Annotated in this window: 104 protein-coding genes and 10 tRNA genes (1 of these 114 running past the window's edge); 82 read left to right on the top strand and 32 right to left on the bottom strand. The window is 36.5% G+C overall.

The genetic code is table 11. The annotated features are described in order from the left end of the window. Both ASG31_RS18775 and ASG31_RS14250 read left to right on the top strand, forming a co-directional pair. On the top strand, positions 1 to 190 hold a 190-nt coding region (locus ASG31_RS18775; RefSeq protein ID WP_206549401.1), incomplete at its 5' end, for a hypothetical protein. Between the two features lie 410 nt (positions 191 to 600). After that, positions 601 to 2,727, top strand: coding sequence for a type IA DNA topoisomerase (locus tag ASG31_RS14250; protein WP_056033956.1), 2,127 nt, complete (start codon positions 601 to 603; stop codon positions 2,725 to 2,727). 61 nt (positions 2,728 to 2,788) lie between these two features. Here the strand turns inward: ASG31_RS14250 and ASG31_RS14245 are convergent, their stop codons facing one another. The 3 genes from ASG31_RS14245 to ASG31_RS14235 all read right to left on the bottom strand — a co-directional run bounded on the left by ASG31_RS14245 (position 2,789) and on the right by ASG31_RS14235 (position 5,000). Further along, on the bottom strand, positions 2,789 to 3,613 hold the full coding sequence (locus ASG31_RS14245) for a ferritin-like domain-containing protein (protein WP_056033953.1): 825 nt from the start codon (positions 3,611 to 3,613) through the stop codon (positions 2,789 to 2,791). 37 nt (positions 3,614 to 3,650) lie between these two features. After that, on the bottom strand, positions 3,651 to 4,352 hold the full coding sequence (locus ASG31_RS14240) for a ferritin-like domain-containing protein (protein ID WP_056033950.1): 702 nt from the start codon (positions 4,350 to 4,352) through the stop codon (positions 3,651 to 3,653). 78 nt (positions 4,353 to 4,430) lie between these two features. Then, positions 4,431 to 5,000 (bottom strand): fasciclin domain-containing protein, encoded by a 570-nt coding sequence (locus ASG31_RS14235; RefSeq protein ID WP_082504574.1) that lies wholly within the window; start codon positions 4,998 to 5,000, stop codon positions 4,431 to 4,433. A gap of 346 nt (positions 5,001 to 5,346) precedes the next feature. Between ASG31_RS14235 and ASG31_RS14230 the strand changes: the two genes are divergently transcribed. Then, positions 5,347 to 5,856 (top strand): RNA polymerase sigma factor, encoded by a 510-nt coding sequence (locus tag ASG31_RS14230; protein WP_056033946.1) that lies wholly within the window; start codon positions 5,347 to 5,349, stop codon positions 5,854 to 5,856. Between the two features lies 1 nt (position 5,857). Continuing rightward, positions 5,858 to 6,682 (top strand): anti-sigma factor domain-containing protein, encoded by an 825-nt coding sequence (locus ASG31_RS14225; protein ID WP_056033944.1) that lies wholly within the window; start codon positions 5,858 to 5,860, stop codon positions 6,680 to 6,682. Here the strand turns inward: ASG31_RS14225 and ASG31_RS14220 are convergent. Continuing rightward, the gene (locus ASG31_RS14220; protein ID WP_056033942.1) at positions 6,679 to 7,053 is read right to left on the bottom strand and encodes a DUF1304 domain-containing protein; all 375 of its coding nucleotides are present in this window, start codon (positions 7,051 to 7,053) and stop codon (positions 6,679 to 6,681) included. The two genes, ASG31_RS14225 and ASG31_RS14220, sit on opposite strands and share 4 nt — an antisense overlap. Before the next feature lie 66 nt (positions 7,054 to 7,119). Here ASG31_RS14220 and ASG31_RS14215 point away from each other — a divergent pair, with 66 nt between their 5' ends. From ASG31_RS14215 to ASG31_RS14170, 10 genes are all read left to right on the top strand, one after another. Beyond that, the gene (locus tag ASG31_RS14215) at positions 7,120 to 7,641 is read left to right on the top strand and encodes a cyclic nucleotide-binding domain-containing protein (protein ID WP_317038659.1); all 522 of its coding nucleotides are present in this window, start codon (positions 7,120 to 7,122) and stop codon (positions 7,639 to 7,641) included. 600 nt (positions 7,642 to 8,241) lie between these two features. Next, the gene (locus tag ASG31_RS14210) at positions 8,242 to 8,673 is read left to right on the top strand and encodes a DoxX family protein (protein WP_056033940.1); all 432 of its coding nucleotides are present in this window, start codon (positions 8,242 to 8,244) and stop codon (positions 8,671 to 8,673) included. Between the two features lie 5 nt (positions 8,674 to 8,678). Continuing rightward, positions 8,679 to 9,122 carry a carboxymuconolactone decarboxylase family protein gene (locus tag ASG31_RS14205; RefSeq protein ID WP_056033937.1) on the top strand — a complete coding sequence of 148 codons (444 nt, stop codon included), beginning with the start codon at positions 8,679 to 8,681 and terminating at the stop codon, positions 9,120 to 9,122. Between the two features lie 148 nt (positions 9,123 to 9,270). Further along, complete coding sequence (locus tag ASG31_RS14200) at positions 9,271 to 9,534, top strand: helix-turn-helix domain-containing protein (protein WP_056033935.1); 264 nt, start codon at positions 9,271 to 9,273, stop codon at positions 9,532 to 9,534. A 239-nt stretch (positions 9,535 to 9,773) separates the two neighbouring features. Further along, positions 9,774 to 10,415, top strand: a complete 642-nt coding sequence (locus ASG31_RS14195) for a DUF6266 family protein (RefSeq protein WP_056033932.1) — start codon at positions 9,774 to 9,776, stop codon at positions 10,413 to 10,415. 171 nt (positions 10,416 to 10,586) lie between these two features. Beyond that, positions 10,587 to 12,152, top strand: a complete 1,566-nt coding sequence (locus ASG31_RS14190) for a type I restriction-modification system subunit M (RefSeq protein ID WP_056033929.1) — start codon at positions 10,587 to 10,589, stop codon at positions 12,150 to 12,152. Further along, entirely contained in the window at positions 12,142 to 13,374 is a 1,233-nt protein-coding gene (locus ASG31_RS18250; protein WP_082504588.1) for a restriction endonuclease subunit S, read from the top strand. The genes ASG31_RS14190 and ASG31_RS18250 overlap by 11 nt, the downstream gene beginning before the upstream one ends. Before the next feature lie 32 nt (positions 13,375 to 13,406). Next, positions 13,407 to 16,586 carry a P-loop NTPase fold protein gene (locus tag ASG31_RS14180; protein WP_056033927.1) on the top strand — a complete coding sequence of 1,060 codons (3,180 nt, stop codon included), beginning with the start codon at positions 13,407 to 13,409 and terminating at the stop codon, positions 16,584 to 16,586. Continuing rightward, on the top strand, positions 16,583 to 19,726 hold the full coding sequence (locus ASG31_RS14175) for a type I restriction endonuclease subunit R (RefSeq protein WP_056033924.1): 3,144 nt from the start codon (positions 16,583 to 16,585) through the stop codon (positions 19,724 to 19,726). The genes ASG31_RS14180 and ASG31_RS14175 overlap by 4 nt, the downstream gene beginning before the upstream one ends. A 303-nt stretch (positions 19,727 to 20,029) precedes the next feature. After that, a complete protein-coding gene (locus ASG31_RS14170) occupies positions 20,030 to 20,578 on the top strand; it encodes a type 1 glutamine amidotransferase domain-containing protein (protein WP_056033920.1) in 549 nt (182 codons plus the stop codon). 171 nt (positions 20,579 to 20,749) lie between these two features. Here the strand turns inward: ASG31_RS14170 and ASG31_RS14165 are convergent, their stop codons facing one another. After that, positions 20,750 to 21,388 (bottom strand): NAD(P)H-dependent oxidoreductase, encoded by a 639-nt coding sequence (locus tag ASG31_RS14165; protein WP_056033918.1) that lies wholly within the window; start codon positions 21,386 to 21,388, stop codon positions 20,750 to 20,752. A 559-nt stretch (positions 21,389 to 21,947) separates the two neighbouring features. Between ASG31_RS14165 and ASG31_RS14160 the strand changes: the two genes are divergently transcribed. From ASG31_RS14160 to ASG31_RS14150, 3 genes are all read left to right on the top strand, one after another. After that, entirely contained in the window at positions 21,948 to 22,868 is a 921-nt protein-coding gene (locus tag ASG31_RS14160) for a LysR family transcriptional regulator (RefSeq protein ID WP_056033913.1), read from the top strand. Between the two features lie 197 nt (positions 22,869 to 23,065). Further along, the gene (typA, locus tag ASG31_RS14155; protein WP_056033910.1) at positions 23,066 to 24,874 is read left to right on the top strand and encodes a translational GTPase TypA; all 1,809 of its coding nucleotides are present in this window, start codon (positions 23,066 to 23,068) and stop codon (positions 24,872 to 24,874) included. 216 nt (positions 24,875 to 25,090) lie between these two features. Then, positions 25,091 to 26,695 carry a glycoside hydrolase family 10 protein gene (locus tag ASG31_RS14150; RefSeq protein WP_056033907.1) on the top strand — a complete coding sequence of 535 codons (1,605 nt, stop codon included), beginning with the start codon at positions 25,091 to 25,093 and terminating at the stop codon, positions 26,693 to 26,695. 260 nt (positions 26,696 to 26,955) lie between these two features. Here ASG31_RS14150 and ASG31_RS14145 read toward each other — a convergent pair whose 3' ends face one another. Then, complete coding sequence (locus tag ASG31_RS14145; protein WP_056033903.1) at positions 26,956 to 27,195, bottom strand: hypothetical protein; 240 nt, start codon at positions 27,193 to 27,195, stop codon at positions 26,956 to 26,958. A gap of 236 nt (positions 27,196 to 27,431) precedes the next feature. Then, a complete protein-coding gene (locus ASG31_RS14140) occupies positions 27,432 to 28,022 on the bottom strand; it encodes a hypothetical protein (RefSeq protein WP_131725558.1) in 591 nt (196 codons plus the stop codon). 219 nt (positions 28,023 to 28,241) lie between these two features. On the opposite strand from ASG31_RS14140, the gene ASG31_RS14135 reads away from it, so the two are divergent. Further along, complete coding sequence (locus ASG31_RS14135) at positions 28,242 to 28,811, top strand: dual specificity protein phosphatase family protein (RefSeq protein WP_157844474.1); 570 nt, start codon at positions 28,242 to 28,244, stop codon at positions 28,809 to 28,811. Between the two features lie 110 nt (positions 28,812 to 28,921). Here the strand turns inward: ASG31_RS14135 and ASG31_RS14130 are convergent, their stop codons facing one another. The 6 genes from ASG31_RS14130 to ASG31_RS14100 all read right to left on the bottom strand — a co-directional run bounded on the left by ASG31_RS14130 (position 28,922) and on the right by ASG31_RS14100 (position 35,990). Beyond that, a complete protein-coding gene (locus ASG31_RS14130) occupies positions 28,922 to 29,809 on the bottom strand; it encodes a T9SS type A sorting domain-containing protein (protein WP_056033893.1) in 888 nt (295 codons plus the stop codon). 78 nt (positions 29,810 to 29,887) lie between these two features. Then, positions 29,888 to 30,916, bottom strand: coding sequence for a LacI family DNA-binding transcriptional regulator (locus ASG31_RS14125; RefSeq protein WP_056033890.1), 1,029 nt, complete (start codon positions 30,914 to 30,916; stop codon positions 29,888 to 29,890). Between the two features lie 260 nt (positions 30,917 to 31,176). Beyond that, positions 31,177 to 32,598 (bottom strand): D-xylose transporter XylE, encoded by a 1,422-nt coding sequence (gene xylE, locus ASG31_RS14120; protein WP_082504572.1) that lies wholly within the window; start codon positions 32,596 to 32,598, stop codon positions 31,177 to 31,179. Positions 32,599 to 32,626: 28 nt separating this feature from the next. Further along, positions 32,627 to 33,955: a xylose isomerase gene (xylA, locus tag ASG31_RS14115; RefSeq protein ID WP_056033887.1), complete on the bottom strand. Its 1,329-nt coding sequence runs from the start codon at positions 33,953 to 33,955 to the stop codon at positions 32,627 to 32,629. Positions 33,956 to 34,385: 430 nt separating this feature from the next. Further along, entirely contained in the window at positions 34,386 to 35,096 is a 711-nt protein-coding gene (deoD, locus tag ASG31_RS14105; protein WP_056033881.1) for a purine-nucleoside phosphorylase, read from the bottom strand. A 174-nt stretch (positions 35,097 to 35,270) separates the two neighbouring features. Then, the gene (locus tag ASG31_RS14100) at positions 35,271 to 35,990 is read right to left on the bottom strand and encodes a hypothetical protein (protein WP_056033876.1); all 720 of its coding nucleotides are present in this window, start codon (positions 35,988 to 35,990) and stop codon (positions 35,271 to 35,273) included. 524 nt (positions 35,991 to 36,514) lie between these two features. Here ASG31_RS14100 and ASG31_RS14095 point away from each other — a divergent pair. From ASG31_RS14095 to ASG31_RS14065, 8 genes are all read left to right on the top strand, one after another. After that, positions 36,515 to 37,360, top strand: coding sequence for a hypothetical protein (locus tag ASG31_RS14095; protein ID WP_056033873.1), 846 nt, complete (start codon positions 36,515 to 36,517; stop codon positions 37,358 to 37,360). Positions 37,361 to 37,619: 259 nt separating this feature from the next. Then, the gene (locus tag ASG31_RS14090) at positions 37,620 to 37,982 is read left to right on the top strand and encodes a hypothetical protein (protein WP_056033868.1); all 363 of its coding nucleotides are present in this window, start codon (positions 37,620 to 37,622) and stop codon (positions 37,980 to 37,982) included. A gap of 74 nt (positions 37,983 to 38,056) precedes the next feature. After that, on the top strand, positions 38,057 to 38,614 hold the full coding sequence (locus ASG31_RS14085; RefSeq protein WP_056033866.1) for a hypothetical protein: 558 nt from the start codon (positions 38,057 to 38,059) through the stop codon (positions 38,612 to 38,614). Then, on the top strand, positions 38,611 to 40,218 hold the full coding sequence (locus tag ASG31_RS14080; RefSeq protein WP_056033863.1) for a hypothetical protein: 1,608 nt from the start codon (positions 38,611 to 38,613) through the stop codon (positions 40,216 to 40,218). Before ASG31_RS14085 ends, ASG31_RS14080 begins: the two co-directional genes overlap by 4 nt. Positions 40,219 to 40,520: 302 nt before the next feature. Further along, complete coding sequence (locus ASG31_RS14075; protein ID WP_056033860.1) at positions 40,521 to 40,844, top strand: hypothetical protein; 324 nt, start codon at positions 40,521 to 40,523, stop codon at positions 40,842 to 40,844. 34 nt (positions 40,845 to 40,878) lie between these two features. Continuing rightward, positions 40,879 to 41,031, top strand: coding sequence for a hypothetical protein (locus tag ASG31_RS18605; RefSeq protein WP_157844473.1), 153 nt, complete (start codon positions 40,879 to 40,881; stop codon positions 41,029 to 41,031). 108 nt (positions 41,032 to 41,139) lie between these two features. Continuing rightward, positions 41,140 to 41,730 (top strand): hypothetical protein, encoded by a 591-nt coding sequence (locus ASG31_RS14070; protein WP_056033857.1) that lies wholly within the window; start codon positions 41,140 to 41,142, stop codon positions 41,728 to 41,730. A 38-nt stretch (positions 41,731 to 41,768) separates the two neighbouring features. Further along, entirely contained in the window at positions 41,769 to 42,392 is a 624-nt protein-coding gene (locus tag ASG31_RS14065) for a hypothetical protein (RefSeq protein WP_056033854.1), read from the top strand. Between the two features lie 323 nt (positions 42,393 to 42,715). On the opposite strand, the gene ASG31_RS14060 is transcribed toward ASG31_RS14065, so the two are convergent. Beyond that, positions 42,716 to 43,072, bottom strand: a complete 357-nt coding sequence (locus tag ASG31_RS14060; protein WP_056033851.1) for a winged helix-turn-helix transcriptional regulator — start codon at positions 43,070 to 43,072, stop codon at positions 42,716 to 42,718. A gap of 109 nt (positions 43,073 to 43,181) precedes the next feature. On the opposite strand from ASG31_RS14060, the gene ASG31_RS14055 reads away from it, so the two are divergent. Further along, the gene (locus ASG31_RS14055) at positions 43,182 to 43,928 is read left to right on the top strand and encodes an SDR family oxidoreductase (protein ID WP_056033847.1); all 747 of its coding nucleotides are present in this window, start codon (positions 43,182 to 43,184) and stop codon (positions 43,926 to 43,928) included. A gap of 64 nt (positions 43,929 to 43,992) precedes the next feature. Here the strand turns inward: ASG31_RS14055 and ASG31_RS14050 are convergent, their stop codons facing one another. Continuing rightward, on the bottom strand, positions 43,993 to 44,829 hold the full coding sequence (locus ASG31_RS14050; protein WP_056033843.1) for a S41 family peptidase: 837 nt from the start codon (positions 44,827 to 44,829) through the stop codon (positions 43,993 to 43,995). Positions 44,830 to 45,185: 356 nt separating this feature from the next. Between ASG31_RS14050 and ASG31_RS14045 the strand changes: the two genes are divergently transcribed. The 25 genes from ASG31_RS14045 to ASG31_RS13925 all read left to right on the top strand — a co-directional run bounded on the left by ASG31_RS14045 (position 45,186) and on the right by ASG31_RS13925 (position 66,092). Further along, positions 45,186 to 45,518, top strand: coding sequence for a DMT family transporter (locus ASG31_RS14045; protein WP_056033840.1), 333 nt, complete (start codon positions 45,186 to 45,188; stop codon positions 45,516 to 45,518). Between the two features lie 558 nt (positions 45,519 to 46,076). Further along, on the top strand, positions 46,077 to 46,760 hold the full coding sequence (locus tag ASG31_RS14040; RefSeq protein ID WP_241493140.1) for a hypothetical protein: 684 nt from the start codon (positions 46,077 to 46,079) through the stop codon (positions 46,758 to 46,760). A gap of 86 nt (positions 46,761 to 46,846) precedes the next feature. Beyond that, entirely contained in the window at positions 46,847 to 47,980 is a 1,134-nt protein-coding gene (locus tag ASG31_RS14035) for an AAA family ATPase (RefSeq protein WP_056033839.1), read from the top strand. Further along, positions 47,953 to 48,696 (top strand): hypothetical protein, encoded by a 744-nt coding sequence (locus ASG31_RS14030; RefSeq protein WP_056033836.1) that lies wholly within the window; start codon positions 47,953 to 47,955, stop codon positions 48,694 to 48,696. Before ASG31_RS14035 ends, ASG31_RS14030 begins: the two co-directional genes overlap by 28 nt. Then, positions 48,687 to 51,080, top strand: coding sequence for a hypothetical protein (locus ASG31_RS14025; RefSeq protein ID WP_056033833.1), 2,394 nt, complete (start codon positions 48,687 to 48,689; stop codon positions 51,078 to 51,080). Before ASG31_RS14030 ends, ASG31_RS14025 begins: the two co-directional genes overlap by 10 nt. Beyond that, positions 51,070 to 52,800: a hypothetical protein gene (locus ASG31_RS14020; RefSeq protein ID WP_056033830.1), complete on the top strand. Its 1,731-nt coding sequence runs from the start codon at positions 51,070 to 51,072 to the stop codon at positions 52,798 to 52,800. The genes ASG31_RS14025 and ASG31_RS14020 overlap by 11 nt, the downstream gene beginning before the upstream one ends. Next, a complete protein-coding gene (locus ASG31_RS14015) occupies positions 52,793 to 53,812 on the top strand; it encodes a tetratricopeptide repeat protein (protein ID WP_056033827.1) in 1,020 nt (339 codons plus the stop codon). Before ASG31_RS14020 ends, ASG31_RS14015 begins: the two co-directional genes overlap by 8 nt. A gap of 825 nt (positions 53,813 to 54,637) precedes the next feature. Then, a tRNA-His gene (locus tag ASG31_RS14005) sits at positions 54,638 to 54,708 on the top strand. A gap of 119 nt (positions 54,709 to 54,827) precedes the next feature. Next, positions 54,828 to 54,901: transfer RNA gene (locus ASG31_RS14000), tRNA-Lys, on the top strand. 201 nt (positions 54,902 to 55,102) lie between these two features. Further along, a tRNA-Glu gene (locus tag ASG31_RS13995) sits at positions 55,103 to 55,177 on the top strand. Beyond that, positions 55,178 to 55,249, top strand: a tRNA-OTHER gene (locus ASG31_RS13990). Positions 55,250 to 55,433: 184 nt separating this feature from the next. Beyond that, a tRNA-Cys gene (locus ASG31_RS18600) sits at positions 55,434 to 55,515 on the top strand. A 108-nt stretch (positions 55,516 to 55,623) separates the two neighbouring features. Beyond that, a tRNA-Gln gene (locus tag ASG31_RS13985) sits at positions 55,624 to 55,696 on the top strand. Between the two features lie 70 nt (positions 55,697 to 55,766). Continuing rightward, positions 55,767 to 55,840, top strand: a tRNA-Leu gene (locus ASG31_RS13980). Between the two features lie 71 nt (positions 55,841 to 55,911). Then, a complete protein-coding gene (locus tag ASG31_RS13975; RefSeq protein WP_056033819.1) occupies positions 55,912 to 56,397 on the top strand; it encodes a ribonuclease H-like YkuK family protein in 486 nt (161 codons plus the stop codon). A 207-nt stretch (positions 56,398 to 56,604) separates the two neighbouring features. Next, positions 56,605 to 57,168 carry a metallophosphoesterase family protein gene (locus ASG31_RS13970; RefSeq protein ID WP_056034051.1) on the top strand — a complete coding sequence of 188 codons (564 nt, stop codon included), beginning with the start codon at positions 56,605 to 56,607 and terminating at the stop codon, positions 57,166 to 57,168. A gap of 239 nt (positions 57,169 to 57,407) precedes the next feature. Beyond that, positions 57,408 to 58,943 carry a SulP family inorganic anion transporter gene (locus ASG31_RS13965; RefSeq protein ID WP_056033816.1) on the top strand — a complete coding sequence of 512 codons (1,536 nt, stop codon included), beginning with the start codon at positions 57,408 to 57,410 and terminating at the stop codon, positions 58,941 to 58,943. A 285-nt stretch (positions 58,944 to 59,228) separates the two neighbouring features. After that, complete coding sequence (locus ASG31_RS13960; protein WP_056033813.1) at positions 59,229 to 59,909, top strand: HAD family hydrolase; 681 nt, start codon at positions 59,229 to 59,231, stop codon at positions 59,907 to 59,909. Next, complete coding sequence (locus ASG31_RS13955) at positions 59,906 to 60,730, top strand: phosphoribosyltransferase family protein (protein ID WP_056033811.1); 825 nt, start codon at positions 59,906 to 59,908, stop codon at positions 60,728 to 60,730. The genes ASG31_RS13960 and ASG31_RS13955 overlap by 4 nt, the downstream gene beginning before the upstream one ends. Beyond that, the gene (locus tag ASG31_RS13950; RefSeq protein WP_056033807.1) at positions 60,720 to 61,274 is read left to right on the top strand and encodes a TerD family protein; all 555 of its coding nucleotides are present in this window, start codon (positions 60,720 to 60,722) and stop codon (positions 61,272 to 61,274) included. The genes ASG31_RS13955 and ASG31_RS13950 overlap by 11 nt, the downstream gene beginning before the upstream one ends. Before the next feature lie 6 nt (positions 61,275 to 61,280). Beyond that, positions 61,281 to 62,438 carry a toxic anion resistance protein gene (locus tag ASG31_RS13945; RefSeq protein ID WP_082504568.1) on the top strand — a complete coding sequence of 386 codons (1,158 nt, stop codon included), beginning with the start codon at positions 61,281 to 61,283 and terminating at the stop codon, positions 62,436 to 62,438. A gap of 39 nt (positions 62,439 to 62,477) precedes the next feature. After that, positions 62,478 to 63,398, top strand: a complete 921-nt coding sequence (locus tag ASG31_RS13940) for a hypothetical protein (protein ID WP_056033804.1) — start codon at positions 62,478 to 62,480, stop codon at positions 63,396 to 63,398. A 91-nt stretch (positions 63,399 to 63,489) separates the two neighbouring features. After that, positions 63,490 to 64,101 carry a TerD family protein gene (locus ASG31_RS13935; protein ID WP_056033802.1) on the top strand — a complete coding sequence of 204 codons (612 nt, stop codon included), beginning with the start codon at positions 63,490 to 63,492 and terminating at the stop codon, positions 64,099 to 64,101. A gap of 170 nt (positions 64,102 to 64,271) precedes the next feature. Continuing rightward, entirely contained in the window at positions 64,272 to 65,312 is a 1,041-nt protein-coding gene (locus tag ASG31_RS13930; protein ID WP_056033798.1) for a TerC/Alx family metal homeostasis membrane protein, read from the top strand. Positions 65,313 to 65,369: 57 nt separating this feature from the next. Continuing rightward, positions 65,370 to 66,092 carry a hypothetical protein gene (locus ASG31_RS13925; RefSeq protein ID WP_056033795.1) on the top strand — a complete coding sequence of 241 codons (723 nt, stop codon included), beginning with the start codon at positions 65,370 to 65,372 and terminating at the stop codon, positions 66,090 to 66,092. Positions 66,093 to 66,276: 184 nt separating this feature from the next. Here the strand turns inward: ASG31_RS13925 and ASG31_RS13920 are convergent, their stop codons facing one another. Further along, positions 66,277 to 67,278 carry a catalase gene (locus tag ASG31_RS13920; protein ID WP_056033792.1) on the bottom strand — a complete coding sequence of 334 codons (1,002 nt, stop codon included), beginning with the start codon at positions 67,276 to 67,278 and terminating at the stop codon, positions 66,277 to 66,279. Positions 67,279 to 67,486: 208 nt separating this feature from the next. Here ASG31_RS13920 and ASG31_RS13915 point away from each other — a divergent pair, with 208 nt between their 5' ends. The 3 genes from ASG31_RS13915 (at position 67,487) to ASG31_RS13905 (ending at position 69,244) form a co-directional block, all read left to right on the top strand. Further along, positions 67,487 to 67,987, top strand: a complete 501-nt coding sequence (locus ASG31_RS13915; protein WP_410493210.1) for an FKBP-type peptidyl-prolyl cis-trans isomerase — start codon at positions 67,487 to 67,489, stop codon at positions 67,985 to 67,987. 94 nt (positions 67,988 to 68,081) lie between these two features. Further along, positions 68,082 to 68,492 carry an Rrf2 family transcriptional regulator gene (locus tag ASG31_RS13910; RefSeq protein WP_056033789.1) on the top strand — a complete coding sequence of 137 codons (411 nt, stop codon included), beginning with the start codon at positions 68,082 to 68,084 and terminating at the stop codon, positions 68,490 to 68,492. A 98-nt stretch (positions 68,493 to 68,590) separates the two neighbouring features. Beyond that, on the top strand, positions 68,591 to 69,244 hold the full coding sequence (locus tag ASG31_RS13905) for an NAD(P)-dependent oxidoreductase (RefSeq protein ID WP_056033786.1): 654 nt from the start codon (positions 68,591 to 68,593) through the stop codon (positions 69,242 to 69,244). Between the two features lie 140 nt (positions 69,245 to 69,384). Here the strand turns inward: ASG31_RS13905 and ASG31_RS13900 are convergent, their stop codons facing one another. Next, positions 69,385 to 70,404 carry a M23 family metallopeptidase gene (locus ASG31_RS13900; RefSeq protein ID WP_056033782.1) on the bottom strand — a complete coding sequence of 340 codons (1,020 nt, stop codon included), beginning with the start codon at positions 70,402 to 70,404 and terminating at the stop codon, positions 69,385 to 69,387. 219 nt (positions 70,405 to 70,623) lie between these two features. Between ASG31_RS13900 and ASG31_RS13895 the strand changes: the two genes are divergently transcribed. The 6 genes from ASG31_RS13895 (at position 70,624) to ASG31_RS13870 (ending at position 75,901) form a co-directional block, all read left to right on the top strand. Next, positions 70,624 to 71,661, top strand: coding sequence for an NAD(P)H-dependent glycerol-3-phosphate dehydrogenase (locus tag ASG31_RS13895; RefSeq protein ID WP_056033779.1), 1,038 nt, complete (start codon positions 70,624 to 70,626; stop codon positions 71,659 to 71,661). Positions 71,662 to 71,937: 276 nt separating this feature from the next. After that, positions 71,938 to 73,440, top strand: a complete 1,503-nt coding sequence (mqo, locus tag ASG31_RS13890; RefSeq protein WP_056033775.1) for a malate dehydrogenase (quinone) — start codon at positions 71,938 to 71,940, stop codon at positions 73,438 to 73,440. 85 nt (positions 73,441 to 73,525) lie between these two features. Then, complete coding sequence (locus tag ASG31_RS13885; RefSeq protein WP_056033771.1) at positions 73,526 to 73,918, top strand: hypothetical protein; 393 nt, start codon at positions 73,526 to 73,528, stop codon at positions 73,916 to 73,918. Beyond that, the gene (locus ASG31_RS13880; protein WP_056033770.1) at positions 73,918 to 74,535 is read left to right on the top strand and encodes a DUF1684 domain-containing protein; all 618 of its coding nucleotides are present in this window, start codon (positions 73,918 to 73,920) and stop codon (positions 74,533 to 74,535) included. Before ASG31_RS13885 ends, ASG31_RS13880 begins: the two co-directional genes overlap by 1 nt. A 3-nt stretch (positions 74,536 to 74,538) precedes the next feature. Beyond that, complete coding sequence (locus tag ASG31_RS13875) at positions 74,539 to 75,024, top strand: GNAT family N-acetyltransferase (protein ID WP_056033767.1); 486 nt, start codon at positions 74,539 to 74,541, stop codon at positions 75,022 to 75,024. 67 nt (positions 75,025 to 75,091) lie between these two features. Then, entirely contained in the window at positions 75,092 to 75,901 is an 810-nt protein-coding gene (locus tag ASG31_RS13870; protein ID WP_056033764.1) for a glucose 1-dehydrogenase, read from the top strand. Positions 75,902 to 75,908: 7 nt separating this feature from the next. Here the strand turns inward: ASG31_RS13870 and recO are convergent, their stop codons facing one another. Genes recO through ASG31_RS13850 form a run of 4 tightly spaced genes read right to left on the bottom strand, consistent with a single transcriptional unit; the run spans position 75,909 to position 80,568 of the window. Next, complete coding sequence (gene recO, locus ASG31_RS13865) at positions 75,909 to 76,598, bottom strand: DNA repair protein RecO (RefSeq protein ID WP_056033760.1); 690 nt, start codon at positions 76,596 to 76,598, stop codon at positions 75,909 to 75,911. Positions 76,599 to 76,602: 4 nt separating this feature from the next. Next, entirely contained in the window at positions 76,603 to 78,861 is a 2,259-nt protein-coding gene (locus tag ASG31_RS13860; protein WP_185113217.1) for a T9SS type A sorting domain-containing protein, read from the bottom strand. 1 nt (position 78,862) lies between these two features. Next, the gene (locus ASG31_RS13855) at positions 78,863 to 79,813 is read right to left on the bottom strand and encodes a bifunctional metallophosphatase/5'-nucleotidase (RefSeq protein ID WP_056033753.1); all 951 of its coding nucleotides are present in this window, start codon (positions 79,811 to 79,813) and stop codon (positions 78,863 to 78,865) included. Next, complete coding sequence (locus tag ASG31_RS13850; RefSeq protein WP_056033750.1) at positions 79,813 to 80,568, bottom strand: 5'-nucleotidase C-terminal domain-containing protein; 756 nt, start codon at positions 80,566 to 80,568, stop codon at positions 79,813 to 79,815. Before ASG31_RS13850 ends, ASG31_RS13855 begins: the two co-directional genes overlap by 1 nt. A gap of 106 nt (positions 80,569 to 80,674) precedes the next feature. Here ASG31_RS13850 and dapA point away from each other — a divergent pair, with 106 nt between their 5' ends. From dapA to ASG31_RS13835, 3 genes are all read left to right on the top strand, one after another. Beyond that, positions 80,675 to 81,547 (top strand): 4-hydroxy-tetrahydrodipicolinate synthase, encoded by an 873-nt coding sequence (dapA, locus tag ASG31_RS13845; protein WP_056033746.1) that lies wholly within the window; start codon positions 80,675 to 80,677, stop codon positions 81,545 to 81,547. 286 nt (positions 81,548 to 81,833) lie between these two features. Continuing rightward, positions 81,834 to 82,331: a GNAT family N-acetyltransferase gene (locus tag ASG31_RS13840; protein ID WP_056033743.1), complete on the top strand. Its 498-nt coding sequence runs from the start codon at positions 81,834 to 81,836 to the stop codon at positions 82,329 to 82,331. 195 nt (positions 82,332 to 82,526) lie between these two features. After that, positions 82,527 to 83,009 (top strand): hypothetical protein, encoded by a 483-nt coding sequence (locus ASG31_RS13835; protein ID WP_131725557.1) that lies wholly within the window; start codon positions 82,527 to 82,529, stop codon positions 83,007 to 83,009. A gap of 9 nt (positions 83,010 to 83,018) precedes the next feature. Here ASG31_RS13835 and recG read toward each other — a convergent pair whose 3' ends face one another. From recG to ASG31_RS13810, 5 genes are all read right to left on the bottom strand, one after another. Then, the gene (gene recG / locus ASG31_RS13830; RefSeq protein WP_056033736.1) at positions 83,019 to 85,103 is read right to left on the bottom strand and encodes an ATP-dependent DNA helicase RecG; all 2,085 of its coding nucleotides are present in this window, start codon (positions 85,101 to 85,103) and stop codon (positions 83,019 to 83,021) included. Positions 85,104 to 85,391: 288 nt separating this feature from the next. Then, positions 85,392 to 85,925 (bottom strand): thioredoxin family protein, encoded by a 534-nt coding sequence (locus tag ASG31_RS13825; RefSeq protein WP_056033733.1) that lies wholly within the window; start codon positions 85,923 to 85,925, stop codon positions 85,392 to 85,394. Between the two features lie 77 nt (positions 85,926 to 86,002). Further along, entirely contained in the window at positions 86,003 to 87,676 is a 1,674-nt protein-coding gene (locus ASG31_RS13820; protein WP_056033729.1) for a peptide MFS transporter, read from the bottom strand. A gap of 242 nt (positions 87,677 to 87,918) precedes the next feature. Next, on the bottom strand, positions 87,919 to 89,640 hold the full coding sequence (locus ASG31_RS13815; RefSeq protein ID WP_056033726.1) for a peptide MFS transporter: 1,722 nt from the start codon (positions 89,638 to 89,640) through the stop codon (positions 87,919 to 87,921). Between the two features lie 131 nt (positions 89,641 to 89,771). Further along, complete coding sequence (locus ASG31_RS13810; protein ID WP_056033723.1) at positions 89,772 to 91,427, bottom strand: peptide MFS transporter; 1,656 nt, start codon at positions 91,425 to 91,427, stop codon at positions 89,772 to 89,774. Positions 91,428 to 91,511: 84 nt separating this feature from the next. On the opposite strand from ASG31_RS13810, the gene ASG31_RS13805 reads away from it, so the two are divergent. Further along, positions 91,512 to 91,763, top strand: a complete 252-nt coding sequence (locus ASG31_RS13805; protein WP_056033719.1) for a hypothetical protein — start codon at positions 91,512 to 91,514, stop codon at positions 91,761 to 91,763. Next, positions 91,760 to 92,029: a type II toxin-antitoxin system RelE/ParE family toxin gene (locus ASG31_RS13800; protein ID WP_131725556.1), complete on the top strand. Its 270-nt coding sequence runs from the start codon at positions 91,760 to 91,762 to the stop codon at positions 92,027 to 92,029. Before ASG31_RS13805 ends, ASG31_RS13800 begins: the two co-directional genes overlap by 4 nt. 67 nt (positions 92,030 to 92,096) lie before the next feature. On the opposite strand, the gene ASG31_RS13795 is transcribed toward ASG31_RS13800, so the two are convergent. After that, the gene (locus tag ASG31_RS13795; protein WP_056033714.1) at positions 92,097 to 94,226 is read right to left on the bottom strand and encodes a S9 family peptidase; all 2,130 of its coding nucleotides are present in this window, start codon (positions 94,224 to 94,226) and stop codon (positions 92,097 to 92,099) included. A 115-nt stretch (positions 94,227 to 94,341) separates the two neighbouring features. Here ASG31_RS13795 and ASG31_RS13790 point away from each other — a divergent pair, with 115 nt between their 5' ends. After that, positions 94,342 to 94,818 carry a hypothetical protein gene (locus ASG31_RS13790; protein WP_056034045.1) on the top strand — a complete coding sequence of 159 codons (477 nt, stop codon included), beginning with the start codon at positions 94,342 to 94,344 and terminating at the stop codon, positions 94,816 to 94,818. Between the two features lie 94 nt (positions 94,819 to 94,912). Here the strand turns inward: ASG31_RS13790 and glgP are convergent, their stop codons facing one another. Next, complete coding sequence (glgP, locus tag ASG31_RS13785) at positions 94,913 to 96,595, bottom strand: alpha-glucan family phosphorylase (protein WP_056033711.1); 1,683 nt, start codon at positions 96,593 to 96,595, stop codon at positions 94,913 to 94,915. 193 nt (positions 96,596 to 96,788) lie between these two features. On the opposite strand from glgP, the gene ASG31_RS13780 reads away from it, so the two are divergent. After that, positions 96,789 to 97,589 carry a hypothetical protein gene (locus ASG31_RS13780; RefSeq protein WP_056033708.1) on the top strand — a complete coding sequence of 267 codons (801 nt, stop codon included), beginning with the start codon at positions 96,789 to 96,791 and terminating at the stop codon, positions 97,587 to 97,589. Positions 97,590 to 97,697: 108 nt separating this feature from the next. Beyond that, positions 97,698 to 99,800, top strand: a complete 2,103-nt coding sequence (locus ASG31_RS13775) for a T9SS type B sorting domain-containing protein (RefSeq protein WP_056033705.1) — start codon at positions 97,698 to 97,700, stop codon at positions 99,798 to 99,800. Positions 99,801 to 99,847: 47 nt separating this feature from the next. Here the strand turns inward: ASG31_RS13775 and ASG31_RS13770 are convergent, their stop codons facing one another. Next, a complete protein-coding gene (locus ASG31_RS13770) occupies positions 99,848 to 100,207 on the bottom strand; it encodes a nuclear transport factor 2 family protein (protein WP_117585853.1) in 360 nt (119 codons plus the stop codon). A gap of 98 nt (positions 100,208 to 100,305) precedes the next feature. Here ASG31_RS13770 and ASG31_RS13765 point away from each other — a divergent pair, with 98 nt between their 5' ends. From ASG31_RS13765 to ASG31_RS13755, 3 genes are all read left to right on the top strand, one after another. Beyond that, positions 100,306 to 100,881 carry a hypothetical protein gene (locus ASG31_RS13765; RefSeq protein ID WP_056033699.1) on the top strand — a complete coding sequence of 192 codons (576 nt, stop codon included), beginning with the start codon at positions 100,306 to 100,308 and terminating at the stop codon, positions 100,879 to 100,881. Between the two features lie 109 nt (positions 100,882 to 100,990). Next, positions 100,991 to 102,337, top strand: a complete 1,347-nt coding sequence (gene mtaB, locus ASG31_RS13760) for a tRNA (N(6)-L-threonylcarbamoyladenosine(37)-C(2))-methylthiotransferase MtaB (protein WP_056033696.1) — start codon at positions 100,991 to 100,993, stop codon at positions 102,335 to 102,337. Between the two features lie 56 nt (positions 102,338 to 102,393). After that, complete coding sequence (locus ASG31_RS13755) at positions 102,394 to 103,899, top strand: FMN-binding glutamate synthase family protein (RefSeq protein ID WP_056033693.1); 1,506 nt, start codon at positions 102,394 to 102,396, stop codon at positions 103,897 to 103,899. A gap of 231 nt (positions 103,900 to 104,130) precedes the next feature. On the opposite strand, the gene ASG31_RS13750 is transcribed toward ASG31_RS13755, so the two are convergent. Further along, positions 104,131 to 104,871, bottom strand: a complete 741-nt coding sequence (locus tag ASG31_RS13750; protein ID WP_056033690.1) for a hypothetical protein — start codon at positions 104,869 to 104,871, stop codon at positions 104,131 to 104,133. Positions 104,872 to 104,924: 53 nt separating this feature from the next. Between ASG31_RS13750 and ASG31_RS13745 the strand changes: the two genes are divergently transcribed. Next, positions 104,925 to 105,362: an RNA-binding S4 domain-containing protein gene (locus tag ASG31_RS13745; RefSeq protein WP_056033686.1), complete on the top strand. Its 438-nt coding sequence runs from the start codon at positions 104,925 to 104,927 to the stop codon at positions 105,360 to 105,362. 17 nt (positions 105,363 to 105,379) lie between these two features. Here the strand turns inward: ASG31_RS13745 and ASG31_RS13740 are convergent, their stop codons facing one another. Further along, a complete protein-coding gene (locus ASG31_RS13740) occupies positions 105,380 to 105,895 on the bottom strand; it encodes a shikimate kinase (protein ID WP_056033683.1) in 516 nt (171 codons plus the stop codon). 116 nt (positions 105,896 to 106,011) lie between these two features. On the opposite strand from ASG31_RS13740, the gene ASG31_RS13735 reads away from it, so the two are divergent. The 3 genes from ASG31_RS13735 (at position 106,012) to ASG31_RS13725 (ending at position 106,351) form a co-directional block, all read left to right on the top strand. After that, positions 106,012 to 106,084: transfer RNA gene (locus ASG31_RS13735), tRNA-Lys, on the top strand. A 35-nt stretch (positions 106,085 to 106,119) separates the two neighbouring features. Next, a tRNA-Leu gene (locus ASG31_RS13730) sits at positions 106,120 to 106,202 on the top strand. 76 nt (positions 106,203 to 106,278) lie between these two features. Continuing rightward, a tRNA-Lys gene (locus ASG31_RS13725) sits at positions 106,279 to 106,351 on the top strand. An 86-nt stretch (positions 106,352 to 106,437) separates the two neighbouring features. On the opposite strand, the gene panC is transcribed toward ASG31_RS13725, so the two are convergent. After that, positions 106,438 to 107,286 (bottom strand): pantoate--beta-alanine ligase, encoded by an 849-nt coding sequence (panC, locus tag ASG31_RS13720; RefSeq protein WP_056033681.1) that lies wholly within the window; start codon positions 107,284 to 107,286, stop codon positions 106,438 to 106,440. 165 nt (positions 107,287 to 107,451) lie between these two features. Between panC and ASG31_RS13715 the strand changes: the two genes are divergently transcribed. The 6 genes from ASG31_RS13715 to gldM form a co-directional block, all read left to right on the top strand. Then, complete coding sequence (locus tag ASG31_RS13715; protein ID WP_056033677.1) at positions 107,452 to 108,222, top strand: glycogen/starch synthase; 771 nt, start codon at positions 107,452 to 107,454, stop codon at positions 108,220 to 108,222. A 23-nt stretch (positions 108,223 to 108,245) separates the two neighbouring features. Beyond that, positions 108,246 to 109,808, top strand: coding sequence for a DUF4270 family protein (locus tag ASG31_RS13710; RefSeq protein WP_157844471.1), 1,563 nt, complete (start codon positions 108,246 to 108,248; stop codon positions 109,806 to 109,808). Between the two features lie 28 nt (positions 109,809 to 109,836). After that, complete coding sequence (glmS, locus tag ASG31_RS13705; protein WP_056033673.1) at positions 109,837 to 111,690, top strand: glutamine--fructose-6-phosphate transaminase (isomerizing); 1,854 nt, start codon at positions 109,837 to 109,839, stop codon at positions 111,688 to 111,690. Positions 111,691 to 111,800: 110 nt separating this feature from the next. Further along, positions 111,801 to 113,216: a gliding motility lipoprotein GldK gene (gene gldK, locus ASG31_RS13700; RefSeq protein ID WP_056033669.1), complete on the top strand. Its 1,416-nt coding sequence runs from the start codon at positions 111,801 to 111,803 to the stop codon at positions 113,214 to 113,216. A 58-nt stretch (positions 113,217 to 113,274) separates the two neighbouring features. Continuing rightward, on the top strand, positions 113,275 to 113,967 hold the full coding sequence (gene gldL / locus ASG31_RS13695; protein WP_056033666.1) for a gliding motility protein GldL: 693 nt from the start codon (positions 113,275 to 113,277) through the stop codon (positions 113,965 to 113,967). Between the two features lie 40 nt (positions 113,968 to 114,007). Beyond that, positions 114,008 to 114,717 carry the 5' end (the start) of a gliding motility protein GldM gene (gene gldM / locus ASG31_RS13690; RefSeq protein WP_056033663.1) on the top strand. Its footprint extends 886 nt past the window's final position, so the window shows 710 of its 1,596 coding nt (coding positions 1-710); its start codon is at positions 114,008 to 114,010; the stop codon falls past the right edge of the window.

Below are 114,717 nucleotides of genomic sequence, written 5' to 3'. Positions count from 1 at the left end.
AGCGCCGATGGTACTGCGAAAGCGGGAGAGTAGGTCGCCGCCAGTTTTTATTCAAATCCTCAATCATTTATTTGATTGGGGATTTTTTTGTTTTGGTGCAGGATACCAGATGCCAGGTAAGGTTAAGGTTGCGGGTTGCAGGGTGCGTGTTTCGGATGATAGGGGGTTAGGTGATGATTTTAATGTTTAACTTGAATTGACTTGAATAATCCACTATCTAAAACCTGAAACCCATCATCCATCATCCATCATCCAACACCCAATATCACTCATCACTCATCACTCATCATTCATCGGTCACTACTCATTACCCATTGCTCATTACTCCTAGAACCTTTCTTTTCAGGAATAAATATTCTTCTTAGCTCGCTTCCCTAGCCCTGATAGTAGCGGCATCCTTTTTTGTCTTGAAGGGAACAGGTAAATTATCTAAAAGAGTGGGAGAAATTGAGAGTTTTTTTCTCTATTTTTAGGCAGCTTCAGGATAATAGTTCACGAATCATTATTCTTGAGCTTTTCATTTTACAAAAAACTCTGGATGCAATTTTTTTTTAGACTTTTATTTGTCGATTTTTGCAGATTATAATTTTATTATTTCAGATGAAACTTTGTATCGCAGAAAAGCCAAGTGTAGCACGGGATATCGCTAAAGTTTTGGGTGCCACAATGCCTAAACAGGGCTATATGGAAGGAAATGGATATTGCGTTACCTGGACTTTCGGGCATCTATGTACATTAAAAGAACCCCATGACTACGGTCCGGAGCTGAAATCCTGGAGCTTGATTTTTCTTCCAATTATTCCTAAAAACTTTGGTATCAAACTGATTCCGAATAAAGGAGTGGAAACGCAGTTCAGAGTAATTGAGAAACTGGTGAGTGAATGCGACGAAGTGATTAACTGTGGGGATGCCGGGCAGGAAGGTGAACTGATCCAAAGATGGGTGCTTCAGAAAGCTAAATGTGATAAACCGATTAAACGTTTATGGATTTCGTCTTTGACAGAGGAAGCTATTAAGGAAGGTTTCGAAAAATTAAAATCTGCTGATGATTATAAAAATCTTTATCTGGCGGGAAACGCGAGAGCTATTGGTGACTGGCTTTTAGGGATTAACGCAACCCGTCTTTTCACCAAAAAGTTTGGCGGTAACAAGGCTGTTCTTTCTATTGGAAGGGTTCAGACGCCTACTCTGGCAATGTTGGTACAACGGCAAAAAGAAATCGACAGTTTCAGTACAGAAGAATACTGGGAACTGAAGACGAAATACAGAGAAGTGGTTTTCAGTGCTGCAATTGAACGTTTGAAAACTTTAGACAGGGCAGAAAAGGGTCTTTCATATCTTAAAGAAAATCTTTTTGAAATTGTATCATTTGAAATTAAAGAAGGAAAGGAAAAAAATCCAAGGCTTTTTGATTTGACGGGTCTTCAGGTGGAAGCCAATAAAAAGTATGGCTATTCTGCCGAAAATACATTAAACTACATTCAAAGTCTCTATGAGAAGAAGCATGTGACCTATCCACGTGTGGACACTACTTATCTTTCTGAAAGTTTATATCCGAAGATTGACGGGATTTTAAAAAGCATGAGCTTTTACAGAGAGTTGATTACTCCTTTGCTTGAACAGCCTGTTCCTAAATCTAAAACGGTTTTTGATGATACGAAAGTTACTGACCACCACGCGATTATTCCCACGGAGGTTGCTCCTTCTCAAAATTTAAGCAAAGAAGAGAAATTGATTTATGATTTGATTGCCAAGAGATTTATTTCTGTTTTCTATCCAGAGTGTAAGATTTCGAATACTTTGGTGGAAGCTAAAGTGGGCACAATTCCATTTAAAACAAGTGGTAAGCAGATTCTGGAGCCGGGCTGGAGAGCAGTCTATGCAAAAGAACCCAGAGACAAAGAAGAGTCTTCGGATAAAGATAAAAACGGTGACGAAGAACAATTGATTCCTGAATTTAAAGCAGGAGAGAGTGGTCCGCATGATCCATTTATTCACCAAGGAAAAACTTCACCACCGAAATATTATACGGAAGCAACTTTACTTCGAGCCATGGAAACTGCCGGAAGGCAGATTGATGATGAAGAACTGCGTGAAATGCTGAAAAACAACGGGATTGGCAGACCGTCTACCAGAGCAAATATTATTGAAACTCTCTTTAAGAGAAAATATATTGAGAAGAAAAGGAAAAATCTGATTGCTACCCAAACAGGAATTCAACTCATTGATGTAATTGAAGATGAAGTATTGAAAAGTCCTGAGCTAACCGGAGAATGGGAATTTAAACTCAGAAAAATTGAAAGTGGGGAATATGAAGCCAATACTTTTAAGGAAGAACTCATCGCTATGGTGACAAATTTAACCAAAAAGGTGATTCAGAGTAAGGGAAAATCTTTTGTTTTTGAGGAAGAAAAACCGAAAGAGAAAAAGAAAAGCGAACCGGCACCAAAAAAGGAACTGCAATCATGGGAAGAAACGAAGTGCCCAAAATGTAAGCAGAACCATTTGATGAAAGGCAAAACGGCAGTTGGGTGTTCAGATTTTAAAAACTGTGGCTTTAAAGTTTCTTTTGAAATCTTCGGAAAGAAAATTACCGAAAAGCAACTGATGGATTTGATACTTAAGGGTAAAACATCAAAACTGAAAGGTTTTACTGCTCATCCACAGAGTTTTAATGAAGGTGTGCTTTCTCTCTCGGAACATAATTTTGAAACTGTTCTATCATAAAAAAACAGTAAACATCAAAAATGCTTACTGTTGCTAAAATTAAAATATTAAACAGAGAAAACTAATCAATAAATAAAGTCGCAATTGCCGTAGCCTGTGCTCCTGTAAGAATTTCATCGAAGGATGCAGATCCTGCTTCTGCACCAAATGCAGTTGCAGTATTGAATCCAGCCTGTGTTGTATTCTGTTCACCTGCGTAAACTGCATCAGTAGCAGCAGGCATGCTTCCGCCGTTATTCAGTTCAATCCAGCCTTTATTCATTCTCATTCTTCTCACCTGTGAAGCGTGTCTTGCTTCTACAGAGTGTATCTGCAATGCAGCCTGAAGGATTGCTTTGTTACCCATTACGTTCCCTGCCTGGCCTTTATAAGCTCTTACACCGGTATCTTCAAATGCCTGAGCAAGAATAAGGAACTGCTGATAATCACCAAAAGGATTAAAAGCTCCGTTTACAGTAAAATCAAATGTTGGTTTTGCTCCCGGGGTAACACCCAGTGATGTTAATGCCGCTTTTAAAAATGCTACGTGAGCTTTTTCATGCTTGGCAATCTGTTGAAATACTATTTTGTCGGCGGCGGGAATTGTTAAAGTGGATGCTGCCAGACCTTTAGCGTAGTATTCGTCTTCAAGATATTCCAGTGTTAGGGCGAGCTGCAGAGCATCAGAAAGAGCATCTTTTTTGAAGGCTAAACTCTCTTCTGTTTCTACTTTCTTTGTTTCAGCTTTGGCGTTTCCGGATAGGAAGGCTCCAAGTCCAAGAGGTATTGCTGCTGCTGCGGTTCTTTTTCCGAAAGATGACAGCTGGCTCAGATTTTCATTACGGGATAATGGTTTTGTATAAAGAGCGTCATCTGTTAATGAATCTAGTATTTTAAGAATATTCATAATTTTTGATTTTGAGGTTAATGATGATTAATTTTTACTATCCGATTCCTCTTTCTTTCCAGGTAAACGGTGTTTTAAAGAATCCGCCTGCTGCGGCTACCACGTCTTTAGGCTCTTTTGCCACATCAAGACCATTGGCATCAATTACATCATCACCCGAAAATGCTGCTGTTCCGGGACTGATCATATCGCGGATTGCACTGGCATGTCTCGCTTCTACCGAAACAATCTTACCTGCAATCACCAGATAATCCGGATTGGTAATATATTTTCCTGCTGCGTTGTAAGCTGCGACACCAGTATCTTCAAGAGCTTTGGCTGTTGCAAGAACTGAATTTCTGTCGCTGAAGTTTACATTCGGATACTGGAACTCCAGTTTTGGTAAAACCTGACTTGTCACTCCGCTTAATGCAGCTTTGAAGAAGTCTCTGTGGATAACCTCGTGGTGATAGATATCCGTGAATACAGTTTTTTCTGCGGTTGAAGCATTGGTGTAAAAACTGTTTACTACCTTGGTATAGAAGTCAGCTTCAAGTTGTTCAAGAGCGTAAGCATAGTTTAGAACTCCTACGTCACCGGTTCCAAGATCAAAGATTCCGGTATTTACATCTTCGAAATCATCATTACATCCTACGAGCGCGAGACCAGCCACCATGGCACCAATGCCGCTCATTTTTAAGAAATTTCGTCTTCCGGCGTCCAGTGTGGGCTTGCCGAGAACAGTAATCGTTTTTTTCATAATATTAATAATTTAATGGGATTATATCAAAAGAAACTCTGCATCGGTACTATCACCCGATGCAGAAAAAACACTAAACTAAGGCATCAATACCGTATCTATAACATGTATTACGCCATTTGACTGATTCACATCAGCGATGGTAACTTTTGCTTTGTTTCCTTTCGCATCAGTTACATAAAGATCTTTTCCTTTCGCCCAGAAAGTAAGAGATTCACCCTGAACTGTCTTCATTTCAGCTTTGCCGTTTCCTGCTTTCACAGCCGCCCAAACCTGTTTTGAAGAATATTTTCCAGGCAGTACGTGATACGTTAGAACACTTTGAAGCATCGCCTTGTTTTCCGGCATTAATAAATTATCTACAGCAGATTTAGGAAGTTTTGCAAATGCTTCGTTTGTAGGAGCAAAAACGGTGAACGGACCGGCTCCCTGTAAAGTTTCTACAAGATCTGCTGCTTTTACTGCTGCTACCAATGTGGTGTGATCTTTAGAGTTAACAGCATTTTCAACAATATTTTTGGAAGGATACATTGCAGCACCGCCTACCATTACTGTTTTTTCTTTCATGTTCTGTGCAGCTGCGTTTCCGCTGAGTGCAAATGATAATGCGATCATTCCGAAGGCTGCGAATTTTGTTGTAAAGTTCATTGTTTTGATTTTTAAATTATTTGAATCGTGGTTTCTGATCTTCTCTTTTGTGATCTTATGGTGATGTACGACGATATGACAATTATCAGTTTTAGAAAAACAGAAAATATTTTTAAAGTATTGATTATCAGTGGTAAATATTTTAAAAATTAAATTTCACATGTACTTTGCAATAAAAAATTAATTAAGATGTTATGCATAATGGTGCAATTATTGATTGCTTGCCTTTAATTATTTATCATAAACTTAGAGTAATCATAATGTTTAGAGCGATAATTTAACTACATTTGAAAATCTTAAACACCAGGTCATCAAAACAAAGTACTCTGAAGAAGAACTAATCGCCATGGTAAGACGGCATGACGAGAATGGGTTTCATTATTTATATGAAAACTATTCCGCAGCTCTATATGGAGTTATTCTGAAGATTGTACATTCCAGAGAGGCTGCCGAAGAAATTATTCAGGATACATTTGTAAAGGTCTGGAATTCCATTGCGCAGTATGACAAAGGTAAAGGCAGGCTTTACACATGGATGATCAATATCGCCAGAAATACTGCCCTTGACTATTTAAAGTCTAAAAGTTTCCAAAACGAACTTAAAAACCAATCGCTTCCCGAATTCGTATATAACGATACTAAACTTTCAGTATCAGATAATCAGGATTTTATCGGTTTCAGTAAAATTTTGGATAATTTGGAAAAAGATAAGAGAGAGCTCATCGATCTGGCATATTACAAAGGTTTCAGTCAGTCTGAAATTGCAGAGGAGCTTAGCATACCATTAGGTACGGTGAAAACAAAAATGCGGAATGCGTTAATGAAATTAAAGGATTTGTTAAAAGATTACAGGTAAAGTGAATACTCAGGAATACATATCATCAGGCATACTTGAGGCATATATTTTAGGCACAGCAACTCAGGAGGAAGCAGGCATTTTAGAATGCGTGATGTCTCATAATGCAGAAGTGCGAAATGCTTTTGAAGAAACGCAGAAAATTCTTGAAGACCTTGCAACGGCTCAGGCGGTAAAGCCTGCAGATGATTTAAAAGACAGAATATGGCTTAAAATATCACAAGGTGAGCAGGAAACTGTAGTTTCAACTGATGATCTGCAAAAAACAAATACCATACCGTTGCCTGCAGAAATGCATATTGAGTCTGCCGGTGCATCAAAATCTCTGTGGAGTAAACTTGCTGTAGCAGCATCTGTTCTTTTCATCATTAGTTTGGGCGCTAATTTTTTCTGGATGTCTAAATCTTCGGAAAAAGACGTTCAGTTGGTTTCCTTGAAAAGTCAGCAGAGCGAGACCGAGCAAAAAATCAAAGATATCAACAGTAAACTGAGCTTAATTTCGAACCCTGATCTTCAGAAGATTGTTCTGGCTGGCGTTGAGACTCATCCAGATTCCAAGGCAGTTGTTTTCTGGGACAAAACCAATACTAAAGTTTACCTGAATGTACAAAATCTACCTGAAGCTCCTTCAGGCAAGCAATATCAGCTGTGGGCCATTGCAGACGGCAAACCTGTGAGTGCAGGAATGTACTCAAAAGACAAAGATACCCGTATTGCTTTATCAGAAATTCCAAAGGCACAGGCATTTGCCATCACCCTTGAGCAGGAAGGCGGAAGCCCTGTTCCTACAATGGAAAATATGTATGTGATGGGTACGGTACTTTAGAAATAAGCATTAATCAAAACCGCAATAATTCCCAAAATCGCAGGCAGAGCCTGAACAAAAAAGATTTTCTTCGTTGCTGAAATGGCACCGTAAATTCCTGCAACGGCTACACATCCCAAAAAGAAAAGAGCAATATTCGTATGCCATTTTTCATCACAGATCAAGAGTGACCATATTAATCCTGCAGCAAGAAATCCATTGTAAAGTCCCTGATTAGCGGCCAAACCTTTGGTGGGTTTAAACATTTCCGGCGGAAGGGCAGATTTGAAAACTTCTTTGCCTTTGGTTTCCCACGCAAACATTTCCATCCAGAGAATATATAAGTGTTCCACTGCCACCAATCCGATCAGTATTTTTGCTACAATTTCCATGAACTTGTTTTTTTTCTGATGTAAAACTAAAAAAATAAACTTAAGTTTGGTTCTGCAAATCTCAAAATGGATCAGTTTAAATTACATTTAGATAAATTTATCACACTTTCCACCGAAGACTTTTCTTCGGTGATGTCGTTTTTTAAATGTATTGAAGTAAAGAAAAAGCAGAATCTGATGACGGGTGGAGAAACCTGCCGATCAATTTTTTTCGTAGTTTCCGGTTGTCTCAGAAAATTCTTTATCAACAGTAAAGGTGTTGAGCAGACCACAGAATTTGCCATCGAAAACTGGTGGATCACCGATACGTTTGCCTTTGAAAGACAGATAAAATCAGATTTTACAGTTCAGGCGGTTGAAAAATCGTTGATTCTTGTTTTAGATTATCACAGCCAGCAGCTGCTTTTTGAAAAACATCCACAACTGGAAAGATATTTCAGAATGGTTTATCAGAGAGCCTACGCAGCCTCGGAAAGGAGGATCCGGTATCTGTATGAATTTTCAAGAGAAGACTGTATCAGCATTTCAGCACACAATACCCATGGTTTATCCAGAGAATTCCGCAATATCTTATCGCCTCATTTTTAGGTTTCACACCAGAATATCTCAGTGAAATAAGAGCAAAACTGAAGCTGTGATATTGGTTTTATATCTTACTAAATCCAACTTTAGAACTCATGCAACGCTGTCAGGCCGAGCGTAGTCGAAGCCTTTTTCTTAAAACTAAAATTTAAAAAGATTTTTGCTGTCTTTTTTCTTTTCCCCCTACTCTAAAGGGAGGAAAAAAGAAGAATGGGATATTGGTAACACTGAAATTATTATACATCATGCAAGCTTAAATCTGTCACGAAGATTCTAAAAAAAAACTTAACCATTAAATTAAGTTTATAAATGTCTATTTCTAAACATGATGCTAAAATCAGCAGTCATTTTGTCATTGACTACGTCGAATCTTTGATTTCCGTAGGAATCTCAACATCCTGAAAATAAATTAATTTGGATTCCTTCGGAATGACAAACAAACCGTCAAAAACTAAGTTGATAATAATTACGGAAATTCATTAAAGAACTTATTGGTTCAAATTTTCGCAGAATAATTCTACCTTATTTTGAAACCCTTTGCTTTCTTAAACCAGTTTAAGATTTTTGGTGGGAGATAATCAGACCTTTGTCCTGTAAATAAAAACAATGAAAGGCACAGTAGAACATCTTCCGCAGTTATTTTTAAGACTGACCATTTCGGTGACAATGCTTTCGGCTGTGGCAGACCGTTTCGGGTTTTGGGGTGAAAACTCAGCGTGGGGAAACTGGGAAAACTTTGAAAATTACACACAGCAGTTGACCTTTTTTCTCCCTGAAAGTGTGGGAAGTTTTTCAGCTTATGCTGCGACATTTTTAGAAGTACTTTTTCCGCTGATGCTGATCTTTGGATTTAAAACAAAATGGGCAGCGTGGGGAACAGGTCTTCTCCTCTTAGTTTTTGCTCTGTCGATGAGCATTTCACTGGGCATCAAAGCTCCGCTGGATTATTCAGTATGGATAAGTGTGGCAGCGGCTTTTTTATTGGCAATACAGTCAGATTACAAATATTCAATCGATACATTAATTAAAAAATCATAACAGTTATGAGCGCAAGATTTAACATGGCAACAGTACACAGTGCCGCTTACAAAGCAGGAATAGGAATGGAGGCAGCCCTTCAGAACTCTTTTTTAACACCTGTTCAGAAAGAACTCATTAAAATCAGAGCATCACAGATTAACGGATGTGCCTTCTGTCTGGATATGCACACCAAAGATGCCCTGAAGTATGGTGAAACACCTCAAAGAATTTTCCTTCTCAATGCATGGAGAGACGCTACCGAATTATATTTGGAAGAAGAGCAGATCATCATTGCTATTGCCGAAGAAATTACTCTGATCAGCCAGAAAGGACTTTCAGAAGAAACCTATCAGAAAGCAAAAGCAGTTTTCAGTGAAAGGCAGATTGCCGACATTATTATGGCAGCGGTTTCTATCAATATGTGGAACAGAATTGCGATTTCAACCCATCTGCCGGTGGCGAAGTAAAATGTAAGTGGCACGGAGATAGTTTTTTACCGTAAAAATACGGTAAAAATATGGGGTTTTTACGGATGATAATATAAGTATTGTGTGGTATCTTTATCAGTATAAAGTTGATTTCACACCAGTCAAAGCACAAATACTTATATTACTTATGAAAAAGAAGTCAATTTCTGTGATGGAAGAGACCAATGTGCTCTCTATCGTTGTGCACTTATTGTGTGAAATCAGAGACCTGTTGCAGCAGAACAGGAGTCAGGATGAGGAACTCGTAGATACAGCAGACGCCAAAAGACTGCTTAACAAAAGTGACAGTGCCCTTTACCGGATGAGGAAGAATGGAGAAATCCCCTGGAAGAAAATCGGCAGGAAAATTTATTATCCAAAATCATTTTTCACCAACGCCTTCAATAGCTGAAGGCTTTTTTTGTATCCTTTCTTTTGCATTCCTTTGGCAAACCTTCGGGTTTTCTTCGGAAAAAGTACTGTTTTCCCGAACAAAACCCGAACAAACCCCTAATCATCCCGAAGCGACAGCTGGAGAAAGCAGTCAAAATCAATCAAAATAAGTCAGAACCGTTCACTTTTGGCGGAGGTGATTGCTGTGTTGATTTTCTGTTTTAACTTCGGGTCATTAACCATTAAAAACAGATAAAAATGGCTACATTTAACAAAGGAGTCCTTGGTGGATTTTCAGGAAAAGTAGGTACCGTAGTGGGTGCTACTTACAGAGGGATGAACGTATTGCGCAGTCTGCCTGCCAAATCGAGCAAACCACCTACAGAAAAGCAGCTGCAGCAGCAAATGATCTTCAAGCTGGTGACTGCATTTCTGCAGCCGCTGAAAGGTATTCAGAACCAGTTTTTCGGAAGCAAACAGGGAACGAAATCCCGCACTAACATGGCGCAGTCTTACACCATGAAAGAGTGCATCAGCATCAGTGCGGGTATACCTTCGCTTGTGTACACGAAGGTGATGATTACCAAAGGTGAGCTGGCAGGTTTTCAGAATGTTCTCAGTTCTGCAGAGCCCAGTCAGGTCATTGAATTTACGTGGGACGACAACTCCAGTCAGGGAAATGCCAGTGCCACGGATCAGGCTTCAGTGGTATGCTGGTGCGAAGAGACAGCCGCATTTGAAATCTTCGAGAACGCCGCCGCCCGCAACTCAAGCACCGCCTCAGTCACGCTCTCGTCCTTCTATTCCGGAAAAGACGTTCAGGTCTGGGTCTACTTCACCAACGAAGCACAGACCACCGCAAGCAACAGCCCGTATCTCGGTACAGTGACAGTGCTGTAAAACTGATCTCCATCTGAAAGGGTGGAGATTTTTTTTGGATTAGAACTTAATTTATTATTTCCCTAAAATGGGGATTCACGTAAAAAATAAAATGATTTTTTAATTATCTTTGGTTTCTTAATATAAAAATGAATAACAGCAGCTAAAAACTGCTGATCAAGAGAAGATATAATGGCAACGAAAACAGCTGCAAAAACTAAAAGTACCGAAGAAATCCTCTGGGATTCTGCCAATAAATTAAGAGGTTCTGTGGAGCCTTCCGAATACAAACACGTGGTGTTGAGTCTGATCTTCCTCAAGTTTGCGAATGACAAATTTTTGAGACGAAGACAGGAACTCATTAACGAACACAAAGAAGCGTTTCTGGATATTCCCGAATTCTATCAGGCGGAAAATGTGTTTTACCTTCCCGAAGAATCAAGGTGGACTTTCATTATGGAAAACGCCAAGCAGGAAAATATTACATTGATTGTAGATTCTGCCCTGAAAACCATTGAGCGCACCAACAAATCTCTGGAAGGCGCTTTGCCCGACAATTATTTTTCGCGTCTTGGTTTGGATCAGTCTAAATTCTCGGCTTTGCTGGATACCATCAACAATATTGATACGCTACGCGACGAAGCCCACGATATTGTGGGGCGTGTGTATGAATATTTCCTAAGCAAATTTGCCATTGCCGAAGGGAAAGGAAAAGGAGAATTTTATACGCCCAAGTCTATCGTCAACCTCATCGCTGAAATGATAGAGCCTTACAAAGGTAAAATCTATGATCCTTCTTGTGGTTCGGGTGGTATGTTTGTACAGTCGCTGAAGTTTATTGAAAAGCATAAAGGAAACAAAAAAGACGTTTCCATCTACGGTCAGGAGCTGACCAATACGACCTATAAACTCGCCAAAATGAATCTCGCCATCCGTGGGATTTCTTCTAATCTGGGAAACAAAGCGGCAGATACTTTTGGTGACGACCAGCACAAAGATCTGAAAGCCGACTACATAATGGCGAACCCACCTTTTAATCTAAAAGACTGGCGTGCGGACAGCGAACTGACTACCGACCCAAGATGGGCAGGCTATGAAGTGCCACCGAAATCCAATGCCAATTATGCGTGGATTCTGAATATGATATCCAAGCTTTCTCAGAATGGCGTTGCCGGATTTATTTTGGCGAACGGTGCTTTGAGCGGTGGTGGCGAAGAATATAAAATCCGGAAGCAGATTATTGAAAATGATTTGGTGGAAGCGGTTGTAATTTTACCACGAGCAATGTTCTATTCTACCGATATTTCAGTGACGCTTTGGATTCTGAATCGCAATAAAAACGAAAGAACTTTTGAAGTGAACGACGGGATTAAAAACTACCGTAACCGAAAAGGCGAAGTTCTGTTTATGGATTTGCGTCAAAAAGGTGAACCGTTTGAAAAGAAATTCATTCAGTTTGGCGAGGAAGAGATTACTGCGATAGCAACTCATTATCACAATTGGCAACAAAACGACTGGAAAGAAAGTTATCAGGATATTCCTGAATATTCGTACAGTGCAAGTCTGGAGGACGTCCGTAAAAAAGACTACTCTTTGGTGCCTAGTAAATATATTGAATTCGTCAACCGTGATGAAAGTCTGGATTATGCTGAGCAGATGCAAAATTTACAGACTGATTTGAAAGATTTGTTTCAGCAGGAAAGCCAATTGAAAGAGGAGGTTTCCAATGTTTTTAAAACTTTGGGATATGAGTTATAAAAAACTAGGAAAATATATTAAATTAATAGATAATCGGAATAGGGATTTATCAGATGCTCCATTATTAGGAGTTTCGGTGCAAAAAAGATTTATTACTTCGATAGCCAATACAATTGGATCCGATATGTCAAAATATAAACTGATTGAGAAAAATAACTTCGTTTATATAGCAGATACATCTAGGCGTGGTGATAAAATAGGAATAGCATTATTAAAAGATTTTGATAAGGCTATGATTTCTCAGGCATATACCAGTTTTAAAATCATAGATGAAAATGAACTCTCTCCAGATTATTTGATGATGTGGTTCTCACGACCAGAATTTGATCGATATGCGAGATACCATTCTATTGGAAGTGTTAGAGAAGTTTTTGATTGGAAAGATATGTGTGAAGTTGAATTACCCATTCCTTCCATCGAAGAACAGAGCCAAATTGTTGCGCAATACCAAAGCATAACCAACAAAATAAAAGTCAACGAGCAGATTTGCGAAAAGTTGGAAGCTACTGCGCAGGCTTTGTATAAACATTGGTTTGTGGATTTTGAGTTTCCAAATGAAGCGGGAAAACCTTACAAATCTTCTGACGGTAAAATGGTATGGAATGAAGAGCTTGGCAAGGAGATTCCGGAGGGGTGGGAAGTTGGAAGCTTAGGTAATATTTGCTCTGTATTAAATGGGTATGCTTTTAATAGTGAGTATTATTCCTTTAGTAATGGAATAAAAGTTTTACGAGGAGAAAATGTAACTGAAAAAGCACTGCGATGGGATACCTTGAAGTACTTTGACGGTGAAGTTAACGCTAGAATAGAAAAATGTTTTTTAAGAGCAAATGATATTGTTATTGGAATGGATGGTTCTAAAGTGGGAAAAAACTGGTCAATGGTTGGTGAATATGAATTACCTATGCTCTTAGCGCAACGAGTAGCTTGCTTGAGAAGCAAAGAAAGCCAATATTTTCTCTACCAAACATTAATAAACCTAAATTTTGAATATTATTGTTCTCAGGTTCACACAGGCACGTCAATACCTCACATAAGTACAAAACAAATAGAGAATTTTCAAATAATAATTCCTACGAAAGAAGTTTTGGATGCTTTTGAGAAATTAATTTTCAATATCAGAAACTTAATTAATAATAGAAACAATCAGAATCAAAAGCTCGCACAGCTACTAAGTTTGTTGTTGTCGCGGTTGGCAGTTGGGGAGGAAGTGGGTGCTTAAAATAAAAAACTAAAACTAATAATCACAAAACGATGGCAGAGAATTCTACAAATCAAAATTCATTAAAGTTTCTAACAAATCAACCTCTCGGTGAAGATTTATTTGAAAATAAATCGCAAGATAAAATAGCACAAGTTATTAGTGAAAAAATCATAGATGATCCAGAATTTAAGATTATTGGAATTGATGGCGAATGGGGTTCTGGTAAAAGTAACTTGGTAAGACTACTGGATAAAAAGCTTGAAAGGACTCATAAATTTTTTGTTTATGATGTTTGGGGGCATCAAGAAGATGAGCAAAGAAAATCTATATTGGTAGAATTAACAGAGTTCATTAAGAATGAACCAAACTTACTTAAACAAGGGGATAAGAAAATTTGGGACAATAAATTAAAAGTTCTACTAGCTAAATCAAAGGAAACAACAACTATTAATCAGCCATATCTCAGTATTGGGTTTATTTTTAGTTTATTATCAATTGTCTATATTCCTACTGTAAATGTTTTTAAAGATTCAATAAAAGATTTCTTAGAAATTGAATCTTGGTTTTGGAAAATTGTTCTTGTTACATTTCCTTTGATAATAGTTTTAGGGATTTATATTTGGAATTTAATCGGAAATTGGAGTCAAAAAAATGGATTTTGGAATTCTTTCAAATTGTCCGCTGAGGAAACTTTTCAGGTGTATACAAATAAGCAAAAAGAAGAAACTAAGATTGAGACAGTGTCTGAAGATCAACCATCAGTCAGAGATTTTCAAAATTGGATGAATGATATTAATGATGATCTTAATAAAAAGGTTGTAATTGTTTTCGATAACTTTGATAGATTACCGAAAAAGCATATCTTAAATATATGGTCATCAATACACATATTTTTTGCAGAAAAATCGTATTCAAATATTAAAGTTATTATTCCTTTCGATCGAGAGCACATTCAAAATGCATTTAATGAATTAAATGGAAAAGAGAATACTAAATTTGGGGATGATTATGTAAATAAAACTTTTGATATTGTATTTAGAATCACTTTACCAATTATGTCTAACTGGAAAAAGTTTTTTACTAATCAATGGGAAAAAGCTTTTATAAGCTATGATGAGGATGAATTAAGATTGGTTGTACAGGTTTATGAGTTTCTAAATCGAAGAATAACGCCAAGAGAAATAATATCTTTTATTAATGAAATACTTACAATCAAATTATTAGATAACAGTTTCAAAGAAAGATATGTTGCAATTTTTGTTCTAAAAAAAGATGATATTTTAAAAAATCCGCTCAATGCAATAACGAATCTCGAATATCTGAAAGGCTTACAATCTTTTTATGGTAATGATAAAGATTTTGCAAAACAAATAACTGCAATAGTTTACCATATTGATGTGGAAAATGCAATAGAACTTATATATACTCAAGAGTTGAGGGATTCAATGAATAAAAACGATGTAGAGCAATTTAATACAATATGTAAATCTGAATTTATTGATTCTATCTTCAATTCTGCAATTAGCGAACTTGAGATTTTAGAAAATCCAATTTTAACATTATCAAAATTAAATGAGGAAACAAATCTTTCAAAATTACATATTAGTCAAGCGTGGGATTTATTTTATAGTAGGATACTAGGACTGGATATTGGTAGCAAGTTAGAAATTGAAAAATGGCAATTAACTTTATTGAAAAATATTTCTGATAATATTTACTTATCTAAATTACTTGCAAATTATTATACGTTAATAGATGACAGTAATATTGAAAATTATGCAGATTTGATAGACAATATCGCAAAAGATTTAGGAGATGATAGAATTAGCGCTACTTTAAATGAAAAAACAATCTCTGCTAGTAATTTTATAAAATTAATTGAATACAAAAGTGATGATTATGTAAAGTATAAATTAAAGACAAATTTTTATCAGCTGGATTTGCATCTCTCCAAATTAAAAATTGACGAAATTTTTGAATTAGAGCATACTGATATACTTGCTAAAACGACAAAATTTAGACAATATCGAGAATTGCTAAAAACTGAACTGAACAAATTTGTAGATCAAAATAATATTGAATTAGCAAATAATACTTTGATTAAAGTAAAAGAAACTGTGAAAGAAACTGCTGATTTGAAAAACTTATTAGAAGATGTTAAGGTTTATACTATTTTTACCAATAATACATCATCAGATTTACCAATTATAAACGAATTAATTGCGATGAGAATCGCTAAAGGAAATACATTTAGTACCTCCTACAAAAGTACTTTTAATAATGTTCTTAATACGGAAGATGAAGAAAGAGCTAGTAAAATTGCACAAATAATTTTGCAGTACATCTCTTATGGTGAATTACTTTTATTATCTAAGACATTTGAAAATGCACCATTGTTTAGGCAGATTATTTTGTCAATGTTTCCGTTAACTTCTGTAAAAAAGACTGCAAATATTATTGATTTAATAAACAAATATCAAGAAATAAAAGAAAGTTTAAAAATATATGATAACGAATTAATTACCGAATTAAATAAGTGGAAAATTAACAAGGATAATCTTGATGTAAATCAACTAGATGATGAATTTCTTAAAGATTCCATTGCCAACTTAGACTTTAAAATAACAAAAGATTTCTTGGAGGTTTTTAATAGTGATTTTAAAAATTTTTATAAAGATACTTATGAAACTGTTTTTGATGATGAATCAGATATTCATTTTAAATATTTTGAATATTTAGAGCTGGAAAGTCTAACTCAGGAATCGTTGAATGTATATGAAAATAAATTTATTGAATTATTAAAATCTAATAATATAATTGATAAACAATGGTGGAGGATTCTGAGAAAGTATGACGAAAACAATGCTGAACTTTCTGTTGTAAATACATTAAAAAATATTAGAGACCAAATTTTGAATTCTTCAATAACCTTAAATTTAGAAGTTGCAAAATTAATTTTACCCTATTTCTTAAAATATGATTTGTTAAGTAATCAAAAGGATTTATTTAGATTAATTATCAAGAATGAATTTTTATCTGATAGCGATTTTGTGAAATTTCTGATTTCAAATTCAGATTTCGCTAAAAATCTTTATCAGCAGGCGCCGCCAACTGATAAAGATGGCTTTCGAAATACTATTAATGAAAAAAGAGAATCCAACGATCTGCTCGAACAGTTAGCAAAAAAAATTGATATTAGAAAACCAAAAGGAAATACGGAAAACCAATGAAATACACCGAATCCCAATTAGAAAAATCATTCATCCATCTTCTGAAAGAGGAAGGCTATGAGTACGTGAATGGCAAAGACGTAGTTCGGGCATCGCATCAGGAAGTTTTGATTCGGGAAGATCTGAGTGATTTTCTGCTGTCGCGTTATCCTGATTTGGAAACGATAGAGCTGGAAAGTCTCATTAATGAACTGGCGTATCAACCTGCTTCCAATCTGTATGACAGCAATAAATACATTGGCAAACTCTTGGCAGACGGTCTGATTTTTAAGAGAAACAATCCTTCTAAAAAAGATTTGCACATCCGCTATATTGATATTGATGCAGCCAGTCTTTTGAAAACCAATCAGTTTAAAATTGTGAACCAGCTGGAGATTCAGGGAAAAGAATTACGGATTCCGGATTTGATTCTGTATATCAACGGGATTCCGGTGGTGGTTTTTGAGTTTAAAACAACAATAGAAGAAGAGATTACCATTTATGATGCGTACAAACAACTAAGCATCCGCTACCGAAGAGATATTCCGGAACTGATGAAATACAATGCGTTCTGCATCATCAGTGATGGCGTGAACAACAAAGCAGGTTCTCTGTTTGCGCCTTACGATTTCTTTTACGGTTGGCATAAAATAACAGGCGAAGAAAAGAAAGCACTGACAGGAATTCATACTGCCACATCCATCGTCCACGGAATGCTGAACAAGCAAAGGCTTTGTGATATTCTGCATCACTTTATTTGGTTTCCCGATACGACTAAAAAAGAAGAAAAAATCCTGTGCCGTTATCCTCAGTATTATGCTGCCAACAAGCTGTTTGACAATATCCAAAAACACCGCAAACCGGAAGGCGACGGAAAAGGCGGAACCTATTTTGGAGCAACAGGTTGCGGGAAAAGCTATACGATGCTTTACCTGTCGAGACTGTTGATGCGTTCCACGCAGTTGGCAAGCCCAACCATCATTATTATCTCCGACCGTACCGATCTGGATGACCAGCTGTCGAGAGATTTTACCAATGCCAAGGATTTTATTGGCGATGAAAATATTATCAACATAGAATCCAGAGCCGATCTTCGCACAAGATTGCGGGGCAGGGAAAGTGGCGGCGTTTTTCTGACGACCGTTCAGAAATTTGCGGAAGACAATGAAATTTTGAGCGATCGCACCAATATCATCTGTATCTCCGACGAAGCCCACCGCTCACAGGTCAATCTTGATTTGAAAGTCCGCATCGATGAAGACGGTGTGAAAAAATCATACGGCTTTGCAAAATACCTTCACGATTCTCTTCCCAATGCGACGTATGTAGGATTTACGGGAACACCTATCGATAAAACTCTGGATGTATTTGGTACTGTGGTAGATTCCTACACGATGTTTGAATCGGTGGTGGATGAAATTACGGTTCGGTTGGTTTATGAAGGTCGTGCTGCAAAAGTCAATCTGAACCATTCAAAAGTGGTTGAAATTGAACAGTATTATCAAAATGCCGTTGCAGAAGGTGCTTCGGAATACCACGTGGAAGCCAGCCAAAAAGCCATTGCCAGAATGGAAGTGATTTTGGGTGACCCCGGAAGAATTGAAGCAATTGCGCAGGATTTTATTACGCATTATGAAAAACGAATCGAGGAGAAAGCGACGGTTGCCGGAAAGGTAATGTTCGTTTGTGCTTCAAGAGAATTAGCGTATAAACTTTATAAAGAAATAACAAAGCTAAGACCGGAATGGGATGAAAAAAGCATTGCCGAAAACCTAAGCGAAAAAGAGCAGAAAGAAATCAAACCCATCGAGCGCATCAAAATGGTGATGACCAGAAACAAAGATGACGAAGAAAGTTTATGGAATCTGCTTGGCAACAAAGAAGACCGAAAGGAACTGGATCGGCAGTTTAAACAGATCCATTCTAATTTCAAAATAGCCATCGTAGTCGATATGTGGCTCACTGGTTTTGATGTTCCGTTTTTGGACACGATTTATATTGATAAGCCTTTGCAAACGCATAATCTGATACAGACGATTTCCCGTGTGAACAGAAAGTTTGAGGGCAAGGACAAAGGTTTGGTTGTCGATTATATCGGCATCAAGAAAAACCTGAACCACGCTTTGGGCTTATTCAACAATACCACCGCAGCCGATGATTTTGAAGACCTTGATAAAGCGGTGATTATTGTAAGAGATCAATTGGATTTACTGCGACAGTTTTTCTACCAGTTCGATACCACTGATTATTTCAAAGGTTCGCCCGTTGAGCAATTGCATTGCCTAAACCGTGCCTCTGAATTGGTGTTGTTGACCGAAAAGTCTGAAAAGTTCTTTGTGGATGTCACGAAAAAACTGAAGGCAGCCTACAATCTCACTTGTGGTTCGGAAATCTTTAATGACAAAGAAACCGATGAGATTCATTTTTACTTTGCCATTAAATCAATTGTCGTAAAGCTGACCAAAGGCGAAGCTCCCGACACCGCACAGATGAATGCCAAAGTGAGCAAAATGGTAGAAGATGCTATCGTCTCGGAAGGCGTGGAAGAAATCTTTAAACTGGATGACAATAAAGCCAATGCGATTGATCTGTTTAACGATAAGTTTCTCGAAAAAATCAATGCCCTTGAATTACCAAATACCAAAATTAAAATCCTCGAGCGCCTGTTAAAGCAAGCGATTTCTGATTTCAAAAAAGTAAACAAAGTAAAAGGCATCGAGTTTTCGGAAAGACTGCAGAAAATCATCAACAGCTACAACGAGCGAAGCGAACTGGATATTTTAGATTACGATGGCATCCAAGCTGATACTTCAGAACAGATTCTTGATCTGATCTTGAAACTGCGTACCGAAATGGCATCGTTTGAAGATCTTGGAATTAATTACGAAGAAAAAGCTTTCTACGATATTCTCGATATGATCTGTAAGCAATACGGTTTTGAGTTCGACAAAGACAAGATGCTGGAACTCGCCCGAGAAATTAAGAAGATTGTAGACGATACCGCTAAGTTTCCCGACTGGAGCGACAGGGATGACATTAAAGCGCAATTGAAAATGGAAATTATTGTGAAGCTGCATGAGTTCGGTTATCCGCCGATTACGCAGGATGAGGTTTATAAGAATGTGCTGGAGCAGGCGGAGAATTTTAAGAGGAATAGGTAAATTGTATGTGATGCTTAACCTCATAATAATCTACACCAGCCTCTTCTTTTTGAAAGAAAACTGGTGTAGTAAAATATTAAAAGAATATTTAGTTCTACAGCCTTTCGTTCTTCAGATGCAATAGGATGCCCGTCGGAATATGGGTCTTAGGATCAGAATTTGTCTTCCTTCTTCAAACCTCCATCTTCTATCTTCGATCACCCATCACCCCAACCTCTTTTTAACACTTTTTAAATACCACAAAACCCTCCACGGCACTATATTTTCTTATTGATAGGTATTAACACCAAAAAATAGAATATTATGTCAAAGAAAATTGCCATTTTGGCGACACACGGTTTCGAAGAAAGTGAATTGAGTTCTCCTAAAGAACATATCGAAAAGCAGGGCTGGATGGCACATATCATCAGTCCGGAAAGCGGAACTATCAAAGCATGGGCAGAAAAAGACTGGGGAAAAGAATATCCGGTAGACAAAACTCTGGATGAGGTTTCTGCTTCTGATTATGATGCACTGGTATTGCCGGGCGGAGTAATCAATCCTGATAAAATCAGGGTAAACGATTCTGCATTGAGCTTTGTAAAAGATTTCTTTCAGCAGCACAAACCGGTAGCAGCCATCTGCCACGGTCCGCAGATTCTGATCAATGCGGAAGTAGTGGAAGGCAGAAAACTGACTTCTGTGAAAAACATCAGTCAGGATCTAAAAAATGCCGGAGCCCAGTGGGAAGACAGCGAGGTGGTTGTAGATCAGGGGTTGGTGACCAGCCGTACTCCGGAAGATCTTCCAGCCTTCAACGCAAAACTGGTAGAGGAAGTGAAAGAAGGAAAACACAGCGGACAAACAGTCTAAAATCCTGTGACCCAAAGAAAAATCAGCATTCGTTAAAGGATGCTGATTTTTTTTTGAGATTCGGGATGCGGGTTTGGGGATTCAGGATTTGGAAATATTGATGTGATAAATGATAATTTTTGAGAATAATTTTTCCCTCACATTATTTCCACCGATGTCATCGTGAAGCTTTTAGATGGAGGGCTGGGAGAGAGAAAAATCCTCGTGTAGCATTGTTTCTTTCTCAAAAACGCGCGTTAAATGTTCTCTGTATCTCTTCATATCACGGTCTATATCAGCATTTTTTTCCACATCGTGAAAGTGGAAGCTGTCCATTTTCTCGAGTGACACAAAGGCATTCATTCTGTGAAACCCGAACAGCGGTCCGTCGTCAACACTCTTTTCATTAAAGAATTCATTGGGTAGCGTAAAGGCGGTTTCGGGAGCGTTCCAGCTGGTGGTCAGCATATATTTCCGTCCTCCCAGCATTCCGCCGGTGCCATAGTTGATCTTTGGATTTTCGGAGGATCTGCCGTCGCTCATGTAAATTCCTTTGGCATGACCGGCCGTGAAAACTTCATCTATATACTTTTTAAAACCGTTCGGCAACTGAAACCACCAGATCGGCGTGTGGTAAATGATATAATCTGCCCAGACAAATTTTTCAACTTCTTCACCGTGATTGTACGCACTGCTGGTGTTGGTGATTTTAATTTTAAAATTTCCAAACGACCGTAAGACTTCTAATGTATTCTCAGCGATGGTCTGATTGTATTTTCCACCTGAATGCCCGAAGTTCTGTCCGCCATTAATGATAAGTACTTTTTTCATAATTTTTTTGACTGTTTCAATTTTATGATGCAAAGTTAGGGTGGGTTGATGTATTAAGAAAATAATATAATTTATATCTTTGTATTAGAATTCTGATAGATTATGATTGACGATTGATGTTGGATGATGGATGATGGGTGATTGATGATGGATGATGATTGATGAATGATGGATGATGGATGTCGGATGATGGGTGATTGGAGGTTAGAGATGGAAGATAGATGATGGGAGAGGGATGAATGTTTTTATTTGGGCAGCTATTTCCGCCCTCCGTTCCCGCTTTTTTGCTCGTCGTACCTCCTCACAAAAAGAGCTCCACTCAGGTCGGGCTGCGGAAGGGGGGAATGAGTAATGGGTATGACTTATGAATGATGAATGATGAATGATGAATGATGATTGATGAATAATGAATGATGATGTTGGGTGTCAGTTTTTTAGATGTTGGTGTTTGGGGTGAGATGATTCCATTCTAACCGTAATGGGTCATTATCTAAACCTGGTTTTTCCACCCCGCATCCCGCATCCCGCACCCCTCAACTTTAACCTTAACCTCAACCTCATGGTAAACCTCGAATGGTACAGAACTTTTAAAGCAATATACAAAACCGGAACCTTAACTGGGGCTGCTGATACGCTGTTTATTTCTCAGCCGGGTGTAAGTCTGCATCTGAGTTCTCTGGAAGCGTATGTCGGTTACAAACTGTTTGACCGCACCGGAAGAAAGATGATCCCGACGGAAAGGGGCAAAGTCTTGTTTAATGCAGTTTCTGAACCACTGACGAAACTGGAGGAAGTGGAAAAGAACTTTCAGAGGTCAACGGAGAAACATACGCCGACGATCAGCGTGGGAATGTGTTTTGAAACTTTCCAGACCACTTTAGAACAGTATGTTTCCACTCTGGATTTTAATTTAATCATCAGTTTTGGTGAATATCCTGAAATGCTTGACCAGCTGGATAAGGGAATTTTAGATCTGATTATCACACCGAAAAAAGGCAGTTCTGCCAACATCCTGCACGAGGCATTTTCGTCAGAACAGATTGTGCTGGTAGGTGGAAAAAATGTTAATCTGGGTGAATTTAATGAAATTTTAAATACCAAAGACTTCCAACAGGTGGAAGCGTGGCTCAAGCAGGAAAAATGGTACGGCACAACGGGAGATATGGAGCATCTTTTCCAGTTCTGGCAGCTCAATTTCGGGCACAAACCAAAGTTCAGACCCAACTACATTGTCCCGAATTTAAATTCAATTATCAGATGTCTGAAAGGTGGAATCGGGTTGGCAGTTGTACCTGATTTTCTCTGTAAAAATGAAATAGAATCAGGAGAAGTGAAACTCATCTGGGAGGGAAAGGAAAAGCTGGAAAATACACTCTATTTCGGATGCAGAAAAAACACGATGTATCAAAACGAGATCAGTCATATCAAAGGTCTTTTCAGAAAAATGATGTCTAAAACTGATGAAGTTATTGTTGAATAAAATATCGTCCTGAATGAAAGCATACATTGCTTTCAACTTAAATAAACAATCAAAGCCATATTCCCAACAGGACTATTAAAATTCACAGTGGTAAAAGTTCGTGTTCCAAACTTGCTCATTATGAATTTGTTAAATATGAAAACAAATTTTTATTAATTCATAAATTATCACTACTTTTGCAACCGTAAAAATCATTCATGCAAAACATTAGAAATATTGCGATTATCGCACACGTTGACCACGGTAAAACTACTTTGGTTGATAAGATTATTCATGCAACAAACATTTTCAGAGAAAATCAGGAAAGTGGAGAATTAATAATGGATAATAACGATCTTGAAAGAGAAAGAGGTATTACCATTTTATCTAAGAATATTTCTGTTAACTATAAAGACGTTAAAATTAACGTAATTGACACTCCTGGTCACGCCGATTTCGGTGGTGAAGTAGAGCGTGTTTTGAAAATGGCAGATGGTGTAATCCTTTTGGTAGATGCATTTGAAGGACCAATGCCTCAGACAAGATTCGTATTGCAGAAAGCTTTAGAATTAGGTCTTAGACCATTAGTTGTTATCAATAAAGTTGACAAACCAAACTGTCGTCCTGAAGAGGTTCATGATAAAGTATTCGATTTGTTCTTTGCACTTGAAGCGAGTGAAGAGCAGTTGGATTTCCCTACATTCTACGGATCTTCTAAGCAAGGTTGGTTCAACACTTCATTAGAGCAGACTGATAATATCTTCCCGTTATTGGATGGTATTCTACAATATGTTCCTGAGCCTAAAGTTGAAGAAGGTAACTTACAGATGCAGATTGTATCTTTGGATTTCTCTTCTTTCTTAGGAAGAATTGCAATTGGAAAAGTAATCCGTGGAAGTCTTAAAGAAAGCCAGTGGATCGGTTTAGCTCAGGCAGACGGTAAAATTGTAAAAGGAAAAGTAAAAGAATTATATGTTTTTGAAGGCCTTGGAAAGAAAAAAGTAACCGAAGTCTTAGCTGGTGATATCTGTGCTGTAGTAGGTTTTGATGCTTTCCAGATCGGAGATTCTTTCGTAGATATCGAAAATCCGGAGCCATTGCCAAGAACTTCAATTGATGAGCCTACGTTGAACATGACGTTCTCTATCAACAATTCACCTTTCTTCGGTAAAGACGGTAAATATGTTACTTCAAACCACCTGAAAGAAAGATTAACTAAAGAATTAGAAAAAAACTTAGCATTAAGAGTTCAGCAGACTGATGATGCAAACACATTCTTAGTTTTCGGTAGAGGTATTCTTCACTTGTCAGTTCTAATTGAAACAATGAGAAGAGAAGGTTACGAAATGACTATCGGACAGCCACAGGTTATCCTAAAAGAAGACGAAAATGGCCAGAAAATGGAGCCTTATGAATCTCTGGTTGTTGACGTACCAGACGAATTTGCTTCAAGAGTAATCGATTTGGCAACTCAGAGAAAAGGTGATCTCCACATTATGGAAACTAAAGGTGAAATGCAGCACATGGAATTCGAAATTCCTTCAAGAGGTTTGATCGGGTTGCGTTCTCAGATGTTAACAGCTACTGCAGGTGAAGCTATCATGGCACACCGTTTCACAGAATACAAGCCTTTCAAAGGTGCGATTCCTGGAAGAAGTAATGGTGTATTGATCTCTAAGACTCAAGGTCCTGCTACAGAATATTCTATTGCTAAATTACAGGATAGAGGTAAGTTCTATGTTGATCCGGGCGAGGAGATTTATGCTGGTATGGTGATTGGTGAGCAAAACAAGCCGGGAGACTTAGTTGTTAACATCGTTGAAGCGAAGCAGCTGAACAATATGAGAGCTTCAGGAAAAGATAAAGATACAGGTGTAGCACCAAAAATCTTATTCTCTCTAGAAGAGTGTATGGAATATATCCAGGCTGATGAAGCGATTGAGGTTACTCCAAACTTTATCCGTATGAGAAAGAAAGTACTTTCTGAAGAAGAAAGAAAAAGAATCGAAAGAGGAGCGAAAGCATAATCTGAAATTCATCAATAGATCTAAAGCCTCGATTTTCCGGGGCTTTTTTTGTTGTACAGTGTTCTGAAATTTTGATTCGTTGCACTGTAGTTTGAAACAGTTCTTGCATCATCGGTATGAAAAGTAACGAAGCATGCAAAAGACCAGACTTTTTAATGCTGAAAAATTTTCTATTCACTTTGATATCATTAGTTTTGTGTTTCGAAACATTTAGATATGAAAATCATCAATACGAAATTGATCTGTATATTGGGAATAGCAGCTTCCATAAGCGCATCCTGTTCAGTCCAGAATAAGGCTGCAGCAAAAAAAGAGTCTGTAAAAACACCTGAAAAAGCAAAGAATGTTTCTGTTAAAGATTCAGTAAAGATTCAACCTCTGGCCATAAAAGAAGTTGAGCTGAAAGTGAATCTTCCTGAAATTAAAAGAGAATTCCGTGGTGCGTGGATTGCCAGCGTTGCCAATATCAACTGGCCTTCGCGCAATAATTTATCGGTAGATCAGCAGAAAGCCGAAGCCATCACTATGTTGAATATGCTTCAGGAAAACAATTTTAATGCTGTGATTTTTCAGGCAAGACCTTCAGGAGATGCTATATACACAAGCAATATGGAGCCCTGGTCGTATTTTCTTACAGGACAAACCGGGAAAGCTCCGGAACCCAACTATGACCCTCTGCAATTCTGGATCGAAGAATCCCACAAAAGAGGTATGGAACTTCACGTATGGCTAAACCCTTACAGAGCCCATCATTCTAACGGTGGACCGGTTACAGAACTGTCTATGGTAAAAAAACTCCCGGAAATTATCATCCGTTTGAGAAACGGGATGTACTGGTTTGATCCCGCAAGCGAAAAAACGCAGGGGCATGTTTCTAACATCGTAAAAGATATGGTGAAAAGATATGATCTGGATGCCATTCATTTTGACGATTATTTTTATCCGTACGCAACTTACAATAATGGCAAAGATTTTCCGGATTCCGCAACCTGGAATGCCTATGTGAATTCCGGCGGAACCCTCAGCAGAGCAGACTGGCGTAGGGAGAATGTGAACCGTTTTGTGGAGAGAATTTATAAAGAAATTCATGCAGAAAAAAATTACGTCCGTTTCGGGATCAGTCCGTTTGGAATCTGGAAGCCGGGTTATCCCGCAGGAATTGTTGGCTCTTCGCAGTATGATGAGCTGTATGCTGACGCTAAACTGTGGCTCAATAAAGGCTGGGTAGACTATTTTTCTCCCCAACTGTACTGGCCAATCGAGTCGAAAGGGCAGGCTTTCGGGCCTCTTTTGGAGTGGTGGAAATCTGAAAACACAATGAACCGCCATCTGTGGCCAGGATTGAATACTGTTGAGGTAAAAGTTTCAGACCGCCCCACCGAAATTAAAAATCAGATTGAACTTTCAAGACAGATTCTGGGAAAAGATGCAGGAGAAATCCACTGGAGCATCGCAGGACTAACGAAAAATGCCAATATGCTGCCGACTCTTAAAAACGGCCCGTACGCAGAAAAAGCATTAGTCCCAAAAAGCCCTTGGCTGAAGGCTGCTCCCGTGGAAAAACCCACACTTTTCATCAATGATCTTGGTTCAGTAATTAACGCATCGTGGAGTTCAAAAAAGATAGCTGCCGTCTCGCAATGGGTACTCTTCAGGCAATACAACGGCGTTTGGGAAACTGAAATTCTTACTTTAGAGAATCTCTCACAACAAATCCCGAAAAGCAGAGATGGTAAAATCCTGAATGCGGTAGCGATAAAGGCGATCGACAGGCTTGGGAATGAGAGTGATTATTTTGCAAAGGCTATTGGGAAAAAGTGATATAAAACTCAGAGTTGATCTCTGAGTTTTTTGTTGATCCAAAAAGAGCTGATAAGAATAGATGTTGAAATCTGCTTATGTCTCAGTATCGTGGTTGCGCGCTTTTAAACTTTTTATTTTTTTTGCAATCTCATTCAGCATTAATTTGTGTCTCACGAGTGCAATTATCCAGTTCATGCCTCCAATCCAAAGGAACGAAGTTATTCCAAACCAAATCTGTTGAGAAATTGTAACCATAAATGCGGAAATAATAGTTACCGCTATAAAAAATGATACATATAAAATTCATAGGTCAATATAGTTCTGTTTCCTTGGTCAACAATTTTAAAAGTCCCTTTTTCGATAGGGATAAGAATATTACCATTCCATCTTCCCCATTTGAAAAATTTTGACTTAAATGTCAACTTGTTGTCTTTAATAATTATGTCTTCACCTGTTTTTTTTGTTATAAACTGTTCAATAAATTCAAGAGTTTCTGTCACTTGTAAAATTGTTGCCAAGTCGTACTGAATATTTTATTGAAAATGGAAATATCATTTTTTTGCTAAGTTCTCTTTTAGGGTTACTTGTAATGCTTTTCTGTAATATCCTTTTTATTAATATTTCAGCAGCGATTCAGATTTGGCGCGCGCATATTAGCAAAAATTTAATAGAAATATTGCTAATAAAACTTGCAGAACACTCATTGGAGATTTTTTATCCCGATTTTGGTAAACACTAATTTTCAGAAATGCTGTCAATTTTTATAATTAATAATTTTTGGATTATTTCTGGAGTATACGATGTATACTTCATCTCCAACTTTAAGATTTTTTCCATTTCTCAAGTTTGTACTGTTTTTGTCAATATTGTAATCAAAATAGATGTACTGATTATGTTTTATATCGTTTCTGATTTCTTTCACTTTTATTTTTTCCATTTCTCCATTTTTTTTAAGTTCATAAATTTCATATCTATTCATCGATGTTATAAATACAATAATTGTCAAGATAAATATGGGAAAAGCAATTAAAGTCATCGAGTTTTTGAATTTAGTTGCTTGCTTAATTCCTATTTCATTTTGATACATTCCATTTGAAATTAAATCAATAGGACCGATAAAATTTTGAGTTTTAATTTTTATAATAAGTTTTCTTATTATCAGGATAGTTAGATACAAAATTGCAATCCAGCTAAAGCCAACACTTGTCAACAATAAAAACGATTCTTTCTTTAAATAGGATAAATTTAAATTGTCAGTCCACCAAAAATTTAGAGCAATAGAAAGCCCAATAGAATTTAATATAATGTATAAAACTAAATATGTTACTACCGCTTTAGAGTTCATTTTAAATTTAGTATTCTTTTTGTAGCGTATATTTTCCAAAATTCGCCTTCACGCAATGCGTCTATGCAAACTTTTATTCCCTAAAAATAATTAAATAAATGACAGCATCAAATCTTTATTTGAATGTGAAATTTTTCTTTTTTCCACAAAAACATTGTAGTTTCGTAGTAATCCTGTTTTGAATCTAAACTAATGAGCCCAGTCTTTAAAACTAAAGTATTGAAAAAAGTATTTATTCCATTGTTCATCGCGGCTTTGGGGATTTTGGCTTTTGTGTTTTATCAGAAGAAAATACGGCATAATCTGGTGACCATTTCAGAAAATAAAGTTTACAATTCGGGTGTGGTTCCTCCCGATCAGCTGGAAGATTTTGTGGATGACCATCACATTAAAACCATTGTGGATTTAAGGGATGGTTTAATGCAGACAGAACTCAATCCTGAAAATAAAAATCAGGTGAATGATGAAGAATGGGCTGCCGGCAATATTTCAGGAATCAGCTATTACAATCTTCCTACAGACCAGATTCCTGATGACAGTACTGTGAAGAAATTTTTAAAAATAATGGATGATCCTAAAAATTATCCCGTTCTTATTCACTGTCATCACGGTGTCGGTAGGTCACGCCTGTTCAGCTCAATTTACAGGATTGAATATGAGAATTTCAGCAATGAAAACGCACGAAAAAACGCAAGATTATTTTGGGAAATGAGTGGTAATTTTTCAGAAAGATCAGACAAAGGAAAGTATCTTACCAATTATAAAAAAAGACCATTGAAAAACAGGTAGTACAAGTCTGAAAAAGGCCGTTATCTCAGCTGAATGTGCCATCAGCTCTACCAATTTCCATACGCTATATCACTGCTCCAGAACAGTTGCGTCAATGCGTCATCAAATTCTTACTTCCTGATGATTTTCCTGATAACAGATTTTTGTGTGGTTTCCAGTTTTAAAATATAAGATCCGGAAGGCAGTGCAGACATATCTACCACATTACTGTTAATTGTCACCGGGATTCGTTTACTGCTGCTGTCAAAAAGAGACACATTTGTGATTTTTTCTTTGCTGATTATATTCACAAAATCTGAAGTAGGGTTGGGATACACTTTGATGTCCGTATACGCATCAGCAACTTCATCCGTTCCCAAAGTCAAACCCTGAATAGAAAATGCTGCGCCATGGTAAGGGTAGGCAGTCCAGGTAGGATACGCGGCAGCACCGGTAAGATTAGAAATCCGCATGTATTCAGGAGTTCCCGCAGCGGCTCCCCACCAGTTGAATTTTTGTGGAGAATAAATGCTGAGCGCGTCTATGTTTAATTTAGGAACAAAGAAAAGCCAGTATTTTGTATTGCCCTGTAAGATTGCCTGACCGGGCAGCGCGGCAATATCAACGGTCACAGTATAATTATTGTCTGACGTGTTTACGATACTGTACCCCTGCGTACTGTTGCTGATATTCACGGCAATGACCGGTGTTCCCGTCTGCTGAATTGGATGTCCCGCAGGTACGCCGCTGTTGTCATTATAAACGTAAAGAATCAGGCCGTTGCAGAGAGATGTGAGAGTTTGCGATTGTTGAAATCCGAAAATATTTATAGCAGTTATTTCGCTTGTTTGGTTTAAAATGAAACTGCTTGCAAGGCCTATTGTTTCGCCGTTGTTGGTTTTATAAGAGGCGAATGCGGTGCCAATGTTCGGTACCGGCTGCAGTTGTGAATGAATGATGTACTGTGCCTTGGTTTGTGAAAAGAAAAGAATGATGAGAAAGAGGGAGATTTTTTTCATTGGTAATAATTTTTATAAAAATACAAATAATTCCCTTTCTTTTGACACTTTATAAAACCAAATATGTTAAAATCTCTTTCATTTTCTCTTGGAAGACTTTCGCACACAGATTTGAGGAGCCAAAACTACTTTTTTCTCAACAGAAACGCCTGATGAATTGTCTTTGATGTGATCCAGAAAAACCTGACCTGCCATGTTTCCCATAATCACGGGAGTCTGGTCTACAGAGCTCATCGGAAGTTCCATAAACTGAGTGAAAGGTTCATTAGAGAAACCGATTACAGCGACTTCCTGAGGAATTTTGATTTTTCTTTTTTTAAGTTCCTGGCAGGCTCCGAGCGCAGCAAAATCACTGGCAGAAAAAATGGCGTCGGGAATAGACTGGCTGTCCCACAAAGTTTTGATGGCTTCAATTCCTGCGTCAATTGAGCTTCCGGTTGAGATGATGTTTTCTTCTTTTACCTGAAACTGATGGTCAATAAGCGCCTGTTTGTAGCCACTCAGACGGTTTCGGTAGATTTCAAGATTAAGGTCTCCCGCAAAATGACAAATGTCTTTGTAGCCTTCTGAGATCAGATGCTCTGTTGCCATGTAACCTCCCTGATAGTCGTCGATTGTAACCGTGCTGATCCCGGGAATATCTTTTTTTCTGTCAAAAAATATAATCGGGGTGTTTGATGTATCTAAAATATGCTGAATATGTTCGGTATCCAATGTTGTTCGGGAAACAGACATAAAAATTCCGTCCACCTGAGCATTCAGCAGAGTGTTAAGATGTTTTTTTTCAATGTTTACATCTTCGTGACTTTGACAGATAATAACGTGGTAACCCTGCACAGAAAGTTCTTCTTCAATTCCGCGGATGACAGATGAGAAAAAGTTGGTATTGATGTACGGAACGATGATTCCGATGTTTTTCGTTTCCCCGCTTTTGAGGGCTTTGGCAAGATTATTTTGCTTATAGTTCATTTCTTTGGCGGTTTTTACTACCAATTCTTTGGTTGCCTGGCTGATTCTCGGATGATTGTTGAGTGCCCGGGAAACAGTTGCCACGCTTACGTTCAGCTTTCTTGAAATGTCATAAATAGTGGCGTTTTTCTTTGTCATACCTCGTTTTCTATTGTTTAAAACAATGAATTTTCTTCATCATTATTGATGTGAATGTAATCATTTGACGTAGAAATATATTTTATACAGGAATATTTTCTAAGCTTTTTTAAAGATAAATTACAGCGCTAAATTTAATTAAAATTTATGAGTGAATAAGTCTTTTTAAAACAAAGAGTTTTCCGGCAGAAATGCAAAGAAAAAGCACCCGAAAAAATCTGGTGCTTTCTTATAAAATCTTTAGCTGATATCAATGGTAATTACTTTTCCCAAACCTTTTCAATCTCCTCCAGAGATTTCCCTTTCGTTTCAGGAACCCATTTCCAGACAAAGAACAGCGATAAAACACTCATCACTCCGTAAAATCCGTAGGTGAAGGCTCCGCTGAATTCCATCATAAAAGGATAGGTGGATGAAATTAAATAATTCGCAGCCCATTGTGCGGCAACAGCAATCGCAATCGCACTTCCTCTGATTTTATTAGGGAAAATTTCTGAGATTAATACCCAGCAAATCGGTCCCCAGGACATCATAAATGAAGCTGTGTAAACGATAATGAATACCAAAGTGGCAATTCCGATGATTTGATAATACGATAAAATTGCAATCGCAAACATACCAATTGCCATCCCAACAGAACCGACGATTAATAAAGGTTTTCTTCCCCATTTATCCACCGTGAAAATCGCGATGACGGTAAAGATTACATTCACCAATCCCATTACAACGGTCTGCAGCATCGATGAATCTTTGTGAACACCCATGCTTTCAAAAATCCTAGGAGCATAATACAAAGCCACATTAATTCCCACAAACTGCTGGAAAATAGAAAGTAAAATTCCAATCACAATAACGGTTTTTCCGAATGCGAAAATTTCACTTTTATGCTCAACAACGGTACTTTTTATTTCAGAGAAAATTTCTTTTCCACGCGCTTCACCATTGATTTTGGTTAAAATTTTCAGCGCTTCTGCGTCTTTGTTAACGAATGTCAGATAACGTGGTGTTTCAGGAACGAAAAATAGCAAAATTCCAAATAAAGCAGCCGGAATTGTTAAAGATAAAAACATATATCTCCATCCGATTTCGTTGATCCATTCTACGGTTTGTCCGCTTGCGATTCCCCAGTTCACGAAGTAAACCACGAGCATCCCGAAAATAATGGCAAACTGATTCAGAGAAACCAGTTTACCACGTATTTCGGCAGGTGCAATCTCGCCAATGTACATCGGGCAGACCGCCGAAGCCAGTCCCACACCGATTCCACCGATGATCCTATAAAAATTAAATGCCAGCAAAACACCCATTGAATGTTCGCCGTGTTTGAAGAATAAAAACTCAGGATACGCCGCTCCCAAAGCACTGATGAAGAACAGAAATGCTGAAAGCATCAACGATTTTTTTCTTCCCAGCTTTGTGGAAATCATTCCGGAAATAGCGCCACCGATGATACATCCGATCAATGCACTTGAGATGGTAGCTCCATGGGCGAGTGAACTTAATCCCAAAGGAATAATGAGATATTCCTGAATTGATTTTTCGGCTCCCGAAATCACGGCAGTGTCGTATCCAAACAAAAGCCCTCCCAAGGTGGCGACCAACGTGAGTACAGTAACGTACAGCATGTTGATCTGCGCCTTTGTTCCTGAAGAATATTTAGGACCGGAATCTATTATTTGCATAGTTTGATTTTTTAATTGAAATTAAAAATTATAAATACTGATTGATAATACTCTCAAGATATTCCTGTTTTCCGCTTTCTCTTCCTACTTCACCTAATCCCTGAGCGTAAGTGGCAAGATCGGTTAAAGATAAGCTTCCATTTTCGAAATCTTTACCTTTTCCGCTGTCGAAAGATGAATATCTGTTGGTTCTGATTTCAGAATATTTTGATTTTTCTAAAATTTTATCAGCAGCTAAGAAAGATCTTGCAAAATTGTCCATTCCGCTGATGTGAGCGATGAAGATATCTTCCAAATCTGTAGAATTTCTTCTGATTTTCGCATCGAAATTCACACCTCCACCCTGGAAACCTCCAGCCTGTATAATCACCAACATCGCTTGCGTCATTTCGTACAAATCAACAGGGAACTGGTCTGTATCCCAACCGTTTTGATAATCACCTCTGTTGGCATCGATGCTTCCCAAAACATTGTTGTCAGCCGCCACCTGAAGTTCGTGCTCGAAAGTATGTTGTGCCAAAGTAGCGTGGTTTACTTCAAGATTTAATTTAAAATCATTCAACAAATCGTACTGACGAAGAAAGTTCAAACACGTTGCAGCATCAAAGTCATACTGGTGTTTTGTAGGCTCCATCGGTTTTGGCTCGATGAAGAAAGTTCCTGTAAATCCCTGAGCTCTTGCATAGTCTTTTGCCAAATGTAAAAACTTCGCCATATGCTCCTGCTCACGCTTCATATTCGTGTTGAGAAGTGACATATAACCTTCACGGCCGCCCCAGAAAACATAGTTTTCGCCACCTAATTTGATGGTTGCATCCAAAGCGTTTTTCACCTGTCCGCCAGCGTAAGCCAAAACGTCAAATGAAGGATTGGTAGCCGCACCGTTCATAAATCTAGGGTTTGAGAAACAGTTCGAAGTTCCCCAAAGTAATTTCACACCTGAAACAGCCTGCTTCTCTTCAGCGTAATCTGTGATGAATTCTAATCTTTTTGTAGATTCTACAAAGTTGTCTGCTTCATCAATCAAATCATAATCATGGAAACAGTAATAAGGAACGCCCAATTTGGTGAAAAATTCGAAAGCCGCATCCATTTTTTCTGTTGCTCTCTGTTTTGCATCAGAAGCGGTTAACCAGTCAAATTGCTGAGTTCCTGCACCGAACGGGTCTCCACCGGTTGCACAGAAAGTGTGCCAGTAAGCAGAAGCAAACTTGAAATATTCTTTCATCGTCTTTCCACGAACGACCAAATTCTCATCGTAAAATTTGAATGCCAACGGATTGTCTGATTCTCTTCCCTCAAACTTGATTTTTTCTATTCCTTTAAAGTACTCTTTGTTTCCTGTGGTAACTGACATATTTATTATATTTTAAATTTATTGTAACCGATTGCATTTTACAGTATTATTTTATCAAATACTTTTCATAAAATTTACACTATATTTCTATAAAACCTGAAATTGATGTGGTTTAAACTAAATGTAAAAATTCTCTGATAAAAAACGAAAAAGAGTAATTTTTTTTTGTTTTTGATGCCTAAAATCTTCTGAAAGCCTTTATTAACAGGGATTTGTATTATGACATTAAGCTGAAGTGAAATCAATTTAAACTGAATATTAAATTTTACGTGTGCAGAAATGTTCATCTGCTTTCCCCGTTTTCTAATTTGATAACCTTATTTTTTACCTGAAAATGAAAATAAGAGGGTATGCTTATCATAAAAAATACGATAAACGTCATTGTGATATTTATCGTATTTTAAATTTAATGGAAAAAAGAGAAAATCTGTTAAGAGACTTTCCAGGCCGCTTCCAAAGCAAGCTCAATCATTGGTTTCAAAGCTGTTTCTCTCTGGTCTGCCGAGATCATTTCTTTGGTCGGAATAATATCTGAAACGGTAAGAATGGTCGCTGCATTTTTACCTAAATGTTTTGCATTGGCAAATAATCCAAACGCCTCCATTTCCACTGCCGGACAATTGTATTTCTCAGCAATAGCAGGAACAGAAGGATCTTTTCTGTAAAAAATATCGCTGCTGTGGATATTCGTAGCTCTGGTTTTCAAACCTAATTCTTCCGCAGTTTCATGGATGATGCTGTAGATATTTCCTTGGTTTAGAAGGATCTCTTCTTCAAATCCCCATGCATATTTTGCATACGTACTTTCGCTGGCCGCATTTTCAACATTCAGAAGGTCAAAAAGGGCTACATCAGAAGAATATCCTCCACACGTCCCGATTCTGATGATGGTTTCCACTTCATATTCTGTGAAAAGTTCGAAAGAATAAATTCCGATGCTTGGGAAACCCATTCCGCTGGCTCCGACGGTGATTTCCTTACCCTTATAAGTTCCGGTATAATATAAAATACCTCTGGTTTGGCTTACTAATTTTGGGTTTTCAAGAAAGTTTTCTGCGATATATTTCGCTCTCAAAGGATCTCCCGGCTGCAGAACTACTTTTGCAATTTCTCCTTTTTTAGCGCTGATGTGTATGCTCATACTGTTGTTTTAATGATGGCAAAGATAATGAATATCTATATAGTTGTCGGATTCAGCACTCTAAAAAAAAATCCTGAAATTTTGATTTATTAATATCAATTGAGTAATTAGTAAATCTTTTTTTGGATATCATTTCTAAATAAAATGTAAGCTTTAAAGTATCATCTTGAGGATTTACAATAAGCTTTTTGCCCAAAGATACGTCGAAGCTCCTTTCTGTTCAGTCCTGATATTATTTAGGGGCGAACTGAAACTGATGCTTCCCAACACAAGCACCCATCCGGTTTCTTTTATCGTTTCAAATTCAAAAGACTGCATTGTTGTTTTTTCTGATGCAGAAATCTGAATGGTAAAAGTCGCAATATTTTTCACGGCAATAACAGATGCGTTGAGGTTGGTGCTGATGACACTGATTGTCAGTTCTGCTTTTGTAGCTTTCGCAGGTGCTTTTATTTCTTTTCCCCAGGTAAGTGCAGGAATTTGCATGGTTACTTTACCATCCGCATTTTCCTGAAATTCGGGAAAGAATCTTACGCATTGATCCCAGTTAAAATCTCTGTTGAAATTGTAGCCCATCAGAAACTGCGGGTCTGTGTATTCCAGTTTTATTTTGTTCTTTGCCAGATCAGTTTGCCGGGCTGTACGCCGTAATTGAGTTCTGTGGGAAGGAGCGTATTTTGTACTTGTAATCAGATTAACTTTTGCCATCAATTCTGCCCGAAAAAGTTTGTCCACTGTGCTTACCATCCCAAAAGCAGTATAGGATTTTTTGGTATTGTTGGTTTGTTTGGGATCTTTTCCTTTGGCTTTTGCGTAAGACTGGTCTCCGTTATTGACGAAAATAATATTTCCTATCGCTCCACTGAGGTTTCCGTTTTTGTTGAGTCTTGCCATAGTTGTGTTTTTAAAGTTGTGATAATTTTTTTTACTGTGTTTACCGAACGAAAGGAAATAATTTTTGTAACCTGCTGAAAATGTAAAGCTTTTACTAAAACAGTCCTTTGCGTTTCTTCGATGTTTCTTTAATAAAGATAAATAAAAAATCCATATCAAATCTATATCAACTCCATATTTTTTATGGACTTGCTATGGACTTGTTATGGAGTTACTATGGAGTTGCTCCTTATTTAATTATAGGAATTGTGAATTGAGATAATTAAAGATACAAATGGAAAGTGGGATTTGCAAGAAGGTTTGTTTTTCAGAACAAATTTGTGTTTTTAGTATAGTTTTAAACGGCTATAAATCATATTTTTCCAACACGAGGGATTTTATTAGTTGTATATGATTAAATGCTTTAAAATTTATTTATTTGATTATTAGCGATTTAATAGAAATATAAAAAGTATTGTCGCAACTGTTTATATTTTATTTTGGTGCAATGTGTATATTTGAGTATTAGTGGTAATTCTAAAACTATGTATAATATATTCGACTTTTTTACCGACCCTCAGTTTTTGAGAAACATTATAAGTGCAATAATTGGAACTGGAACAGCTTTATTAATATTTTATTTGACAACAAAAAGAGATAAAAAGAAAGATGATGACAAAAAAGAAGAAGAAATAAATAATAGAATAAGTAATTTCGTTAATCTACTTAATTTATCAAGATCTCATGCTTTAAATACTATACAAAATTTGAGTGAGATGATTAATAATTACAGTAGAAATAATGTTGAATTTCAACTTTTAAGATTTTCTCCAAATAAAAGTTTTGACAGATTGGATGAAAACCTGAAGAACGAAAACTATTTTCAGGCATTTGCAAAAAAATATGGTTCTGATAAAATACCTAATTATAATAGATTGACTTTCATAATTGATTATTTTAATATTCAGCTAAATAATTTATGGGAAATGGTTGAAAAAGCACAAGAATTTGATTATCAAAGAAAAGTAAATTTCAATGATTTAAGTAAGATAGCTATAAACAAAGTTGCCAGACTTACAATTGAAACAAATAATGGTTTAAATGATAATGACATTGAAGTAAAAGGTAGAATTCTTGTTGATTATCATGAAAATATGCAAAATTCAATAACTCATAATTATGTTTACCTAAGAAGGTTTTTAGAAGAAGGCTTAAGAAATCAGATATCAAACTCAAATGTTACTGACTTGATTGAGTTAATTAAAGAAGTTTCTGAATTATATAATGAAATAATCTCTCAAATTGATTATCATAAAGAAAGTCTGACCCAAATTAGAAATGAAATGCATAGTTCATTAGAAACATATAATCAAGAAATTAATGCTTTATGAAAACTACAGACAGCAATGTAATGGTATAATACAAGATTAAATTCAAAATTAAAATGTGTGAAACATTTATTCGCCACTGCTCTTCATATTGTTTTTTTTTAATTTACGAGATGAAAAAGCATTGGTTTCAGGGAGTCTGAATTGAGTAATCATTTAATTAAACCTACACTTTATCAATAGCTTTTTCCGTTATCGGCAATTATATCACGAAACTAAACACCATCACTAAACAATGAGTTACACTTTTAAAAATACTGAAATGAATAATGAAAAAGCATCAGTTTTTGAAACAAAATCATTATTGTATCTAATTGGAAAAAGTAGTAGTAAAAATGAAATTGAATATATCACTTTTGATTGTTTCAATGATGTTAGTGGGATAGATAACAAAGGACAAAATATTTGGGATATACAATCTAAGAATGAAGGAAATCTTAATCCTAAAAAAATTGGACAATATTTTTTTACTCTCTTTGATAATTCACTCTCAAAATTGAATTTTAAAGAGTTCATATTTTTTACTCGTCAACTTAAAGATGATTACAAAATTGCCAGATCTTCAAAGATTTATAAATTTGATAATTTTGAGACAAAAACAAAAGAGAGAGTAAAAAAGGGTTAACTGAAGAGATTCAACGAGTAAAAGGAACAATTAAGGATTACACTTCTGAAATTGAAAAATTCTTACATAATGTTGTGATTGTAGAAGACGATACAACAGAACAAGAATATCTAAAGCTAATAACTAAGTTCAAAAACAAATCTCTAAAAACGGATGACTTTTATTTAACAGTTTTTAAAGAATTAAGAGACATTCAATCTTCTAAAAAGAACTCGTTAATTGAAAATGAAACAATTTCCAACGTTTTAGATGTTATTAATTTCAATCGTCACTTAAAGATTCTTGATATTGACACATTTGTTATTTGCCGTATAATTGGTGTAGAGGTTTTTAAATACAAAAGTATTCCATTTGGATTTTTTGATTATGTTAAAAACCTGACCCGTGATGACACAGAGGACTTAATTCAAGAATGTAACTCTAATCTATCAAGATGTCTGTTCAACAAAACAAGTAATAGAGAATTTTGGAAAGTTTGTGAAACAATTATAGAATATTTAGACACAACTTTTATCGATGATGTTGAACTTATTTATACAACCAAATTCAGTTTATATACTCCCAAATATAATTATCTGAAAGAAATGACTATCAAGTATCTAATCGCTTTAACTATAGAAGGGTTCAAATGATAATAAAAAAAATTGCAATTGGAAATAGTTCAGAAGCTTTCGTTGAAGAAAGGTTTCAGAATAAAACGAACATAATTTTTAGTGATGATAACAATAAGGGAAAAACAATTCTTATGCAAAGTATTGTTTATTCCATCGGATATGATTCTATTTGGCCAGTAGGATTTAACCCAAAAAATTACTACTTCTATTCTAAAATATCAATAAATGATATAGATTACGAGTTTCTTAGACACAATAATTCGATTCTTGTTATTGGAAATAATCAAAATTACATATTTAATAGCATCGCAGAATTTAAATATTTCATTTCAAAAGAGGTAATTCAAATTCCAAATATTCCTAAAGATGGACAATTGAAAATTTCAGATTTAAGTTTATTCTATGAATTATTCTTTTTGGGTCAAGATAGAAGAAACACATCAAACATAATCGTAAAGTCATTTAATAACAAAGCGGACTTTTTAAATATGATATTTTCGCTACAAGGAATTTCGAATATCGTTTTCGATGAGACAGTTAATGCCGAAGAATTAAAAACAAAAAAAGGAGAATTAGAAGAAAAAATAAAAATTGAAAGAAAGAAAATCCAAATTCTTAAAAAGAATCCCAAGATAGCTAACTATGTAAGTAGTTTGGCTAATAATGAAGATTTTGAACGCATTAAGGATAGGTTAAAGGATTTACATAATTCTATTACAGAATTTCGTAAACAACGTAACAGAGAAGAAAATAGAAAGATAAAATTAAATTTTCTTATTAATGAACTAAATTCTTTAAATAGAAGTCTAAAGGAAGGAAAAGTCAAATGCTCTGATTGCGGAAGTTCTAAAATCACGTTTACAAATGATGATTTCGAGTTTGACGTAAGTAATCAATATGTCAGAAATAGTATAATTTCTTCAATCAAAGAAAACATAAAATTAAAAGAAGATGTTGTAAAGGAGTTAGACCACATTATCGAAAGGGAGCAAATTGAAATTAATAAGCTTTTAGAAACGCCTAATCCTGAGTTCAGTAATTATGTTCTATTCGAGTCAGAGATTAGAGATTCAAGAGAAATAGATAATTCAGTTACTGTCTTAAGAAACGAGTTAACAGGAATTGAAAATCAAATAAAAGCAATAAATAACGGTTTTGAACAAAATAGACTCAAACAACAAGAATTATTAGAAAAAATAATCGTTGAAATTACAAGACTGTATAGAATCATTGACCCTGAAGGAACAATGACAATTAATGGACTTTTTACTAAAGCTAACGAGACATTTTCAGGTAGCGAAGAACAAGAATTTTATTTTTGTAAAATCGTTGCACTAAATAATATTTTGAAACACAATTACCCAATTATCATAGATTCTTTTAGAGAAGGAGAGTTATCCACCGCAAAAGAAGAAAAAATGATTGAAGAGTTTGTCAAATTGAACAAACAAGTAATTTTAACATCAACCCTAAAAAGAGAAGAATATTCTGCTGATAAGTATTTGTCGTTTAAAGAAGTAAACACACTTGACTATTCTCGATTAGTAAATAGTAAATTATTACAAGAAGAAAATCTTAATGACTTTTTAAAAATAGTACAGAAATTCCCAATAACAATATAACCGATAGCAAGGGTAGGTGTTGCACAATTCCCATTTTCCGAAATAATCAAAAACAATCAACCACTTTTAAAGCAATTTAAAAGTGGTTGATTGTTTTTAGGATGATTTATTTTTGAATTTTGAGATATTCAATTCAAGCTTTTTGTACTAAAAAGATTTATAATCATAAAGTCTAAATAAACTCAAACTTCATATTTTCAACTTCGGGAGAAATTTGTATTTTAGTTAGAGCTTATATTTTGAAAATGAAAGACTTTCAAAATAAAACATCCATAAGCGAATAATAAAAACTAATACGCAGATTGACAGAAAATTCAGAACATACCCATTTCCCGATCGCATTTATCGATACAGAAATTGAGCCTAAGAGCGGGAAAGTACTTGATATCGGAAGTATCAGAAACAATGGTGCTTCTTTTCATAAAGCTTCGATGGCTGAGTTTATTCAGTTTTTGGATGGGGTAGATTTTGTCTGTGGGCACAATGTTTTTAATCATGACCTCAAATATATTGGCAAAGCACTGAATGTTGCGGGAGTACATTCTGAAAACATCATTAATACACTATATTTTTCGACTCTGCTTTTTCCTACCAAACCGTATCATTGCAGACGGTGGATGCTGTGACAGCAAAGGCAATTCTGTGTTGAAATTCTCAAAGATGTTTGCAACACAGATTGAAAATATGAGAATGAAAAATTATCATCTGAAGAGTGTCAAAGTAAACTTTATTGTGTACTGGCGAAAGGAAAATGCAGAACAGGAAATAAAAATTATTTTATCTGAACTTTATTTTGAGAGAGTTATTGAGTAATTGTTTTATTCCATTCATCCACTAATTAATTGAATTAAAAGAGTTAACACTAGCATTTCTTATTAAAGAATTTAGTAAATTAGATTTTTATAAAAAACTAATTTTACTATGATGAAAATACTAACATTTGTAATGTTAATTACCCTTGGATTTCCTATTCAAGCTCAACAAATTCAAAATTCTTCTGAGCATTTAAGTTTTAAGGGCGTTCCTATAGATGGCACACTCAGTCAATATGTTGCGAAAATGAAAAAAGCTGGTTTTGTACTTACAGGTACAGATAAAGGAATTGCAATGATGAAAGGCGAGTTTGCAGGCTATAAAGATTGCATGATTGGTATTTCTACTTTGCAACAACAAGATCTTGTTAATAAAATTGTAGTGGTTTTTAGTGAGAGAAATGATTGGTCATCTTTGTCGAATAATTATTTTTCTTTAAAAAACTTACTAACTGAGAAATATGGAACACCAGAGTATAGTATTGAAAAATTTCAATCTTATGAGCCAAAGAGCGACGGCGCAAAAATGACTTCTGTTCAGCTTGGAGAATGTGAATATAATTCGGTTTTTGATACCGATAAAGGAAGTATTGAACTTTCTATAAAAAATAATAGTGTTACCAGTTGCTATGTTGCCTTAGCATATTTTGACAGAATAAATAGCGATGTCATGAAATCCACTGCTTTGGATGACTTGTGATTTGAATTATTTTTTTAACCTTAAACCAATTAGGAACGATGGACAATACATTAACTCAAGAGATCATTAAAATTTTTATTGATAAAGGAATTATGGCAATTCTTATTCTATTTATTGCATTTAGGTTCAATAAAATGATTGAAAAAATTAAAACTTCTAATACTGAGGTCTTGGATTTGAAAAGACAGAAAAGTATATTAGAGAACGATTTATTGAAAGATAAAAGATTTAGGAAATTAAGTTTTTTGGAAAGACAGCTATCCGAATTCTATTGGCCAATTTATATAAGACTTCAAAAAGACACCATTTTATTTGAAAAAATACCTAATTTTTTTAGTGATCATAATACATTACCTATTGAAACAAATGATTACTTAGAAAACGAAGTGATTTTAAAAAATCACAACGAAATTGTAGAAATAATTGAATCAAAATTTCATCTAGCTGAAGCAGACGAAATATTGTCGAATGAATTTTTGAAATATATTAAGCACGTTACAACTTACCAGGCTATAAGAAAAATTTCACATTTTAATCATCGAAATCCCATTGATTTTAATGAACCATATCCACCAAATTTTAATGATATTTTCGCCGAGAATCTTAAAAAAATACAGACCAAATATAATAATTTAGTAGAAGAAATTAAGGGAGATGTTTAAATTTATAATAAGCTATTGTTTTGGATTTTTCTTTATCGACCTAGGAAACGGAAGCGTTAAGAAATTTTGAAGAATTTCCGTTAAGAAATCTCCATTGTCTGAGTGGCGGCAAAAATATTTATTCGATGAAAGAAAAATATTCCCGCCCGAAACCTTTAGGTTCGACGACTGAAAGGAGTCAATTTCGGAGATTTTAGGATATTCTTCAAAATTTTAGCTGAGTTTGACTACGTCGAATCATGGATTTCCAAGTCTTGAATTTTTGGTTCTTTTGTTTGATTGCGTCGAATCTGCGATTTCAAGACAAAAGAACAAGAAATATCTTACCCTTCCACAATTTTCTTACGGTGCTGTACACCCCAGTCTTTCAGATTATTGATGATGGTTTTTAGAGTATTTCCATGATCAGTCAGAGTGTATTCTACCGTTACGGGCTGTGTATTCAATACATTTCTGTGGATGAGTTTGTTGAATTCAAGTTCCTTCAGTTCTTTGCTGAGCATTCTGTTGGAAATTCCGTCTATATCATTCAGAATATCTGAAAACCGTCTCTTGTTGTAATAGCAGATAGAAGAGATAACGGCAATCTTCCATTTGCCGTGAAGAACGTCCATAGAATCCTGTACTGCACGCATTTCTTTTTTATACTCCTGCTGAAAATCTTTTGCCTGACACTCCATATTGTTACTTTGTTACACCGTTGTTATTGTTATTTTTCGGTACAAAGTTACTAAAAGTAACTGAATCGTTTTACATTTGCTCTGTAAAACAACAATAAAAAATTACAAAATGAATTTTACAGACAAAAATGTAGTCATTACCGGCGGAAGTACCGGAATAGGATTTGCAACTGCCAAAGCTTTTATTGAAGCGGGAGCCAGCGTTTTGATTACAGGAAGAAACGCCGACAATCTGAAAAAAGCGGAAGAAAGAATCAATAATCCAAAACTGAAAACTTTAGTTTCAGACACTTCAAATTTGGCTGGAATTGCTGTACTCGAAAACCATGTTGCAGTAAGCGGAAACAAAGTAGATGTTCTTTTTCTGAATGCAGGAACAGCCGTTTTTACACCGATTGAACAGACCACTGAGGAAGATTTTGATCATCAGTTCAATACGAATGTGAAAGGATATTATTTTACTTTACAAAAAATGATTCCGCATTTTACGGAAGGTTCTTCTGTAGTTTTTAATTCATCAACAGTTGCTACAACGGCGCAGATGTACGGAAGCGTCTATTCAGCAACCAAAGGAGCGGTAAATAAAATTGCCCAGATTGCAGCCAATGAGCTGGCAGATAGAAAAATCAGAGTGAATATTGTGAGTCCGGGACCTACAAAAACAGAAGGTTTTGATAAAGCTGTTCCAAGTCTGGACATGCAAAATGAATTTGCCAAATCTGTCGCATTGGGAAGAATGGGTGATCCTTTAGAGATTGCCAAAGCTGTACTTTTCTTAGCTTCAGATCAGGCAAGCTTCATTACAGGAACCGAATTGCTGGTTGATGGCGGTGCGATAGGTTATCTCTTGAAATAGCAGTTTTTTAAATTTAAAATAGACAACCGCAAAGTGTGATGCTTTGCGGTTGTCTGTTTTAAGATTATTTTATCATGAGCCATTTTTCGGCTTCTTCTATTACTTCATCTTCGGACGTAGTTTTTAGGTTTTCCACGTAAACATCAGGTCTAATTCTGTCTGTATACACTTTTCCCGTTCTGTCGGCTGAGGTATTGGTCGCCAGATTGAAATTCGCTCCGTTGGAAAGCGTGAAAGTTCCGTTGGCGGTAATATATCCCATCGAATCTTTCCCGAAAGTCCTTACATTCGGCAGTCCAATCAAAGAAATGGCGGTCATTTCTCCGCTGCTAGCAGTATATTCATTGATGAGAACAGCAATTTTCAAGTTCGGATTTTTAATTTTATAATCACTGATTTTTGCTTTGCTCCCAACCATTCTTCCGTTTCTGGTAAGCCATGGAGATTTATAACTCGGAGCAACAAAATATCCAACGATACCGTCTTCAGTAAGGGCGTTCAGACCTGCTACCATTGGCCACATATTGCCGCCCATATTATTACGAAGATCTACCACCCAACCTGTAATTGTATTTTCACTATCCAGCCTTTTGATTTCAGAACGGACCATTTCTGCGAAGGCAAGATCTTTCTGGTTGTCATAATTGCTGCAGGCAGGAACTTTTATCATGGCAATCCTATTCCCGAGATATTTTCCTTCCGGCTTAAGAATCATGGGCTGCTGACTTTTTTCCTCCATTATACTTTTTGTTATAAAAAAAGAATGGTTATCGCCAGCGGCTTTAAGCTGATCCAAATAATAGTCAAACAGAATTTTCTGACTTACCGAATCATTTTCAGTTAACGGAAGTTTAGACAGTTCTGTATCTATTTTTTTCCAGTCCAGAGAATCGGAATACAAAGCCTTCTTTTTAATCAGATTGTAAATTTCTGTCTGCAGTTTAAGTGTTTTTTGCTTGCCCCTGACGAATTCTGCTGTCCGAACATAATTGCTGTAATAAGGAATGAAATTAATAATAACGTTCTGAACATGTAAGTTGAGTTTTATATTAAATTGAATTTTAGCACCGCAAAACTATTAAATAAAACACTTTTCGGTGTAATAAAGTTTGTTAAATAAATTTCACAGAAAATTATCTTGTTCAACCTGACGTTTTAAGGGTATTTAATTTTTTATAGAATTTCTTTTTTGGTAATTTTGAAGGATATCATTGAGAAGAAAACAACATCTTTGAATTAATTTTAAATTCCAAACTCTTGAAAAATTATCTATTCCTCGCCGCCGCCATTCTTTGTGAAACCATCGGAACGTCTTTCCTGAAAAAGACCGAACAGTTCACAAAGCCTTTGCCAACCATCATATTTGTAGTCGCAATGACGGCCTCATTTTATCTACTGACATTTGCTTTAAAAGGAATTCCGATTGGCATTGCGTACGCCATTTGGTCTGCTGTAGGAATTGTTTTGATTTCCTTAGTAGGATATTTTGTGTATAAACAAACTTTAGATTTACCTGCCATTCTTGGGATAGGCCTTATCGTTGCGGGTGTAGTGATCATCAACCTTTTCTCAAAATCCGGAGCGCATTAGAGATTAGGCTAAGGTTAAGGTTAAGGTTAAGGTTAAGGTTGAAAATCAGCATGCTAAATTAGAAAATGTGCCGCCACCTTAATAAATATCTTCAGATATTTCCTTAAAAAAACTTAACAACTCAAGTTACTTAATGGTTCAGAGGATTAGTACACAGGACAGAAAATCAAAGATTTTCAAAACTTATGTGATCTAAAAATATACGCAGACAATTAAAACTAAAACTATGTGACTCATGTGTCAAAACAATGACATCTTTCATTTTGTTCTCAAAATCCAGAGCGCATTGAATTCTTCATGAAATAAAGCACATAAGTCACATTAGTTTTTAATTTATTATATTGAAAACATTCAGAACACATCAGAGAAAATCAAAGATTTTTAAAACTTATGTGATCTAAAAATATACGCAGACAATTAAAACTAAAACTATGTGACTCATGTGTCAAAACAATTACATCTTTCATCTTTTTTTTTAGACCAATTTTTATTAAAAATTATTTTAGTTTTCTGTAAATCAATATTTCTTCATCTCAGAAATATCATTATTTTTGTTTAATGATGGAAAATAAATCCCCTTTCTTAGATACGCTCTTTCTGCTCCGAAAAGAAGGCACCATGACCATTTTTGCCGACATTCAGGAAATTTCCAAAAAGGAAGAAGAGGATGCTGCCACATATTTTGAATCTGAATTTGAAAAAGAAAGACTGAATTTTTTATCAGATAAAATTCCCTTCAGTAAAGAAGCTGCACTTTGGGCTGGAAAAGTTTTGTATCATAGTGCCCAGCTGTACTTAATCAGAAAAGACACGGCGAAGGATGTACAGAAATTATTACCACCTTTTCACGGCTTGAAAGATGTTTCAGCGGTTCTGTCGGCAGACTTATCATTAAGATTTTTACCGCAAATCAGGGATGCACTTCATGTGGCAGACGCTGCAGATCCGGTGGTGAAAATACTAGATGAAATTTTAGTACAGTTTCATTATTCAGCCATCGGTTCAGATGTATATCCTGAAAAGATAAGCTTTGAGGAAGGCTTAAAAGATCAAACCTACAGAAAATTATATCTCGAAAGAATTTTGGAAAATAAGGCTTACAAACTGGCAGAAATTCCCTATATCAATCAACTTTTGATGGCAGAATTTGGGATGTACAAAGATGTTTTCTGGAGAGATTTGCAAATCATTAATTCAGAACCTATAAAGCCACAAAGTGGCGAAATCAGCAGCACAGGGTAAAGCCTTGTGACAGATTTTGACCTAAAATAAAAAATCCCTGAAAGGGTAAAATCAATATTCCATTATTTTAAACAGAATATTAAACAATGACTCAAAATATAGAAAAACTAAACAAAGTTTTAGCCTTCGTCAAAGACACCTTCGTCGGCAAAAACGATGTCGTAGATCTCCTCGGAATCTGCCTTTTGGCAAGGGAAAATGCATTTTTGTACGGTCCTCCGGGAACTGCAAAATCAGCAATTGTAAGAACTTTAGCCAAAACAGTAACCGACGGTAAAAACTTCGAATATCTTTTAACCCGTTTCACAGAACCTAACGAGATTTTCGGTCCTTTCGATATCAGAAAACTGAAAGAGGGCGAGCTGTTTACCAATACCGACGGGATGATGCCCGAAGCGTCAATGGTTTTTCTGGATGAGATTTTCAATGCCAATTCTGCGATTCTGAATTCACTTCTGATGGCTTTAAATGAGAAGATTTTCAAAAGAGGAAAGGAAACCAGAAATCTCCCTGCATTAATGTTTGTGGGCGCAAGCAACGTTCTTCCGGAAGATGAGGCTTTAAATGCATTATTCGACCGTTTTCTTATCAGAATCAATGTAGATTATGTCAATCCTGATCTCCTTCAACAGGTGCTTTTGGCGGGTAGAAGACTGGAAAATATTTTAGAAAGCGAAAGTCCGGAAATTCTTGCCCATGAAATCAAAGAACTTCAGCAGCTTTGTAAAACTGTTGATTTAAAACCGATCTATGAAGTTTATTTAAATACCATCATCAATCTCCGGAATACAGGAATCGCCATTTCCGACCGTCGTGCTGTAAAACTCCAGAATCTGATTGCTGCGAGTGCTTTGATTTGCGGAAGAAATGAAGCAATTCTTTCAGATTTATGGGTGCTGAAACATATTTGGGACACCGAAGAACAGATTGAAATTCTGGAAGGAATTATCAACCGAACTATTGAGAAAGATGATAATCCAAAATCCCATCCGCAGGCTTTGCAAAACAAGGCTCCGAATCCGGAAGAGGTGATGAAAGATGTAAAAATCTTAATCGACCAATGGCAAAACGGAAATTTAACTTTTGAGGAGCAGAATGTGATCAAAGACAAACTGAGATACCTGCAAACACGCTGCGACTGGATCAGAAATCCTGAGCAGAAACTATACATCCAACAGGAAATAGAAAGCTTATGGCAAAAGATCCTTCAGGCAGTTTAAAAGAATTCTGGGCAGAACTTCCTAAAGCTGATGAAGATTTTTTAGGCTCCATCCGCGACTGGAAAAATATTCACATCGCCACAGATGGGGAAGTGATCTGGCTGAAAGGTTTCACCGACGAACAGGCTGTTTCGCCCGAAATTCAGCAGGTGCCCAACTTTATTTTATACGAATTAAGAAACGGACTTTTATTTAGAATTAATGCCCTGGTTCCCACAAAAAAAATGCGAACGGCTTTGCTGTGGACTGTCATTGACAAAGCTTTAAAACTCACTTTTCCCATCTCAAATAATAATTTCTTTGGAATAGACGAAAAAGTAGAGGTGAGATTAAAACCAAGCGAATACGAGCAGCCTGCAACCGCTATACTGTGTCCAATTTCTGAAATAAGAGAAATGATTATCACATTTCCAAAATTTAAACTGGAAAAATTAGATTGGATTGTCATCAACGATAAAGCATTATTTTTAGGAAGTCCGATGTTGAGCCTGAGAGGAAAAACGTATTGGTCAAAAGACAATCATCTTTTACCGACAGGTTTTGATTTTGAATTTAAAAATATGAGTTCATTACTTCAAAGAAAATATAACTCAAATCAGGAACAATGGCTTTTGTGGAACGAAGATGGAAATGTTTTGTATCTTAATAAAAAAGATTTCCGGAAACTTTCTGTAAGCTCATTCCGTCTCACTGAAAAATCAAAGGAATGGATGTAAAAGAATATTTTCAGTCCTACAAAGATTATTTCTGGGAATGGCAGACAGATAGCGATATTCAGGATGATTCGAAGACCATAACGAGTCACAACATCGTTTATTTTCCAGCGGCTGCCTCGGTTGTAGGATACCGTGTTTACATTATTGAAATTCTGAAAGAACTACAGTTGCAGGGATGGCCGCCGTTTGGAGCATTGCTTATGGTTTTGTACGCCACTCAGGATGGCTACAAACACTTGAGAACTTTGGTCGACGACCTGAAAAGACACATATCAAGAGAGGAAGTCGAGGCATCTTATAATGAAGCTGTTTTTTTACTCAAAAAACTGGAGATTTTAGACCGTAAATATAAAACCGGACGAAACAGAGTCTTTCTGATTCAGGCTTTATTTGCCGGAAACAAGATGAGCCTCACTTTCTCAAAATCAAAAGAATTGTGTGATAATTATGTTTCCCGACCCGACATTATTGAGAGGTCTGCCAACGTCCTGGAACTTACCAGTAAAGTATTCAGAAAGGATATTAATGCACTTGCTGAAATAAATAAAAAGTTTCCGACCACAGAATCTATTGAAAAAGCTTTGCAGGGAGTTATTGAAATTCCCGAGCTGGAAGACGAAGTTGTAGAAGAAGAAACCACTGTAGAAACCGATAAAGATTTTATTCAGCAACTCGTCGAAGAACCGAAAACTTTTCAGGTGGGAAGTTTAATTAAAAGAATATGGAGCGGACTGAAAATTCCGATGAGACATCTTTCTCCCGGCGAACAGCCGATTGGCGGGGTTTCGGATATGACCAACAAAGGAGATTTCAGCAGAATGCTTCTGTCTGAATTTGCCAATGAAGATGAGGTTTTCATGAACCGTGTCGCCAACAACGAAGCTTTATACATTCAGAGAGAAATTCCGCCTGAAGAAAATATTTTTGAACGAATAATTCTCATCGATACTTCGCTCAAAAACTGGGGAACACCAAAAGTTTTGGCGTTTGCATCGGCGATTGCGGTCATCAAGCATCCAAAAGCACATTCTGAATGTAAAGTTTTTGCGTTGGGACAATCTACGATTCTCATCAATCTTGATAAAGTGGATGAGGTGATGGAAAATCTGAATCATGTGAGTTCGGTTTTGGAGGTTTCACAGGCTTTGCAGAAGTTTTTTAATGAAGAACATACAGAGAAAAATCTGGAAGTTTTTTTTATCACCCATCAGGAAAATTTAAATCATCCCAATCTTCAGAAAGTCATCCATGAAAACAGGGATCAGCTGAAATTTCTCGTAACGACTTCTGCGGACGGTGAACTCAATTTTTACAAGCATCACAAGGGAACCAGAAAGCACGTTCAGAAAATGATGCTTCCTTTAAATGAATTATGGGCAAATCCGCCTAAAAACAGGCAGAAGGCACAAAATGTAAATTCAGGCAACGGTAAAAAAGCAGATGTTCCTCTGAACTATCCGATTCTGTTTCCCGTTCCGCTGACTAAAATTGCCAATTTTCTGCACGAAGGAGATTTCTTTATTTTAAGCTCAAAAAAACAACTTTTGAAGACGTATCTTTCTGATAATTATTACAATAAAAATTATTACGAATATTACAATATCCACAGAGGTTGTGAAGTTTTAATCGAAAATATATCTGTAAAGCCGAAAGGGCAGTTTGCGCTGGCAAGAAACAAAGCTCAGCAATATATTCTCGCTCAGTATCTGCCGGAAAAAAGATTTCTGTCTAAACTAAATTTAAATACCAAAGAATATTCTGAACTCAATCTCAGTGGAAAAAATATTCCACACAGCTTTGAACTGAATTATTTTAATAAGAAATTTTACCTTCGGGATAATGAAGCTCCTCAGATTTTTGAATTCAGTCCGGACGGAACTTTGGATGTTGAAACCGTAGACAATAATATTGAAATTACAAAAAGCAATATAAAAATAGAAGCAGAACTGAAAAAGCTCAATCGTTCAGGAATAAAAATTCTGAGTAATTTTACAAATATCTGTATCAATGCTGAAGAAAATCTGGTAATTTCTCACAATGAAATCAATAAACTGTATGATAATTCTCTTACGATGTACAGAAACAGGCATCCACTGAAGATTTTTACACAGCAGAACAAAAACAGATTTACTTTTTCAGACGGCAGCGAGGTGATCACAGATTCGAGAGGAATGCTCTCTTTCAGAAGCAGTAACAAAAATATTCCGGAATTTTATATTCCCTCATCTGACAACGGTTTTCTGGCGATGGCAACAGAAAAAGATTTCGGAGGTTCAGAATATTATTTGCCTAAAAACAGCCTTCTCAGAGTGAGAAAAATGGAAGAAATGTACGATGAATATCTGCAACCCTTTATAGAACAAATCTGGGAGCATGGAACTTAGAATACAGCCTTTTCCGAAAAATACTTATCCCAAAAAAGGACTTTTAATTAAAGCTTCCTCACCTTTGATGTGGCTTCAGGAAATGGAAATTCTGGGGATTGATTTGAATGAAGTTCAGTCCTATCCAGTTCCTTCCAGCGAGCTCAATATTTTATACGGATGTTTTCTTATTTTTAAACACCACGCGCCTGCGGAAATTGGTAAAAATGCTTATTTTCAAAATGTTGATGACAAGCTTTTTATTCCCGAAAACACTGTTTTTTATCCCAAAATAAATCCTGAAGACTGGAAAAATATTGTTGCGGATTACATTGTGATGCACCCTGATTTTGGCTTGGTGAAATTAAATTTGGAAATTGATTGGCTTGCAGTCATTCAGAATCCTGAAATCAGTTTAGACAACGTAAAAAAACCGTCCAATGGTGTGGAAAATCCTTCTGAAATCAAAAGTTTCATGGTGGAAATGGATGATGAAAAAGTGTTGGAAGCCCTCCAAAAACCGCAAACTGAAGAAGAGTGGATGAAAAATCTTCCTTTTGACATGAAAAAAGTAATGGCGGGGAATAAAAAAGAAATTGAAAAATACCTGAAATACATAGAAAAGCATCCCGAAAGAGCTGTAGAATTGGGTGTTCCGCTTGATATTATGGGAACTTCGAGAGGCGACGGTTTCAGCCAGTATAAATTTACAAGCTGGTTTGACAAAATTTTCGGAGGCAGATCATCTTCAGGAGCAGACGGTTCGTCAAAAGGCAGTAGTTCAGGGAATTACAGGTGGATTTTTTATGTAGTTCTGATTGTTTTCGGGATTGCAAGAATATTTTTCTTCCTGGAAAAAGAAAGTTCGTCTGAAATATCTGAAAATGTACACGCCAGCGACGCTTCAATAATGGAAGGCGCACCAACGCCTCCGCCTCCTGCGATTGCTTATCAGTCTGGCGTGACAGATATCGATATGAAAATTGATTCGATGTTTGGAGACAAAAGAAATCAGCTCAGAAAAGAAAACAGTGATGCAATGATGATTCTGATGAGTTCTAAACGTGAAAAAAGGTATGAGGAATATGTGAAAAACGGCGGGCGGCCAGTCGAAAAAATTCAGATGGAATATCTGGCGATACAGAAAAGAATAAAAACGGCAGAAGACTCGCTGAGAAATGTTTACAAAGGTAAAATAGATAAATTTCTGGTGGAAAATGAAACGGTTTTAACTGGAAAAATTACAGATTCTTTGAGAGATGCAGGTTCTTCAAAGGTTTATGACAAAGTTTTTATTGCAGAAATTGTTGAGAGACAGCAGGCTCCGGTGCGTGATTCTCTCTCTTACCGATACGGAACAAAAGAATATGTGCCACGAGCTTATGCTATTCCGGAGGAGCCGTCTTCCATCCAGACTATGGAGCCGCTTTCTTTGCCTAAAAAATCTGTTTCATTTACAGAAATTATCGGACTTATTTTACTGATAACTGCTGTTATTTTCGGGTATTTATTTTTTGTACAGAGAAAACCGCTTGATACGGGAGGTGAAAATGTTCCCACCGGAGTAAAAATCTTTCTCATGACCGTTCTGCTGGCTTTGCTGGTGTATATTTTCTATCCCATCATTGCGATGTTTGGCTACAACTGGTTTGTGTGGTTGCTCATCATCTTCGTTGTGCTGCTTCTTTACAGGCTTTTCAGGGAAGATAAAACCATTCTAAAATCTGATGACGATGAATAAGCAGAAGTTTACAGAAAAATTTTTCATGGCAGTTTTAATTTTGGCTGTCATCAAAATTGTAGCAATTTTTTCAGAACTTTTTCAGAAAACATTCTGGAGCGTCATCGGAAATCTGGCCATTTTTGTTGTGGTTGCCATTATTATTTTACTGATCATCACCGGTCTCAAAGACAAGGAAAAATCAGGAGATGCGTCAGGAAGAGGAAGAAGCGGTGGCGGAAATTTCTATCTTGAAGATTCACTTTTCGACAGAATCAGAAATAAATATGAAGAATTAGCCGAAAAATATATTTCCGAAAAAGACTACACGAGAGCTGCGAAAGTCTACATGAATTTGCTTCAGGACAATTACCGCGGAGCCCAGACTCTGGAAGATGGCGGCCTGTACAACGAGGCTGCCGTAGTTTATCTGAAAAAGTTAAAAAATACATCAGAAGCCGCATCCTGTTTTGAAAAAGCAAAGCAATATCAAAAATCTATTGACCTGTACAAAGAGCTCGGGCAGAAAGAGAAAGTGGGAGATTTGTACAAGCAAATTAATGATACGAAATCTGCCGATTCTTATTATCAAATGGTCGTTGATGATTATGTAGGAAACAGTCAGATGGTAAAAGCTTCATTAATTCAGAGAAAGAAAATGGATAATCCTGAGGCAGCACAGAAAATTTTGCTGCAGGGTTGGGAAGAAAACAAGGATGCTTTCAACTGTCTTAATAATTATTTTGTTAATATCTACGACACAGAAGTTCTGAATCAGAAAATTCAAAATCTGTATGAACATACGCCTTCTGATAAGAAACTCATCTATCTTGAAGCCATGAAACATGAGTTTACAAAAGACCCAAAACTTCAGGAAACCACCCGAAATATTGCCTACGAAATTATCGCCGAAAAAGTGGAAACCAATACTTCAATTATCAACGAACTGAAACATTTCAATCCGCAGGATGAGGTGATTTTAAAAGATATTTCGAGGTATAGAACGGGGAGGAATAAGATGTTTAGAAAATGATTTGTATATTTTGATAGTCTAATGATAATTGAGCAGGATTTTACCGATTTACTGCTTAAAATTGGCTGTTCAAACTTTTACAATTATCAACAATAAGAGAAAATCATTTATCTTTGCCACAGTAAAATTATGACAATTCAAAGAGCACATATCAGTTTAAATCTATGCGACAGCCCCTCAATAAAGGGATTGTCTGGATGTGAACACGTGATGTGGAATGAGGCGAAATGTGCTGGCTTTGAAAATAATTTACTGTAAACCTGTAAAAATTTAATCAAAATACTGCAAAAACGCCTCAATATTCGGGGCGTTTTTTGTGTTTTTAGGGAATAAATTATTTAGAATGAAAAAAAATAAACAGAAAATTGAAAATTTTTTAATGCAAAATGAACATTTAATACGATAAATAAGAGTGATTAATAAACCGATGAGAGACAGTCATTTAGGTAATTTTGGTATCTGCAAACCACTGCGGACAGGAATTCCTTATTCTAAAATTTAGATATATTTAATTGATTTTCAAATAGTTAATAAAAAAAATAAATTTGTGAGTTAAAAAAATTCATATTTACTTTGCAACCGAAAATTAAAACCAATGCGTTTTTAATAATCAAAAAAACATTTTTAAAACAGAACAAAATGAAACATTTACAAAACATACCCAATCAATATTCAACTCTTAAGGGGCTGGAGCCGAAAGGAATTCTTATGCTTTGTCATGATCATGAATTAGTGGAGAAAAGGTGCTTATATACATGGGTTAGCTAATGAACTGACACATTAAAAAAGATACAGCACCTCCCGAAAAGAGGTGCTTTTTTTATGGTTTCTTTAGCTTATTTGGTAAAGCGTCGGTTTGTGGCACCGGAAAACAGGGTTCGATCCCCGAAGAAACCCAAAAGGTGAGTGGAAAAATGGTCAATTGTGAAATGTGAATTTTGCTTCGCAAATGAATTTTTAAAAATTTGATAAGCGTAGCTAATTGACGATTTACAATTCACAGTTCAGCAAAAATAATCTCATAGCTCAATTGGTTAGAGCACCAGTCTTTTAAACTGGGGGTTGAAAGTTCGATTCTTTCTGGGGTTACAAAGATTCACTGAAAAAATTTTGGCTCCGACTGTCTCTCGGAAAAAAAAATTTGAAGTGAATCTGAAAACTGGAAAGATAACGGTGGTTGTTTACCCGCCATGGACGCGGAAGATCATAGGTTCGAAATGCGAAGCATTCGTGAATACCTTTAAAAACAATAAATAAGAGTAATGAACAACCCTGTTTTCCAGACAATTTGCTCCATTAGCATAGAGGTTAGTGCATTCGGCTTTCTACCGAACGACAAGGGTTCGATTCCCTTATGGAGTACCAAATTTCGTAGCTCAATTGGTAGAGTATCGGTATTTACACCGAAGGTTGAAGGTTCGAATCCTTTCGAAATTACAAATTAATTCATGTTAATTGTTTCAAAGAGAGAAAGAAAAGGTTTGTCAAGAGCAGGAGTTCTTTATAAAAAACACAAATTACAATAGACAAACCTTAAAGATGAGTAATGAGTAATTAACAATAAGTAATATTTCAAGTGAGAAAATGGCTCATTACCAATCACTTATTACTCATCAAATATGATGGTTCGCCGAAGTGGGAGAGTCGGGGCGGTCTGCAACACCGTTGTGAAAACTGAGTGGGTTCAATTCCCATAGCCATCTCAAATAACTAAATGAGATTAGTTCCGAAGAAAAATTAAAAGTTTGTCGAGCGCAGAAGTTCTTATATCAAACAAAAAAAATAATGACAGGCTTAGTTTTTCTTCACATTGATTCATAGTGTAATTGGTCAGCACACAAGACTTTGACTCTTGTTGTTCAGGTTCAAGTCCTGATGAATCAACAAATTTATTATGGACAATAATTTATTTGGAAAAATTACACATTACCAATTACTTATTGCTCATCAAATCGCGGGGATGGCGGAACTGGCAGACGCACTTGATTTAGGCTCAAGAAATTGAGGGTTCGACTCCTTCTCTCCGTACGATTATGTGGAAACACATTATTTCAATTTAACAAAACAAAACAAAAACAAATTCAAAAAATGTAGAAAAAATGGAAACGCAACAACAAACATGGCAAAACATGACCGGAAAGATTTTCCGAAACTCTATCACAACTTTGGTAGAAGAAGCCATCATCCGCGAACAGGCCAACGGACACCGACTGAAAGTTTGTGTGGGTTCAGATTCTCATGTGTATGGTGATGAGATCAGTTATGCAACCGCAGTTGTCTTTATCCGTGAGGGAAAAGGAGCGTTTACATTTATCAGAAAACAAAGAGAAATTCAAACAATCAGCATTAAAGAACGAATGCTGAACGAGGTTAACAAATCTGTAGAAATCGCTTATGCAATCTGCTCTATTTTGGAAATGTACGGTGTGGAAATGGAAGTTCATGCAGATATTAATACCAATCCGGAATTCAAATCCAATGTCGCTTTGAAAGATGCAATGGGATATATTTTGGGAATGGGATATGTGTTTAAAGCTAAACCTTACGCATTCGCAAGTTCAAATTGTGCGGATATGATGGTGTGACGAAGTGGGAAGATGGGAGAGGAGATCGGGAAGTTTTGAACAATGTTAAGTTCCGGATTTTATCCAAACACCAACGTGAAAAGTATCATCAAAGCTTTGAATATTTACTTTTCTTAATTGAAATGAATTTAATAATTAACAAGCAGGAAGATTGCTGAAGCATGTTTTAACTATGTGAAAAAACATTCAGCACCCAACATTGAAAAAATGAAAACAAATATATTTTTTACGGCAGACCATCATTTCGGTCATGCCAATATTATAAAATTTTCCGAAAGGCCTTTTGAGTCTTTGGAACAGATGAATGAAGAACTCATCAAACGGTGGAATGAGAAAATCGGTGAAGATGATACCGTCTACCATTTGGGTGATGTCAGTTTGGGCAAACCCGATTTTACAAAAGAAATTCTGGATCAGCTCAACGGCAAATTCCATCTGATAAAAGGCAATCACGAAGGTTCAACCCTGACTTATCCGAAAAGGTTTGAATCAATAAAGGACTATCACGAATTGCGGATTGATGAACCGGAAAACAGCAACGGCAAACAGAAGATTATTCTTTTGCATTACGCAATGCGTACCTGGAACGGCTCACACCGAGGAACCTGGCAACTCTACGGTCATTCACACGGAACTTTGCCGGATGATGAAATGAGTTTAAGCCTCGATGTGGGTGTTGACTGCCACAATTTTTACCCGATTTCCTACGAAGAAGTGAAGGAACTGATGAAGAAAAAGAAATGGACGCCCCTGTTTGCGCCGAGAAATTAGTGAAACGGAAATCTGAAGCTGGAAGCTGGAAGAAGAAGCAATTGCAGAAACTTCCGGCATCCATCTCTCACTTGAAAAATACAAACAGAAGAATTGAGCTTTTAAGACTACAGACTTTTTTGGTCTTTCGCAGATAAAGAGATTTCAAAAGCAATGCAGATTTATTTGTAAGTGCTTATCTTTGCTTCCGGTCATTAGATTTTAATTATCAGACCGTTTTATATTTCTGATTTCTACACATGAGAACGACACTCCAACTCTTCGACTTTTCAAAAAAAATAAATTACAAAAACGAAATTCTCGCAGGGCTTACTGTTGCAATGACCATGATTCCGGAATCAATTTCTTTTGCCATTCTGGCCGGGTTGTCTCCTTTAACGGGCTTGTACGCTGCTTTTATGATGGGCTTGGTAACAGCGGTTTTAGGTGGCCGTCCCGGGATGGTTTCCGGTGGAGCGGGAGCTACGATTGTAGTTTTAATTGCTTTAATAAAATCTCACGGCATCGATTATCTTTTTGCAACTGTATTTCTGGCGGGTGTTTTACAGCTTTCAGTAGGTCTTTTTAAACTTGGGAAATTTGTAAGGTTAATTCCGCAGCCCGTCATGTTTGGATTTTTGAATGGCCTGGCGGTTATTATTTTTATGGCTCAGGTAGAGCAGTTTAAAATTTTGAATGCAGACGGAACTGTACGTTGGCTGCAGGGTTCGGCTTTATATAGCATGGCGGGTTTGACGGCTTTAACGGTTGCTGTTGTGTATTTTTTTCCAAAAATCACGAAAGCATTGCCGGCATCTTTAGTGGCAATTTTAATTATTTCGGGTTTTGTTTCCGTTTTCGGAATTCACACCAAAACAGTTGCCGATATTGCAAAAATCAGCGGCAGTTTACCCGTTTTTCATATTCCTGAAATACCATTTTCATTAGAGACTCTGAAGATTATTTTTCCGTATGCTGCGATTATGGCAGGGGTGGGTTTGATAGAATCTCTCCTCACTTTGTCTATGGTTGACGAAATTACCAATTCTAAAGGAAGCGCCAATAAAGAATCTGTTGCCCAGGGAATAGCCAATATTACCAACGGTTTTTTTGGCGGAATGGGAGGTTGTGCCATGGTTGCGCAGACTTTGGTTAACCTCAATGCCGGTTCAAGAGCAAGACTTTCAGGTATCATTGCGGCGTTTACAATTTTACTGATCATTTTGGTTGGAGCTCCATTTATCGAAAAAATCCCGATGGCTGCGCTGGTTGGCGTGATGATGATGGTGGCAGTTTCCACATTTCAGTGGGTTTCCATCAGGATTGTTAATAAAATGCCGAAGTCTGATATTTTTGTAGGAATTACCGTGGCTTTAATTACTGTACTTCTTCATAATCTTGCGTTGGCAGTACTGGTGGGAGTCATTATTTCTGCTTTGGTTTTTGCCTGGGATAATGCCAAAAGAATCCGTGCAAAGAAGTATATAGACCAAAATGGAGTGAAAGTTTATGAGATTTCCGGACCTTTGTTTTTTGGCTCTGTAACTGCATTTACCGAAAAATTTGATCCCGAAAATGATCCTGATAAGGTGATTGTAAATTTCAGAGACAGCAGAATTGTAGACATGAGTGCCATTGATGCCGTAGACAAATTATCAAAAAAATATGCCGGACTCAACAAAGAGCTCCGCCTCAAATACCTTAGCGAAGACTGTATCAGAATTCTTAAAAACGCGGAAGCTGTAATCGATGTGAATTTCGACGACCCTACATACAAGGTGATGCCGGAGAAGTAAACAGTGTTATCGCGGAAAAATAAGCATGTAATAATTCTTTTTAAAAAATCGAAATCAGTTATGATCTGTGTGAAAATTAATCACAATCTTCATTTTAAAATTTTTCTGTAAACTGGTAAAAATTCTAATTTAATTCTTAAAAATTCTTAAAAAAATTCAATATTAAATGAAAAATTTTATCTTTGAATAGAATTGATTTTAAAACACAGACTATGGCAGAAAATTTTAAATTTTCACAATAGATCTTTTTCAATAGAAGCTAAAAAAAATTTAACTTAAATCATCTTGAAAACAGATATTGACATTCTGAACCATGATCATTTTTCCTTTGATCTGTGGCTTACCCTGATTAAATCTCACCCCGAATTTAAAGCTAAAAGAGTTGAATTGTTTGCTTCTTTTTTTGAAGTGGATAGACCCTTTGATGAGGTTGCGAAAACTGTGAAATATTACGATGATCTTTGCAATACCATCAATGAAGTGACTGGCGGAAATGTGGATACTTTTGAAATATACCTGCTGATTTTAAATTCGCTGAATGTTGATGTAAAACAACTGAATAAAGATATCTTCAACGAATTTTATCAGAAAAGCGAAGATTTGTTTTTAAAATACAAACCCGTTGTGATTTTCGAAAATATTCATCAGTTTTTTGATGAAATTAAAAATCAGGGAAAAACGATTAATATTCTGAGCAACACAGGTTTCATCAAAGGAAAAACAATGAGAAAGTTTTTGATTGAAGAAAACCTTGATCGGTACATCGATTTCCATATTTACTCTGATGAACTGAAAATTTCCAAACCAAATCCACTCGTTTTTCAGGAGGTGAAAAATTTAATTGGAAATAAAGATTTACAGATGAAGAAAATCCTCCACATTGGCGACAATCCGGTTGCGGATTACAAGGGTGCAAAAGATTTCGGATTCAGTGCCCATTTACTAAAACCACAAATACAAATATGAACAAACGATACAGTTTACACAAAATAAATTCTGCTGAAGAATTTACTTTTTCGCCCGCAGAATACAGTTATTTCAAGTACGGAGATAAATCTTATGCAGAGAAATTTGCAAAAGAACTTTTTGAAGGATTTTTGGCTGATCATCAGGAGATATTAGATACAGACAAAGATATTGTAGTGCTGCCAAGTCCGTACATGGCCATTCCAACGGCTTCCAATTTTCTGTGTTTTTACTTTAAAAAACATCTTGATTTTTATCTTTTCCAAAAAGGAAAAAAATCCAGTATTATCTCAAAAATCAATAGAAACCACACCTATACTACAGATTACGGAAATCTTAGCTTTGAAGACCGTAAAAATCTGATCGCCAACGATACGTATTATCTTGATAAAGATTTTTTAAGAGGTAAACTCTGTATATTTATTGATGATATCAAAATTACGGGAAGCCATGAGTACACCGTAAACAAAATTCTCCGTCAGTATGCAGTGGAAGCAGATTTTCTCTTCATGTATTATGCAGAACTGATGAATTTTGATATCGATCCGAAGATTGAAAACTATTTTAATTATTACGCAGTGAAAAACGTTTACGACGTGGTTGAGGTAATTTCTAAAGAGAGTTTCAGCTACAATACCAGAATTGTTAAGTATATTTTGGGCTTAGATTCAGGTAATTTTGATTATCTTACGTCTAAAATTAAAAAACAGCATCTGGATGATCTGATTGAGCTTGCAATTAGCAACAATTATCATTTATTAAAAGAATTTAAAAATAATATAAACACTTTAACACAAACAGAAATCTACTATGGCAATTAACTTACAGAAAGGACAGAGAGAAAACATCAGCGCACCAAAATTTACCATCGGTTTGGGATGGGATACCAATAATACTTCCACAGGAGGGTCTTTTGATTTGGATGCTTCATTGTTTTTACTGAATGACAGCAAAAAACTGGTTTCAGACAACCATTTTATTTTTTATAACAACCTGGAATCTCCGGATAAATCTGTGATTCACTCGGGTGATAACCTTACAGGCGATGGTGAGGGTGATGACGAGCAGATTAAAATTGATTTAACTAAAATTGATGATGCCATTAAGGAAATTACTGTTGTAGTGACGATTCATGAGGCAGATTCTAGAAGACAGAATTTCGGGCAGGTGAGAAACTCCTTTATCAGGATTTTTAACACAGATACCAATGAAGAGATTCTGAAATATGAATTAGACGAAGATTTCTCAATCGAAACTGCCGTAGAATTCGGAAGAATCTATAACAGAAATGGAGAATGGAAATTCGAAGCCGTAGGAAGTGGCCAGAGAGACGGTCTTGAGAAATTTGTATCAATGTATCAATAATCAATTATGGATAACAATAATATCGATCCGCTGGGGTCAATTGAACCGCTGAAAACATTTGATCCTGCGCCGCTTCAGACAGCACAGCCAACGCAAAGTTCGGCACCTGCTGTTTTGGTAGACAGAGACGGAAACGTCAATCTAAATCAGATTCAGGAAGCTGACCGCCAGAAGTATGAGCTGATGGCGAATGCGATTGATGAGTCAAACCCCGGTTCAATCGTGAATTTTGGGTCAGATCTTCAGAAAACTTTAGCGAATCAGAGTGACAGTTTCTTAGGAAATGTACGAAGATCAAATTCTGGCGAGGTAGGGGAGCTGATCAATAATTTATTGATTGAATTAAATTACGTTGATGTTGATGAAATCAATAACGGTGGCGTTAAAGGTTTTCTGAGCAGACTTCCTTTTATGAAAAAAATGATGACGCAGGTTGACAATCTTTTTGCGAAATATGATAAAATCACAAGCAATATCGACCAGATTTCTCATAAAGTGCATGCAGGAATCATCACTTCTACCAAAGATAATGCAGTTTTGCAGACTATTTTTGACAGCAATGTGAATTCAATAAAAGCAATTGAAGACCTGGTGATCGCCGGAAATTTAAGAATGGAAAAAGCAGCTCGTGAATTAGCAGATATGGAAAATAACATCCAGAATTTTGCCGATTATCAAATTGCTGATAAAAGAGATTTCATCAACAGATTAGACAGAAGACTGGCAGATTTAAAAGTGGTGCGTTTGATTATGATGCAGTCTCTTCCACAAATCAGACTTGTGCAGAATAACAACGTGTCTATTGCTGAAAAAGCGCAGACAATTTTAACGACGACGTTACCTGTTTGGAAAAACCAGCTTTCGTTGGCAGTTGCGATGCACAGACAGCAGCAAAATATTGAGGTTCAGCAGAGAGTTTCACAGACTACGGAAGATATTCTAAGAAAAAATGCCGAACGCCTTGGTCAGAATTCTATTAATGTGGCAAAAGCAAACGAGCAGACGATTGTTTCTGCTGAAACATTAAAAGAAACTACTGCCATGCTTATCAATACCTTAAATGAGGTGAAACAGATTCAAAAACAGGGAACGGAAAGCAGAAGAAAACTTGATCAGGATTTACAGACTTTAGAATCAGAATTAAAAGCGAATATCAGAGGGTAAAAAACAGTGCAAAGCGTGAATGAGGAGGTTGCAAACATTATGTCTCAGAGTAAAAGAAGATTAACAAGGCTTAAACTTCTGTCTAATTTTTTTGAAAATGTGGATATGATTGCAATCTACATCAAAACCGACATTATTCATCATCTCTTTGATAACAACAAGACGCTGGATTATCATAAACTGGAACTTTTTCATCTTCAGTACACTGACAGTCTGATAGAACTTTTAACCAAGATCAAAAAGAAAAAGGAAAACGATTTGCTGGCTGTGATTAACGAAATCAACATCAACAAACGGTATATTTCAAAATTTGAAGAAAAGAAAACCGACAGTTTTGATACCGACAGGAAGATCTACAGTGGTGTTTTTTCTGAATATCTCAGGAATCTCTATCAGGAATTGATTGATGAAAAAAGTACGCTCAACTGGAATAAGGTTTTATACTTTCATAGAAAATATGGGGCCGAATTTTACAGAACCCAAGCCGATGAAGACAAGCTGAAACCTCAGTCTGCACCATTTTATCAATATCAGGATTACTGTATTGAAAGAAAGCTTTTAGGGAAACTGAATATTCAGAATTTTAAGGTTCGTTTTGTCTGCGGATATAAACTGGAAAGAAATGAATATGAGCTGTTCAGGATTTTTCAGAGTGATGAATATTTCATTTTTAATGTAGACGAAAAAAAACTGTATCTCATTGATGATGAATTAACTGCGATTGATATTTCTGAGAATGTTTCCAATCAGAGTTCCATCATCAGTCAGCTTAAGGATAAAAATGATGAACTGACCGAAACGATGGAAGTGAGAAAAAAAACTATTCCTGAAGATGTACAGTCTGTCCTCAAAGACTACCTGAAAAACCTCGAAAGCATCGATATTATGAGCAAAATCTTCGATGTGAACGAAGAAACCAATATCCTTCGGGCAATGTTGAATTTGAATTTAAATAATTAGAGTAAAAAATAACAAGTAAAAAATTTACAATAATTGTCGAATTGAAATTGACAATTCACTGTTTAAAATATAACTAAAACAAACAAATATAATGGCAATTAACTTACAAAAAGGTCAGAGAATAAACCTTACAAAAGAAAACGGAACAACGCTTTCACAGGCATGTGTGGGCATCAACTGGGGCGCAATCGAGAAGAAAAGTTTTTTTGGTGGCGTTTCAAAAGAAGCAGTGGACTTAGATGGAAGCTGTATTTTATACGATACTAACAAAAATGCTACAGAAGTAATTTATTTTGGAAATTTAAAATCGAAAAACGGTTCTGTAAAACACAGCGGAGACGATTTAACAGGCGATGTAAATGGTGATGACGGTTTGGATAATGAGGTGATCACTGTTGACTTTGCCAACTTAGATTCGAATGTTGATCACGTAGCTTTGGTTTTAAACAGCTACAAAGGTCAGGATTTCGGAACGATTCCTTTTGCGTCAATCCGTATCTATGAAGGAACTCCAACGAATGTAAGAGAAGTTTTTGCGAAATATGACATCGCAAATGACAAGTCTTTCAACGGTCACGTTGCCATGGTGATGGGCGTTTTTTACAGAAGAAACAACGAATGGAAATTCAATGCCATCGGAGACCCTACCAGCGATAAAAAACTGGAGCAGACGATTGAAACGGTAAAACAGAAATACCTGTAAAATAATTCAATAGAAACGGGCTTTAACCCGTTTTGAAATTTTGATAAAATCATATCGGCTTTAGCCAAAACTATGAATTAGTTTGATTTTTCCTAAACATAATAGATTCTAATTAAGCAATAGCTGTATCTTTACGGCTATTGCTTTTATGATATAAAACTTAGTATATAGTGGAACAACACAATATTTTAGATCTTCACCCAGGCCTGGTGTGGGGATTTGCGGTAACAGTCGTTATCATGCTGCTCCTGGATTTGGGAGTTTTCAACAAAAAAAGTCATGAAGTTTCTTCTAAAGAAGCTACAATTTGGTCAGTTGTCTGGATCTCACTTTCGATGATTTTTTCCGGCGTTGTGTATTGGGTTTTCAATACCGATGGAAGTCCGGAGAGTCATTCAGTGGCAGTAGAGAAATTTACTCAGTATCAGGCTGCTTACTGGATTGAGAAAGCACTGTCCGTGGATAATTTATTTGTATTTATCCTCGTTTTTGGATTTTTTAAAGTACCAAAATTCCTTCATCACAAAGTTTTGTTCTGGGGAATCATTGGAGCTTTGATTTTCAGAGCCATCTTTATTTTTGCAGGAGTCGAGTTGATTGACTTAACCTACCTTCCTGAAATGAATATTTTCGGTCATGCAGTGAGAATCAACGTTGTAATGACGCTTTTCGGATTGTTCCTAATCTATGCAGGAATTAAATCCTGGGGCGATGGCGATGGAGATGATGATGAAGACTACAGCAATACAGCAGGAGCAAAATTAATTAAGAAATTCTGGAAAGTTTCTGATAACTATGATGGCGACAAGTTCTTCACCATACAAAATGGAGTTAAAATGGCAACCCCGCTTTTGGTTGTGGTGGCTGTAATTGAATTTACCGATGTATTATTTGCAGTGGATTCTATTCCGGCGATTTTTGCAATTTCAAATGACCCGTTTATCCTTTATACATCTAATATTTTTGCGATTTTAGGATTAAGATCACTGTACTTTTTACTTGCGAATTTCATTCACATGTTCAGCAAACTTCCTTACGGTTTGGCAATTATTTTAGCCTTCATCGGGGTAAAAATGCTGATTGCACCTTGGTATCACATCTCATCACCGGTTTCTTTAGGAATTGTAGGTGGAGTGTTGGTGATTTCGGTGCTACTGTCCATTATTTTTCCCGATAAGAAAGATGATGAAATTGAAAAATCAGAAAATTAATATGAAAAGGCTTTACAATTTGTAGGGCCTTTTTTATTTTTCTTAAAATTAAATGTTATGAAAAATTACATCATCCTGATATTGTTTCTTGCCGGAATTACTCCGGTTTTTGCCTGTAAATGTGTGAGTAAAAGTCTTGCACAGAGCTATCTGGATGCTGATGTTGTTGCGTTAGTTATGGTAGAAAATACTTATGGAGACAGAGATTCCAATGTTCAGCAAGGCGGGACACTTTACACAGCAGACATAAAATTTGAAAAAATCTACAAAGGCACAGGGTTTAAGGTATTGAATGTATTTGGAGCAAGTAACTTTATAAATTCAGGGTCTTGTGGGATATTAATAAGAAAAGGAGAAAAGTATTTAATTTTGCTTTCTAAAAATAGGAATGGTGAATATTATGCGTCGTCATGTAGCGCAATGCCTCAAATTTCGGATTATAAGGTTATTAAAGAATATGAAAGTATTTTTAATGTTATTGAGAAAAATAAGTCAAAAATATATTTTGGTAAGTTTGCTGAGTATGAAGATCTTTCTAATAAATATGATATTCAAAAAAAGAAGGCAATAAGCGATTTTACTAAACTTGATAAGACATTAAATGGTAAATTGGGAATTTATAAAGTTCAAATCAGGGGAGAAGGTGAAATTTATGCTATACAGGCAGTACAAAAGATAGGCATCAAAGAGAAAAAGATTCAGGAACTAATGAAAAAGAATTTTAGAGTTTATGAAGGGTTCAGTACTCAAGGTGAATACTTCATCTTATTAAAGCTTTGAATCTGTATGACCGCACTGTAAATTTCTGAAAAATCAGAAAACTAATAAAAAAAGGCTTTACAATTTGTACAGCCTTTTTTTATGTATTCAAACCTTGAAGGTTTCTATGAAAATTTTTCAAAAAAAAGTAGTTTATTTTCATCTTCTTCCATCTTCTATCATCTTCTATCATCCATCACCTAACTCACTTATATTTCAAAAGCTTATTAATTTTCTTCCTTGTCTGCAGCGAAGCTTTATACGCCTCGTCTCTTAATTTTTGAATTTTTCCTACAGGTTGAAAGATTTCCGCACTTTCAAAAGGATTAAACGACAGAAGTTCATGCTCACAATTATTGGGACTTAAAACTGAATTCTTTTCAAATACAATTTGTCCCAAAAGAATATCCTGCGTGTTTTTCCAGTGTACATTAAGTTTGTTGATGGGCTGATTGGTGAGGTCATAGCAAACCTGCATCATAACATCCGCAGTATAACCTGAATCTTTAAAATACGTTCTGATTTTCTTTCTAACCGTTCCTTTTTTAGGATATTTTACAGGAACATTTACAGGAATAATTTTAATTTTCACCATTCGGTCATCCATTCTGAAAGCACCTACAGAATAAAATTCCTGAGAAAGGATAAAGTTGTTTTTCCTCTTTAAAAATTTCATAATTTCATATAGAAAATCGCGGGTAAATGCAGAAGGAAGAATCTTATAGCAGCTTTTAAGCAGAGGAAAAAATGTTCTTATTTTTTTTAAATAAAAACGGTTAATATTGGTGAAAAGCTGGAGAAAGTTTATAGCACAATTCACCGGAAATAGCGGGAAATTCACCAAAGGATAATTGGCAATCGTGCGTCCGGCGTCGTCTTTTATTTTAAATGCAAATCCGTAAGCAGGAAACTGCTTTTGTTTTTTACTGATTTTTAAATTGGCATTAGAAATCCGCGCAACAATATCATATTCATCTTTATCGAAAATATATTTTACACATTCGCTGAGCTCAGGATTTATTTTTAAAACGCCCTGAAGTACAGAATGAGTTTTAGCGTGTGCATTTCTCGTGGCAAAATTAACGTCACTTATTTCGGGGGAGCCCTCCACAAAATCTTCGATGCTTTTTTTGGCTTCATCCAGAAGTTTTTTTTCTTCAAAAGAAAGTTTGTCGAAATTTTTATTGTATTTAAGGTAGTGTAACATAATTTGAAAAGTCAAGTATATGACCAAGTTTTTAATTCTAAGTTACGAGAGTATTAAACGTTTTTTAATGTTTGGTATGCTGTAAACAGAAGCGTTGAGAAGTAGTTTTTTTAAAAAAATATTCTGACCTAAAAATTTCCTCTCACAAAATAAGAAGAGTTTAAAAATCCTAAAATCTAAAGATCTAATCCATTAACCCCACAAACTCATTAAATCACTCAAACCCTCAACCACCCACTTCCCGCCAATTCCCTATCTTTGCAAAAAAATAATTATGGGAGTAGCAGATATGTTATTTAAAAGAAGAAAAGAGCAGGCAGAAAAAAACCTGAAAGACGGCCAGGAATATATGGCTGAATACGGGAAAAGAGAAAGCATCGTAGAATTGCCAAGCGGTTTAATGTATGAAATTATCACAGAAGGTGACGGTGAAAAACCAGGCCCGAGATCTACTGTAAAATGTCATTATCACGGTACAACTATTACAGGAAAGGTATTCGACAGCTCTGTTAAAAGAGGAACTCCTGCATCATTCCCGTTAAATAAAGTAATAAAAGGCTGGACAGAAGCTCTGCAATTAATGCCTGTGGGAAGCAAATGGAGATTGATTTTGCCTCCGCATTTGGCTTACGGCGAGCAGGAAATCAGCAAAGAAATCGGTCCTAATTCTACATTGATTTTTGAAGTGGAACTTTTGGATATCAAATAATAAGCAAAAGCAGTCTCAGGATTGCTTTTATTTTCAATTTTAATTGTAATAAAAACTATTACATTAAAAATTTTCCTATCTTTGCAGTATAATTATGAGCAATACAAGATTTGCAACAGCGATACACATCATGACTCTTCTGGCAAAATGCCCCGAAGAATGGCTTACGTCTGACTGGATTGCAGGAAGCATCAACATCAATCCCGTGATTGTTCGTAAGGAATTGGGAGTCCTTAGAGATTCAAATCTTGTGGTCAGCAGACAGGGTAAGATAGGAGGAAGCCAGATTGCTACAGATCCCTCAAAAATTAAAATTTCAGATATTTACACAGCCATAAAAAACGCTGAAGTATTGGGCAGAAAAAATCAGAATCCCAATCCTGTTTGCCCCATCGGAAAATGTATTAATGAAAATTTAAAGAATTTATTTGTGGAAACAGATCAGCTCGTTGTTGACTTTCTGGGAAACAAAAACCTGAAAGAATTTGCTGATCAGTTTAAGTAATTTTTTTTTAAACATAAATGTAATAAAAATCATTACAATTAAAATAGAGAAAATCGAAACCGAAAGATTGATAAAATTTAATTAAAAAATAGAAAATTATGAGCAGAAAAGTAGCAGTAATTGGTGCCACAGGATTTGTGGGAGCAAAAGTAGTAAAAGAATTATCAGACAGAGGATATCAGGTGGAAGCCCTGGCAAGGGATGTCTCCAAAGTTCCGGCTTTGGAAAATGTATCAGCGAAAAATGTTGATATCAACAATACGGAAGAACTTTCTGAAGCTTTGAAAGGAAACGATGCAGTAATCAACACATTCAATCCAGGCTGGACGAATCCTAATTTGTACGATGATTTTCTGAATGGTTCTATTAAAATAGAAAAAGCGGTAGAAAATTCTGGCGTGAAAAGATTTATTACCGTGGGCGGCGCAGGAAGTTTATACATAGACGGAAACCAACTGGTAGACAGTCCGGATTTCCCTGCAGACATCAAACCCGGAGCAACTGCAGCAAGAGATTATCTTGATGTGATTAAGAAAAATACGGTGCTCGACTGGACCTTTTTCAGCCCTGCAATTGAAATGCATCCGGGAACCGCTGGTGTAAGAGTCGGAGAATACAGAACAGGTTTAGAAAATCCGGTTTTTAATGAAGAGGGAAGAAGTGTGCTTTCTGTAGAAGACGTTGCCGTGGTTTTGGTGGATGAGCTTGAGCAGAATAATCATATCCGTGAAAGATTTACCGCTGCTTACTAACTGTTAAAAGCCTAAAATAAAATTTCGGATCAGCATTTTGCTGACCCGAAATTTTTGTTTTATAAAATAAATTCAAGACCCAAAGGGAAGATTTAACCAGGCATCAGGTAAAAACCGATAAAAATTGAATATATTAAATTTTAAAAATTCATAAAAAGTTTAGGGTTCACAGGCGTATTGTTTTTGTGCACTTCATAATGCAGATGCGGTCCCGTAGAACGTCCGGAATTACCGGATTTCGCAATCACCTGTCCCACCTTTACCTTGTCATTGGTTTTGGCAATCAGTTCAGACAAATGTCCGTACAAAGTTGCCAGTCCGTTACCGTGAGAAACAATCACACAGTTTCCGTAACCACCTTTTTGCCCTGAAAAAATCACGGTCCCTGCAGCGGTAGCAATCACGTTTGAGCCAAATGGAACTGCAATGTCCAGACCTTTGTGAAACTGCATCTGATCAGCTTCCGCAGGAGGGTTGTTTTTTTCAATAGGTTGGCTTTTTACTGCTGTACTCTGTGCCGCTGAACCTGAACCTGAATTCGCCACCGGAGCTGACTGAGCTTTCGGAGTCACCATTACTTTCACTTCTCTTTTATTTCCGTAGCTGTCTGTTACTTCAATAATTTTTTCCACAGGAACCGCTTTTACAGCCGGAGCCGGAGCTGCTGCTACTGTCGTCGGAACTTCAGCCTTGGGACTGCTTACAGAAGCCATCACTTTTTTGAAAGGTATAGGATTTTTTCTGATGCCAAAATTGGATGAAATATAACCTTCAGAAGGCATCCCTAAAGGCACCTGTAAAAGTTTTTCCTGCAGATTCATCAGATATTCGCTGTACCGGTTGGCCTGTTTCGAAAGATAAACTGAATTGGATATACTGTCCTGATCAAGCATTTCCAGCCTTCCGTTGTTGATGTTTTTGGCTTTCAGAAAAGAGTTGAGTTCTGTAACGGTTTTGTCTACCATCCCGAGGTCAGATTTCATTTTCAGATAGTCTATACTGTCTTTTTCGGTATTTATTTTTACCAGATTGACTTCGTATTTTTTGTCATCTTTTTGGTTGAAAAGCTTTACAATAAATAAGCTTTGGGCAAAAACGGTCAGCAAAAGAATACCAATTAAAACAGTAACTTTTTTTCTGCTGGTTAAAAAATTCTTCATTTTCTTTCTCTTAAAAGTAGTCTAAACTTTAAGCCTGCAAATTTACTTAAAATATTTTTTCTGAAACATTAGCCTTAAATAATCCTGAAGTCGTTACTAAACGTATTTTTTAATAAAAAATTGTCTGCCATATCAAATTTTAGCAAAGATTTTGATAATATGCAATTCGGGCTTTTATTATTTTAAGGTTTTAATATATTTGCAATTCACAGTATTGTTATGGCGAAGAAAAAAATGAATTCAGATTCTGCTGCAAAACAGCCTAAAACCGAGATAACAGTGGGCGTTCTCGGAAGCGGAAGTTTTGCAACTGCAATTGTAAAAATGTTGGTAGAAAACTGCAAAACCGTGCATTGGTGTGTAAGAAATGAGTTTGTGAAAGGAGCAATTGAGCTCAGAGGTCACAATCCCACTTATCTTACAGCAGTTAATTTTAATCTTAAAAACTTAAAACTCACCACAGATATCAATGAGATGGTTTCTGCCTGCGACATCGTGGTTTTGGCGACTCCTTCTATTTACCTTTCAGATTCCATGGATAAACTGAATTGTGAATACGGTGACAAGATTTTTGTTTCTGCCATCAAAGGGATTATTCCTAAAGTTAATAACGTGGTAGCGCATTATCTCAAAGATGAATTTAAAATCGGCTTCAGAAATCAGGCCGTAATCGCAGGACCGTGTCACGCCGAAGAAGTTGCCATGGAGCGTCTCTCTTATCTTACCGTAGCCACTGTGGAAGACGAAAATTCTAAGAAATTACTGGATATTTTTTCATCAGATTTTATTAAAGTAAGCGCGAGCAAAGATATTTTGGGAAATGAATACAGTGCTATTCTTAAAAATATTTTCGCTATCGGAGCTGGTATTGCAAGCGGTTTGGGCTATGGAGATAACTTCACAGCGGTTTTTGTGTCAAACGCCATCCGGGAAATGGAAACTTTCCTCGAAGCCATTTACGAAGCACCCAGAGATGTGAACGAAAGTGCCTATCTTGGAGATTTACTGGTTACAGCATATTCACTTTTCTCCAGAAACAGAAATCTTGGAAATTTAATTGGAAAAGGATATACTGTAAAATCAGCCATCCAATCGATGAACATGGTTGCTGAAGGATATTACGCCGCAGATTCCATTTACCAGACTGCCAAACAGAAAGGTCTGAAACTTCCGATTATAGAAACCATTTACGGAATTCTGTATGAAGGCAAAAACGCTGAAAAACAGTACAGAAAACTTACAGCAAAGCTTAATTAATAAATACAAAATCTCTTGAAGTCAGGAGATTTTTTTTTGAGTGGATGGGAATTATTGAAAATTTTTTCGGTTAAGATCAATTCTTTATGAAAAGTCTTTCACAGGCTCAGACTTACACTGCAAAAGCAAATCTGTATTTTTAGCGATGTCGCACAGAGCTTGTCGAAATGTTGATGTTAAAATTGAAATCGAAACCAAATTTCTGTTTGCAAAAATGAAGCAATGAGCGTCAGTTTTAAAAACTTTTCCCGAAATTCGTAGTAAATTTTAGAAATAATGCCACACACACTAATCAGCGTTACTCCAAAACCCAAATACGACGTCGTCATGATTGGCGGGGGAATTATGAGTGCAACACTCGCTACAATGCTTCATGAGCTTGATCCACAGCTGAATATTGCCATTTTTGAAAGACTTGGCAGATTTGCAAAAGAAAGTACTGCAGCCTGGAACAATGCCGGAACGGGGCACTCAGCTTTTTGCGAACTTAATTATACTCCTCAGAATGCCGATGGAAGCGTAGAAATTTCAAAGGCAGAAAATATTGCTGAACAGTTTGAAGTTTCTAAACAGTTCTGGTCTTTTCTGATCAGTAAAAATTATATAAACAGACCTCAGGATTTTATTAACTCATGTCCGCACCTGAGTCTTGTTTTTGGTGAAGATGATGCGGAATTTCTCAGAAAACGTTTCGATAATATGTCGAAATCTGTGCTGTTTGAAGGCATGGAATTTACTACAGATCACGACAAGCTCAGAGAATGGATTCCCCTTGTAATGAGCAAAAGAAATCAGTCTGAAGTTTTGGCAGCCACAAAAATGGATGCGGGAACAGACGTAAATTTCGGAACACTCACAAGAAAAATGGGACGCCATCTGATGGCCAATACCAATGTGGAAATTTTTGTTTACACCGAGGTAAAAGATATCGATCCTATCAAAAACGGTTGGAAAATGAAAGTGAAAGACCGCACGCACAACATTAAACATGATGTTACAGCAGATTTTGTATTCATCGGAGCGGGTGGTTATGCTTTACCGCTTTTGGACAGTTCAGATATAGAAGAAAGTGCCGGTTACGGTGGTTTTCCGGTTTCAGGGCAGTGGTTAGTAACTCATAATCCACAGCTGGTAGTGCAACATGAAGCTAAAGTCTACACTCAGGCACCAGTAGGAGCTCCACCGATGTCGGTTCCGCATCTGGATTTAAGGATTATCGATGGTAAAAAGGCTTTGCTTTTTGGTCCGTTTGCAGGTTTCTCAACTAAATTCTTAAAAGAAGGAAGTTATCTCGATCTTCCGGAGAGTGTGAATACCAAAAATATCAGATCTCTTTTTGGTGCATGGTGGCATAACCTGCCGTTGACGAAGTATCTTATTCAGCAGGTGGCGATGAACAAAGCACAAAGAATTCAGCATTTGAGGGAGTTTGTGAAGGATGCCAAAGAAGAAGACTGGGAACTGAAAGTGGCCGGGCAGAGAGTGCAAATCATCAAAAAAGATGATAAAGCAGGTGGAAAACTGGAATTTGGAACCGAAGTAGTGACCAACAAAAGCGGAACAATTGCTTCTTTACTGGGCGCATCTCCCGGTGCATCAACGGCGGTGAGTGCCATGATCGATGTTCTGGAAAAATGTTTCCCCGAAAAAATGAACGGAGAGTGGAAAGACAAACTGAAAGACATCATCCCGTCTTACGGAACAAAACTTTCTGAAAATCCGGAAATGACAGTAATGCTGCGTGCCCACAGCAAAGAAAAACTACAACTCAAACATTAGAGTATGGGTAATGAGTAATGTGCAATCAGTAATTTGCGCTGCCTATTTCATTACCCATTACTCATTACTTATTACTCATATAAATATGGAAGTCATTGTAAAACCAATAATTGCAACAGAATTGCTTGAATCTCTGAAAACTAAAATAGAGGAAGAGAAACAGGTGATTGTGCATTGTTGTTTTCTTGCCTCGCCGTCTTTAGGAAATCTGATCCGGATTTGGAGTACCACTTATCTCATCGATAATCATTCTGATCACAGGAGCAAACTTATTCATGCAGAAAATATTTCGCTCTTTCCGTATTGGACGCCGGTGCCGTTTATGAAAGATTTTTGGTTTACCTTAATTTTTTCCGGACTTCCGAAAGACTGCAAAAGCTTTGATTTTCAGGAGGTCATTCCCGAGGAGGGCGGATTTTTTGTAAATTCGATTAAAAGAAATTCCTCAGATGTTTACAGAATTAAAATTTCAGAATAATGATGAAACAGATAATTTTATGCATTTCAATTTTTCTAATTCCGTTCTTTGGTTTTTCGCAGAAAAAGGAGATTAAAGAAATAAATAAATTTCAGAAAGAACTTAACGAAGGCTATTTAAATCCAGAAGAAACACCTTTGAGAGATGATAATTTTAAAAATTTTAAAGCTCACCCTTTCTTTCCCATCAATCTGAAATACCGTATCACAGCTAAGTTTGAGAAAAACGAAAATCCAGAACCGTTTGATTTGCCGACTTCATCAGGGAAATCCAAACAATATCAGGAATTCGGAAAGGCTTATTTTAATTTAGACGGAAAAGATTTTATTCTGAATATTTACCAAAGTCTTGATTTAATGAAACTGGAAGAGTACAAAGATCATCTTTTCCTGCCATTCGGCGATCTTACCAATAATAAAGAAACCTACGGTGGCGGAAAATATGTTGACCTCAAGATTCCAAAAGGAGATACAATTGAGATCGATTTTAATCAGTCTTATCATCCATACTGTGCTTACAATGCTTACGATTACAATTGCCCGATTGTGCCTCAGGAAAACAGACTTTCAATAGAAATTAAAGCGGGCGTGATGTATGAAGATATTTATCATCATTAAATTATGGTAAGTTTAAATTTTTATCAAACCAAAGATTTAGCTGATCTTGATTTTCAATTAGACGAAATTCAGTCCCATTATTCTGCGCTTCCGAAACTGGCTCTGGAAAGAATTGAAGAACGGAATCAAAATGATGATTTTTTCGCTTATCCCGTTACGGTTTTTGATAATGAGAAAATTGCAGGCTTCTTTGTTCTGGATTTTGGTGATGATAAATTTGAATTTACAACACAATCAAATTCAGTTTTACTGAGATCATTGGCTATCAATCCCAAATTTCAGGGTAAAGGAATAGGAACTTCTGTAATGATTGCGATGGATGATTTTGTGAAAGAACATTTTCATGACTGTAAAGAAATTGTTTTGTCAGTCAACGAAAGAAACACTTCTGCATTAGAAATTTACCTGAAAACCCTATATCATTTAACCGGAAAGATCAAAGAGGGAAGAAGCGGACCACAATTGGTGATGGCAAAAATTTTAGATTAAATTAAAGTGGGGTTTTCCAGTTTGGCGTGATACTTTCAATTGGTTTTGAACATTACAAAAATATTCTATGCAAATCTCTCTTAAAAATCAAATTGCCATTGTTACAGGTGCTTCAAGCGGTATTGGAACCGGAATTGCAAAATCTCTGGCTGCTGCAGGAGCTACAGTTATTGTTAATCATTCATCAGAACATTCAAAAGACGAAGCTGAAGAAATTTTAAAGGAAATTAAAAATGCCGGAGGTGACGGAATGGTCTTTCAGTGCGATGTTTCCAAAGAAGATGAGGTGAAAACCATGTTTTCAAAAACAATTTCTGAATATGGAACAGTAGATATTTTAATCAATAATGCAGGGCTTCAGAAAGATGCAGAATTTACCGAAATGACCGTTGAAGACTGGGATAAAGTAATGAATGTCAACCTGAAGGGTCAGTTTCTTTGCGCCCGTGAAGCCATAAAAGAGTTTCTGAGACGAGGAATTGATTTGTCTAAATCTGTTGCCTGCGGAAAAATAATTCATATCAGTTCGGTACACGAAGTCATCCCATGGGCTGGACATGTGAATTATGCTGCCAGTAAGGGCGGTGTAAAGCTTTTGATGCAGTCTTTGGCTCAGGAATACGGGGCGAAAAAAATCAGGATTAATTCGATCTGTCCGGGAGCGATTCAGACGCCGATTAATGAAGAGGCCTGGGGAACTGAGGAAGCAATGAATGATTTATTAAAACTGATTCCGTACGACAGAATTGGTCAGCCAGAAGATGTGGGAAATTTGGCCGTATTTTTGGCTAGCGATTTTGCAGATTACATCACAGGAGCCAGTATTTTCGTCGATGGTGGAATGACAGTTTTGGAAAGTTTTTCTAAAGGAGGATAAATTTAAATCATTCATAAATCTGCTGAATGATTTCCAGTGAATTCGGAAGTCTGAAATCTGTAAAATGATAGTGGTAATACACCAAAATACTGTCTAATAACTTTTTTCTGTCAGCAGTTTTTATTTTAATCTCATAAGGATTTTCTGCGGTTGAAATCTGTTTCCAAAATGCAGAAATTTCCTTTGTAAAAAGATGATGGGTTCCGTTTAGATTAAAGTTTCCTGTTTCAGGATCCAGATATTCCAGATTGCTGTTAAGTGGAGCAATTCCCTGTATTTTCAGTAAAAGAATCAATAAAATTAAATGAGCTCTGTAATTCCCCGCGTCCAGATTTGCGTTAAATTCTTCGATCGCTGAAAAAATATTCGGGTTTGAATTTTCATGTTTTAAAATCTGATTCAGAAAATCTGATATAAAAAAAACAATGGTGTTGGCCTTCACGTCTGTATAAAAATCATACGACTTTTCAAGCTCAAATTTCAGCACAGAATTGATTTCAATGCCGGGTTTAGATTTTCTGCAGTTGAAGCTGAGGATGCTGAGCGGCAATAAGAAAGCCTTTTTCTTATTTTTCTGTGTGAAAACAGACTTTAGAAAAAAGCTCTGAAAGCCTTCTTCTAAAGTAAAACAATGCAGAATTGCATCACTGTCTCCGTATTTTAAAAATGAGAGTACAAAACCCGTCTGTGAATTCATGAAATTAATTAACCACAGCGATTTTAGCAGTTGCTTTATCGCTTCCGTCTTCGTTGGTCATCAGTACAAAATAAATTCCTGATGCTACTCTTTTTCCTTTTTGGTTGTTGAGATCCCACTCGTAATATCCTGTTCTTGCCTGCGCAGAATGAACGATATTTCCTGCGGCGTCTGTAATCCTGATGTTGGCAACTTCAGCCAGACCTTTGATTGTTACATTTCCTTTGAACTGGCTGTAGACCACCGGATTGGGATATACCAGCACGTTACCGAAATTTGAAGTAACATCTGCTACGTCTCCCTGATAGGTTACCACACCGTCATAGGTTACAAAATACACTTTCCCGGTTTTTTTATCAACCTTGATATCTGTTACAGAATTGGTAGGCAAAGGTGAATTTTCTCTGGTGAAATGTTTAATGGTACGTTCGCCATCTGCTGATAGATAATAAACTCCGCCACCGTCTACAGAAATCCACTTTTGATTTCCTGCATCCACTTCAATGGCAAGAATCTGTGAATCTCTGAACAATTCTTCTGCTAAACCATTCTGTTCTATCACTACAGCCTCAAGTGTTGGGTTATTTTTAACCTCTGCCGCTGCATTGGGAAGAATTCTTATTCCTAAATCGGTTCCAATCCAGGCGTCACCGTCTTTATCGAAAGCTACAGAAATAGAATTGGCAGGTAAATTATTTTCAGATCCTAAAAAGTAAGTTGTATCATCCGAGGTGCTCACTGTTCCTTTGTAATCATAGGCCGCAATGTGTTGTGAGCGGGGTAGTGGCGTCCAGAGTAATCCTTCATGAAAAACCGGAATCTGCACGGCACTGCTGGTAAGGGTTACCACGTTCAGCAAAAACTGATCGGTATCTCTTTTATAAGGCGCTATACCAAAATTGAGACCGTCAACAGTAAATGCTACAGATAGAAATATATTGTTGTTATCATCCACAACGAAGCCTACAGGTCTGTTAATATAGATATTAGGTTGATTGATGTTGTAGTATTTCACAAAATCAAAATCTTTATTCGCCGGATTGTATTTCATTTTATAAACTCCCATTCCATCCCAAATGCTGTAATTGGTAAAAAAGACTATTGAAGGGTCTGCGGGATCTGCCAAAGCATCAAGAACATTATATTTTGAAGGTTTGGTTTTAAAATAGGAAGGATAAATCCATTCGGTACCGTTAAAATAATAGAAGCCCGGATTTCTCTCATTATCCAGACGGAAATTAAAACCTCCTTCTCTTCCCCCCGAAGATAAAAGGAGTTGATTGTCATTATAAGGCCTGATTTTATAAGAATAGTTGAATGCAGGACCATCTGGTTTAAAACCGTTGTTATTTTCGTTTTTAATACCGGACAATGCTGTTCCAAAATAAAATTTACCGGAAATTCTTACTGCCGTGTTGCACTCTTCACCAGGAGAAGCAGAGCCAATGAAATTTCCGTTGCCGGAATAGGAATATGCACGGTTATTATCTGTAACAGTAATGTTATCTGAGCCTGTTACCAGATCTTTTACACTTGTGAAAGTCTGTGCTATAGGGTTAGAAGTTCCGTTATTGTAGAGGTAAGTTGTTGTTGTGCTCGAGTATGATAAAATACCGTCAGAATCAATGTGTTTAAAATCTCCCGCCTGCTCTGTCACCCACGTTGTAAAAACGGGAAATGTAGTGTTAAGTTCGTGGCTTTTAAGACCGGTATTGGTTACAGAATAAACTTTGTTCCCAAAAATAGTTGCCTCATTGCTCGCCTGAAAAGCCCCCGCGTTCACAAAAAACGCAGAATCTGCAAATTCTCTCTTTTTAAGTTTGAAAATTGAAACTCCATAACCTACAGATATTACAGCCTGATCACCCGTGATTGAGATATGGTTAATTCTCTTGCTTCCCGTATATCCTGTAGCCAGAGGAATATCTACAATATACGTAACGCCGTCTGGTGCAATGACGTCCAGCGCACCGCTTTGATAGCCCACAAGAGCAATTTTAGACTGAGGATCATAATCAAACGCTGAAATTTTAACCTCGTGCAGACCGGAAGCCTTAGAAAGTTTGGAAATTTCTCCGCTGGAAATATTGTAGTAAAAAACTCCGTTTTCTGTGGCAGCAATAATTTTTCCGTTGTCTTCCTTCATCGCCAGTACGTTGTTGTAAGAGAACAGATCCATCCACTTTTTAGAGGTAATATTCTGAGCTTTCATCATTTGCAAAGCCATTAGAATACCGAGGGAAATTATAGAGAATTTTTTCATATTATGCGGTTATGCTGCTGTCGATTGCCTGGTTGTTCCAGGAAACCTGTTTAATATTTTTACTGTGATCAAAGAAGAAATCTATTCTTCCCAAAAGTAGCCCGGCCCAGCCCACCTGGTTCACCAAAACTTTTTTGCCCTGTCTGTTTAGAAGGGTTTGAGGTTCCGGCAGGAAAGTGTGCGTATGACCGCCTAAAATTAAGTCAATATTTTCTGTTTTTGATGCTAAAATTTTGTCGTTCAGTTTTTCAGGTTCGTCGCTGTAATCGTATCCTATGTGGGAAAGACAAATGACGAGGTCACATTTTTTTTCATTTTTAAGGAAATTTGAATACTGTTGCGCCACATCAATCGGGTCGTTCCAGATGGTTTCCTGATATTGTTTTTTTCCAACCAAACCTTCAAGCTGAATTCCCACTCCGAAAATTCCGACTTTAATTCCGTTTTTATTGAAGATTTTATACTGAGAGGTTTTCCCGTCTAAAATGGTGTTTTTAAAATCGTAATTCGAACAAATAAACGGAAATTTGGCGTTTGGTAAAACCTTTAAAAATCCATCCAAACCATTGTCGAAATCATGATTTCCCATTGTAGAAGCATCATATTTCATCATCGACATCAGCTTAAATTCCAATTCGCCTCCAAAAAAATTAAAATAAGGTGTTCCCTGAAAAATATCTCCGGAATCCAGCAGCAAAACATTGCTTTCCTCACTTCTGATTTTCTGAATTAAAGTCGCTCTTCTCGCAAAACCGCCCTGGTTGGGATTTCTGGTGTAGCTTGAATCAAAAGGTTCAATTCTGCTGTGCTGGTCGTTGGTATGGAGGACCGTTAATTTATTGGCTGAGCTGAACGAATTCAGATTTAATTCTTCTGCCATCAACAAATTCGGAGCTAAAGTCATAGCTAAAGTTCCGCCCGTTATCGTCTTTAAAAAACTTTTTCTATCCATTATTTGTTTCCGATAAAATTTAGACGGATTTCCTCCTGAGGATTAATCTGCTGATTTTTCTTAAAATATTCAATAAACAAATCTCTCAGTTTTATTCCTGTCGGAATCATTTCTCCTTTTGCAAAAAACTTCATATTATCACCACCCAAAGCCAGATAGTCAGACGTTGCAATGTAATAATCCTGATTTGGATTTACAGTCTTCCCATCAACTAAAGATTTAGAAGCTAAACCATTACTCGTTTCGATATACAGATGTGAAACCGGATTGTTTTTCTGATTTTTAGCATAATAATCAAACAGTCCCTGCAGATCTAAACCTTTAAATTTGACGATAATTACTTCATTTTCAAAAGGCATCACTTCAAAAACATTTTTCAGAAGAATGTCGCCTTTCCCAATCGTGGTGCGGATTCCGCCGATGTTGATCAATGCTGCATCTATGTTTTTACTCAAATTGGCTTTTGCCCACACATTGGCTCCGTCGAAAGTATAATCAGCCAAAAGATTTCCGAGATTGCTGTTGTCGCCTTCTTTCGTCAGATCAACCTGTGTGTAAGAGATTTTCTGATTCATCTCTTTGTTGAGTTTCTCGGTATAAGGCTCGATAAATTGAGCAAAATCTTCATTCGCCTTCAGGTCCTGATTAATAGAAATATTTTTCTGCGTCTGCACACTCGCCACCTGTAACGGTGTCGTTTTACAGGCTGTGAGCGAAAGCAGGGCAATTCCTATCAATAAGAATTTATTTTGCATAATTTCTTTAGTATAATGCAAATATAATTATATGTATAATAAAACAGGATTAATATTGTAAATTCTTGTGTGAAATTATTAAATTTGGGGAAAATAATTCGAACAGATGAGCATTTTAAAAGGAGTAGGTGTTGCTTTGGTAACACCCTTTAATGAAGATTTATCCGTAGATTTCGAAAGTTTGACAAGACTCATTGAGTACAACATCGAAAACGGAACCAACTATTTGGTAGTTTTGGGAACTACAGCGGAAGCTGCTACACTTTCTTCAGACGAGAAGAAACAAGTGGTTGAGCATATCATTAAGGTTAATAATAAACGTCTTCCTTTGGTTTTAGGAATCGGCGGAAACAATACTCTTGAAGTCAAACAGCAGATTGAAGATGCAGATATATCTGACTTTACTGCCGTTTTATCGGTGTCTCCATATTACAATAAACCTAATCAGGAAGGGCTTTACCAGCATTATAAAATGTTGGCTTCAACCGGAAAAAATATCATCATTTACAATGTTCCGTCAAGAACCGGGCAAAATGTTGAGGCAGAAACGACTTTACGTTTGGCAAAAGAATTTCCGAATTTATTCTTAATTAAAGAAGCTGCACCAAACATTCTTCAGTATTTTGATATTTTAAGAAAAAAACCTGAAGGCTTCAACCTTGTTTCCGGAGATGATGAATTTACGCTTCCCGTAACTTTGGCGGGTGGAGCAGGAGTGATTTCTGTAATTGGACAGGGTTATCCGAAAGAATTTTCGTCAATGGTTCAGTTGGCTTTTGATAAAAAAGTAGACGAAGCCTACGAAATTCATAATAGATTAGTTGAAATCACAAGACTGATTTTTGCAGAAGGAAATCCTTGCGGAATTAAAGTGGTTTTGGCAGAAAAAGGTTTAATCAAAAATTATCTCAGACTTCCATTAGTTCCTGCATCAGAAGGGCTTTATGCGAAGATTAAAACTGAAATGGAGAAAATTTAAGATAGTAAATTGTGAATTTTGCTTCGCAAGTGAAAAGTGAATTTTTCCGTTTAACATAAAAATAATAAAAAGTGAAAGGTGTGATGCTTTTCACTTTTTTAATCTAAATTGTAAAAATAGTGAACCACAAAAGTCACAAAAGTCAGCAGAGTTTTAATGAATTATCCCTTGAAGATCAAAAAAGGGCTGCGTTTTTGAAAAATTGTCGTTTAATTTTTTTGATTTTTTAAGAGGAAATCATTACAACTCAAATAATAAAAAAAACTTTTGTGGTTAAGAAAATAATATGAAACTAATCAAAGCAACAGAAAGAGATATTCCCTTAATTCAGGACTTGGCGAAAAGGTCGTGGGAAAACACGTATGCCGAAATTCTTTCTCAGGAACAGATGAAATATATGTTGGAAACCATGTATTCGGAAGCTGAAATTTCAAAGCATTTAAAAAATGTAAACTATTATTATTATCTCGTTTTTGATGAAAATTCAAATGTTTTTGATGGATTTTTAGGCTACGAGAATCATTATGAAGATAAGACTACAAAATTGCATAGAATTTATCTCGTTCCTGAAAGCAAAGGAAAAGGTTTAGGCAAAAAAACTCTTGAATTCTTAAATAAAAAAGTAAATGAAAGTGGCGATGACAGAATTATTTTAAATGTAAATAAATACAATTCCGCACAAAAATTTTATGAATCTCAAGGATATAAAATTTATGATAAAGGTGTTTTTGATATTGGAAATGGATATGTGATGGATGATTATTTGATGGAAAAATCAGTTTAAAACTAAAATATTTTTATGAAACATTCATTTTTAATTTTCGCTGTTTTAATTTTTAATAATTGTTTTCGCAAAATGATTTGGAACTTAAAATAATTAATGACACGATCAAGAAAGTTTCAAAATTTGATAACAATAACATTGTATATGCTCTGAAAAATAATTCGGATAAGACTTATTTAATAATTTTAGATGACGATGAATTCAATGAAGATGGGGGAGTATCATGTAGAGCCACAGTTTGTTGGATTACCTGATTATTATATTTTTGAAAAGAAAACCTTGCTATCTGTGCAGTATGCATTTCATAATGGTGAAAATGAATTTAATGTTGATAAAAACAGCAGTGATTTTAAAAAATTCAAGCAATCATATTCTAAATTTTTTAGCCATCAAGATTTGGAAATTGCGTTTCGAATCAGCAAAAAGATTGTGAAACTAAAACCACAAGAGGAAAAATATTTTTCAACAAGAGTAAATTTTCCAGCTTATAAAAGAAGATTTATCGATTTGAAAAACAAATCTGAGTATTATTTTCAAATCAGTCTGCAGACTCCAAAAGAGATTGTTGGAAAATATTATCAACCAATCAGAGCTAAAAATAATAAGGATTCTATTTTTGTGGGACAGATATTTTCGAATAAAATCCCTTTGATTTATAATGTTTACAATGATAAGTAAGCTTTAATTCTAAGAAATCTTACTCCACTTATTTTTCCCCTTATAATATTGCAGATAATAATTTTTTATAATTAAATGCTCGCTTCTCGCCAGCAAAGGATCGGTTTCAAGAATTTTTTCAACAAGACTTTTGGTGTTTTTAATGATTGCAGAATCATTCACCAAATCCAGTTTTTTAAAATCAACCACACCACTTTGTTGCGTTCCCAAAATATCGCCGGGACCACGCAACTGCATATCAACTTCAGAAATTTTAAAACCGTCGTTGGTTTCGGTCATCGTTTTAATTCTGGTTCGACTATCTGAAGATAATTTATCAGAAGTCATCAAAATGCAGTAACTCTGTTCACCACCTCTTCCCACGCGGCCTCTCAGCTGATGAAGCTGCGACAACCCAAATCTTTCCGAACTTTCAATCACCATCACAGAAGCGTTCGGAACATTCACGCCGACTTCGATTACCGTTGTAGCAACCATAATCTGCGATTTTCCGGATGCGAAATAATTCATCGCTGCATCTTTTTCATCAGGTTTCATTTTGCCGTGAAGCATCGTGACGTTGTAGTTTGAAAAGTTATCCATCACGCTTTCCAGACCTTCCATGAGATTTTTGTAATCCAAAGTCTCAGATTCTTCGATTAATGGATACACGAAATAAATCTGTCTGCCTTTGCGGATTTCTTCATGACAGAAATTGTAAACGTAAGCTCTGTCTTTTTCTCTTCGATGAGCCGTAATAATGGGTTTTCTTCCGACAGGCATTTCATCGATCACAGAAACATCCAGATCAGAATAAAAACTCATCGCCAACGTACGTGGAATCGGCGTTGCAGTCATGACCAGAATGTGTGGCGGGATTTTATTTTTTGCCCAAAGTTTTGCCCTTTGAGCCACTCCAAACCGGTGTTGTTCATCAATAATGGCTAAACCGAGATTTTTAAACTTCACTTTATCTTCCAAAACAGCATGCGTTCCAATTAAAATGGAAAGTTCACCGTTTTCCAGTTCTTCATGAATGATTTTTCTTGCAGAAGCCTTTACAGAACCTGTGAGAATGCTGACTTTGATCTCCGTATCATTCAATAAATCTTTAATTCCGGCATAGTGTTGCTGGGCGAGAATTTCTGTCGGAGCCATAAGACAGCTTTGAAAACCGTTGTCCATGGCAATCAGCATCGTCAGCAAAGCAACCATCGTCTTTCCCGAACCCACGTCGCCCTGCAAAAGCCTGTTCATCTGGATGGGCTTTTTCATGTCCAGCCTGATTTCCTTTAAAACTCTTTTCTGTGCATTAGTCAGTTCAAAAGGAAGATGATTTTCGTAAAAACCAGTAAAATAATCGCCGACAATCGGAAACGGATTCCCATGTGACTTTGTTTTGTGATGTGCTTTTTTTAAACCAAAACCCAATTGAAAAAAGAATGATTCTTCAAACTTCAAACGGGAATCTGCCTTATCAAGATGCTCCTGATTTTTCGGGAAATGAATATTGAGAAACGTATGTTGCCTCGATAAAAAATGATAGTACCGAATCATGTATTCCGGAAGATTTTCCTGAATGAGATTGGGGATTTCTCTGCAGATACTTTTTAAAATATTTTGGAAGAATTTCTGACTTAAACCTCTCTTGCTAAGTTTTTCAGAACTTGGATAAATGGGAGTTAGTCTCGTTTCAGTTTCCTTGCTTTCTTCAGCTTCAATTTCCGGATGGGGCATCGAAAACTGATTGTTGAAAGCATTTATTTTTCCAAAAATAAATATCTCTTTATTCACTGGAATCTGCTCCTTCAGCCATTTTGAATACTGAAACCAAACCAAATCCATCGTTCCCGTGTGGTCGTTAAATTTTGCTGATAGTCTTTTGATTTTTCCAGTCTGAATTTCCTGAACAGACGTAATTTTTCCCTTCAGCTGAACTTCAATATTGCTTTCCTGAAGCATTGAAACCGTTAAAATTTTGCTTTTATCCAAATATCGGATAGGGTAGAAGTTCAGGAAATCTTCCACAACAGAAATTCCCAGCACATTTTTGATGAGCTTGGAGCGTTCGGAACCGATTCCTTTTACAAATTCTATGGGAGTTTCTAAAGTCAGAACTGAATTTTTTGAAGCACGAATTTCGGGAAAATTTAGTAATAATAAAAGCTTTCGATTTTGAAAGCTTTAATTGTTTATGTGACCCACAGATAATGCAGATTTAGCAGATTTTTAAATTGAATGAAGTTGTAAGGATGTCAACTAAAATCAATTTAAATTTAAAATGTTTCTTTTAAAAATATTGCCACGAATACACGAATGGGTTTGAAACATTTCAAAACAATTTAATTCGTGAATTCGTGGCAATTTATAGCCATAAGCTAAAAGCCATTTGCCAAAATCCTGCTACTCTTTTATTTTAGATTTAAATTTTTTCTGATAATCTTCCCATTCTTCGCGGGTTTTGATTTTTTTGTAGAGATCTGTGGATATAAATCCCAGGTAAGGTTCTATTTCTTTAGCAGTAAGCTCGCCCTGAAGCATTGTAATTGGTCGTCCTGTTTCATCCAGGAAAGCAGTTGTGGGTACTGCGTTAACATTCATAAACTCTGTGAACTCATGAAGAGAATTTCTGCCTTTTTTCTGAGATTTATTTTCGTTGGAAAATTTTCTTCCAAAAACTTCAATTGTTTTTTTATCCTCGGCATTAAATTTTACGGAATAATAATTTTCATTCAAAAACTCGTAGATCACATTGTTTCCATAGGTTTTTTTATCCATTATTTTACACGGTCCGCACCAGTCTGCATAGAAATCGATGAGTATTTTTTTGGGTTGTGTTTTCTGGGCTTCAAGTGCTTCTTCAATGGTCATCCATTTTACCTGCGAAAAGGCGAAAACATATTGGATAATGAAGATGAAAGCAAGTATTTTTTTCATATTTTTTGGCAGTTTTTAAATTAAATTAAAATTTGCGTCTGGGATATAGATGATAAAATGATGTTATTGTTAAATCATTAGCGAACCTCCTGCATAAGTTTTTTCACCCACGGCGATATCAAGATCAGTACCACTCCGGCAATTACTGCGTAAAGACCAAGCTGTTTGTAGCCTTCTGTATATGTAATTAGAGCATCGTAATTGGTAGAGCCTTTTTTAGCATCTGCCATATTTGCTCCGATAATTCCGGCAACGTATTGTCCGTAAGCCGATGCCAAAAACCATAATCCCATCATCATTCCCTGAAGATTTTTAGTGGAAAGTTTTGTCATAATCGATAAGCCGATGGGAGAAAGACAAAGTTCTCCTAACGTGATGATCAGAAGTGCTAAGGTAAAGAAATTTAATGAAGTAATCCCTTGCAGATCAGCAAATAACCGTGTTGCAAACAATACGTAAAACCCTAAACCTAAAAAGATGAATCCGAGACCAAATTTGATGATGGTGTTGGGTTCTATTTTTCTTTTGTTCATCCAAATCCATAATAATCCGAGTAAAGGCGCAAGAAAAATGATAAAGAAAGCACCTCCGGAATTGTTGACACCATTAGGGTCTAAACCTAAAAGATCTTTATTTAAATTTTTGGCTGCAAAGATACTCAGCGAGCCTCCGCTCTGCTCATATATTCCCCAAAAAAGGATTGAAAATATAATAAAAATCAGAGCTGCCCAAAGTTTATTTCTTTCGGCTGCAGTTACTTTAGACATTTCGTAAAACAGATAAATCAATGTCAGCGGTCCCACTGTCCACATAAAATAATCGGTGTATTCAGGAACGGAAACCATGAGCATGATCACAGGAATTAATGCCAGAGAAATAAGATAGACGGCATATTTTAAAAATTTCCCTCCCAAATAAATCAGATAAGATGTTGCAGCAAATATAGCAGTAAAAGCTACGAGACTTAAAACAATTTTCACAGCATCATCTTTAAAGATGCTGCTGTCTAAAAATCTGACAAACATTCTTGCCATAAATAAATAGACAAGAATTGCAATGATGCCAAACTTTTTAACATTTTTCTTTATTGAAAGCTGTACCAATTCAGGTTCCAAACCAATTGTTCCTAAACTTTTCTGCGTAAATACAAAATTGATCAAACTGATCACCATAACAATTGCAGCCAAGCCAAAAGCAACATTCCATCTTATGCCTTCAGGAATAATGCTGCCGAACAGTTCACCCTTGCCAATGGCAATACACAAATAGCCACCCAGCAAAGCACCAAGGTTTATTCCGGCATAAAAAAGTGAAAATCCAGCATCGGCTCGTGAATCGTTTGGTTTATAAAGTTGACCAACCATTGAGGAAATATTGGGTTTGAAAAAACCTGTTCCAACTACGGTGAAAGCGATTCCCAAAAAGAAAAACTGATGTGGATCTGCGGCTAGAATTAAACTACCGACAATCATCAGAAGGCCTCCCCAAAACAGCGATTTTCTGAATCCTAAAATTTTATCAGCGAAAAGTCCACCAACAAACGTGAATGCATATACAAATGCCTGAGTTGCACCGTACTGTAGATTGGCTGCCTTTTCATGGAAATTCAATTGTGAAATCATAAAGAAAACCAGCATTCCGCGCATTCCGTAGAAGCAGAATCTTTCCCACATTTCAGAGAAAAAGAGTGACCAGATTTGTTTTGGATATTTTCCTTTGAAATTATGGATTTCGTCGAGGGTTAGGTTCATGAGTAGTAAATAATGAGTAATAAGTAATTTTAAAATCTTTTACGGTTCCGATTTTTTATCTTTCTGATCAAGCTCAAAAACGTATTCTGTCCCGGAGGATGATTATTTTTAATTATACATCTTTTGCGCATTTGAGCTTTACATGTTGAAACAAAGAATATTCAGAAACTTCCGTAATACGAATGTAAAAAAAAACCTCTGAAAAATCAGAGGTTTAAGATAATTATTTTGGAAACACGGAATTAGTTTACGCCGTGCATCATTTTCTTTAAAATTGGAGAGATCAATGCAAGAATTACTGCTGCAATTCCACATAAAACCACGAATACCATGAAGAATTCAAATAGATTGTGGATTTCAAACCCGGCGAAAGTAGGATTTTCCAAAGGTAACTGTGCTTTTTCGAAAGCGGCAACCTGAGTTGGATTTAAGGTTACTTTTTTATCCAGTACTTCCTGTAGATTCACTCCGATTTCTTCAGCTTTTTTAAATTTATCACCTGTTGCAGGAATAAGTGCACCCAAAGATCCAGCTAACGCATAACCTGCTGCGTTTGAAATAAAGAATACTCCGTAAAGCAATGAAGCAAATCTTTTTGGAGCTAATTTTCCAACCAAAGACAAACCGATTGGTGAAAGACAAAGCTCACCACAAGTCTGAATGAAATACAGTAGCATCAACCATTTGATAGCCAATAGTCCTGAATTTCCAAGATCTTTTACATTGTATGCGATGATGAAATAACTTAAAGCAATTAAAGCTAATCCCATTGCCTGCTTCATTGGTGAAACCGGTTCTTTGCCTTTAGCTCTTAATTTATCCCAACATAAACTGAAAGGAACTGCTAATAATACAACGAAAATTCCGTTGAAAATCTGTACCATTGATGGCGGCATATTCCATCCGAAAATATTTCTGTCAGTCTGGTTATCGGCAATAAACGTTAATGATGAACCTGCCTGCTCGAATGCTGCCCAGAAGAAAATAATGAAGAATGAAACGATGTAGATCACCCAGATTCTGCTTCTCTCAATCTTGTTTTCTGCCGAAGACATGATAAGAAACGCCAATGAAATACCGGCTGCATAAATGAAGGGATAAATAATTCCTTTAATCATCTGCCCCATTTCTACAGAGTTGAATCCGAATTCACCCACCAAAAGATATCTGAAAACAAAGAATAATACAACAAAAAGACCTCCTGTAATTCCTAAAGCTCCACCAGTAAATTTTGCAGTCTGAGTTTCACCCTCTTCAAAATCTTCACTAGAATTATTTTTAGGTAAACCTCCAATTGGACGCCCTTCCGGAGTTACAACGTATTTGTTTTTTAGGATAAAAAATGTGATTGTACCTATTACCATTGCGATTGAAGCGGCAAGGAAACCCCATTTGAATGCAAAAATATCACGTACTCCTGTCGCAGCATCTTTCACGTCACCAACGTAAGGGCAGATAAACTGTCCTAAAAATGCTCCGATGTTGATTCCCATATAGAAAATCGTAAACGCAGAGTCTAATTTAGATTTTTCCTGTTTTGGATACAGACTTCCCACCATTGATGAAATGTTTGGCTTAAAAAATCCATTACCAAATATGATAATAAATAAAGCCAGCCACATAAACATTTTAGCTCCGTCGATATTCGCAGAGAAGGTTGATGCACTGATGAACAGTAAAAACTGACCAATTGCCATCAAAGATCCACCGATCAAGATTGCATTTCTGTTTCCGATGTATTTGTCAGCGATAAATCCACCTAAAAGTGGAGTTAAATAACAAAGTGCTAAAAATCCACCATAAATGATTGCTGCATCGGCTTCTCTTATAAGTAAAGAATTTACCATAAAGAGCGTTAGAAGAGCTCTCATTCCGTAGAAATTGAAACGCTCCCACATTTCGGTTCCGAATAATACCCATAATCCCTTTGGATGTTTGGCCTTCGACTGAACTGCTGTATCCATATATACTTGTTAAATTTTTGTTAAGACCCACAAATATAGTTTTTTTTGGGTTTTTGGCAAGTTTTAATTTTTATTTTAAACAAAAAAGCTGCAGATCAATCTACAGCTTCAGATATTTGTATTATTAAATTTTAATGTCCGCTATCTTTCATAATCCTGTTCAGCCTTTTGAGCATGAAGAGACCTAATATCGTTGCGAAAATCAACAATCCAAAATTAACCAAGAAATAGTTAGACTTGTTCTCGTAGCTGTACCAGGTACTTGCCAGAATCCCCGAAAGTTTGTTTCCGACAGAGTTGGCAAGGAAAAATCCGCCCATCATCAGTGCTGTAAGTCTTGCCGGAGAAAGTTTTGAGACAAATGAAAGTCCCATCGGCGAAAGACAAAGTTCACCAACCGTAATTACACCATAACTCGCGACCAGCCACCACGGAGAAACTTTTACCGCTCCGTTTTCTCCCGCTGAAACTGCCAGAACCATGACCAAACAAGAAAGTGCAGAAATGAAAAGTCCTAAAACGATCTTTGTTGGTGTCAGCGGTTCTTTTCCTTTTCTTCTTAAAAATGCCCAGAAACCAACGATAACCGGTGTCAAAGCAATAACCCAAAACGGGTTGATAGACTGAAAGAGTTCTGTGTTGTAAAGAAATAGTTTGCTTTCGGGATTTGCTTCTAATGTTGCCCTTTTTTCAGGTGAAATATTTTTAAAATAAACATCCTTTCCCTGTTCCTTGATGGCTTTTCCGTTCTTGTCTTTTTGCGATTGATACTGATCATCATAAACAGGAACTTCTTTGGTTTCATAACCTTTTCCGTCTACCATGTAAATTTTTTCTAAAGGTTTTTCCAGTGAAGTGGAAACGCTTCTGTCAGTATAATAATTCGCCCATCTCGTCAAAGCTGTTCCGTTTTGTTTAAAAACCGCCCAGAAAAACATACTGATCATAAATACGGATAATAGGGCTCCGATGGCTGCTTTTTCATTTGGTTTAGCTTTGAAATACAGTGAACCGTAAAAATAAATTACAGGAACGCAGGCGAAAATAAAGGCGTCTGTACTGTCGCTTCCAAAAATGCTGCCTGGAACAAACCATCCAACTACTCCAAATAAAATTGCCGGCAAAAATACCTTCATTAAAATTTCAGAAAGTTTAGTATCGCCTTCCTGCACGGGTTTCATCTGCGCAGCATGGATATAATGTTTTCTTCCAATCGTAAAGATGACCATGCCGATCAGCATACCAACTCCGGCAGTGATGAAAGCTTCGCCCCAGCCATATTTGTTTCGCATAAAAGCAGCAATAAGGTTGCAGATAAATGCACCAATATTGATTCCCATATAGAAAATATTATAGCCGGAATCTTTATTGGCTTTGTAAGGTTCTTCTGAATAAAGATTTCCGAGTAATGTTGAAATGGTTGGTTTAAAAAATCCATTTCCAATAATAATTAAAGCTAATGATGAGTAAAATAGAGTTAAGTCTTTGAAAACCCCCATTCCGATATAACCTGCAGCCATCAGGAATCCGCCGAGGTAGATAGATTTAATATATCCTAAAACTCTGTCGGCCAAAAATCCACCGATAAAAGGAGTGAGATATGTCAAGGCAATGTAAGTTCCGAAAATATCGTCAGCAGTTTTGTCGGGAAGACCTAAGCCACCTTTTAGACCTGTAGGTTCGATGACGTAAAGAACAAAAATTCCGAGAATTAAATAATACCCGAAACGCTCCCACATTTCTGTGAAAAACAAAAAGGGTAATCCTTTTGGATGTTTGGTTTTCATGAATAGATTTTTTACAATTTCACAAATATAATTTTTTTAAAACAATATTTGAATTTTATTAACTTTGAGTAAAATTTAAGTGACATGGATATTACAATTGAAGAAATAGAAAAAAATCTGAGATCACTTCCAAAAGAATTTTTTGGACAAGTAAATGACTATATTGATCTTTTAAAATCTAAAGCAAAAATCGAAACAGATTGGGCTGATCATTTGACAGATTCTCAAAAACAGTCGATTGAGAGAGGGATTGACGATATTAAAAATGGAAGAACGCATTCTCATGAAGAGGCTAAAAGAAAAATTAAACAATACCTTTTGGAAAGATCGAAATGATGGATGTTGTTTGGTCTGATGAAGCTCTGCAGGTTTTAGATTATTTATTAGAAAAATGGACCATTAAAGAAATTGAAAATTTTGAAATTAGATTTGATAAATTGATTTTAAGATTGCAAATTCATAAAGAAATTTGTCCAAAATCTAAACTCTTAAACTACAGAAAGTGTTTTATAGATAAAAATAATTCCTTGATTTATCAAGATGTTAATAATATGATTTTCTTAGTTGCGATTATCGATAATAAAAGCTCCCATAGTTACTAAACAAAAATTCCGAACCTCAATCTGAGATTCGGAATTTTTTATCTTACATCCTCCAACTTCCATCTCCCTACAAATTCTCCAGAATAAAATCTGTCATCTTCTGATAGAGTTGCGGTCTTGTCTGTCCACCGTAAATTCCGTGGTTTTTATCCGGGTAAGCCATAAATTCAAACTGTTTTTTGTTTTGAATTAAAGCCTCAGAAAACTCCATAGAATTCTGGAAATGTACGTTGTCATCAGCTGTTCCGTGGATTAGAAGGAATTTTCCTTTCAAAAGGCTTGCATAAGTTGTAGGCGAATTGTCATCATAACCAGCCGGATTTTCCTGTGGAGTCAGTAAAAATCTTTCGGTGTAAACAGAATCGTAATATCTCCAGTTCGTCACCGGTGCCACAGCGATTCCTGTTTTGAAAACATCAGCACCTTTTGTTAATGCTAAACTCGCCATATATCCACCAAAACTCCAACCGAAAATTCCGATTCTTGATTTGTCGATATACGATTGATTTCCAAACCATTTTGCGGCAGTAATCTGATCTTCGATTTCGTACTTTCCTAAGTTTTTGTAGGTTACTTTTTTAAATTTTGCACCTTTATAACCAGTTCCTCGACCGTCTACACAAGCAATGATGTAACCTTTCTGAGCCAGCATTTCAAACCAGAACGTATTTCCATTATCCCACGAATTGGAAACCTGCTGCGAGCCCGGACCGGAATATTGGTACATGAACAATGGATATTTCTTGTTTTTATCAAAGTTTTTAGGTTTGATAATCCATGCGTTCATCTGATCTCCGGCTTCGTTGGGAATCGTGATGAATTCTTTTACCGTAAAATTATCCTGCTGCAGTTTTTGAAGCTGAGCTTCGTTGTTCTGAAGTTCTTTCAGTTGCTTTCCATTACCGTCTTTTAAAACAAAAGTGTAAGGTTTTGCAACGGTAGAAGAGGTTTCAATGAAATAATTATAGTTTTTGCTGAAATTTGCAGCGTTGTTTCCTTCTGCATTGGAAATCAACTGAGATTTTCCGTTTTGGATATTGATTTTAGAAACGACTTTGTTGATGCTTCCTTTTTCTGTTGTCTGAACGAAAACTTCTTTTGTTTTTGGATTAAATCCGTAATATTCAGTAACTTCCCAGTTTCCTTTTGTGATTTGTTTTTTCAGTTTACCATCTTTGTCATACCAGTACAAATGTCTGTAACCATCTCTTTCGGAAGCCCAAAGGAAAGAATTGTCTTCCATGAATTCTAAAGTTACGTTATCAGTATCAATCCACTTTTCATCGGTTTCGGTAAACAGTTTTGTCGCCTGTCCGGTTTTGGTGTTCACTTTTAAAACATCCGATGCATTCTGAGTTCTCTGTGAAGTAATTAAAACGATTTCATCCGGATTTGAAGTTTGAATCACATTCGGAATGTAATAATTTTTAAAACTGTCTAAGTTTACTTTGGTCTTTTTTCCGTCGGATAACTGATAAATATGTGCGGTCGCAACTGAGTTTTTTTCTCCTGCTTTCGGATATTTGTAACGCATTTCCGTTGGATAAAGCGATTTCCCATACATTGGAATGTAAATTTCCGGAACATCAGTTTCCACCAGTTTTACAAATAAAATATCTGCTGAATTTTTCGTCCATTCATATAATCTTGCATGACCAAATTCTTCTTCGTAAACCCAGTCTGCCAAACCGTTCAGTACTTTATTTTTTACACCATGTTGCGTAATCTGAGTGATTTTTCCTGAATTTAAATCCTGATAAAACAAGTTATTGTCAACAATGAAAGAAATTTTGGTCGCATCTGGAGAAAATCTTGGCTCCTGAACGGCTTTTCCTTCATTCAGACTAACAGTTTTGCCTGTTTTTAAATCCTTAATATCGTATTTTCCTAAAAAAGAATGTCTGTAAATGGGCTGACTTTCCTTGAGCAAAAGAATTTTAGATTCATCATCAGAAAATTCATAGCTTTCGAACTGACCCTCTACCAAGTTTCCTTCTTTTTGGGAGGTTTTGTAAGAATATTTAGCAATGCCACCTTGCTCGATGACCAGATAATTGTCACCGTTTTTCATGGATGCAATTCCTGCAATTCCTTTTCCGCGGTAGTAGCCTGAGTATATTTTGTCTAAGGTAATTTCCTGGGCATTTAAGCTTTGGAAAACAGCAGCGATGCTGAGGGTAAGTATAAGTTTTTTCATTTTTAAAATAAAAGGATTCCAAATATAACGATTTTAATAAAATGTTGAAGAATGAATATTCAAACTTTGTTTTTGGCAAAAAAATTGAATGATGATCTTAATTAAAAAAGTAATTATGGAAACAAATAAAGAAAATAAACTCAACCGATACGAACTTACGAATGAAGTTCTCTATACAGGTTTTGCAGACTTTAATGCTGCCGAACTTTATGCGAAAGAAAAAAACGGAAAACTGGTGGAAGTGGCTTTTAAAGATGGAAATGATAATCCCGTAGAAACTTCTGAAGCAGATTTAATTGAAAAAAAACTGCATTATTTTGTGGATGCAGGACCGGAATATAAATTTATACACTCATCCGACGAAGGTTTTAAACAATACGCAGACGAGCTGCAGAAGATAAAAGCAAAACTGAATCAGTCTCCACCAGACGAGAGATATCTGGCAAATTTTGAAATTGAAAATGCAGAGGATCCAATTGTAGTTTTAAAAAATGATCAGTTTGAATCTGTGACTTCAAGAGAGCGTTCAAAGTATCTTAAACATGCCAATGTTTATGAAATTGCGGTTTCAATAGCCAAAGCAGGACTCTAAAAGATAAAATCATCAACATGATAACAAAAGCCCGAACAAAATATTCGGGCTCATTTATTTATAAGATTTTCTCTGTCTCAACCTAAATCTCAACCTAAGCCTCAGCCTTAACCTCAATCTCAAGATTATACAGCAATTTGTAATATTCATCGGCCATACGGTCAGAATTGAACTGATCTTTTACATCATTCATAGCGTTGTACTGAATTTTTCTCCACTTATCCGGACTGTCGTAATACGTCGGAAGAATTTCTTTCTCAAGAATCTCGTAGAGTTTATTCAAATCATAATTATCCTGCTCGTAAATGCTCATATTGGCATAATCTGCTTTTGGAACAACGAAAGAGTTTTCTCCGTGTTTTGCATATTCAGGAATCCAGCCGTCATCGGTAGAAAGATTAACGCTTCCGTTCATAGAAGCTGTCATACCAGAAGTTCCTGAAGCTTCTCTCGGCACACGTGGATTGTTTAACCATAAATCCGAACCTTGTTTTAAAGATTTGCTTAAAGCTAATTCATAACCCGTTAAAACTGCCATATTTTTATTATTCTTGCTTTCTTCTACCAGAGAATTGAAAGTAGAAATTGCAGAATAATCCATCGGATACGGTTTTCCTGCCCAAATAACCTGTATAGGATATTTTGAATGATTTAAAAGTGAATAAAACCTCGATTTATCATGCAAAAGCAGATCTGCTCTTTTGTAACCTGCAAACCTTCTCGCCCAGACAATTGTGAAGACATTAGGGTCGAAAAGATTTCCTGTTTGGTCTGCCACAATTTTAAAAAGTCTTTTTTTCAGAAGTTTCTTGCGGTAATCAAACATGGTTTCGTTGTTCTCATCCTTTGCATTGTACAGCGGTTTATCACTCCAGTACTTGAATTCCTGAGCGTTGGTGATTGATTTTATCTCGCAGATGCCATCGTATTTGCTCCACATTTCGCGGGAAACTTCGCCGTGCAGCTGAGAAACTCCGTTAGCGATTTTTGCCATTTTCAAAGCACAAAGTGAGTGATTGAAACGCTCATCTTCAGAGCCTTCAATTTTGCTTACCTCTTCCAGACTCAGACCTGAAAAATAAGACATTTCGTGGCAAAGTCTGCGGTTGTGTTTTTCATTTCCGGCTTCTTCGGGCGTATGGGTTGTGAATACCAGTTTTTCTTTCACTTTTTTTAAATCTCCATTAAATCTTTTCAGCAAATGGAAAGCTGCCGGCAAACCGTGAGCTTCATTCAGATGATAAATATCTCTGTCTAAATTTATTTCTTCCAAAAGCCTCGCACCGCCTTTGCCGAGAAGAATGTACTGAGCCAGTTTTGTAGATTCATTGGCGTCATAAAGTTTGTGCGAAATCGTTTTGGAAATATGATCATTTTCCGGCACATCTGTGGACAGGAAAAACATAGGAGCGGTGTTGAAAATCTCAGGATCAAGATAGAAAGCCTTTACCCAAACCGGCGCGCTGTGAATTTCAATTTGAAATTTGATGCCTGTATCTTCCAGAAAGCTGTACATTTTCTTCGTCCAGGTGGGCTGGAGCGTCTGATCATGATTTCTTGCCTGATCGTAATAGCCGAATTTCCATAGAATACCAATTCCCACCAAATCCTGCTTGAGATTGTAAGCACTCCTCATGTGGGATCCTGCTAAAAATCCTAAACCTCCTGAATATATTTTCAGAACCTGCTCAATGGCAAATTCCATTGAAAAATAGGCAACTTTTTTTGTGTACTGCTGGTTTACCGCGTAGGGAATTTTGAAGTTTTTAAAATCCATTTTGTGTTAATAAATTGTTAGATATTGAACAAATGTAATTATTATCGAAAATAAATCGATTGTTAATTAATTAATAATTTAAAATTTTACAATCATTCCAATTAAAAAAATCACTACATTTAGCTTGTAAATTTTTGATAATCAAAATGTTTATGTCTGAGTCAGTTTTGTAATCCTGCTAAAATCTAAACTCATGAAAAAGACTTTTTCCGATGAAGATCTTGTGAAAAATCTCAGTTTGTATCATCTCAACAGACATCTTAAGAAGAAGCCTATTGAAAAGTATCACCGCAGTATTGATGCCTCTTCTCTGCATGACCGTGAGAAGTACAAAAAGAAAGCCGAGATCCTGCTCCTCAACTCTTTTATGCACCATTTCCCGGATATGAAATTTGAAAATCTGATTTGTGAAAGTCCGGATTTTATTGCGAAATTAAACGACAAAAAAATAGGAATAGAGCTTACTGAAGTAATCAATCATCTGGAAATGAAAAAGGTAGAAAGCAGCCTTAACAAAATTTTCCGTCAGGCAGAAATATTATTGGAACAGAAAGACACTACGAGATATCGTGGTGTTTATTTTTTGGAATTTAACCAACATTTAAAATTAGATCATCAGGAATCTCAAAAAGAAATCATCGTAGATATCTACAAAAGCATACTGAAAAATAAGCCGCTGGGCTGCGTCAGGAATATTAGAAAATCTTCCCACAGACGCAATGTTTTTATCACTCACGAGTATAATCTGAATCTTTTTGACGAACTGTGTTCAGAAAAAATACTAGAATTAATTGAAAAGAAAAACGAAAAATTCCCATATTATGATACTTCTGTGGATGAATGCTGGCTCGTGATTGTTTCTGATATGAATTCGCTGGCTTCGCGCTACACTTTTATACAGAACAAAGAAAATCTGGATGAAGTTAAAAGTCCGTTTCACAAAATTTTTCATCTTGAGAATCTTTGTGGGAATATGATCAGTATTAAATCTTAAAATTTGTTTATTTATTAAAAATTAAGGGATTACATTCAAAATTCTACCGCTTTTATTGCAAAGGTTTAAATATTTGTTTAAATTTGATACGAACTAATACACTGGGGTATGAAAAAAACTGTACTGTTTCTCTTAATCATCATTTCAAATTTCTATTATTCTCAGGGAGACTGCGTTACCGCTTTAGGTGTATGCGGAAACTCCAGCATTACATACAGTCCCACAGGCATCGGAAACATCAACGAAACTCTGGGCGATTGTCTCAGCACGGGTGAGCACAATTCTATCTGGTATAAATTTAAAATTGCAACCAGTGGAACACTTACGTTCGTGATCAATCCTGCAGATCCTACAGTAGATTATGACTGGGCGGTCTATGGCCCCAACACAACGTGTGGAAGTTTAGGTTTCCCCATCCGGTGCAATGCTGCAACAGTAATTGGGGTAAGCCCGGATACCGGTTTGAATATGACTAATACCAACACCACTGCTGCGGGTGGATCTCTTATCCCGTATTGCAAATATATGGATGTGATTGCCGGTGAAACGTATTTTTTGTACTTAGATAATTTTCAGGGAGGTGCAAGTACCAATGTGTCACCTTTCACGCTCACTTGGGGAGGAACAGCTTCGCTGGCCTCACCGTTTACAGATCCTGCAATACTGCAGTTTCCTCTTGTGCCGCCAGGCGTTCCTGCCTTAAATCCTTCTGATCCAAGAGAGATTTTAATCTGTACAAACCCAACGGTTTTTAATTTCAGCTCTTTAACACCGGGAATTTTAAATGGAAACAGCAATTTTGTTGTTTCTTATCACAATAATCAAAACGATGCAATTTCAGGAGCAAACCCAATTATAGCTCCAGTTGCGGTAAATACTACTTCCGTTTATTATTACAGCGTACATTACCAGGATCCCCTGAATCCTACAAACCCCATCAATTTCTGCAGGGAGATAGGGAAATTTAAATTTAAACAGGGGGCAATAACGGCTTATGACGGAAGTTTAGAAGTCTGCCCGAATGTAGGTACGCCAAATATCGGAACTTTCAATCTAACTCTTGCCAATGTAACCAATCAGCCTGGAGTGAGTAAAAAATATTATCCTTCCCTTGCAAGTGCCCAGACGGGTACCAACGAAATTATTCCGGGCACGGCTTATCTCTCTGCAAATGGTTTTGCTTATGTAAAAGTTTCTGATGTTTCCGGATGTTTCAATATTGTAAAAATTACGTTGAAAGTGGTTCCGCCAAAATACTCTACCGTTAATTTAACTTTAGAATCCTGCGGAAATCCGGGTACTCCCAATACAGGAACATTTAATCTTACTCTTGCCAGCGTAACTACTTTGCCGGGAGCGGTAAAAAAATATTATCCGTCACTGGCAGATGCACAGGCAGGAAGCAATGAGATCTCTCCGGCTAACACATACGTTTCAGGAAATGGAGTAGTGTATCTGGGGGTTTATGATAATGTAAACTGCTATACCATTTATAAAATTACTTTAACTGTTTTACCTCCGAAATATTCTACAGTTCTGAAAGACCAGGTCATCTGTATTGATGACCGTGCTACCTTAGACGCAGGGCCTGGTTTCGATTCTTATGAGTGGAGTACAGGGGCAACTACGCAGGCGGTTTCTGGTCTTCCTGTTGGACTTTACTCGGTGATTCTTCAGTCCGGAAACTGTTTTGCTCTTCAGAATGTAAAAGTTTTACCATACACACAACCTGTAATTACCAGTATTGATATTACTTTTCAGAAAGTTGTTATAAATGTTTCCGGAGGAAAAGCACCTTACAGATACTCTATGGATGGCGTAAACTGGCAGGATTCTAACATATTTACGGGTGTGAAAAGAGGCGAACAGACTGTCTATGTGAAAGATGCCAATGATTGTGAGGAAGTTGAAATAGAAATTACAGTTCCAAACATCGTTAATGCCATTACACCAAACGGTGACGGGCTGAATGATTTTGTAGATTATTCTGCACTGGCTTACAAAACAAATCTCGTATTCACGGTATATGACAGGTATGGAAATAAACTTTTCACAGCAGACAGGTTTAATGACTACAAATGGGATGGTACCGCAGGAAACAAGAACATTCTTACCGGAAATTACTGGTTCTCATTCACATGGAATGAGCCGAAAAGAAACAATACACCTGTAAAATACTCAGGATGGATTTTACTTAAAAACCGGGAGTGATAATATTACAATTAATTGATAAAAGCCATTTCGTTAGAGATGGCTTTTTAACTGAATGTTTCGGTGTCCTTGAAATAATCTGACAGATATAAAATTTTACCGGATTCTGAAAACTGTATAAGTGTGCAAATCTGATTTCTGTAAGGATCTCTTCCTGAAAGATTTCCCAGAGAATCAGTAAGATAGAAGTATTTATCATTTCCTAAACTGAAAATTTCAGAAACACTCCATTCTATATTTTCATATCTTCTGAAAATAGCTCTGAATAAAGCCAATATACGGGTTTTCCCGGAAATCTCTTTAGCGGGCGGAATCCAGATTACAGTTTCATCAGTAAACCATTTTTCAAGTTCTTGAAGACTTAGGGAGTTCAAATCCTGCATAAAATGGCTTATCTTACAATTCATAGGCGGCAATTTACTGTTATATACGTGAAAAATACTATATTGGTTTTAGCAAATATTGGTTTGATACATTAGCGAAAGTCTGAAAATTATTTATCTGAATGAAAAATTTTAACATAGATAAGAGCGGAAAAATTATTTCTGATCTGTTTTTAGAGAGAAATATCTCAGATTTTCGAGACGCCTGTCAATACATTTCTAAACTGCCATACAAAAGAAATTCAGATAAAAATAACATCCAATGTGTCTTTGATGATTTGGGCGGAACCTGTAGCACGAAACACGCAACCCTGCGAAAACTGGCTTTAGAAAACAATCTGTCTGATGTGAAATTAATTCTCGGTATCTTCAAAATGGATGCTTACTACACCGGAAAAATTAAAAAAACTTTAGAAAAATTTAATCTGAATTACATTCCGGAAGCTCACAATTACCTGAAAATCGATGATGAATATTTTGATTTTACCAAACCCGGTTCAAACTACAGTCAGTTTAAAAATAAAATACTGATTGAAAAGGAAATAGAGTTTAATGAAATTTTTGACCAGAAAATTGCTTTTCACAAAAATTTTCTCAGAAACTGGATTCTCAAAGAGAAAATTCCCTACAGTTTAGATGAAATCTGGAACATCAGAGAACAATGCATCAGCGATTTGCAGGAAAGTGATTGTTTTTAATATTAAAATTCTCCAGTCCGGAAATCCGTTTCGCCTCGGAACAATACAATCAATTTAGAATTCATATTAAATTGATTATCTTTGCATCCACAATTTTTAATCGTCTTAAATGTCTCATATTCACAAAACTGCCGCATTTCATACCCTTGGCTGTAAATTAAATTTTGCAGAAACATCTACTATTGCCCGTCAATTAACAGATGCTGGTTACGATAAGGTGAGTTTTGATGATAGAGCAGATGTTTATGTAATCAATACGTGTTCAGTTACAGAAAATGCAGACCGCGAATGTAAACTTCATGTAAAAAGAGCGATGAAAGCCAATCCGGAAGGTTTGGTGGTGATTGTCGGTTGCTATGCTCAGCTCAAACCTGAAGAAATTTCTCAGATTACAGGAGTGGATTTGGTTTTGGGAGCCAAAGAAAAATTCAACATTCTGAGTTATCTGGATGATTTGGAAAAGTCTGAAAGCGAAGGTGTTGTGCACTCATGTGAAATTGAAGAAACTGATTTTTTTATAGGAAGTTATTCTATTGGCGACAGAACCAGAGCTTTTCTGAAAGTTCAGGATGGTTGTGATTACAAATGTACCTACTGCACAATTCCTTTAGCCAGAGGGATTTCCCGTTCAGACACCATCGAAAATGTTTTGAAAAATGCAAAAGAAATTGCAGCAAGAGGCATTAAAGAAATAGTTTTAACCGGCGTCAACATTGGCGATTACGGTAAAGGTGAATTTGGAAACAAGAGACACGAGCATACTTTTTTAGATTTAATAAAAGAACTGGATGAGGTTAACGGCATAGAAAGAATCCGTATTTCATCGATAGAACCGAATCTTCTGAAGGATGAAAGCATCGAACTGGTTTCGAAAAGCAGAAGTTTTGTTCCGCATTTCCACATTCCGCTGCAGTCTGGAAGCGATGATTTACTGAAAAAAATGAAGCGCCGTTACATGACGAAATTATACAGCGAGAGAGTGAGCAAAATTCGTGAGGTGATGCCTCATGCAGCAATTGGCGTTGACGTCATCGTGGGTTTTCCGGGAGAAACGGAAGAATTATTCATGGAAACTTATAATTTTCTGAATGAACTTCCGATAAGTTATTTACACGTTTTTACGTATTCCGAAAGAGAAAATACCGAAGCCTCGGAAATGGATGGCGCAGTACCGATTCCGGAGAGAAAAAGACGCAACAAAATGCTGAGAATTCTTTCAGAGAAGAAGAAAATGTCATTCTACCAAAGCCAGCTCGGTCAAACATTACCCGTACTATGGGAACACGAAAATAAAGACGGAAAAATGTACGGCTTCACAGAAAATTATGTGAGAGTGCAGAAAGATTTTGACGAATCTTTCGTAAATCAGATTGAATTTTTAAATTTAGAGAAAATCCTGTCAGATGGCACGGTATCTGTGCAATCGTCTTACGAAAGTTTTTTAGCAAAAGCATAGTCTTTTTGCTGTATTTCCACTATTTTTATTTTTTAACTTTTTAAATCTACATTTTTATGAGAGATAAGTTTTTATCTTGGGGTTTGGTGTTGGTCATTGCAACCTGGATTATTGCGCTGCTCATCAAAGCTCACTACTGGATACCGATATTTTTAACAGCAGTTTATGCGCTGGGAGTTTACAATACCTATCAAACTAAACATGCTATCCTTAGAAACTTCCCTGTTTTAGGATATTTCAGATATTTCTTTGAAGGAATTTCTCCCGAGATGCAACAGTATTTTATCGAAAGAGAAACAGACGGAAAACCGTTTCCGAGAAATCAGCGTTCAGCAGTATACAGACGTGCAAAAAATTTAAGTGATACAATGCCTTTTGGGACTCAGCTTGAAGTAAATCACAGAAAATATGAAGGGATAAAACATTCGATCTATGCGAAATCACCGAAAGAAGAACTGCCGAGAGTTTGGGTGGGTGGCGAACAGTGTACGCAACCTTATCACGCGTCACTTTTTAATATTTCAGCGATGAGTTTTGGTGCGTTGAGCGACAGAGCTCAGATTTCTTTAAACAGAGGTGCTAAAAAAGGAAATTTTTATCATAACACAGGTGAAGGCGGTATTTCGCCCCATCATTTGGAAGGCGGAGATCTTTGCTGGCAAATTGGAACTGGATATTTTGGATGCAGAGATGAAGAAGGGAAATTCGATCCTAATCTGTTTACGCAATATGCGACTCTTCCCAACGTCAAAATGATTGAGATTAAACTTTCTCAAGGCGCAAAACCGGGTCACGGTGGAGTTTTGCCCGGAGTGAAAAATACGCCGGAGATTGCAAAAATCCGTCACGTAAAGCCGGGAGTAACAATCTTATCACCGCCATCGCACTCGTCTTTTTCTGATGGTGCAGGTTTATTAAAATTTGTGCAGAATTTACGTGAACTTTCAGGAGGGAAGCCTGTAGGATTTAAACTGTGTATAGGGGATACCAAAGAATTTGAAGACATCTGCTTTCAGATGAATGTTTTAAAAATTTACCCTGATTTCATAACAGTTGACGGAGCAGAAGGGGGAACAGGCGCAGCACCACCAGAATTTTCTGATGGAGTAGGAATGCCCTTAGAACCCGCGCTCATTTTTGTCAACAGAACACTTAAAAATTATAATTTAAGAGAAAAACTAAGAGTCATTGCCAGCGGAAAAGTGCTCACAAGTTTAGACATTTTGAGAGCGGTAGCAATGGGAGCGGATATGTGTAATAATGCCAGAGGATTTATGTTTTCCTTAGGCTGCATTCAGGCGCTAAGATGCAATAACAACAACTGCCCCACGGGTGTTGCAACACAGGATAAAATGCTCATTAAAGGTTTGGATGTCACCGATAAAGCGGAAAGAGTGTATCATTTCCACAAAAATACGCTACACACGTGTAACGAATTAATCGCTGCAGCAGGAAGAGAATCTTACGAAGAAGTTGATGCCTCAATGTTTATGCGAGGTGATGAGTTTGAACACCTTTCAGACCATTATTTCCCGGATATACTTGGGAATGTAAGAAAATAGAAAGTGTTGTCTGAATTTTTATGCGCCTGTTTCCTCCCTAATTTATCCTGAGCTTTGCAGAAGGATTCCCGCCGTCCTTGCGAGAAACGAAGCAATCTCACAACAGATTGCTTCCTTCCTCGCAAGGACAAGCTCCATTCAGGTCCGGGCGTGCGGGATTCGGCTTCAGATTAAATAAAAAAATGCTTCGTTATTGGCGAAGCATTTTTTGTAAAATATATTTTTGAAATATTAATCCTGAGCTGCAGTTCTCGCTGTACTTTTATACACCTGAAGATTAAATATAAAAGTTGAATTTCTATATGGCGATGCATACTGAGTGCCGAAAGAAAAATGCTCATCTCTTGCGTATGCCGCTCTTGACGGAACAATAATTACCCCCTGAAGATTGTAATTTTCAGAATCTGGCTGATCAAAAGCTTTAAACTTTCTGATTGCTTCCTGAAAACCTTCCATTTCATAATAACTTCTTGGTTTTCCGCTGACATCTCTTGTAGATTTTTTAGAATAATAAAAAATAGGATCTGAAACCGGATTGCCTGTTTCATCAAGTGGCGAAAATCCTGAAAATGTAGAGCTGGTGATAAACGTGACATTCCCGTCTGTGCTTGAGGCAAGATAAGATTTTGCTCTCATCATAATCCTCATCACATCGGTGTCACCAATTGTAGTTCCCGGATTAGGCTGTCCTGTTGCCCGGATAATATATATCGCACCGGATGGAGTAGTCTGAGGGTTCAAATCTTTCAGTTTTGTCTCATTGTCATCAGCTGCATCAGTACTGCTGAAAGGCTTTACGTTTCCGCGGGAATCCATATAATTGTTTTCCAGAAACTTTTGGATGGCCTCATTATCATAATTATTCTGCACATTGATGTCATCCGGCTCTTTATAAGTTTGTACCTCGTCATCTTTTTTACAGGCTGAAAAAGTGATTGATCCAGCGATTAGATATAAAAATATTTTCTTCATTTTAAAAACTTTACTTACTTTACAGATAATTATCGACAAAAGTATAAAAAATAATGAGAATAGATAAATTTTTGTGGAGTATTCGGTTTTATAAAACGAGAACAGTCTCTGCAGATGAAATCAAAAAAAACAGAGTAACCATTGGAGGTGCTGTGGTAAAGGCTTCAAGAGAAGTAAAAGAAGGTGATGTCATTCAGGTCAGAAAAAACCAGATCGATTATAAAATTAAGGTTCTTCAAATTCCTAAAAGCAGAATGGGAGCCAAATTGGTGCCTTTGCATATTAAAGACATCACAGATAAAGAACAGATCGAATTGCTCAAGCTTCGCCGTGAATCTCAAAACTATTACAGAGGAAAGGGTGAGGGCAGACCTACCAAGAAAGACCGCCGTGACATTGACGGTTATTCCGGGAATGACATCGATCCTGATTTTACAGATTGGGATGATTTCTTTGGAGAATCCGGTTCTGAAGACCAAAAAGAAGATTAATTTACCGAAACTTTACCTCACAGGTAGAGTTTTTCTTTTATCTCAGAAACGATGTCTTCAGGATTTTTACCATCAGTACTAATTACAAATTGTGATTTGGAATAAAAAGCGTTTCTCTCAAAGAGATGTTTTGCAATAAATTCCGGAAGATCCTCTTCTGAAATGTTCGCAACCAGAGGTCTTTTTTCTTTCTGCTTCGAAAGTCTTGCAACTAAAGTTCCGATATTGGCCTTCAGGAATACACTTTTAGAATTGAGATTTATTATTTCCATATTATTATAATAAGCCGGCGTGCCACCACCCAGGCTTAAAACAGTATTTTCTTCTGTCACCAGAATTTCTTCCAAAACTTCTCTTTCTTTCTTCCTGAAGAAAATTTCTCCTTTTTTTTCAAAAATTTCGGGAATTGGCATTTTCAGACGCTTAGAAATCTCTCTGTCGAGGTCTAAAAGTTTAAAATTTATTTCGTCGCTTAAGATTTTGGAAATGTGAGATTTGCCGCTCCCCATGTATCCAACCAGTGAAATTATCATGAATTTATTTTAAACAAATTTGCAAAAAAGTTTTGAGATAACGAAAAAAGCTATATCTTTGCACCACTAAAAACAAGGGATATTACTTAACCGTAAAACTTGATAATAAAGTGACCGACTCGGTAGCTCAGCTGGTAGAGCAATACACTTTTAATGTATGGGTCCTGGGTTCGAATCCCAGCCGGGTCACTAGCAAAAAATGATTACTTTGAAGTAATTTTTTTGCCTGCGTGGTGAAATTGGTAGACACGCCATCTTGAGGGGGTGGTTTCCTAAGGATGTGCTGGTTCGAGTCCAGTCGCAGGCACAAGCAAAAAAAATGTTTGTTAACTTGTAAGTTTTATAAAAATAATTATATATTTACGGCATTAATAAACGTGACCGACTCGGTAGCTCAGCTGGTAGAGCAATACACTTTTAATGTATGGGTCCTGGGTTCGAATCCCAGCCGGGTCACGAGTTTACTGAAAAGTAAATTTTTTTCATATTAATATTTTGTGATTTGGTGTTTCAAAGGCCTCCTTCCGGAAGCCTTTGATTTTTTATTTCATAGGGAGATTATCTATTAATCTTACACCATCTACTACTACCACAATAAATGCTCTGTAATCTCTGTCTGCATAAAAAAATTCTGCTTCTTTGAGGTTTTTTTCATCGGCTATCATAAAGTATTCCAGCTGCATATTGTGTTGGTCGTCAAAAATATCCTGCACTTTATGTTTAATAATTTCGTAAGAATCTTCTTTAAACCAGGTTTTCACCTTTTTTAATGTTTCATAAATTACTTTAGATGCTTCTCTCCTGGTTTCAGACAGTCTTTGGTTTCTTGAGCTTAAAGCTAATCCGTTATCAGCCCTGTAGGTGGGAACTCCTATAATTTTTACAGGAAGATTCTGCATCTGAGTCATTTTTTTGATAATCGCAAGCTGCTGAAAATCTTTTTCGCCAAAATAAGCGCAATCCGGTTTCACCTGTCTGAATAGTTCTTCTACCACAGTTCCTACTCCGTCAAAATGTCCCGGGCGTGATTTTCCTTCCATTTCATTTTCGATACCTCCAAAATCATATTTTTTACTTTTCGCCTGCTCAGGGTAAATATCTGAAACTTCAGGGATGTATACTGCATCTACCAATCCGGATTTTTTCAGAATTTCAAGATCTCTTTCAATATTTCTGGGATATTTTGCCAAATCTTCCCGATTGTTAAACTGTGTGGGATTCACAAAGATGGAAGAGATTACAAGATCATTATCTTTTCTTGCTTCTTTATATAATGAAAGGTGCCCGTCATGCAATGCTCCCATCGTGGGTGCAAAACCAATCCGTTTTCCCATTTCTTTTTGTCTCTCTATAAAATCCTGAAGAATTTTTCTGCTCTTTAAAACTTCCATATTACTTTAATAGTTTATTCAAAATTAATAAATATTGGCGTAATTGAGATGATTTGTTTATCACAAACGCGCTCTTTTATCGTAAAAAAATGTTAATTAAAATAATGTTGAATGTTTTTTCGTAATTTTGCACATTATAGCATTTTTAAATATAGAAAATAATTTATGCCCAATCAGAAAATACTGTACATTACCACAGAGATGTACCCTTATCAGGAAGATACAAATTTAGCTTCGGTGGTAAACAAAATGGCGCTTAAAATGCACAATGAAGGCAATGATGTAAGAGTTTTTATGCCAAGATTTGGACAGATAAGTGAAAGGAAATTTCAACTGCATGAGGTGATCCGCCTTTCCGGAATGAATATAATTATCAACGATCTTGATCAGCCTCTTATTATTAAGGTAGCATCTCTACCGGGGGAAAGACTTCAGGTTTATTTTATCGATAACGAAGAATACTTCAAGAGAAAACAAAGTTATTTCGATGATGAAGGAACTGCCTTCGAAGATAATGATGAGCGTGCGATCTTTTTTGCAAGAGGTGTCATTGAAACCATTAAAAAACTGAACTGGGTGCCGGATGTTATTCACCTGAATGGATGGATGGCTTCTTTTGTGCCTGTTTATCTTAAAACATATTACGGTTCTGACACTTATTTTAAAGATGCCAAAATTGTACTTTCTGTGTACAATGAAAAAAATGCAGCTTTAAGTTCTGCTATTTCAGAAAAACTGAAGTTTGATAATATTTCAGATTTAAAATCGTTAGAAAATCCAAGTTTTGAGAGTTTTGTTATTGAAAGCATGGATTACGTAGACAGCATTGTAAAAGGTGACGAGTTTTTAAATGAAAATCTGGATAAAGCTTTTAATGAAACTTCCACTGCAAAGTCGGAGTATCTTGATGTAGATTCAATCAATACTTTATATTAAAAATACATTTAATGATTAAAAATATGAAAAGAGCATTTGCTGTTTTTTCTCTGATGATTTTCGGGAGTGCAGTGCTTTATAATTGCGAGCCTGAAATCGACAGCTTGGGTGAACAGCTTTTTTTGAATGACGGAACCAACGGAAATGAGGTTTCCTACGACCTTATCGCTTACAATATAGACAACAGTGATGTAGTGAGAGCAGACTACAGTACTTTAGGAAGTGCCGTAATCGGAGCTTTTAACGAGCCGCAGTTCGGACGTCAGGAAGCGTCTTATTTTACCCAAATAAGAATGTCTGCTTACGATCCGGATTTTGGAACCAATGCTGTTGTAGATTCTGTTGTGATGGTTTTAAAGCCGGTTGTTCAGCAGAGCTCAGATTCTCTGGTAACCACAACCAACGAAAGTTATGTGTATCCTAACGGGAATGTGGACGCTAAACTTGAGCTGAAAACAATTCCTGTAACTAAATATGGAAGAACAAAAACTGGAGGAACTATTACCCCGCTTACTTTAAAAGTACATGAAGTTACTGAGTTTATGGGTAGTTTCACAGACAGTGTGTACTCAAACAAAAACTATGATGCAGTTCAGGAGCTTGGTTCAAAAGTATTCAACGGTTTGGCAAAAACTGTTACGATAACAAAAGATGCAGATAACAGTACATTATTTACATCCAGTAATGATATCAGAATCCCTTTAGATAAAACTTTCTTCCAGAATAAAATTATTGCGAAAAAAGGTCAGCCTGAATTGAAGGATATGGCAAGTTTTATCAGATATTTCAGGGGGTTGAAAGTTTCTGTGCAGGGCAACGACGGATATTTATTTTCCATCAATCCTAATGATGCAGGAACGCAGGTGATCATGTATTATAAATACGACAAAACTGAAAATGGAACCACCACGAGACCACAGACATCTTATGGGTTCTCTATAGGTTCGGCTAATGCGCATTCTGGATACTACAAATATACAAGACCAACTGCTTTTACAACAGCAATCAGTGCTGACGCAACCAATGGACATCCTAAGTTGTATACACAGGGTATGGGAGGTCCGTCAATTGGTATTAAATTTAAACCTGAAGTAATTAAGGATTTAAGAGATCGTTTTAAAAACGACAAGACAGCTATTCTCAGTGCAAAAATCAGAGTCTACACAGATGAACAAAACTGGAATAATTCTCTACTAAAGCCGAGCGAGCTCACAATTGTTCAAAGATATCTGGACAAGACAACCAATAAAGAAAAAACGAGTTTTACAAGTGATCTTACAAGTCTTAGTGGAGCACCGAACTTTGCTTACATAAAGACTTTTAATCTGGATAAAAATCCTGCTTACTATGAATTTACAGTAACAAAATCATTAAAGGATATTGTTGAAGATACTGAGCAAAAAGATTTTTCGGATAAATATTTCAAAATTGATCTTGCACAGTTTTTACGTGCATCCGATGGTGTAGCGCTGGCTGGGTATAATCTTACAACGAGACCTTTTGCGAGAGAGAGAATCGTTTTTGTAGGTTCAGATCCTTCAAATGAAAAGAGAATCCAGGTTAAAGTAGTTTACGGATCAAAATAATTAAAATAAAAAACACAACATGTAGTTTATGTGCGGAATTGTAGGATATACAGGTTTTCAGGATGCTTACGAAATAGTAATTAACGGCCTGAGAAGACTCGAATACAGAGGATATGACAGTGCAGGTATTGTACTTGAAAAGCCAGATCACAGCCTTGTCGTTCAAAAGACTAAGGGCAAAGTAGATGATTTGGAGGGAATTGCAGGTCAGTTAAAAGGAACTGCCAAAATTGGAATGGGACACACAAGATGGGCTACCCACGGTGTTCCAAGTGACAGGAATTCACATCCCCATTTATCAAACAACGGTAAAATTGCGATTATTCATAACGGTATCATAGAAAATTATGATACCATTAAAATAATGCTTACTGATAAAGGTTTCACTTTTCAGTCTGAAACAGATACAGAAATATTGGTAAACCTAATCCAGTATTTTATGGATCTGAATACTGAAACAGATTTTCCTACTGCAGTGAGATTTGCTCTTAATGAAGTATACGGTGCTTATGCAATCACAGTAATGCATGAAGATTATCCTGGAGTTTTGGTAGTGGGTAGATTAGGTTCTCCTCTTGCTATCGGAATCGGAGATAAAGAATATTTCATCGCTTCTGACGCGTCTCCTTTCGTAGAATTTACAAAAGAAGCTATCTATCTGGAAGAAGGTCACATGGCCACTATTTCTCTTGAAACTGGTGTTGACATCAGAACAATTATTGAAAATTCAAAAATTGAGCCTGAAATTCAGGAGCTTAAATTAAGTTTAGAGCAGATTGAAAAAGGTGGATACGAGCATTTTATGCTTAAAGAAATTTTCGAACAGCCAAAATCTATCCACGATACCATGAGAGGAAGGCTTTTGGTGGATGAAGGAATCATTAAAATGGCCGGAATCTGGGATCATATCGAGAAATTAAAAAATGCTAACAGAATTATCATCATCGCTTGCGGAACTTCATGGCACGCCGGATTGATTGGTGAATATTTAATTGAAGAATTTGCAAGAATTCCTGTTGAAGTAGAGTACGCTTCGGAATTCAGATACAGAAATCCTATTATTACAGATAAAGATGTTGTAATTGCAATTTCTCAGTCTGGTGAAACGGCAGACACAATGGCAGCTTTAAAGCTGGCTAAAGAAAAAGGTGCATTTATTTATGGTATCTGTAATGTAGTAGATTCATCTATCGCAAGAATTACAGATGCGGGTTCCTATACTCACGCAGGTCCGGAAATTGGGGTTGCTTCAACAAAAGCATTTACTGCTCAGCTTACGATTTTAAGCATGATTGCTTTAAAACTTGGGAAGCATAACGGTAATTTAGGGAACGCAGAATTCATGAATCTTATTGCAGAACTCGATGCTATTCCGAAAAAAGTGGAGGAAGTCTTAACTGCAACTCACGAATTAACTCAGGAAATCGCGAAAGATTTTATAAATGCTACAAACTTCCTTTATTTAGGAAGAGGTTATAATTATCCTGCGGCACTTGAGGGAGCTCTTAAATTAAAGGAAATTTCTTACATTCACGCAGAAGGATATCCTGCAGCAGAAATGAAGCACGGTCCTATTGCCCTGATTGATGAGAATATGCCTATCGTAATTATAGCGCCTAAAAAAGGTCATTACGATAAAATTGTAAGTAATGTACAGGAAATCAAAGCGAGAAAGGGTAAAGTAGTTGCCGTTGTGAATAAGGGTGATACTCAGGTAAGCGCCATGGCAGATTATGTGATAGAAATCCCTGAAACGTCAGAATGTTTTTCTCCGATAGTGGCATCAGTTCCTTTACAATTGCTTGCTTATTATATAGCAGTTTACAGAGGAGCAAATGTAGATCAGCCAAGAAATTTGGCAAAATCTGTTACTGTTGAGTAAAAAAAAGACTTGGAAATAAAATAACTTTAGTTTTTTTTCGTTATTCTGAAAAAAATCTTAAAAGTTTCTTAAAAAAATTATATATTTACGGCTTAATTATAAAAATTAACATGAAAAGGATATTTCTTTTATTAGTGTCTGCGTCGGTAGCAACGGTATCTTGTTCAGGTGGTGGATCTTCTTCTGTTGGGAAGCCAGGAACAAAAGGAGAATTGATACCTAGAGAAAAAACATCGTCATTTGTAGCGGAAAGACCATTCGGAATGGTTGCTATTCCCGGAGGTTCATTTATTGCTGGTATGTCTGATAAGGACTTAACAGACAATCCAGAGAAAGCACCTCTTAAAACGGTTACTGTATCTTCATTCTTTATGGATGAAGCTGAAACTACAAATGCAGAATACAGAGTGTTCATTAATTATGTAAGAGATTCTATTGCTCGAACAATGCTTGCTGAAGCTGCCGGTGAAGGTGGTGACGGTAGAGGCAGAGGAACTGGTATCGGAGACTATGCTTATCTTGCTAAAAAAGAAGAAAACTTAACGCCTTATCAGGAGTATCTTGAAGGTGCTGGAGGTAGAGATGATGGTTTCGACGGAACTAAAAGATTAGACTGGAAAATTCCTTTGCACTGGAGCACGTCAAAATATCCTGACGTAGAGTACGCTGAAGTTCTTGAGTCTATGTATTTACCGGCTTCTTCCAGAGTAGGTAGCGAAAGACTTCTGGATGTCAGTAAACTGAAATATACGTACAGATGGGGAGATATGGATGCAGCAGTAGCTGAAGATCAGAGAGGTGCAAACTTCCTGAGAAGCGAAAGCATTGCAATCTACCCAGATACAACTGTTTGGAAAAAAGATTTCCACTTTACTTATAACGAACCTTTGTTTGAACAGTATTTCTGGCACAAAGCCTACAAAGATTATCCTGTAGTAGGAGTTACGTGGGATCAGGCAAGAGCTTACTGTAACTTCAGATCTAAATTAAAATCTGATTACAACGAAAGCTTAAAAAGAAGAAAGCAGGCGCCTATCAGATTCAGACTTCCAAACGAGTTTGAATGGGAGTATGCTGCAAGAGGGGGTATGGAAAATGCAACTTATCCGTGGGGTGGTCCTTACTTGATGGATGACAGAGGTTGTTATCTTGCAAATTTCAAACCAAAAAGGGGTAACTACATGGAAGACGATGTAAAAGGTACATACACTTACACAGCTCCGGTGAAAAAATTCAAGAAGAACGGTTTCGGTTTATTTGATATGGCCGGTAACGTTTCAGAATGGACAGATTCTCCTTACAACAACTCTTCATATACATTCTCATCTACTTTAAACCCTTCAACTAAAGACAGAACTGAAGTTAAAAAATCTGTAAGAGGTGGTTCTTGGAAAGATGTTGGGTACATGTTGATGAACGGTGCAAGAGACTGGGAAAGAAAAGATTCTGCAAGAAGCTACATCGGTTTCAGAACAGTACAGGATATTCCGGAAGCTGCAGTAAAAGCTAAAAGAGTAAACAGATAATATTACCATTTATTTATATCATTTTATTAACAACTCATTTTAAAAAAAACTAACGTATATGTTTAAGACTAAAGATGCGTGGATGAATTTCTTCTATTCATTCGGTGCGGCAATTGTAATTCTTGGAGCTTGGCTTAAAATTACTCACATTACTCTGGGACCTATTAATGGTAATATCGCACTTACTGTGGGATTGGTTACTGAAGCGATTATCTTCATTATTTTCGCTTTCGATCCACCTGCAGCAGAAGAATCTTACCACTGGGAAAATGTTTATCCTGAATTGTTGGATAAGCATGCAAACCCAAACCCTTTACACTCAAATGTATCTGCTAAAAACTCGGCAGACCACTTCGCAGAATTAGAAAACTCTTTATCTGGAAAACTAGACAAGATGCTTCAGGATGCTAAACTTGATGTACAGTTATTTGACAGATTAAGAACAGGAATTGATAAGTTTTCAAGCTCAGTTGATCAGATCAACCAAACTGTAGACGTATCTGCTTCTACTCACAAATACAACGACCAGTTAAACAAAGCGGCTACACACATGGAAAGCATGAATGCTCTTTATGCCATGCAGTTGGAGAACGGTCAGAAACAGTCGGAATTTGCTAAAAAATATGTTGATGATATGCAGAAATCAGCAGAGCAGTCTGAGAAATTTAACCAGGAATTACAAGGTTTAACATCTAACCTAAACAGCTTAAACAGAGTTTATGGTGGTATGTTAACTGCTATGAAGTCATAATCCTTAACCATTAATTTAATCAAAAACTAAAGAAAAAATAATGGCAAAAGGAAAACAGACTCCACGTCAGAAGATGATCAACCTAATGTATCTGGTGTTCATCGCAATGATGGCCCTAAACATTGATGTTGAAATTATCAGATCATACTACGATTCTACCAGAGCTCTTAATGAAACAAGAAGCCTGACAGAAAGTAAAAACGAAAAGATTTTTGAAAAGACACTTGAAGCTAAAGCAATGCAGGTACCTGATACTTATGCAGAACCTTTAAAGCAGTACCGTGTACTTAAAACAAAGATTGACGATTTGGTTGCATTTGCTCAAACCGTAAAAGTAGATCTGAAAAAGAAATCAGAGTTTTTCGATAAAGATCCAAAAACCGGAAAGGATATGGATGTTAGTGAAAATTTCTCTGCACTGAACAACAACGAAGCTACTACAGAATTTTTCTTCAAGGAAGGCGACGAGAACTCTACATCGAAAGGTGCTGCAGAACTTAAAGCTAAAATGGATGATGTAAGAAATTATATCAACACTACTTTCGGGAAAAATCCTCAGTTGGTGGATGTAGTAAACAGAGCAAACAAATCTATTATTACAGATTATCCTCAAGGTAAATCTCCAAACGGAAAAACTTGGTTTCAGAATAAATTCTATCACCAGCCACTTATTGCGGCGATTTCGAATTTAGAAATTATTCAGAATGACGCAAGAAACGTACAGTCTGATGCATTGGCAATGTTGTTATC

Source organism: Chryseobacterium sp. Leaf404 (assembly GCF_001424145.1).
Classification (GTDB): domain Bacteria; phylum Bacteroidota; class Bacteroidia; order Flavobacteriales; family Weeksellaceae; genus Chryseobacterium.
The sequence above is the reverse complement of the archived record's forward strand: the minus strand, read 5'-3'. Positions and strand labels throughout refer to the sequence as shown.

Excerpts from the sequence above, each read along its gene's own strand:
- ASG31_RS13870 (WP_056033764.1), top strand. The coding sequence starts at position 75,092 with ATGCAAATCTCTCTTAAAAATCAAATTGCCATTGTTACAGGTGCTTCA.
- glgP (WP_056033711.1), bottom strand. The coding sequence starts at position 96,595 with ATGGATTTTAAAAACTTCAAAATTCCCTACGCGGTAAACCAGCAGTAC.
- ASG31_RS18250 (WP_082504588.1), top strand. The coding sequence starts at position 12,142 with ATGAGTTATAAAAAACTAGGAAAATATATTAAATTAATAGATAATCGG.
- ASG31_RS13945 (WP_082504568.1), top strand. The coding sequence starts at position 61,281 with ATGGATAACAATAATATCGATCCGCTGGGGTCAATTGAACCGCTGAAA.
- dapA (WP_056033746.1), top strand. The coding sequence starts at position 80,675 with ATGAGCATTTTAAAAGGAGTAGGTGTTGCTTTGGTAACACCCTTTAAT.
- ASG31_RS14170 (WP_056033920.1), top strand. The coding sequence starts at position 20,030 with ATGTCAAAGAAAATTGCCATTTTGGCGACACACGGTTTCGAAGAAAGT.
- ASG31_RS13770 (WP_117585853.1), bottom strand. The coding sequence starts at position 100,207 with ATGAATTGTAAGATAAGCCATTTTATGCAGGATTTGAACTCCCTAAGT.
- ASG31_RS14080 (WP_056033863.1), top strand. The coding sequence starts at position 38,611 with ATGATAATAAAAAAAATTGCAATTGGAAATAGTTCAGAAGCTTTCGTT.
- ASG31_RS14020 (WP_056033830.1), top strand. The coding sequence starts at position 51,070 with ATGGAACTTAGAATACAGCCTTTTCCGAAAAATACTTATCCCAAAAAA.
- gldL (WP_056033666.1), top strand. The coding sequence starts at position 113,275 with ATGTTTAAGACTAAAGATGCGTGGATGAATTTCTTCTATTCATTCGGT.
- ASG31_RS14220 (WP_056033942.1), bottom strand. The coding sequence starts at position 7,053 with ATGGAAATTGTAGCAAAAATACTGATCGGATTGGTGGCAGTGGAACAC.
- ASG31_RS13795 (WP_056033714.1), bottom strand. The coding sequence starts at position 94,226 with ATGAAAAAACTTATACTTACCCTCAGCATCGCTGCTGTTTTCCAAAGC.
- ASG31_RS14065 (WP_056033854.1), top strand. The coding sequence starts at position 41,769 with ATGGACAATACATTAACTCAAGAGATCATTAAAATTTTTATTGATAAA.
- ASG31_RS14095 (WP_056033873.1), top strand. The coding sequence starts at position 36,515 with ATGTATAATATATTCGACTTTTTTACCGACCCTCAGTTTTTGAGAAAC.
- ASG31_RS13715 (WP_056033677.1), top strand. The coding sequence starts at position 107,452 with ATGCCCAATCAGAAAATACTGTACATTACCACAGAGATGTACCCTTAT.
- ASG31_RS14060 (WP_056033851.1), bottom strand. The coding sequence starts at position 43,072 with ATGGAGTGTCAGGCAAAAGATTTTCAGCAGGAGTATAAAAAAGAAATG.
- ASG31_RS14205 (WP_056033937.1), top strand. The coding sequence starts at position 8,679 with ATGAGCGCAAGATTTAACATGGCAACAGTACACAGTGCCGCTTACAAA.
- recO (WP_056033760.1), bottom strand. The coding sequence starts at position 76,598 with ATGAATTCACAGACGGGTTTTGTACTCTCATTTTTAAAATACGGAGAC.
- ASG31_RS13880 (WP_056033770.1), top strand. The coding sequence starts at position 73,918 with ATGATGAAACAGATAATTTTATGCATTTCAATTTTTCTAATTCCGTTC.
- ASG31_RS13925 (WP_056033795.1), top strand. The coding sequence starts at position 65,370 with ATGAAAAATTACATCATCCTGATATTGTTTCTTGCCGGAATTACTCCG.
- ASG31_RS13860 (WP_185113217.1), bottom strand. The coding sequence starts at position 78,861 with ATGAAAAAATTCTCTATAATTTCCCTCGGTATTCTAATGGCTTTGCAA.
- ASG31_RS13970 (WP_056034051.1), top strand. The coding sequence starts at position 56,605 with ATGAAAACAAATATATTTTTTACGGCAGACCATCATTTCGGTCATGCC.
- ASG31_RS13780 (WP_056033708.1), top strand. The coding sequence starts at position 96,789 with ATGAAAAAGACTTTTTCCGATGAAGATCTTGTGAAAAATCTCAGTTTG.
- ASG31_RS14230 (WP_056033946.1), top strand. The coding sequence starts at position 5,347 with ATGGTAAGACGGCATGACGAGAATGGGTTTCATTATTTATATGAAAAC.
- ASG31_RS13935 (WP_056033802.1), top strand. The coding sequence starts at position 63,490 with ATGGCAATTAACTTACAAAAAGGTCAGAGAATAAACCTTACAAAAGAA.
- ASG31_RS13810 (WP_056033723.1), bottom strand. The coding sequence starts at position 91,427 with ATGAAAACCAAACATCCAAAAGGATTACCCTTTTTGTTTTTCACAGAA.
- ASG31_RS14165 (WP_056033918.1), bottom strand. The coding sequence starts at position 21,388 with ATGAAAAAAGTACTTATCATTAATGGCGGACAGAACTTCGGGCATTCA.
- mtaB (WP_056033696.1), top strand. The coding sequence starts at position 100,991 with ATGTCTCATATTCACAAAACTGCCGCATTTCATACCCTTGGCTGTAAA.
- ASG31_RS14040 (WP_241493140.1), top strand. The coding sequence starts at position 46,077 with ATGATGGAAAATAAATCCCCTTTCTTAGATACGCTCTTTCTGCTCCGA.
- ASG31_RS14240 (WP_056033950.1), bottom strand. The coding sequence starts at position 4,352 with ATGAAAAAAACGATTACTGTTCTCGGCAAGCCCACACTGGACGCCGGA.
- ASG31_RS13790 (WP_056034045.1), top strand. The coding sequence starts at position 94,342 with ATGGAAACAAATAAAGAAAATAAACTCAACCGATACGAACTTACGAAT.
- panC (WP_056033681.1), bottom strand. The coding sequence starts at position 107,286 with ATGGAAGTTTTAAAGAGCAGAAAAATTCTTCAGGATTTTATAGAGAGA.
- ASG31_RS14160 (WP_056033913.1), top strand. The coding sequence starts at position 21,948 with ATGGTAAACCTCGAATGGTACAGAACTTTTAAAGCAATATACAAAACC.
- ASG31_RS13765 (WP_056033699.1), top strand. The coding sequence starts at position 100,306 with ATGAAAAATTTTAACATAGATAAGAGCGGAAAAATTATTTCTGATCTG.
- ASG31_RS13710 (WP_157844471.1), top strand. The coding sequence starts at position 108,246 with ATGAAAAGAGCATTTGCTGTTTTTTCTCTGATGATTTTCGGGAGTGCA.
- ASG31_RS14055 (WP_056033847.1), top strand. The coding sequence starts at position 43,182 with ATGAATTTTACAGACAAAAATGTAGTCATTACCGGCGGAAGTACCGGA.
- ASG31_RS14195 (WP_056033932.1), top strand. The coding sequence starts at position 9,774 with ATGGCTACATTTAACAAAGGAGTCCTTGGTGGATTTTCAGGAAAAGTA.
- ASG31_RS14175 (WP_056033924.1), top strand. The coding sequence starts at position 16,583 with ATGAAATACACCGAATCCCAATTAGAAAAATCATTCATCCATCTTCTG.
- ASG31_RS14100 (WP_056033876.1), bottom strand. The coding sequence starts at position 35,990 with ATGGCAAGACTCAACAAAAACGGAAACCTCAGTGGAGCGATAGGAAAT.
- ASG31_RS14210 (WP_056033940.1), top strand. The coding sequence starts at position 8,242 with ATGAAAGGCACAGTAGAACATCTTCCGCAGTTATTTTTAAGACTGACC.
- glmS (WP_056033673.1), top strand. The coding sequence starts at position 109,837 with ATGTGCGGAATTGTAGGATATACAGGTTTTCAGGATGCTTACGAAATA.
- ASG31_RS14125 (WP_056033890.1), bottom strand. The coding sequence starts at position 30,916 with ATGACAAAGAAAAACGCCACTATTTATGACATTTCAAGAAAGCTGAAC.
- ASG31_RS13815 (WP_056033726.1), bottom strand. The coding sequence starts at position 89,640 with ATGGATACAGCAGTTCAGTCGAAGGCCAAACATCCAAAGGGATTATGG.
- ASG31_RS14090 (WP_056033868.1), top strand. The coding sequence starts at position 37,620 with ATGAATAATGAAAAAGCATCAGTTTTTGAAACAAAATCATTATTGTAT.
- typA (WP_056033910.1), top strand. The coding sequence starts at position 23,066 with ATGCAAAACATTAGAAATATTGCGATTATCGCACACGTTGACCACGGT.
- ASG31_RS13875 (WP_056033767.1), top strand. The coding sequence starts at position 74,539 with ATGGTAAGTTTAAATTTTTATCAAACCAAAGATTTAGCTGATCTTGAT.
- ASG31_RS14245 (WP_056033953.1), bottom strand. The coding sequence starts at position 3,613 with ATGAATATTCTTAAAATACTAGATTCATTAACAGATGACGCTCTTTAT.
- deoD (WP_056033881.1), bottom strand. The coding sequence starts at position 35,096 with ATGAGCATACACATCAGCGCTAAAAAAGGAGAAATTGCAAAAGTAGTT.
- ASG31_RS13940 (WP_056033804.1), top strand. The coding sequence starts at position 62,478 with ATGTCTCAGAGTAAAAGAAGATTAACAAGGCTTAAACTTCTGTCTAAT.
- ASG31_RS13855 (WP_056033753.1), bottom strand. The coding sequence starts at position 79,813 with ATGGATAGAAAAAGTTTTTTAAAGACGATAACGGGCGGAACTTTAGCT.
- ASG31_RS13835 (WP_131725557.1), top strand. The coding sequence starts at position 82,527 with ATGAATTCAATGAAGATGGGGGAGTATCATGTAGAGCCACAGTTTGTT.
- ASG31_RS14215 (WP_317038659.1), top strand. The coding sequence starts at position 7,120 with ATGGATCAGTTTAAATTACATTTAGATAAATTTATCACACTTTCCACC.
- ASG31_RS14180 (WP_056033927.1), top strand. The coding sequence starts at position 13,407 with ATGGCAGAGAATTCTACAAATCAAAATTCATTAAAGTTTCTAACAAAT.
- ASG31_RS14235 (WP_082504574.1), bottom strand. The coding sequence starts at position 5,000 with ATGAACTTTACAACAAAATTCGCAGCCTTCGGAATGATCGCATTATCA.
- ASG31_RS14015 (WP_056033827.1), top strand. The coding sequence starts at position 52,793 with ATGAATAAGCAGAAGTTTACAGAAAAATTTTTCATGGCAGTTTTAATT.
- xylE (WP_082504572.1), bottom strand. The coding sequence starts at position 32,598 with ATGCAAATAATAGATTCCGGTCCTAAATATTCTTCAGGAACAAAGGCG.
- ASG31_RS14250 (WP_056033956.1), top strand. The coding sequence starts at position 601 with ATGAAACTTTGTATCGCAGAAAAGCCAAGTGTAGCACGGGATATCGCT.
- ASG31_RS13885 (WP_056033771.1), top strand. The coding sequence starts at position 73,526 with ATGGAAGTCATTGTAAAACCAATAATTGCAACAGAATTGCTTGAATCT.
- ASG31_RS13740 (WP_056033683.1), bottom strand. The coding sequence starts at position 105,895 with ATGATAATTTCACTGGTTGGATACATGGGGAGCGGCAAATCTCACATT.
- ASG31_RS13775 (WP_056033705.1), top strand. The coding sequence starts at position 97,698 with ATGAAAAAAACTGTACTGTTTCTCTTAATCATCATTTCAAATTTCTAT.
- ASG31_RS13805 (WP_056033719.1), top strand. The coding sequence starts at position 91,512 with ATGGATATTACAATTGAAGAAATAGAAAAAAATCTGAGATCACTTCCA.
- ASG31_RS14200 (WP_056033935.1), top strand. The coding sequence starts at position 9,271 with ATGAAAAAGAAGTCAATTTCTGTGATGGAAGAGACCAATGTGCTCTCT.
- ASG31_RS13840 (WP_056033743.1), top strand. The coding sequence starts at position 81,834 with ATGAAACTAATCAAAGCAACAGAAAGAGATATTCCCTTAATTCAGGAC.
- ASG31_RS14130 (WP_056033893.1), bottom strand. The coding sequence starts at position 29,809 with ATGAAAAAAATCTCCCTCTTTCTCATCATTCTTTTCTTTTCACAAACC.
- ASG31_RS13820 (WP_056033729.1), bottom strand. The coding sequence starts at position 87,676 with ATGAACCTAACCCTCGACGAAATCCATAATTTCAAAGGAAAATATCCA.
- ASG31_RS13950 (WP_056033807.1), top strand. The coding sequence starts at position 60,720 with ATGGCAATTAACTTACAGAAAGGACAGAGAGAAAACATCAGCGCACCA.
- mqo (WP_056033775.1), top strand. The coding sequence starts at position 71,938 with ATGCCACACACACTAATCAGCGTTACTCCAAAACCCAAATACGACGTC.
- ASG31_RS13900 (WP_056033782.1), bottom strand. The coding sequence starts at position 70,404 with ATGAAGAATTTTTTAACCAGCAGAAAAAAAGTTACTGTTTTAATTGGT.
- ASG31_RS13955 (WP_056033811.1), top strand. The coding sequence starts at position 59,906 with ATGAACAAACGATACAGTTTACACAAAATAAATTCTGCTGAAGAATTT.
- ASG31_RS14070 (WP_056033857.1), top strand. The coding sequence starts at position 41,140 with ATGATGAAAATACTAACATTTGTAATGTTAATTACCCTTGGATTTCCT.
- ASG31_RS14035 (WP_056033839.1), top strand. The coding sequence starts at position 46,847 with ATGACTCAAAATATAGAAAAACTAAACAAAGTTTTAGCCTTCGTCAAA.
- ASG31_RS13825 (WP_056033733.1), bottom strand. The coding sequence starts at position 85,925 with ATGAAAAAAATACTTGCTTTCATCTTCATTATCCAATATGTTTTCGCC.
- xylA (WP_056033887.1), bottom strand. The coding sequence starts at position 33,955 with ATGTCAGTTACCACAGGAAACAAAGAGTACTTTAAAGGAATAGAAAAA.
- gldK (WP_056033669.1), top strand. The coding sequence starts at position 111,801 with ATGAAAAGGATATTTCTTTTATTAGTGTCTGCGTCGGTAGCAACGGTA.
- ASG31_RS14150 (WP_056033907.1), top strand. The coding sequence starts at position 25,091 with ATGAAAATCATCAATACGAAATTGATCTGTATATTGGGAATAGCAGCT.
- ASG31_RS13755 (WP_056033693.1), top strand. The coding sequence starts at position 102,394 with ATGAGAGATAAGTTTTTATCTTGGGGTTTGGTGTTGGTCATTGCAACC.
- ASG31_RS13920 (WP_056033792.1), bottom strand. The coding sequence starts at position 67,278 with ATGTTACACTACCTTAAATACAATAAAAATTTCGACAAACTTTCTTTT.
- ASG31_RS13745 (WP_056033686.1), top strand. The coding sequence starts at position 104,925 with ATGAGAATAGATAAATTTTTGTGGAGTATTCGGTTTTATAAAACGAGA.
- ASG31_RS13850 (WP_056033750.1), bottom strand. The coding sequence starts at position 80,568 with ATGCAAAATAAATTCTTATTGATAGGAATTGCCCTGCTTTCGCTCACA.
- ASG31_RS13975 (WP_056033819.1), top strand. The coding sequence starts at position 55,912 with ATGGAAACGCAACAACAAACATGGCAAAACATGACCGGAAAGATTTTC.
- ASG31_RS14190 (WP_056033929.1), top strand. The coding sequence starts at position 10,587 with ATGGCAACGAAAACAGCTGCAAAAACTAAAAGTACCGAAGAAATCCTC.
- ASG31_RS13905 (WP_056033786.1), top strand. The coding sequence starts at position 68,591 with ATGAGCAGAAAAGTAGCAGTAATTGGTGCCACAGGATTTGTGGGAGCA.
- ASG31_RS14030 (WP_056033836.1), top strand. The coding sequence starts at position 47,953 with ATGGCAAAAGATCCTTCAGGCAGTTTAAAAGAATTCTGGGCAGAACTT.
- ASG31_RS14025 (WP_056033833.1), top strand. The coding sequence starts at position 48,687 with ATGGATGTAAAAGAATATTTTCAGTCCTACAAAGATTATTTCTGGGAA.
- ASG31_RS13910 (WP_056033789.1), top strand. The coding sequence starts at position 68,082 with ATGAGCAATACAAGATTTGCAACAGCGATACACATCATGACTCTTCTG.
- ASG31_RS13965 (WP_056033816.1), top strand. The coding sequence starts at position 57,408 with ATGAGAACGACACTCCAACTCTTCGACTTTTCAAAAAAAATAAATTAC.
- ASG31_RS13800 (WP_131725556.1), top strand. The coding sequence starts at position 91,760 with ATGATGGATGTTGTTTGGTCTGATGAAGCTCTGCAGGTTTTAGATTAT.
- ASG31_RS14140 (WP_131725558.1), bottom strand. The coding sequence starts at position 28,022 with ATGAACTCTAAAGCGGTAGTAACATATTTAGTTTTATACATTATATTA.
- ASG31_RS13750 (WP_056033690.1), bottom strand. The coding sequence starts at position 104,871 with ATGAAGAAAATATTTTTATATCTAATCGCTGGATCAATCACTTTTTCA.
- ASG31_RS13895 (WP_056033779.1), top strand. The coding sequence starts at position 70,624 with ATGGCGAAGAAAAAAATGAATTCAGATTCTGCTGCAAAACAGCCTAAA.
- ASG31_RS18605 (WP_157844473.1), top strand. The coding sequence starts at position 40,879 with ATGTTTGCAACACAGATTGAAAATATGAGAATGAAAAATTATCATCTG.